Source organism: Bacteroides sp. RTP21281st1_H5_RTP21281_210402, from assembly GCF_040918965.1.
Classification (GTDB): Bacteria; Bacteroidota; Bacteroidia; order Bacteroidales; family Bacteroidaceae; genus Bacteroides; species Bacteroides congonensis.
Genome location: NZ_JBCOWR010000005.1, coordinates 184,455 through 299,797, shown reverse-complemented (window position 1 = coordinate 299,797; position 115,343 = coordinate 184,455). Strand labels below are relative to the sequence as shown.

At 42.3% G+C, this 115,343-nt stretch carries 95 protein-coding genes and 1 tRNA gene (2 of these 96 cut by a window edge); 46 read left to right on the top strand and 50 right to left on the bottom strand.

All coding sequences use genetic code 11. The features are described from left to right. From AB5443_RS10070 to AB5443_RS10045, 6 genes are all read right to left on the bottom strand, one after another. Positions 1-169: the beginning of a DUF4625 domain-containing protein gene (locus AB5443_RS10070; RefSeq protein ID WP_073342981.1), read on the bottom strand. Its footprint begins 323 nt before the window's first position; only the first 169 of its 492 coding nucleotides appear in the window; the start codon lies at positions 167-169; its stop codon lies off the left edge, out of view. Further along, positions 166-2,325: a TonB-dependent receptor gene (locus tag AB5443_RS10065; RefSeq protein ID WP_368113993.1), complete on the bottom strand. Its 2,160-nt coding sequence runs from the start codon at positions 2,323-2,325 to the stop codon at positions 166-168. The genes AB5443_RS10070 and AB5443_RS10065 overlap by 4 nt, the downstream gene beginning before the upstream one ends. Positions 2,326-2,410: 85 nt before the next feature. Beyond that, entirely contained in the window at positions 2,411-2,725 is a 315-nt protein-coding gene (locus AB5443_RS10060) for a hypothetical protein (protein ID WP_333698020.1), read from the bottom strand. Between the two features lie 141 nt (positions 2,726-2,866). After that, positions 2,867-3,484: an HU family DNA-binding protein gene (locus tag AB5443_RS10055; protein ID WP_303003269.1), complete on the bottom strand. Its 618-nt coding sequence runs from the start codon at positions 3,482-3,484 to the stop codon at positions 2,867-2,869. Between the two features lie 271 nt (positions 3,485-3,755). Further along, complete coding sequence (locus AB5443_RS10050) at positions 3,756-6,002, bottom strand: hypothetical protein (RefSeq protein WP_368113994.1); 2,247 nt, start codon at positions 6,000-6,002, stop codon at positions 3,756-3,758. Between the two features lie 213 nt (positions 6,003-6,215). After that, a tRNA-OTHER gene (locus AB5443_RS10045) sits at positions 6,216-6,270 on the bottom strand. A 318-nt stretch (positions 6,271-6,588) separates the two neighbouring features. Here AB5443_RS10045 and AB5443_RS10040 point away from each other — a divergent pair. The 9 genes from AB5443_RS10040 to AB5443_RS10000 all read left to right on the top strand — a co-directional run bounded on the left by AB5443_RS10040 (position 6,589) and on the right by AB5443_RS10000 (position 12,389). After that, entirely contained in the window at positions 6,589-7,305 is a 717-nt protein-coding gene (locus AB5443_RS10040) for a WGR domain-containing protein (RefSeq protein WP_368113995.1), read from the top strand. A 106-nt stretch (positions 7,306-7,411) separates the two neighbouring features. Continuing rightward, complete coding sequence (locus AB5443_RS10035; RefSeq protein ID WP_227226060.1) at positions 7,412-7,996, top strand: T6SS immunity protein Tdi1 domain-containing protein; 585 nt, start codon at positions 7,412-7,414, stop codon at positions 7,994-7,996. 66 nt (positions 7,997-8,062) lie between these two features. Continuing rightward, entirely contained in the window at positions 8,063-8,527 is a 465-nt protein-coding gene (locus AB5443_RS10030; RefSeq protein WP_195408073.1) for a hypothetical protein, read from the top strand. A gap of 52 nt (positions 8,528-8,579) precedes the next feature. Next, positions 8,580-9,317, top strand: a complete 738-nt coding sequence (locus AB5443_RS10025; RefSeq protein ID WP_195408074.1) for a hypothetical protein — start codon at positions 8,580-8,582, stop codon at positions 9,315-9,317. Positions 9,318-9,403: 86 nt separating this feature from the next. After that, positions 9,404-9,742, top strand: coding sequence for a hypothetical protein (locus AB5443_RS10020; RefSeq protein ID WP_368113996.1), 339 nt, complete (start codon positions 9,404-9,406; stop codon positions 9,740-9,742). 255 nt (positions 9,743-9,997) lie between these two features. Next, positions 9,998-10,750, top strand: coding sequence for a hypothetical protein (locus AB5443_RS10015; protein WP_277133584.1), 753 nt, complete (start codon positions 9,998-10,000; stop codon positions 10,748-10,750). 23 nt (positions 10,751-10,773) lie between these two features. Beyond that, complete coding sequence (locus AB5443_RS10010; RefSeq protein ID WP_272193056.1) at positions 10,774-11,364, top strand: DUF1629 domain-containing protein; 591 nt, start codon at positions 10,774-10,776, stop codon at positions 11,362-11,364. Positions 11,365-11,434: 70 nt separating this feature from the next. Then, on the top strand, positions 11,435-11,776 hold the full coding sequence (locus tag AB5443_RS10005; protein ID WP_277133586.1) for a hypothetical protein: 342 nt from the start codon (positions 11,435-11,437) through the stop codon (positions 11,774-11,776). A 46-nt stretch (positions 11,777-11,822) separates the two neighbouring features. Continuing rightward, positions 11,823-12,389, top strand: coding sequence for a GrpB family protein (locus tag AB5443_RS10000; protein ID WP_277133588.1), 567 nt, complete (start codon positions 11,823-11,825; stop codon positions 12,387-12,389). Positions 12,390-12,489: 100 nt separating this feature from the next. On the opposite strand, the gene rsgA is transcribed toward AB5443_RS10000, so the two are convergent. The 4 genes from rsgA to AB5443_RS09980 form a co-directional block, all read right to left on the bottom strand. After that, positions 12,490-13,581, bottom strand: a complete 1,092-nt coding sequence (gene rsgA, locus AB5443_RS09995; RefSeq protein ID WP_277133590.1) for a ribosome small subunit-dependent GTPase A — start codon at positions 13,579-13,581, stop codon at positions 12,490-12,492. Positions 13,582-13,798: 217 nt separating this feature from the next. Further along, positions 13,799-14,500, bottom strand: a complete 702-nt coding sequence (locus AB5443_RS09990; protein ID WP_277133592.1) for an SIMPL domain-containing protein — start codon at positions 14,498-14,500, stop codon at positions 13,799-13,801. 78 nt (positions 14,501-14,578) lie between these two features. Continuing rightward, positions 14,579-15,181: a DUF1062 domain-containing protein gene (locus AB5443_RS09985; RefSeq protein WP_022136701.1), complete on the bottom strand. Its 603-nt coding sequence runs from the start codon at positions 15,179-15,181 to the stop codon at positions 14,579-14,581. 108 nt (positions 15,182-15,289) lie between these two features. Continuing rightward, positions 15,290-16,129, bottom strand: a complete 840-nt coding sequence (locus AB5443_RS09980; RefSeq protein ID WP_022136700.1) for an RteC domain-containing protein — start codon at positions 16,127-16,129, stop codon at positions 15,290-15,292. A gap of 331 nt (positions 16,130-16,460) precedes the next feature. Between AB5443_RS09980 and AB5443_RS09975 the strand changes: the two genes are divergently transcribed. Continuing rightward, a complete protein-coding gene (locus tag AB5443_RS09975) occupies positions 16,461-16,736 on the top strand; it encodes a putative quinol monooxygenase (RefSeq protein ID WP_073343022.1) in 276 nt (91 codons plus the stop codon). 134 nt (positions 16,737-16,870) lie between these two features. On the opposite strand, the gene AB5443_RS09970 is transcribed toward AB5443_RS09975, so the two are convergent. Next, positions 16,871-17,287: a pyridoxamine 5'-phosphate oxidase family protein gene (locus tag AB5443_RS09970; protein ID WP_195408085.1), complete on the bottom strand. Its 417-nt coding sequence runs from the start codon at positions 17,285-17,287 to the stop codon at positions 16,871-16,873. Positions 17,288-17,368: 81 nt separating this feature from the next. Beyond that, the gene (locus tag AB5443_RS09965) at positions 17,369-18,193 is read right to left on the bottom strand and encodes a DUF6597 domain-containing transcriptional factor (RefSeq protein WP_368113997.1); all 825 of its coding nucleotides are present in this window, start codon (positions 18,191-18,193) and stop codon (positions 17,369-17,371) included. Positions 18,194-18,270: 77 nt separating this feature from the next. Here AB5443_RS09965 and AB5443_RS09960 point away from each other — a divergent pair, with 77 nt between their 5' ends. Further along, on the top strand, positions 18,271-18,834 hold the full coding sequence (locus AB5443_RS09960; protein WP_277133598.1) for a 3'-5' exonuclease: 564 nt from the start codon (positions 18,271-18,273) through the stop codon (positions 18,832-18,834). A 118-nt stretch (positions 18,835-18,952) separates the two neighbouring features. On the opposite strand, the gene uxuA is transcribed toward AB5443_RS09960, so the two are convergent. The 4 genes from uxuA to AB5443_RS09940 all read right to left on the bottom strand — a co-directional run bounded on the left by uxuA (position 18,953) and on the right by AB5443_RS09940 (position 22,733). Further along, positions 18,953-20,122, bottom strand: coding sequence for a mannonate dehydratase (uxuA, locus tag AB5443_RS09955; RefSeq protein WP_022138900.1), 1,170 nt, complete (start codon positions 20,120-20,122; stop codon positions 18,953-18,955). Between the two features lie 41 nt (positions 20,123-20,163). Beyond that, entirely contained in the window at positions 20,164-20,976 is an 813-nt protein-coding gene (locus AB5443_RS09950) for an SDR family oxidoreductase (protein ID WP_008643544.1), read from the bottom strand. Between the two features lie 20 nt (positions 20,977-20,996). Then, positions 20,997-22,067 (bottom strand): substrate-binding domain-containing protein, encoded by a 1,071-nt coding sequence (locus AB5443_RS09945; protein WP_368113998.1) that lies wholly within the window; start codon positions 22,065-22,067, stop codon positions 20,997-20,999. Between the two features lie 378 nt (positions 22,068-22,445). Beyond that, positions 22,446-22,733, bottom strand: a complete 288-nt coding sequence (locus AB5443_RS09940; protein WP_044654880.1) for a YtxH domain-containing protein — start codon at positions 22,731-22,733, stop codon at positions 22,446-22,448. A 215-nt stretch (positions 22,734-22,948) separates the two neighbouring features. Here AB5443_RS09940 and AB5443_RS09935 point away from each other — a divergent pair, with 215 nt between their 5' ends. Next, complete coding sequence (locus AB5443_RS09935; RefSeq protein WP_044654881.1) at positions 22,949-24,154, top strand: MFS transporter; 1,206 nt, start codon at positions 22,949-22,951, stop codon at positions 24,152-24,154. Positions 24,155-24,213: 59 nt separating this feature from the next. On the opposite strand, the gene AB5443_RS09930 is transcribed toward AB5443_RS09935, so the two are convergent. Further along, positions 24,214-24,984: an IS5 family transposase gene (locus tag AB5443_RS09930; protein ID WP_277133608.1), complete on the bottom strand. Its 771-nt coding sequence runs from the start codon at positions 24,982-24,984 to the stop codon at positions 24,214-24,216. 417 nt (positions 24,985-25,401) lie between these two features. On the opposite strand from AB5443_RS09930, the gene AB5443_RS09925 reads away from it, so the two are divergent. The 11 genes from AB5443_RS09925 to AB5443_RS09875 all read left to right on the top strand — a co-directional run bounded on the left by AB5443_RS09925 (position 25,402) and on the right by AB5443_RS09875 (position 37,631). Then, positions 25,402-25,992, top strand: coding sequence for an ISAs1 family transposase (locus AB5443_RS09925; protein ID WP_368119604.1), 591 nt, complete (start codon positions 25,402-25,404; stop codon positions 25,990-25,992). A gap of 110 nt (positions 25,993-26,102) precedes the next feature. Further along, complete coding sequence (locus AB5443_RS09920) at positions 26,103-26,789, top strand: IS5 family transposase (RefSeq protein WP_277133610.1); 687 nt, start codon at positions 26,103-26,105, stop codon at positions 26,787-26,789. Between the two features lie 411 nt (positions 26,790-27,200). Further along, positions 27,201-28,019 (top strand): hypothetical protein, encoded by an 819-nt coding sequence (locus AB5443_RS09915; RefSeq protein WP_277133612.1) that lies wholly within the window; start codon positions 27,201-27,203, stop codon positions 28,017-28,019. A gap of 6 nt (positions 28,020-28,025) precedes the next feature. After that, positions 28,026-28,733, top strand: a complete 708-nt coding sequence (locus tag AB5443_RS09910; RefSeq protein WP_368113999.1) for a hypothetical protein — start codon at positions 28,026-28,028, stop codon at positions 28,731-28,733. Between the two features lie 7 nt (positions 28,734-28,740). Beyond that, positions 28,741-29,706: a glycine zipper family protein gene (locus AB5443_RS09905; protein ID WP_277133616.1), complete on the top strand. Its 966-nt coding sequence runs from the start codon at positions 28,741-28,743 to the stop codon at positions 29,704-29,706. 12 nt (positions 29,707-29,718) lie between these two features. Continuing rightward, the gene (locus AB5443_RS09900; RefSeq protein ID WP_277133618.1) at positions 29,719-31,680 is read left to right on the top strand and encodes an Hsp70 family protein; all 1,962 of its coding nucleotides are present in this window, start codon (positions 29,719-29,721) and stop codon (positions 31,678-31,680) included. 1 nt (position 31,681) lies between these two features. Beyond that, entirely contained in the window at positions 31,682-34,417 is a 2,736-nt protein-coding gene (locus AB5443_RS09895) for an ATP-binding protein (protein ID WP_277133620.1), read from the top strand. Between the two features lie 3 nt (positions 34,418-34,420). Next, positions 34,421-35,878, top strand: a complete 1,458-nt coding sequence (locus tag AB5443_RS09890; protein ID WP_277133622.1) for an HNH endonuclease — start codon at positions 34,421-34,423, stop codon at positions 35,876-35,878. Beyond that, positions 35,875-36,156 (top strand): hypothetical protein, encoded by a 282-nt coding sequence (locus AB5443_RS09885; protein ID WP_257419804.1) that lies wholly within the window; start codon positions 35,875-35,877, stop codon positions 36,154-36,156. The genes AB5443_RS09890 and AB5443_RS09885 overlap by 4 nt, the downstream gene beginning before the upstream one ends. 237 nt (positions 36,157-36,393) lie before the next feature. Then, on the top strand, positions 36,394-36,798 hold the full coding sequence (locus tag AB5443_RS09880) for a YkvA family protein (protein ID WP_277133624.1): 405 nt from the start codon (positions 36,394-36,396) through the stop codon (positions 36,796-36,798). An 86-nt stretch (positions 36,799-36,884) separates the two neighbouring features. Beyond that, the gene (locus AB5443_RS09875) at positions 36,885-37,631 is read left to right on the top strand and encodes an SEL1-like repeat protein (RefSeq protein WP_277133626.1); all 747 of its coding nucleotides are present in this window, start codon (positions 36,885-36,887) and stop codon (positions 37,629-37,631) included. Positions 37,632-37,846: 215 nt separating this feature from the next. On the opposite strand, the gene AB5443_RS09870 is transcribed toward AB5443_RS09875, so the two are convergent. Then, complete coding sequence (locus AB5443_RS09870) at positions 37,847-39,328, bottom strand: RagB/SusD family nutrient uptake outer membrane protein (protein WP_277133628.1); 1,482 nt, start codon at positions 39,326-39,328, stop codon at positions 37,847-37,849. Between the two features lie 14 nt (positions 39,329-39,342). Then, positions 39,343-42,471, bottom strand: coding sequence for a TonB-dependent receptor (locus tag AB5443_RS09865; RefSeq protein WP_277133630.1), 3,129 nt, complete (start codon positions 42,469-42,471; stop codon positions 39,343-39,345). Between the two features lie 159 nt (positions 42,472-42,630). Here AB5443_RS09865 and AB5443_RS09860 point away from each other — a divergent pair, with 159 nt between their 5' ends. From AB5443_RS09860 to bioD, 6 genes are all read left to right on the top strand, one after another. Continuing rightward, positions 42,631-43,746 carry a DUF4421 domain-containing protein gene (locus AB5443_RS09860; RefSeq protein ID WP_044656096.1) on the top strand — a complete coding sequence of 372 codons (1,116 nt, stop codon included), beginning with the start codon at positions 42,631-42,633 and terminating at the stop codon, positions 43,744-43,746. Between the two features lie 86 nt (positions 43,747-43,832). Then, entirely contained in the window at positions 43,833-46,247 is a 2,415-nt protein-coding gene (gene bioA / locus AB5443_RS09855) for an adenosylmethionine--8-amino-7-oxononanoate transaminase (RefSeq protein WP_277133632.1), read from the top strand. Between the two features lie 206 nt (positions 46,248-46,453). Further along, positions 46,454-47,608, top strand: a complete 1,155-nt coding sequence (locus AB5443_RS09850; RefSeq protein WP_277133634.1) for an 8-amino-7-oxononanoate synthase — start codon at positions 46,454-46,456, stop codon at positions 47,606-47,608. After that, positions 47,605-48,264 carry a DUF452 family protein gene (locus tag AB5443_RS09845; RefSeq protein ID WP_277133636.1) on the top strand — a complete coding sequence of 220 codons (660 nt, stop codon included), beginning with the start codon at positions 47,605-47,607 and terminating at the stop codon, positions 48,262-48,264. Before AB5443_RS09850 ends, AB5443_RS09845 begins: the two co-directional genes overlap by 4 nt. 10 nt (positions 48,265-48,274) lie before the next feature. Further along, complete coding sequence (gene bioC, locus AB5443_RS09840; protein ID WP_044656100.1) at positions 48,275-49,051, top strand: malonyl-ACP O-methyltransferase BioC; 777 nt, start codon at positions 48,275-48,277, stop codon at positions 49,049-49,051. After that, positions 49,048-49,695, top strand: coding sequence for a dethiobiotin synthase (gene bioD / locus AB5443_RS09835; RefSeq protein WP_022138911.1), 648 nt, complete (start codon positions 49,048-49,050; stop codon positions 49,693-49,695). Before bioC ends, bioD begins: the two co-directional genes overlap by 4 nt. Before the next feature lie 14 nt (positions 49,696-49,709). Here bioD and AB5443_RS09830 read toward each other — a convergent pair whose 3' ends face one another. From AB5443_RS09830 to AB5443_RS09810, 5 genes are all read right to left on the bottom strand, one after another. Then, on the bottom strand, positions 49,710-50,150 hold the full coding sequence (locus AB5443_RS09830) for a DUF3592 domain-containing protein (protein ID WP_073343047.1): 441 nt from the start codon (positions 50,148-50,150) through the stop codon (positions 49,710-49,712). 7 nt (positions 50,151-50,157) lie between these two features. Then, positions 50,158-52,515 (bottom strand): PAS domain-containing protein, encoded by a 2,358-nt coding sequence (locus tag AB5443_RS09825; protein ID WP_277133829.1) that lies wholly within the window; start codon positions 52,513-52,515, stop codon positions 50,158-50,160. A gap of 89 nt (positions 52,516-52,604) precedes the next feature. After that, the gene (locus tag AB5443_RS09820; RefSeq protein WP_044654560.1) at positions 52,605-53,129 is read right to left on the bottom strand and encodes a biotin/lipoyl-containing protein; all 525 of its coding nucleotides are present in this window, start codon (positions 53,127-53,129) and stop codon (positions 52,605-52,607) included. Positions 53,130-53,163: 34 nt separating this feature from the next. Then, positions 53,164-54,675, bottom strand: coding sequence for an acetyl-CoA carboxylase biotin carboxylase subunit (accC, locus tag AB5443_RS09815; RefSeq protein WP_022138915.1), 1,512 nt, complete (start codon positions 54,673-54,675; stop codon positions 53,164-53,166). Positions 54,676-54,830: 155 nt separating this feature from the next. Next, positions 54,831-56,375: an acyl-CoA carboxylase subunit beta gene (locus AB5443_RS09810; RefSeq protein ID WP_044654559.1), complete on the bottom strand. Its 1,545-nt coding sequence runs from the start codon at positions 56,373-56,375 to the stop codon at positions 54,831-54,833. A gap of 258 nt (positions 56,376-56,633) precedes the next feature. On the opposite strand from AB5443_RS09810, the gene AB5443_RS09805 reads away from it, so the two are divergent. Together AB5443_RS09805 and AB5443_RS09800 are read left to right on the top strand one after the other, a co-directional pair. Further along, positions 56,634-58,133: an L-lactate permease gene (locus AB5443_RS09805; RefSeq protein WP_368114000.1), complete on the top strand. Its 1,500-nt coding sequence runs from the start codon at positions 56,634-56,636 to the stop codon at positions 58,131-58,133. Positions 58,134-58,749: 616 nt separating this feature from the next. After that, positions 58,750-59,499 carry a GNAT family N-acetyltransferase gene (locus AB5443_RS09800; protein ID WP_368114001.1) on the top strand — a complete coding sequence of 250 codons (750 nt, stop codon included), beginning with the start codon at positions 58,750-58,752 and terminating at the stop codon, positions 59,497-59,499. An 82-nt stretch (positions 59,500-59,581) separates the two neighbouring features. Here AB5443_RS09800 and AB5443_RS09795 read toward each other — a convergent pair whose 3' ends face one another. Genes AB5443_RS09795 through AB5443_RS09785 form a run of 3 tightly spaced genes read right to left on the bottom strand, consistent with a single transcriptional unit; the run spans position 59,582 to position 62,831 of the window. Then, complete coding sequence (locus AB5443_RS09795) at positions 59,582-60,691, bottom strand: AAA family ATPase (RefSeq protein WP_368114002.1); 1,110 nt, start codon at positions 60,689-60,691, stop codon at positions 59,582-59,584. Between the two features lie 2 nt (positions 60,692-60,693). Further along, positions 60,694-61,401 (bottom strand): RNA ligase family protein, encoded by a 708-nt coding sequence (locus AB5443_RS09790; RefSeq protein WP_022138920.1) that lies wholly within the window; start codon positions 61,399-61,401, stop codon positions 60,694-60,696. 32 nt (positions 61,402-61,433) lie between these two features. Next, entirely contained in the window at positions 61,434-62,831 is a 1,398-nt protein-coding gene (locus AB5443_RS09785; protein ID WP_368114003.1) for an RtcB family protein, read from the bottom strand. A gap of 492 nt (positions 62,832-63,323) precedes the next feature. Between AB5443_RS09785 and trxA the strand changes: the two genes are divergently transcribed. Both trxA and AB5443_RS09775 read left to right on the top strand, forming a co-directional pair. Continuing rightward, complete coding sequence (gene trxA, locus AB5443_RS09780; RefSeq protein WP_022138922.1) at positions 63,324-63,821, top strand: thioredoxin; 498 nt, start codon at positions 63,324-63,326, stop codon at positions 63,819-63,821. A gap of 198 nt (positions 63,822-64,019) precedes the next feature. Continuing rightward, positions 64,020-64,325, top strand: coding sequence for a YidH family protein (locus AB5443_RS09775; protein WP_022138923.1), 306 nt, complete (start codon positions 64,020-64,022; stop codon positions 64,323-64,325). A 30-nt stretch (positions 64,326-64,355) separates the two neighbouring features. Here the strand turns inward: AB5443_RS09775 and AB5443_RS09770 are convergent, their stop codons facing one another. From AB5443_RS09770 to AB5443_RS09755, 4 genes are all read right to left on the bottom strand, one after another. Next, positions 64,356-65,072, bottom strand: coding sequence for a LytTR family DNA-binding domain-containing protein (locus AB5443_RS09770; RefSeq protein WP_022138924.1), 717 nt, complete (start codon positions 65,070-65,072; stop codon positions 64,356-64,358). Continuing rightward, positions 65,069-66,148, bottom strand: coding sequence for a sensor histidine kinase (locus AB5443_RS09765; protein ID WP_368114004.1), 1,080 nt, complete (start codon positions 66,146-66,148; stop codon positions 65,069-65,071). Before AB5443_RS09765 ends, AB5443_RS09770 begins: the two co-directional genes overlap by 4 nt. Further along, a complete protein-coding gene (locus AB5443_RS09760; RefSeq protein WP_368114005.1) occupies positions 66,145-67,224 on the bottom strand; it encodes a sensor histidine kinase in 1,080 nt (359 codons plus the stop codon). Before AB5443_RS09760 ends, AB5443_RS09765 begins: the two co-directional genes overlap by 4 nt. Positions 67,225-67,354: 130 nt before the next feature. Then, positions 67,355-69,832, bottom strand: a complete 2,478-nt coding sequence (locus tag AB5443_RS09755) for a carboxypeptidase-like regulatory domain-containing protein (protein WP_368114006.1) — start codon at positions 69,830-69,832, stop codon at positions 67,355-67,357. A 795-nt stretch (positions 69,833-70,627) separates the two neighbouring features. Between AB5443_RS09755 and AB5443_RS09750 the strand changes: the two genes are divergently transcribed. The 3 genes from AB5443_RS09750 to AB5443_RS09740 all read left to right on the top strand — a co-directional run bounded on the left by AB5443_RS09750 (position 70,628) and on the right by AB5443_RS09740 (position 72,546). Further along, a complete protein-coding gene (locus tag AB5443_RS09750) occupies positions 70,628-71,191 on the top strand; it encodes a Crp/Fnr family transcriptional regulator (RefSeq protein ID WP_368114007.1) in 564 nt (187 codons plus the stop codon). Positions 71,192-71,268: 77 nt separating this feature from the next. Then, positions 71,269-71,895 carry an NUDIX hydrolase N-terminal domain-containing protein gene (locus AB5443_RS09745; RefSeq protein WP_368114008.1) on the top strand — a complete coding sequence of 209 codons (627 nt, stop codon included), beginning with the start codon at positions 71,269-71,271 and terminating at the stop codon, positions 71,893-71,895. Positions 71,896-71,907: 12 nt separating this feature from the next. Beyond that, the gene (locus AB5443_RS09740; RefSeq protein WP_368114009.1) at positions 71,908-72,546 is read left to right on the top strand and encodes an HAD family hydrolase; all 639 of its coding nucleotides are present in this window, start codon (positions 71,908-71,910) and stop codon (positions 72,544-72,546) included. Positions 72,547-72,556: 10 nt separating this feature from the next. Here AB5443_RS09740 and AB5443_RS09735 read toward each other — a convergent pair whose 3' ends face one another. The 15 genes from AB5443_RS09735 to AB5443_RS09665 all read right to left on the bottom strand — a co-directional run bounded on the left by AB5443_RS09735 (position 72,557) and on the right by AB5443_RS09665 (position 94,145). Next, on the bottom strand, positions 72,557-73,099 hold the full coding sequence (locus AB5443_RS09735) for a hypothetical protein (protein WP_368114010.1): 543 nt from the start codon (positions 73,097-73,099) through the stop codon (positions 72,557-72,559). A 143-nt stretch (positions 73,100-73,242) separates the two neighbouring features. Continuing rightward, positions 73,243-74,787 carry a PKD domain-containing protein gene (locus AB5443_RS09730; protein WP_307996082.1) on the bottom strand — a complete coding sequence of 515 codons (1,545 nt, stop codon included), beginning with the start codon at positions 74,785-74,787 and terminating at the stop codon, positions 73,243-73,245. A 31-nt stretch (positions 74,788-74,818) separates the two neighbouring features. Then, the gene (locus tag AB5443_RS09725) at positions 74,819-75,928 is read right to left on the bottom strand and encodes an exo-alpha-sialidase (RefSeq protein ID WP_368114011.1); all 1,110 of its coding nucleotides are present in this window, start codon (positions 75,926-75,928) and stop codon (positions 74,819-74,821) included. A 12-nt stretch (positions 75,929-75,940) separates the two neighbouring features. After that, positions 75,941-77,398 (bottom strand): RagB/SusD family nutrient uptake outer membrane protein, encoded by a 1,458-nt coding sequence (locus tag AB5443_RS09720; protein ID WP_044654706.1) that lies wholly within the window; start codon positions 77,396-77,398, stop codon positions 75,941-75,943. A 17-nt stretch (positions 77,399-77,415) separates the two neighbouring features. Further along, positions 77,416-80,679 carry a SusC/RagA family TonB-linked outer membrane protein gene (locus tag AB5443_RS09715; RefSeq protein ID WP_368114012.1) on the bottom strand — a complete coding sequence of 1,088 codons (3,264 nt, stop codon included), beginning with the start codon at positions 80,677-80,679 and terminating at the stop codon, positions 77,416-77,418. 70 nt (positions 80,680-80,749) lie between these two features. Further along, on the bottom strand, positions 80,750-82,174 hold the full coding sequence (locus tag AB5443_RS09710) for a sialate O-acetylesterase (RefSeq protein ID WP_368114013.1): 1,425 nt from the start codon (positions 82,172-82,174) through the stop codon (positions 80,750-80,752). 18 nt (positions 82,175-82,192) lie between these two features. Next, positions 82,193-83,428 (bottom strand): MFS transporter, encoded by a 1,236-nt coding sequence (locus AB5443_RS09705; protein WP_022138937.1) that lies wholly within the window; start codon positions 83,426-83,428, stop codon positions 82,193-82,195. A gap of 3 nt (positions 83,429-83,431) precedes the next feature. Continuing rightward, on the bottom strand, positions 83,432-85,072 hold the full coding sequence (locus AB5443_RS09700) for an exo-alpha-sialidase (RefSeq protein ID WP_368114014.1): 1,641 nt from the start codon (positions 85,070-85,072) through the stop codon (positions 83,432-83,434). A 117-nt stretch (positions 85,073-85,189) separates the two neighbouring features. Beyond that, a complete protein-coding gene (locus AB5443_RS09695; protein ID WP_368114015.1) occupies positions 85,190-86,101 on the bottom strand; it encodes a dihydrodipicolinate synthase family protein in 912 nt (303 codons plus the stop codon). A gap of 29 nt (positions 86,102-86,130) precedes the next feature. Next, entirely contained in the window at positions 86,131-87,153 is a 1,023-nt protein-coding gene (locus tag AB5443_RS09690) for a hypothetical protein (RefSeq protein ID WP_368114016.1), read from the bottom strand. Positions 87,154-87,200: 47 nt separating this feature from the next. Then, positions 87,201-87,953, bottom strand: coding sequence for a FadR/GntR family transcriptional regulator (locus tag AB5443_RS09685; protein ID WP_044653863.1), 753 nt, complete (start codon positions 87,951-87,953; stop codon positions 87,201-87,203). A gap of 417 nt (positions 87,954-88,370) precedes the next feature. After that, positions 88,371-90,791: an ABC transporter permease gene (locus AB5443_RS09680; protein ID WP_368114017.1), complete on the bottom strand. Its 2,421-nt coding sequence runs from the start codon at positions 90,789-90,791 to the stop codon at positions 88,371-88,373. Next, positions 90,788-91,504 carry an ABC transporter ATP-binding protein gene (locus AB5443_RS09675; RefSeq protein ID WP_368114018.1) on the bottom strand — a complete coding sequence of 239 codons (717 nt, stop codon included), beginning with the start codon at positions 91,502-91,504 and terminating at the stop codon, positions 90,788-90,790. The genes AB5443_RS09680 and AB5443_RS09675 overlap by 4 nt, the downstream gene beginning before the upstream one ends. Before the next feature lie 74 nt (positions 91,505-91,578). Further along, a complete protein-coding gene (locus AB5443_RS09670; RefSeq protein WP_368114019.1) occupies positions 91,579-92,826 on the bottom strand; it encodes an efflux RND transporter periplasmic adaptor subunit in 1,248 nt (415 codons plus the stop codon). 17 nt (positions 92,827-92,843) lie between these two features. Further along, positions 92,844-94,145 carry a TolC family protein gene (locus tag AB5443_RS09665; protein ID WP_368114020.1) on the bottom strand — a complete coding sequence of 434 codons (1,302 nt, stop codon included), beginning with the start codon at positions 94,143-94,145 and terminating at the stop codon, positions 92,844-92,846. Between the two features lie 378 nt (positions 94,146-94,523). Between AB5443_RS09665 and AB5443_RS09660 the strand changes: the two genes are divergently transcribed. From AB5443_RS09660 to AB5443_RS09645, 4 genes are read left to right on the top strand one after another with little or no spacing between them, the layout of a single operon-like run. After that, a complete protein-coding gene (locus AB5443_RS09660; RefSeq protein WP_368114021.1) occupies positions 94,524-95,882 on the top strand; it encodes a sigma-54-dependent transcriptional regulator in 1,359 nt (452 codons plus the stop codon). 5 nt (positions 95,883-95,887) lie between these two features. After that, positions 95,888-97,141: a PAS domain-containing sensor histidine kinase gene (locus AB5443_RS09655; RefSeq protein ID WP_368114022.1), complete on the top strand. Its 1,254-nt coding sequence runs from the start codon at positions 95,888-95,890 to the stop codon at positions 97,139-97,141. A 59-nt stretch (positions 97,142-97,200) separates the two neighbouring features. Next, positions 97,201-98,220 carry an AI-2E family transporter gene (locus AB5443_RS09650; RefSeq protein ID WP_277133692.1) on the top strand — a complete coding sequence of 340 codons (1,020 nt, stop codon included), beginning with the start codon at positions 97,201-97,203 and terminating at the stop codon, positions 98,218-98,220. Positions 98,221-98,275: 55 nt separating this feature from the next. Next, positions 98,276-99,448, top strand: a complete 1,173-nt coding sequence (locus AB5443_RS09645; RefSeq protein WP_022138951.1) for a glycosyltransferase — start codon at positions 98,276-98,278, stop codon at positions 99,446-99,448. A 37-nt stretch (positions 99,449-99,485) separates the two neighbouring features. On the opposite strand, the gene AB5443_RS09640 is transcribed toward AB5443_RS09645, so the two are convergent. Continuing rightward, on the bottom strand, positions 99,486-100,730 hold the full coding sequence (locus AB5443_RS09640; protein WP_073343106.1) for an ABC transporter permease: 1,245 nt from the start codon (positions 100,728-100,730) through the stop codon (positions 99,486-99,488). A gap of 18 nt (positions 100,731-100,748) precedes the next feature. Further along, positions 100,749-101,948: a pyridoxal phosphate-dependent aminotransferase gene (locus tag AB5443_RS09635; protein ID WP_022138953.1), complete on the bottom strand. Its 1,200-nt coding sequence runs from the start codon at positions 101,946-101,948 to the stop codon at positions 100,749-100,751. A gap of 181 nt (positions 101,949-102,129) precedes the next feature. Between AB5443_RS09635 and AB5443_RS09630 the strand changes: the two genes are divergently transcribed. The 5 genes from AB5443_RS09630 (at position 102,130) to AB5443_RS09610 (ending at position 107,654) form a co-directional block, all read left to right on the top strand. Further along, positions 102,130-103,365: a fucose isomerase gene (locus AB5443_RS09630; RefSeq protein ID WP_307995661.1), complete on the top strand. Its 1,236-nt coding sequence runs from the start codon at positions 102,130-102,132 to the stop codon at positions 103,363-103,365. A 607-nt stretch (positions 103,366-103,972) separates the two neighbouring features. Next, positions 103,973-105,103, top strand: coding sequence for a glycoside hydrolase family protein (locus AB5443_RS09625; RefSeq protein WP_044656291.1), 1,131 nt, complete (start codon positions 103,973-103,975; stop codon positions 105,101-105,103). Between the two features lie 139 nt (positions 105,104-105,242). Next, positions 105,243-105,569: a helix-turn-helix domain-containing protein gene (locus tag AB5443_RS09620; RefSeq protein ID WP_044656290.1), complete on the top strand. Its 327-nt coding sequence runs from the start codon at positions 105,243-105,245 to the stop codon at positions 105,567-105,569. Continuing rightward, the gene (locus AB5443_RS09615) at positions 105,553-106,680 is read left to right on the top strand and encodes a type II toxin-antitoxin system HipA family toxin (RefSeq protein WP_368114023.1); all 1,128 of its coding nucleotides are present in this window, start codon (positions 105,553-105,555) and stop codon (positions 106,678-106,680) included. The genes AB5443_RS09620 and AB5443_RS09615 overlap by 17 nt, the downstream gene beginning before the upstream one ends. A gap of 518 nt (positions 106,681-107,198) precedes the next feature. Then, the gene (locus AB5443_RS09610) at positions 107,199-107,654 is read left to right on the top strand and encodes a hypothetical protein (RefSeq protein WP_333697893.1); all 456 of its coding nucleotides are present in this window, start codon (positions 107,199-107,201) and stop codon (positions 107,652-107,654) included. Positions 107,655-107,801: 147 nt separating this feature from the next. Here the strand turns inward: AB5443_RS09610 and AB5443_RS09605 are convergent, their stop codons facing one another. Next, a complete protein-coding gene (locus tag AB5443_RS09605; protein ID WP_307995651.1) occupies positions 107,802-110,171 on the bottom strand; it encodes a polysaccharide lyase family 8 super-sandwich domain-containing protein in 2,370 nt (789 codons plus the stop codon). Positions 110,172-110,190: 19 nt separating this feature from the next. Then, positions 110,191-112,074 carry an alpha-L-fucosidase gene (locus AB5443_RS09600; protein WP_195408135.1) on the bottom strand — a complete coding sequence of 628 codons (1,884 nt, stop codon included), beginning with the start codon at positions 112,072-112,074 and terminating at the stop codon, positions 110,191-110,193. 257 nt (positions 112,075-112,331) lie between these two features. Between AB5443_RS09600 and AB5443_RS09595 the strand changes: the two genes are divergently transcribed. Next, a protein-coding gene (locus tag AB5443_RS09595; RefSeq protein WP_022139657.1) for a TonB-dependent receptor crosses the window boundary here: on the top strand, positions 112,332-115,343 show its 5' portion. 189 nt of this gene lie beyond the right edge of the window; the window shows 3,012 of its 3,201 coding nt (coding positions 1-3,012); it begins with the start codon at positions 112,332-112,334; its stop codon lies off the right edge, out of view.

Here is a 115,343-nt window from a genome sequence, read left to right as displayed (position 1 = left end):
AATGAACCCCGTGTTCATTTCCGATTTCAAGGGCTTGCCCCTCTTCCGGTTCGTGAAGTTCAATCAGCGGTTTGGTGGTATCACTGGAGTCGTCGTTATCACAAGAGACAAATACAAAAGCGGACATAGCCATAAAGGCAATCATCGGGAGATAAAATTTATTTTTCATTTTAGGATTTTTTTAAATGGGATTTTGATTAATAACTGGAAGTTGCGTCCCGGTTCGGGGATTTCAACTTTCCTGTAAAAGCTAAGATGATTGTAATATCGGGTATTGAAGATATTACGGGCGGTCAGGGTGATTTCTATTTCACTGTTTCCACCTGTCGGAATGTTTAATGAGCCGCCCAGATGGAACAGGTTTGCCCCGGACGTACGGTCTTCGTTGCGGTCGACACGGTTCTGACGGGCGATACTTTGCCATTCGGCATAAAGCATATAGCGTTTATGCTGCCAGGTCAATGTATTCCGCATACCGGGCGGCGGAGAGAAACTCAACGGGATATGTTCGTCACAATTATAGGTGTAGACATACTCGGCGGAGATACGATAATTGAAGTTGCGCAGAAAGCGGACATCTATCGTAGCTTCCGTTCCCGCGAATAATGCTTCCGCTCTGGTGTAGCGATAGATTTGTCCGGCATGGGGCAATACAGACCATTCGCCGGTAGGCCGCAGGAAGATATAATTGCTGAACCAACTGACAAAGGGGGAAACGGAAAAAGAGATTCTCCGGTAGTTCAGGTTATAAGAAGCGTCCAGTTGCCAGCCTTGCTCGGACTTCAGCGTCGCGTCTCCCTGCTCATGGCGGAAAGTGCCGTGATGCACACCGTTGGCGGCAAGCTCGTTCGCGCCGGGCAGACGGAAACTGCGTCCGACATTCAGCTTTATCATATGAGCGACCGAGGGTGTCCACACAAGTCCTAAAGAAAAGGAGTAATCACCGAAATGTTTCTTCACTGCGTGGCTGTTCCACTTATAGAAGTCTATCTGTTCCTGTTCATATCCTTGTTTTTGCAGATAATCGGCAAGATAGGCGTCTTCATGGGCAGAGATGTTGATATGTCCGTAGTCATATCGTACTCCCCCGCTAATGGAGAGGACATTGTTAGGTCGATAGGTGGTGAGCCAAAGCAATCCGGTGGTGGAACGGTGGTATTCGGGCAGTAAGAACGAATAGCCGGAGATGCCGTTTCGTTGATGCTGTCCGTCCCAACCCAGCGTATGCTCCCATGAGGAAGAACCGACAAAGCGGGCTTTTACCGAAGCACTGTAAGTATTCAGGTTAAAAGCCAGTTCTTTGTCCGGGTTTTTCTCCGGTGCGGGTTGCGAACCGTAGTGGGTATGGAAGGCACTCCATTCTTCACGATGATTGTTTTGGAAGCCCAAATCACCTGACAAGATTAGTTTCTCCCACGCATATTGCTGATGGGTAGTCACTTTCAGATGATTTACTTTGCTATATGGCAACTCAATATTGCGGCTGTCTCCGTCATCCTCTACGCGGGACGCGTCGGGCACGCCGTGCGCTCCTGGAAAGAAACCGGTCTTTTGATATACATTGCTCACGGAGTAGTTCGCCTTATACCTTTTTCTTTGATATTGGGTGAAGAATCCGACATTGCGTTCGATACCTGCCGTGTTCTTTAACTTGTGTCCGTAGACGGGCATTTTCTGCGTGAGATAAACGATGGTATCCGTAGGGATACGATAATCTCCGAAATGCTGTTCCGAGTAGCGGATATGGGAATACCAGGCATTCTTCTTTATTCCCAGCATCAGTGAGCCGCCAATCGTTCCATTGACAGATTTGCCCAAGAGTGTAACGTCTCCAAAGACACTGTTGCCAGTAGGGACGGGTGGCGGGGTTATATCAATCACTCCGCCCATCGCGTCGCTGCCGTACAGCAAGGAAGCAGGGCCTTTGAGGACATTGACCGCTTCGATATTGAAAGCATCGAGTTCCAGCCCGTGGTCGGCTCCCCATTGTTGCCCTTCCTGCTTGACGCCATTCTCCAATACGGCAATCCGGTTGAATCCTATTCCGCGAATCATCGGTTTGGAGAAGCCGGAGCCTATATCCATTGCTTGCACGCCGGGGATGTTCTCCATCGCCTGCATGAAGTTTCCTGTAAAATGTTTACGCAGAAAATCCTGATTTATCACTTCAACCGTGAGCGCAGACTTCTTGGCTTGACGTTGCCGGTACGTTTCCGTCACCACAACATCAGGCAAAAGCATGCTCTTGATTGAATCGGACTTCTGTGCGTGGACGGGTAAGGCTACAATCAGCCCCAGTACGCCCGAAATAATTCCGATACGCATCAATTACAATCTTTATTTAATGTGTAAAATGAGTATGAGGACAGGTTACAGTGAATCTGTCTTCTTCGTAAATTTGAGTATGTAATTACGCGACAGGTGGCGCACGCAGTTGATGCGAATAAGTCCGTTTGCAAACGACCTTATCCTGATAAATGATTGGCTCGTAAGGCACGAGCGTTAATGTACAATGAAATTCTACCGGTTGGGGTTCAGTAAAGAAAGAAAGGGAGTATTGACATATCGCACAATCATCGGATGACTTGTGAGAGTGCCCGGCATGAGAACATGACTTTTCATCCTCGCTTCCATGGTAGTGAAAAGTCTTCACTACAAAGAAAGGAATGAATGTCATGAACAACACCCACGCTATGTATGCTCTTATTTTCCTATTGTGATACATTCTCCCTCTATTGGTTATATAGAATAGCGGGAACAAATATAGGGGTATGAAAGAGAACTGACAAATTATCAGGCTTAATATGTGTTATCAGACAATATTCCTTTTCTGAAATTACCTCTGAAAAATCAACTGTAAATTATCTCATTCTTCCTGTTTCCATACATAAAACACATTCCTTCCCGCCCCTCTCTTACGCAGTTTCCCCTCTTGAATAAAAGTATTCAAATCATCTACAGCTTTCAATCGGGCTACTCCTGTCAGTCTGCTATATTCTATGCGGGTGATTCCACCATTTTTCTTCAGGAACTCCTGTAACATTTGAAGACGTTGTTCGATAGGTATCTCTGTTTTGGAAGTAGTCCGGCCGGAATTCTCCACCCGTTCGAGTTCTATCTCCCGATGTACTTTCTTTTTAAATTCTTTAGAAGTACGTAAATGAACATTATCGAAGCGAATAGACTCGGCACGAATTTCCTTCTTATTCATTACTTTATGAGTACATTTCAATGAAATACTGAAATGCCCAAGTTCGCCCAGTTCTACAATGTATCCGTCTGCCAACGCTTCGGCAAGTTCGTCAACGACGGCCCCAAGTACTCCTTCAATAATATTATGGGGAAAAGGCTGGTGGCGGGATACACGTTCTATAAATTCTTTCTTCGAATAAGTTCCATTCGGAACAATACGGGCATGAAGCGGTTGTTTCTCTCCCGTACTATTAGGGTCAGGCGTTTCATACAAATCATAATATGCACTCATAAGGATATTTTTTATTGGTTGTTTATACATTTAATAGCTTATTCGCTGACATTTACCTCTTCCTTCCCTAAACCTTATTCTCCGTTTAGTATAAAAATAATCGTCTGACAACTGTTCTCTTTTCGTCTAACACCTGTCAGACGAAAAAGAAACAGTTGTCAGACGAAAGTTCAACAGCTGTCAGACGAATAGCTTATCGCATACAAAGGTACAACTTTATACGATGCGACCTTTAAATCTAAAGAGAAAAAAGTTTATTCCTCTTTAGAAATTAATCGCCCAACAGTAACTTAGTCACGGCAGCAGTATTCAATGCCCATTCACGGGTATATACCTCGTCCGCTTCCGCAGTATCAACCAGTTTCAATCCCTGCGCCTGCGCTTTGATTGCCAACAGTTCACCTATGGTTGTTTTCGCGTCCAGTTTATCCAAGAACTTTTCGATAGCTTGTGTATCCAAAGAAAGCACAGTCTGCCCGCCGAAAGGAACTTCTAGCCAGACGATTTCCCTTTCTTTCACTTTCAACACCCCGAAAACAAGCCCTTTCTGCAAACTCTGGGAAACACGTACCTGATGCTGAACGCATGAAGGGTCGTAAGCCACTCCGGTCTTCTCTGATATCCTCATCGGATAAGCGGAGTTCATCCAACCGACTACCAAATTAGGGGAGATAGCCCCATTACTATAAGCATTGCAAGTGAAAACCACATACTGCGCACCTACACGGTTCAGCTCATTCAAATCCAGTTCGATATACTCGGCGGTACCTTTCTTGTCGGGGATGCTTCGAATATCTCCGCTATGCTTGGCACCGATAGCCTGCAAGTTGAAATAAGAGCAAACTTCTGTCGTTGAAGGCAAAGTGATATGACAGCTCAAGTCCATATCCAAATGCTGTGCCGGAAGTCCCTTTCCCCACTGCATGAACAGGCGCACCTTATCCCCTTCTACCGGGAAACGTGTTCCCTGCAATGCACAGGAAGTATCCTGAATTGCTTCGCTACGGTCTCCGATAGACAACGGGATATGAAACAACATAGGGTCAATATACATACTTTTGTTTCCACTTTCGGTAGCCGCATTGGCAAAACGGGCAGCCACGACCTCCTTACACAAGTCCTGTACATCCTTCACCATCGCTTTAAGCTGTTCTTCCATATAAAGACTCACCAAATAGTGAGGTTCTATCAAATGAGCATTACCGCCCAAAGGTTTCACCATTCTCTTACGTCCGGATTCAAAGTAGTTCTCCGCATACATACCCAAAGTGACCACCAAACGAGCCGGCAACAAATGAACGACTTCCTTGAATGCAGCCAACGTCTCTTCCGGCCCGAACCAAAGCATATTGGCAAACAAGGAACGTGCGAACATACCCGGCCGCTGCTTCAACAAGGCAAATGTCTGTGCGGCATCCGCCTTCATACGGTAACGGTCTACCTCTCCCTGCCAAACCGTATATGTCTGACAATAGAATATATCCATCAACTCCTTCAGATTCTCAAATCCCGGCTTACGGGCATATTCCGCCAAACGCAGCGCACGTATCATACGTACCCACATCTCCCTTTTCGGATGCATGATTTCACAAGCCTTTTCCGCGTTCATCTCCAGGTTATTCAGCCAGAGGGCTACCATTTTACATTCACGGCGGGTGTATTTCAACTTCAGTTCCTCACGCTTCGCCTGAGCAGCCGAACGGCTTTTATCCAAAACAGCAGTTATATGCGCATTGTTTCTACCCGCCTTACGGATGATAGTCTTAGGTTCGATGATTTGCAGGAATCCGGTTTTCTTATACCACAGATAACGCAATATATCGTTCGGAGTGGAGAAATAGATTTGCGCTTCCTGCGCCCTGTCCTGCTCCACCAATGTATCTATCACCAGCATCAAAGTTTCTTTCATCTTGATTCCGACTGCCGGCAACAGAAGTTCGCCAAGCAAAATCTTCAAGCTATCCACTTGCGTGGCATCAAGAGCCGTACGCGATTCAAGCAGGTCGCGGAAGAAACCATTCAAATCCTCTTCCCGCCAAAGTTCAAGAACTTTCAGCTTGCTTCCCTGTCCGAAGTATTCCGTAGCGGACGTTTCAAACGGAGTTCCGCAGAACGGGCAGCCGTTGTATCGCTCCAAAGGGAAGGTATTATCGGGAATCACGTGTCCGCAGGGCAATTTCACACCTTTCTTGCTATTGAAGATGTTTGCAATCCATGTTATCAAATGGTCTAATCCTGTTTCTCCGGTAGGTGTATCCCAACCTTTTACCAATGGAGCCCAGTTGAGCGTCACGCCCAATACTTCCTTCATCACTTGAAGAATCTCCACCTGCTGCGCCGGATATAACTGATTGACAGCATGAAGCAACTCTTCGGACAAAGTATATCCTACTTTACGAAGTTGGGCTACCAATGCTATGGTAGTCGAAGTCAATGCTTCGCGCTTTTCTGTTCCTTCTATCAAAGGCAGATAAATTGCATTTTGCCTGATAGTTACTTTCAATAAATCTTTTTTCATAGGTTGTGTTTTTTAAGTAAGGTAATCGGGAGACTGTGAATCAATGGAGCATTCCTGCGGTTTTTGAAGTAAGCCTTCCTTGACCTTAGTTTATAAAAAGAGGTAGAACAGGCCGGATTCGAACCAGCAATATCCACCGTTAAGAAGTAAGCCCCGGTTGACCTTATTTCAGATAATCCCGAAGCTACTGTCCTACCTCTATATTTGTTTTTGTGGAGCAAACCGGAGTCGAACCGGTGACCGTCTCTACCCACTGAGCTACTGCTCCTTTGCGAAACTGGAAAACGGATAATCGTACTGGTAATGTTCTACCTTAAAGAGTGTGTTGAAGTAACCCGTACTTGACCTATTTTCTTGTTTCTTCGACAAAGATAGAAGTAGTGATACGCAGCCTTTTTGCGTAACTCAAACTTTTTTGCTGTTTTCTTGAAAAAACAGTAAAAAATGAATGAACGGGACTTATTTTGCAAGAATACAGAAGAAAAACGAAGACATATAGGTGATAACCCAACAGTTTTCATACTTTTGCGTATAGCAGAGATATTAACGCATTAATCTCCCTGCCAACAATAAACACACAATATTTATGAAAAGAGCATTTATCTATAAAGACGAGAAATCTCACAAATTCTGGTGCATTGATTATAGCGGCTATGATTTCTCCGTAAATTACGGCAAGTCCGGCAGTATCGGCAAGTTTGAAATCAAGGAATTTGAGACGGAAGAAGAATGTCTGAAACAAGCAGAGAAACTTATTCACTTGAAAGAGAAAAAAGGATATGTGGAAGATACCGGATTTGACTTTATGAACAAAATCTATATCGATTCCGAAGAATACGGATTGCATCCCAAAACTTCCCACCCCCGATTTACCGAACACTTCACGGAAGAACTCTATTATGATTGTGTAGACGAAGAAGCACCGTTTGGCAGCGATGAGGGAAGTGATACGTTAGATTCTCTTGAAGAAACGATCAGAAAAAATCCCAAACTCAACTTTCCTGATTATCCCAAGTATCTGATAGAACACGACTGGGGCATGGAATATATTCCTGTTGAAAGTCTTGAGCCCGAAGTGGTTAAAAAACTAGCTTCAAAGAAAGAAATGGATATGACACAAAGCGACATGGTGACTTACGCTACTGCCTTTGGACAAATAAAAATCACTGGGCATCTCTCACCCCAATTACAAGAACAAGGAGTTAAAGCTATCAAAAGATTAGCTTTACTTTGGGGAAATGGTTTGACCGAGATCCAAAGCAGAATGATTGACGACTTACTTTCATTTCCTATCGACAAGTGATAATAATATCAAACTGATAGGTAGCAAAAATATGAGGATAATAGAGATTAGGAACGACACCATGAGGTGTGGTTATTAATGCATTAGTAATCAAAGTTCAACAAATATGTACGAAAAGTTTTTAGATAAGAACCCCAGTAGCATCTGCCAAACGGTAGATGATGCTTTTATTGCTAAATATGCCAATGTCGTATCGGAGAACATAATCACACTTTGGAAAGAAGTTGGATTTGGAATGTTTTGCGAGGGATTATTTAGGATTATTGAACCTAATGAATATCAGGCAATAATAGATGATTGCTATCCGATGGCGGGTTTTGGTTCTGCCACACCATTTATGACAACAGTTTTCGGTGATATATTTGCCTATGTGAAAGATTGCAGGATAGGTGATTATGTCGTCTTTGTCAATGTGAGATACGGAACATTCAGGATTTTATCTGATAAGGTCGATATTCTGTTTAATATCGTATTATTCAATAAGGGCTGCTTGTCTTCATGGTTTTCCTTAGATGAATATCCCATAATAAAATCAGCCAAAGGTATTCCGGCATTAGACGAATGTTACGGTTATGTTCCGGCATTGGCATTGGGTGGTAAAGAAGCAATAGATAACATCCATATTCTAAAAACTATTCCCTACATAGAAATGTCACTCCAATCTATCGGAGATTTGAAACGAGTGCAATAACAGATTACTAACGAAGCGCGATAACGCTTACAGCGTTCCTCGCTTAGCCATTAGATACAATTAGATTTGAATATACCTACTGCAATAAAGAAAATACTTGTTCATAACCATTGGGATGAATTTAACTTTTCAATGATGCAGGATTGTTACACTGACAAGTTGAAACAATCCTATTCAAAGTTTGATTATCCTTTGAATGAAAGCATTATAAGCAAGATTGCTCTGTTCTATAGCATGAAATTAGAGTTAAACCAATCTGATATTCTTTATTTTGATGTCAAGAAAATAAAGAAATACAGCCCAGAAGCTATGCAAAAAGTGGCTGTGAAGTTAGGGGTCAATAAGGTTATCTATTTAGCAGACATTCATCCCGGCTATTTGACTGTATGGCTGGATGAGCAAGAACGGATGTGGGCTAATTACGACAATCTTGTTTATTATTATGGCAGTGATATATTCAGTGGTATTCAAAATATTGTATCGGGCAATATCCTTGAAACCACAAAATTAGTATCTAACGACGAAAGATAGCATCTGACGATGCTCCTTTCTAAACATTAGTCATAACTTAAATACGCAAGACATGAAAGATTATTTCAAATTACTGCAAATTGACACTTCTGTTTTAACAACAGATGAAATACGAATAGTCAATGACTGGTATAACAATAATAAAACAGAAGATTGTAGTATCTCTTTGCGCTCTCTTCATACGCAGGAGGCGTACCATGCTTTTTCCAAGGAGAATAAAGAATTGCTAAGTGATTTTTGTATTCTGTGGGAAGATGAAGAAAGCAATTATGCAGGCATTTGTATAAAAGGAATAATGAGAGGAAAAATCGTCTTCATCTCCCATGATAACCAGCATCCTATTCCCGTTTTTAGAAATATTGATAGCTTCTTGAAAGCGGTAAAAAGCAATAGAATTACGGACTTATATCCGCCACAAGTAGAGTATCTTTCTGCCACCAATAATCCTTTTGATTATCCGTCCATAAACCGAACTTCCTTAGAGTTGGAACAAGATAGTTCGGCTGCTGATATGCTGTGGAATAAGGCAGCAACGGAAAAAGACGATGCAATGATAAACACAATATTATCCTTTATACAAATAGCCACTCTGCAACAGATACCAAAACTCAAGCAATATATCTTTGACGATACGCTTATGGGCGATATATTGGGCATTTATAAATTTTATGGCTATAAAGAAGATGCAAACGTATTATTGCAAATTGGCAAAGAGAATAAACATTTCCGTAAAATTTTAAAAGAATTAGGTGCTACACCTCAAAAAATTCTATGGATAGAAAAATGGTAATTTGAAATATATGACTAACAAACCGGGATAACGCTTGACAGCGTTCCCCGCTTAGCCATTAATAACAATTTGATTACGACTATAATATGACAGCAATAGCACAACTAAAGACAACGGACTTCCAAAAGCTTGATACACCTTTGAGTTATGAGCATAGTGTATCTATATGGGGTATGGATTGTAATGTTACAATCTTTCCAAATGGAAATGAAAACGCTGATTTATCAATACTCCTATTGCAAGTATGGCAATGCCTACAACAGATAAACGACACTCAAAAAGAGTGCTTCCAGTCCATTCTTGATGCTGATATGATAAATCTTGCAGAAGAATGGATTGCAGATGAAGCATTTAAGGTCGAAAATGCAAACGAGGAGTGTTATCTAACAGATGAAGGTGAGAAAGTTTTTGTACCAATACCATAAAAAGATTTCTTACAAAGTATTAAACTTCAATCCATAAATCTGGTACTTGATGAAAACGATGAAAATCCATTGGTTGAGTTGTATTTAGGGTGTAATCCTGATTATTTCTTTGGTCATATTATTCTTTGTCGTTTTATGAACTCTAATCCCGTTCATTATAAATGCTGTGGTTTAGAGGGATAATTAAGTTATTAACGAGCCAAGTTAGCTGCTAAACGCAGCTCCTTGTCAAACCATTAACAATAATACATAGCAATGAAAAAATTATATATATGGTTTAATCGAACTCACCTGCCTAAAAGTTATCCTTTGCAGAATGATTTTATTCTTAAATCACAGTTTGATTTAGAGCAACCTCGTAAGATTTATGATGAGAAATGGAAAATGTATAACCGCTTTAATTCGGAATATCCAACAGGAGAATTTCAATTTCCCTGTGAAATGTTTATGGTAGTTACCAAAAAGAAATACAAAGAAATTGATTTCGATTACTACTCTTGTGATGTAGGTACATCAATAAAGTTTGTATCTGAAAGTTTTTTGAACTTCTTATCCACAAATGGTATTGATAAAAATTATTATGAGCAAGCAAAGCTAAATATCTTAGACTTGGCTGGAAATAGTTTAGTATCAAAGAACTACTATGCACTTCGATTTATCAAAAGTGATGATACACTTTTTGATTTTCAGAAAGATACTTTCAAAAGAGCGGCAGGAATAAGAAATCATTTTTTATACCCGTTTATGGAATTGAAGCGAAATATAGTCGATAAAAATGTTTTTTCTCTATTTGAATTTTGCTATGAAGAAACTTTAATATTGAACGAGGTTGCAAAGGAAGATGTGCTCAAACATTTCAGTAATCCGCAATTATACAAAGCGGAAGATTATCCTTTCATTTTTAACAATCAACATAATTACGAAATGTTGCCATATAATAATTCTTACTTAATTCATTGTCAACAAGCCAAGATAGCTGCTAAACGCAGCTTTTTGTCAAGCCATTAATAGTAATAAGAAAGACATACAACATGAAATACTTTTTACAAATCACATCACGACCTAATTATCCATTAATATTGGATGAAAGTCAAAATCCCCATATTTCCTCAAAATTAGGTTCTGACCTAAATTTGGGTAACTATATTCATGAATACCTATCTTCTCCGTTAGTCTATAGGGATGCAGAAAATAGTACTGTTTCTTTTGACCGCTTAATCACTTATGATGTTCTCAATACTGTTTATGGGGGACAAATAGTATCAGAACGTATAAGGCGGGTAATAGAGGAACATTTCCCAAATGATGTACAATTTTTTGATGCCATATTCTATTATAAAGGAAAGATGTGTAATAGCTATTCCGCTATGAATATTCATAACCATATAGAATGTTACGATATGGAGAAAAGTATCTATTCTATTTCTCCTGTGGATAAGAGTTATGAATTTGAGAAACGCACATTGATAGCATCACCATTAGAGGAATATGGCATTAATTATAATATAGTCCGATGCTCGTTTGATAATCAAATAGTGGTATCGGAAATGTTCAGAAAAGTGATTAAGGCTAACAAGTTTAATTGTATGTCTTTTGCTAAGGAACTGGAAATATACTATTAACGAACCAAGATAGCTGCTAAACGCAGCTCCTTGTCAAGCCATTAGCATTAACACCAATTACAAAAAGAATATGAGAAAAGAAATTGAACAATTAGCTTTAATAGGTGCAATGCCCGATGAAGCAGACGAACGAATAACGGCTACATTAGTTGATGAATATGCCGACTTATTGGACAAAATAGTTCAGCCTATCACTTTGGAGGAAGCGCATATTTTAATCAAGCTCTTTCCGCCTACTGCTTTATATGGCATAGAATGGACATTGCTACATTTAATAGAGTCTGTGTATCCAAAAACAAAATTCCTTGAGTACAGAAAACTTATAAATGGATGTAATAGTACAGAGTTTAAGAAGATGCTAGTTCAACGTCTAAATAACTCACAACAGAAAAAAGTTACTAACGAAACGTGACAACGTTTACCCATTAGTATTTAAGACTACAATAAATAGTTGAAATATGAAAAAATTGACCGAATTACCATTAGACGAACTTTGGCAATTATTTCCCATAACCCTGACTGCACACCAAGAATACTGGGCAGACTGGTATAAGGAAGAAGCGGAATTACTGACAGAGGAACTTCCTTGTATTGAACGTATTAACCATATAGGTAGCACAGCCATCAAAGGAATATGGGCAAAGCCTATCATAGATATACTTGTGGAAATTCCAAGAGAAGAGAAAATCTCCGATTTGAAAGTCATAATTGAAAGATGCGGCTATCTCTGCATGGCAGAGAACAGCAGTCGTATTGATTTCAATAAAGGTTACACTTTACAAGGATATGCCGAGCGGGTATTTCATCTACATTTATGTTATGAAGGGGATAATGATGAATTGTATTTCAGAGACTATCTTCAAACAAATGCTGTCATTGCCAAAGAATATGAACAACTTAAACTTGATTTGTGGAAACAGTATGAGCATGACAGGAATATGTACACTTTCCAAAAAGGTGGTTTCATAAAACGATACTCCCAAGAAGGGAAACTACTTTTTACAGGCAGATATGACAATAAGTAATAAATAAAGCTCTTTCATAAATACCTGTTTAAGATAAATATAAGTCAGAATAAACGCAATGCAGGCATCCAGTGATACCTGCATCGCGTTTTGAGTAGAATCAGCGGCTTGCATCCTTGCGGTTCTTCACTTCTTCCACCAGTTTGGTAAAGGATTTCTCCTTTTTACGTTTCTCATGTTCGGAAGCGGAGAAATGCCACGCTTCCCGACGAAGTTTCAGATAGCTTGCATAAACTTTTGAATCTAATGCGCCGCTATTGACTGCTTCTATAACAGCACAGCCCGGTTCGTTGATATGTTTGCAATCCTTGAAACGGCACGACTCCGCATAGTCGGAGATTTCCAGTACTTCGGCAAGAGAATCGGGATTGTCAATGGCCAAGCCAAATTCACGGACGCCCGGAGTGTCGATTAAAACACCCGAACTGTTCATCAATACCATTTCACGACGAGTCGAAGTATGCCGGCCTTTTCCTGTGGACAGGCTTATATCAGATGTGAGCAATACCGACTTTTCACAAAGTGCATTCACCAAAGAGCTTTTCCCAACGCCCGAAGAACCGACAAATACAACCGTTTCACCTTCTGATATGGATTCGCGTAGCCGGAGAATAGTCTCTGGTTGACAGATACTCGTAAAAAAGACGGGTATCTGACAGGCGATATGCCTTATTTGTCCTTCAACACTCTGCCTGTCAAAATCCAAATCGGCTTTATTGAGTACCAACACGGAACTGATATTTTCTTCCAATATCTGAGCCATAAAACGTTCTACTCTGCGGATATTGAAATTATCATCAAGGCTCTGTACTATAAAAGCCTTATCGACATAAGAAGCAATGGCTTGTTTATCGGCAACCGTCCCGCTTTTCTTACGATACAGTGTCCGTTCACGGGACAGCATATCAACTATAATCCCTTTATTTTCATCGAACGGCTGAAAGATTACCCAATCGCCTGTACAAGGTAATTCGAAATCCGATTTCCCGTACATCATGTTTCCTGTCAGTTCACACTGAAACAAGCCATTTTCAGAAACTATCTCATAACACGTCCGATGCACAATGGATACACGACCATGGGCAAGAGCATTATATAATGATTCTTTTTTAAGTTGGTTTAGCATCTCATTCCAGCCATACATATTCAGGTTAATGCCGGATTGAGGATTGGTATTATTTTCGTTATTCATTATCTTAATGTATAGAGCGCACACATTGAAAGCATAACAATGCTTTTTCTGTCATTGTACGCAGTTTAAAATTGAAATTATAAAGACACAAGAATTACTCCCGAAAGGAATCATCCGAGAGCAAACGAAAGGACAATCTGTGTCAAAGACACAGATTGTTTACTAAACCAAATCCGATTTATTATTTTTAGTCATGCGGCAAAGATAGGCATTTTTTTTATTTTATGGCAAAACGGGCGGTCATTTCATATCTCAGCTTGATGACACGGTACTGTTCGGTAGCTGCCGTCCCCATGCTGACATTGCTCTGTGCCTGAAAAGGAATATAACGGCTTATGTTGTTATCGGCAGGTTCGACAATACGAATGACTTCACCCAATTGCTTTCCCATTGCTTCCACCAGATAGGATGCTTTCTCACGGGCTGCTTTCAGTGCTTCAATCTTTCCCTGCTTCCTGTACATAGGCAAATCCTTATGTTTCAGTTCCCCGATACGCATTGATTCAATTCCCCATGTATTGACAGAACGGATTATGGAATTGATTTGCTCGAAATCCGTAAGACGGATATCCAGTTGCTTGCCTATCAGAAACTCCTTTCCCCGCTGCCGCCAATAGTCCCCTACTTCCTGCGTACGGATAGCCTCATCCGATATTCCTATTTTACGCAAACTTTTACGCAAATCTTTCTCTATCATAGCCAACGGCACTTTCGTCCGAAAGTCTTCCTCTTTCTTCGATTTACCCGTATATTCTTCTTCCCAATATTCCTTTATCTGAATCAGAAAGTGTATTTCGTCCGGCACGACTTCTATCTCCGAAGAACCGGTCACTTCAACATATCTTTCGTCACTTTCTTGAGCATTGGCAAGAATATTCCATGCGAACAAGGCAAAAGCCAGTAAAAATACTTTTTTCATATCTTCGATTATTAGGGTGATATTACTTTTATATGCCATCAGTTTACAAAGCTATAAAAAAAATCCATATTACGGACTTCATCCTAGAATATCAAGCAAGCACTTTCTATGTATCAAAATAACATCTCCTTTCTTTACTTTATACTTATAAGGCTGTTTGCCTGAAAAAAGAGAAATCTCTCCCTGCTCAAACATACGCTTTAACCGGGTACTGGAAAGTGGAAGACATCTCTTTATCAATGATGACAATTTCAGGTTCAAGTCAAAATCACATTTGATTCGAACACTTATCACCTCACCGGTCATATCCATTATGACTTCCGATGAAATGTCACTCATCACCTCATATTCAACGCTATCATAGTCTAATTGAAGATTGTTCTTACTTGCCATTCCGGCTGAAAAAGCATACTGCCAGGCCGTTTCCCTATCATTCATAGAAAAGCTATGAAACAGTTTCTTATCAATCAGGTCGGGTTTAGTTCGCGAAAGCAAAGTCATATTACAAGTGTTATCGCACTTCACACACCTATAAATTAGCCAGACATCAATGTTCTTTTTCTGTGCATTCATTCTGAACTTATCACTGCAATAAAAGCGGTCACTATCGCAGTGGCTGCATTTCTTAATCAACAAAGGGCAATTCTTCACCCTGATCTCCCATGTAAATATTGTTTCCATAATTATACAAAAGCTGTTATCTTTCTTTGTGAATCAAATCTTTTTCTTCGCAAAGTTGGATATTAGCCATTTGTATAATTCACAAGATGTCACAAGACGGCATGAAATTTATCTGTCCAACTCATCCATCATCTTAATAATCTTATCTTTCAACTTATCAAGAAACTGCGTCCTGCTCTTCTTCCGGTTTCTGATTTCCAGAAAGATACGATAAAAGTCTCCTATCTCAATACTAAAAAGAGTTTCGCAACAGAAAGCTATGTCTTTTAAACTGGTATTTCCATTGTTGAAGCATTTGCCCGCATACAGGGCATAGATAAACTCAACCAAAGCGACTTTGCTATCCGTCCACTGCAATAGCCGGCTTTCTACTATTGAAGCGAGTTTCAGATGAAGCTCGTCTGATAATATCTCTATTTCAGCAGAAAGATATTCCGCCAGACGATTGTTGGCTATGATTTCCGCCACACTTGAATCATGCAGGGTAGTAAAAGAAGAATCCCTGTCCAATAAGCCGAAACGGGTATCTGCTAGAATGTCATAGTTTCTTCTGACAAAATATTGTTCATCGAGTTCCGTCCTGCCAGTACGGTAATAATCATAAAAGGGATTATTCAGGAAGTATTTCCTCAAATTCTCCAGTTCCGACTTCAGAGATTTGCATTGGGAAGACGGAGATTCTCCAATACGTTTCTTTTCAATCTGATACAAGCGGACATAAAACATCAATAGCCCGGAAATTTGCGGCTTCCAGGTTTTAAAGAAAAAAATCTCTTCTGCTGAATTCGAGAATTGATATTCGGCAACGGTTGACTTCAACAGAATAAGTGAGGTCTGTATGACATCAATAATCTGTTTTATCTTATCAAGTGGGGCAATCGGCTGGCGCTCAATTCGTTCAATCTCTTTTTCTATGCTTAGCTTATTGTTTCTTACGAAATTTTCCATTCGTTTTCATATCGCATATGTTCCGAAAAACCATGCAGTAAATAATAAAAATAACAAAATGAAAAACCGGTTCGAGTGGAATTACTCAAACGAAAGAAATTAGCCTGTGGTTCGTGAGGCTAATATTAAGCCAGAACAAATTTAAGAGTTGCGCCCAAAATAGTTATTTTTTGATTTCAGGGGCAAATATAATCGTTTTTTATGATTATATGACGTTTTGGTGAAATTTAAAGAACAAGCAGTCTCAAAAAGCACAAAAATAGTATCTTTGCCTACGATTTACTCACAAAGATGTGATAAAGCTATTTTTAATCATTTAATAATAAAGACTATGATAAGATTGAATGTTTTTGTCCGTGTAAGCGAGACAAACCGCGAAAAAGCGATTGAAGCAGCTAAGGAACTGACTGCTTGTTCTTTGAAGGAAGAAGGATGCATTGCTTATGATACTTTCGAAAGCAGTACCCGCCACGACGTTTTCATGATTTGTGAAACATGGCAGAATGCTGAAGTATTGGCTGCTCACGAGAAATCCGCTCATTTTGCCAAGTATGTAGGTATCATTCAGGAATTAGCTGAAATGAAACTGGAGAAGTTTGAATTCTAAATGAAGCACGGAGAATAGATATATTATCTATCCAAGTATCATCAAAAAAAGAGAGAGACATTCTTCTTTGGAAAAAAAGGATGTTTCTCTTTTTTTATTTCCATATTCCACGGGAATAGGGCTGTATGAAGTGGCTAGTCCAGTTTCTTATGAATAAATGTCCCTTCAATCCAATAAGTCGCGTGATTCGATTCAAATTTCAGCAGTACATAGCCCGGGTCGGTAGGGCCGCCGGGGAAATGCTCGATAAACCAGTCCTGCCAAAGTTCCTTTTTCATTTTCTCGTCCGTTACCACTTCCACCGTTCCCGTTAAGGCTACGCTGTCTCCCTTATCCTGAAAACATAATCCGGCTTTCGGGTTCTTACGAAAGTCGATAGTCTTTAATGAGTCCGCTCCGGTAGACATCCAAATAGTAGAAATCCCCTCTGCTGTAATCTTGCTCATCGGCACAGGGCGGGGATACCCTTCTTTATTTATAGAAGCAAGCACTACAACTTCACATCTCTGCAACAACTCGGTTGCTTTCTCTTTCATTGTTTTTGTTGACATAATCTTATTGGATTTATATTACGGTTGCAAAGATAACGGCATGAAGTTCTTTTCTATTGTAAAAAATCGACTTTTACCTGTCTACTTTCCGGGTTCGATATAAGTCAGCGTCGTATCTTCCGGTACGGTAAGCGAAAGAAATGACGTGGGAGTACTGCCCGACAAGGACTTAATCTCTTTTGAGAAATGTGCCAAATCGTAATATCCTGCGTTAATCGCCGTAGTCAGCAGATTGGAAGATGCGATATTTCTCAAGAGTTCCACAGCATTCTTGAATTTGATAATGCGGCTGTACTCTTTAGGAGTGTATCCGGTGTAATGCTTGAACTTCCGTTCGAAATGACGCTGGCACAAACAAATTTCGTCCATCAGGCTACGAACAGAACGTTTACCGCCGGACTGGTTAATCATATTCACCGCCATGGCGACATGGGAATCGGCGGACTGGTAATGACGAGCCAAATACGCCAGCAAATACCCTTCCACCAACTGTATCCGTCCCTCTATGTGCTCCTGCCCGCATAGCCTTTCAACAAAAGTGTCATCAAAAACTGCCCTCATTTCCTTGGTATTGATTCTACTGTTCACAAACTCATGCAAAGGCAATTTTGTGAAACAGGACAACCCGCAAGGAAGAAAGCGGATACCAAACATATGAACGGATTCGGCATAAGTGACCAGTTCGGAGAATTTTGTCATCGGCCCTACAAAGTAAGAACGATAAGGTTGCATAATCAGACTTTCCTTCTCCACTGTCTCGGCTACCTCTCCCAGCGTAAAAATAAAATCGGTACAGCCATCCGGCAGGATATGGATACGCATCCCATATTCCGGAGTACCTTTCAGTTCCCAATAATTATCAATATAGGGAGCAAGCAAATGAGAGGGCTGATATTCTGTGTACATTGATATATTTTATCAGGCAAAAATAGAAAGAATAAATTCTAATTCAATACATTTGTATTCAAAAAACAACAGGATTAATGAGAAACTTTGCAGCAATCGACTTTGAAACAGCCAACGGCAAGCGCACCAGTGTATGCAGTGTCGGTGTTGTCATTGTAAGGGATGGTAAGATTGTGAATAAAATCTATCGCCTGATTCGTCCCACCCCCAATTACTACACACAATGGACGACAGCTATTCACGGATTAACTTATGACGATACGATAGAAGCGGAAGATTTCCCCGATGTATGGGCGGAAATCAAGCCGTTGATAGATGGATTGCCGCTTGTAGCCCACAACAGTCCTTTTGATGAAGGTTGTCTCCGTGCGGTTCACGAATTGTATGATATGACTTATCCCAATTATAAGTTTTATTGTACTTGCCGTACTTCGAGGAAAGTTTTCGGAAAGGAGCTGCCCAATCATCAACTACATACAGTAGCAGAGCAATGCGGATATAACTTGGAGAATCACCACCACGCACTTGCTGATGCCGAAGCCTGTGCCCAAATTGCAATGCAAATTATTCCCGAACCGAAGAAAACGAAACCGGCAAAAAAAGCTGATAAAGATACGCACATCGGAGATTTATTCGATTAATTCAATTATTCCTCAACCGGCGGCAACGAAAAAGACCAAATAAAAAACACTACAACTATTATCAATCAATAATAGCCGTAGTGTTTCTTATTATAATAATGCTAATTATGTACTCTAATTAGAGGATAGACTTAGCGATACCCATTTCCAAACCACGAAGCTCCGCCAATCCGCGAAGGCGGCCCAAGCAAGAATATCCCGGGTTTGTTTTCTTCTTCAAGTCATCAATCATCTGATGTCCGTGGTCGGGACGCATAGCAATAGAGCATTTGCGACGTTGTTGCAGAAGAATAAGAGCTTTCATTACGTTGTACATATCTACGTTTCCTTCCAGGTGGTTAGCTTCGTAGAAGTTTCCTTCTTCGTCACGCTGTGTACTGCGCAAGTGTACGAAGTTCACACGATCACCGAAACGTTCCATCATACCGGCAAGGTCATTGTCAGCACGTACTCCGAAAGAACCTGTGCACAGGCAAAGACCATTGGATTCGTTAGGTACGGCTTCAATCAGTTTCTTGAAATCTTCTTCCGTACTCAGAATACGCGGCAGGCCTAAGATTGTATAAGGAGGGTCGTCCGGGTGAATCACCAGCTTCACTCCTACCTCATCGGCAACGGGAGCAATTTCTTTCAAAAAGAAAATCAAGTTGGAACGAAGCTTTTCAGCATCAATGTCGTTGTAACGGTCAAGCGCTTCCTGGAACTGTTCTACTGTGAAGCTTTCTTCAGACCCCGGAAGTCCGGCAATCATATTGCGAACCAAGAGATTCTTGTCGTCTTCGCTCATTTGCTCGAAACGGGCTTTTGCTTTGGCGATTTCTTCAGGAGTATAGTCTTTTTCTGCGTTCGGGCGTTTCAGGATGAAAAGGTCGAAAGCTACGAAAGCCGCTTTTTCAAAACGAAGGGCTTTAGAACCGTCGGGCATTGTATAGGCAAGGTCGGTACGTGTCCAGTCCAATACAGGCATGAAATTGTAAGTAACTACCATTACGCCGCATTTCGCCAGATTACGGATGCTTTCTTTATAGTTTTCGATATATTTCATGAAGTCGCCTGTCTGTGTCTTGATATGTTCGTGTACAGGTACACTTTCTACAACAGACCACGTCAGACCTACTTCTTCAATCATTTGCTTACGCTTCATGATTTCTTCCACTGTCCATACTTCACCGTTCGGAATGTGATGAAGAGCATTTACTATACCGGTAGCGCCCGCTTGTTTAATATCCCACAAGCTTACTGGGTCGTTAGGGCCGTACCAGCGCCAAGTTTGTTCGCATAAATACATATAGTTTCTATTTACTGATTACTAATTACGATTAAAATAATTTAGATAGAGAATGCGTCGAAACCACCGTCGATAACAGCTACTGTACCTGTCACGAAGTTGGAAGCATCACTAATCAGATAATGGATTGTTCCATAAAGGTCTTCCGGTTCACCGAAACGGTTGAACGGAGTATGAGCGAGAATCGTTTTTGAACGGTCAGTCAGAGAACCATCCGGGTTGGTCAACAACGCACGGTTTTGGTCTGTCAGGAAGAATCCCGGTGCGATAGCGTTTACACGCAGACCGTTACCGAATTTCAGAGCCAGTTCGCCTGCCATATATTTAGTGAAGTTAGCGATAGCTGCTTTCGCTGCGCCATAACCTACTACGCGAGTCAACGGACGGAGAGCTGATTCAGAGCAGAAGTTTACGATAGAGCCTTTCTTCTGTTCAACCATGATTTCAGCAAATACCATTGTAGGCAATACTGTACCGAACAGGTTCAAGTCTACCACTTTCTTGAATGCGTCAATCTGCAAGTCAAAGAAAGTCTTGTCCGGTGCAATTGTAGCACCTGCCATGTTACCACCGGCAGCGTTCAGCAATACATCAATGCGACCATAAGCTTTCATGATTTCTACTTTGTTGCCTTCCAATACTTCTTTGTCCATTACATCGGTATAAAGGAACATAGCTTCGTTTCCTTCAGCTTTGATGCTATCCACCAATGCTTTTCCAGCTTCTTCGCTTCTGTCGAGCACAACCACTTTTGCACCTTCTTTTGCGAGGTATGCAGCAATTCCTTTACCTAAGATTCCGGCTCCACCGGTGATTACAACAACTTTGTCTTTTACGTTAAATAATTCATTCATGGTTTCTAAAATTTATATGTTTATAGTTTATTGTTCAGATAATATTTCAAGTTTTCCTTCAAGAGAATATCAATCGGCATCAGGTTTACCTTTTCTGAATTTTGCTTGAATAGCAGATGATTACATAAAGACTTGATACCTTCATACCCCTGCCTTTCGGGACGTTGGGCAACTAATGCAGTGATAACTCCTTCTGAAAGCAGTTGGGTATTCCGCTCGATAAGGTCATAGCCTACCAGTTTCACCGTTTGCATTTCTCTTGCCTTCAGATAATTTCCGAGGATATAGCAGGTTGAATTAAAAATAATAGCGCCCTCTATATGCGAATTTACATCGAATATTTCATCGAGTTTAGTGAAATTATATACAGAATCGTTGATTTTCAATTCTACTTCATGCAGCTTTCCGGCAAATCCTATTTCTTTCAGATAATGACAAAAGCCGTCCCTGCGGTTCTTTCCCTGATTGGAGTCGTTCTTTCCACTATGGATAATCCGTGCCATCAGAATATCCGAAGCCGGTGAAAGCCTGTCAGTCAATAATCTGGCCGCAATGACTCCTGCATCATAAGATTCTGTTCCGAAATAAGCCAGTTGGTGTTGTCCTTCGATATTTGAATCGACATAGATATAAGGAATCTCATTCCTGTCCAGTTCCTGCGAAAGACGGATAACCGAATCAGTAAACAGGGTAGCAATCAGCACTCCGTCCACTTTCTCATCCAGCAGGTTTCGGGTAATATCATCAAACGTTTTATTGTTATATTGGTCGAAAAAGAGTTTGGTAATCGTTATATTGTACGATTCCATCTCCGAAGCTACTTTGTCAATACCTTCCGAAATGGCTTCCCAATACTCTCCTTGAGTAAAAGACGGTATAATGGCAACAAGACGATATTGTTTCTTGGAAGCTAAAGACCGTGCCATTAGATTGGGCTGGTAATGCACCATTTCTAAAATAGTCTGCACTTTCTTCCTGTTTTCCTCAGATACCCGCCCACGATTATGAATAACTCGGTCTACCGTACCGACAGAGACACCAGCCATCTTGGCTATGTCCACAATACGAATATTTGAGAATTCTTTATCCATATTTTAATAAGTATCTTGTTTTTCGATGACAAAAGTAAAATGAATTATTGAATTACACAATAGTGTGTGCGCACACACATTTACACACAAAAGGACATATACTACTAATAATCAGAAACTTAACAACAAATAAAATAATACATTCATGTTGTAAAACATAAGAAAAACGGCAGAAAGAATCATAAAATGTACATTTATAGAGTAGAAAAGGCCAAGAAACAAAGTACCTTTATTCCGGAAAAGAATGAAAAAGAATGGTAAAATGTATAAAGTGTGCACGGGCACACATAAAGGTTTTAAGTGATGTAAATGACAGGTAGTTACTATATAGAAATTGGTAATCAACTATATCCTAGCTGATTACCAATTCTGGGATTATTATTTTCCCCATTTATCTTTTGCTTTGTCAGCCACTTTATCTGCTTCGGCTGCTACTTTATCAGCAATTTCGGCTCCGGTTTCTACTGCTTTAAGTCCGAGGTTCATCGCTTTCTTTTCAGCGCAAGCTGCTGCAGCCTCTGCGTCACGACCAATACGGTGGATAGCATCATAAATTTCGCTTTCCAACTGTTTAGCTTTCGCAGTGCGTGAAAGGCGGTAAGCTACCGCACCCAGGATTGATCCGATTCCGAGTCCAATCCAAAAATTACCATGTCTACATTCCATAATCAAATTCAGTTTTTTAGATTAAAAATAAATTATATACCCAATAAAGCTCATATTATCCTCCTTTTTAATTTAACAACAGCAGGTATGGAGAATAGTTCAGCAACTCAAAACTGAATTAACGACAATTTACAATCCTTAGTTTTAGAGAAACGGGAAAGTTTGCGTACCTTTGCAGCCAATTTTTCAGGAACACTTCTAAAGAAATAGGTATCATGGTACAAAATCAGGAACAACCCGTAGGAAAAATTACATTTTCCATCTTAATCGCATTAAGTCTTTCACACTGTCTCAATGATCTTTTACAGTCCGTTGTATCAGCTGCTTATCCGCTATTCAAAGATGATTTAGGATTGAGTTTTGCGCAAATCGGTCTTATCACACTGGTTTATCAGCTTTCGGCTTCAGTCTTTCAACCGATTACCGGAATTATCTTTGATAAATATCCCGTTGCATGGTCGTTGCCTATCGGAATGAGCTTTACAATGGTTGGTTTGGCAAGCTTGGCATTTTCCGATAATCTGTATTGGATATTGTTATCTGTGTTCTTAATCGGAATCGGTTCTTCGGTGCTTCACCCGGAAGCTTCCCGCATCACGTTCCTTGCTTCTGGTGGCAAGCGGGGATTGGCACAGTCACTTTTTCAGGTAGGTGGAAACTTTGGTGGTTCGCTAGGCCCTTTATTGGTAGCTTTGCTCGTTGCCCCTTATGGAAGACAGCATCTTTTCATATTTGCATTTGTAGCGGTTGCAGCTATCGGAGTCATGTATCCGATTTGCAAATGGTATAAATCTTATCTGAACCGGATGAAGGCTCAAACCGTCAGTATAAAAACTCCGGTTCATCTTCCGCTGCCTATGGATAAAACGGCTATTACTATCGGTATATTATTGATATTGATTTTCTCGAAATATATCTATATGGCGAGTCTGACCAGTTATTATACATTCTATCTGATTCATAAATTCAATGTTACGGTACAGGATTCGCAGCTATATTTATTTATTTTCTTAGTTGCTACTGCTATCGGGACGCTGATTGGTGGGCCGGTAGGTGACCGTATCGGTCGGAAGTATGTTATTTGGGCTTCAATTTTGGGAGCGGCTCCGTTCAGTTTACTTATGCCGCATGCCAATCTGATGTGGACTATTATCCTTAGCTTCTGTGTGGGATTGATGCTTTCTTCCGCTTTTCCCGCCATATTGCTTTATGCACAGGAATTACTTCCTACCAAGCTCGGATTAATATCAGGGTTATTCTTTGGATTTGCTTTCGGTGTGGCCGGTGTAGCGTCTGCCGTACTCGGTAATTTAGCAGATAAAACGAGTATTGAATATGTATATAATATCTGTGCTTATATGCCGCTACTGGGATTGGTCACATTCTTTTTGCCGAATTTGAAGAAGAAAAAGATTGGATAGAAATCTACATAAATAAAGCGAAGCAAAGCGCATTATATTAAGAAGCTGTTTTGAAATGATTAGAAAAATCTATTAAGGACGATTTTAATGAATGCTATCTCTATCATTGCTTCTGCCGTTTCAGTCAAGAGCTCGTAGTCAATTATAAGCCTCCTATAGTTTTCCAGCCAAGAGAAAGTTCTTTCTACAATCCACCGTTTCGGAATGACGTTGAAATCCTTAGGACTTTCTTTGGGTCTGAGTACTACTTCCAGTTCCCAACCGAACTTGTCTTTCGTCCACTTTGACAAATCTCCCCGATATCCCCCATCGGCAAGAATTTTACTGAGCCGTGGAAATTTATACACAAGATTTTCCATCGTTGGAACGGCTCCTTTGCTGTCATGAATGTTGGCTTCATGTACTTTAATGGCCATTGGAAGCTCCAATGTATCTACCACAACATGTTCCTTTCGCCCTTTGATTTTTTTATTGCCGTCTATTCCTCTGTTCGTATCAACGTGGTGAGAAGTCTTCACACTTCTGGAGTCAATAATGCCCATGCTGGGGCTTTCCTGTTTACCGATTGATTTCCTTGCCAACTTATGAAGAATATCCAGCAATTCCTCCCATACTCCTTCCAATTTCCACTTGCGGAAATAGTAATAAACCGTTTGCCAAGGGGCAAAATCGGTGGGGAGCATACGCCATTGACATCCGCTCTTGATGAGATAAAAAATCGCGTTTATAATTTCTCTGAGAGAAGTTTTTCGGCTTCTTTCTTGTGGCTCTACGATTTTATTAATAACTTGCCACTGTTTTTCAGTTAGGTTAGTTGGATAATTGCTCATAACTTTTTTGATTAGGAACCTTAAAGTTACGAACTATACATCAATTAACCAACTAATTAACAGATTAATATATACTATTTAATCATTTCAAAACAGTTTCTATGATTGTGCATGTCTGCTGCAATCGGAAGAACTTGGTCGAGTGGTTTGATTCAATCCATAACTATTTGATTTACAAACATAAAGTTACGAAAAAAATCTGCCATTCGGTCTAATTGTTCAGATACCTATTTTACCGAAAATCAAAGGAATGGATATCCGCGGGAGCATATTATCCAACCATCAAATCACCCTATGAATTATAAACCGTAGGAGCAAAAATCACCCTCACACCCCAAGGATACACTCGCTATAAAATAACATATTTTTGAGTGAGCAACGAAATCCTAAATGAAAGAGCTGTGATTCCAAAAGGTAATAATAGACAAAATTAGAGATAAAGGAGCAGACTTCGTGATCGAACTCAAGGCGAATCAAAGATCTCTGCGTTATGGACTCGAAGCCTCTATAAAGACCGCCAGCCCGACTGATATCTACAAGGAAAGCCCATATTTGGAACACGGCAGGATTGAGTCAAGGATATGCCGTATATATCGTGGGGAAGAACTGATTACCGACAGGGAAAAATGGAATGGAAATTTGACAGTTATAGAAATACTCACATCTACGGAGAAAAAGTCTGATGGCAGGAGTACATCTGAACAGCGACTGTACATTTCAAGCCTGGATAGCAGTGCAGAGCGGCTTAGTCAGATAACCAAACAGCATTGGGCTATTGAAAGCATGCACTGGGATCTTGACCGCAACCTCCGGCAGGACAGCATAAAACGTAAGGCTGAACGGGCGGCTAGGAACTTGGACACAATTCAAAGGATGGTCTTGGCACTGATTGCTGTTTGGAAGAACAGAAGGAAAAAAATATCAGATAAGCGAAAAGGCACGGCTGAGATAATAAGGGAGCTATCGGTAAGCTTCACTAACGTGTTACATTTTCTGGCTCAAAAATGAGAAAAATTTAGATTTGACATATTCTTAACACATTGATTTCCAAATACGGAATATCCACCCATGTCACACTGGTATGGGAAGGGGGATTGTATCCCTAAATCAAAGCTTAAATGAAAAAGCCGTGTTTGCGTATGATATGGAATGCTATATTTTATTTAGTTAAAACTGGTTGCCAGTGGCGTATGTTGCCTAAGGAGTTTCCTAAATGGGAATCCGTTTACTACTATTATAGAAAATGGGCTTCTTTGGATATATTTGATTTGCTTCTTGAAAAGCTACGCGGTCATGTGCGATTTGAACGTAATCAAACCATGGAACCCAGTGTTGGTATCATAGATAGCCAAAGCGTTAAATGGGGCAATAATCAGTCTCTGAATGGAGTTGATGGCAATAAAAAAGTAAAAGGCATCAAACGGCATATTGTTGTTGATAAGAATGGCTTTCTTATTGCAGTGATAGTCACTATAGCCAACATGCATGACAGCAAGGCTGCTTATCTGTTAATGAGAGTATTAAAGGAACTCTGTTCCGGAATAAAAGTTATACTGGCAGACGGAGGATATAGAGGCGAACTTATTGAGAACGTCAAGGCTAAATTTGGATATATGATTCAAGTAGTTATTAGTGCGTACAAAGAACAGGGATTCAGACCGATTCACAAAAGATGGATTGTGGAAAGGACATTCACGTGGATGGAAAATGACAGGAGGCTCTGCCGAAACTATGAACTAACATTCGATTCGGCAGAAGAAATGGTTAAAATATCAGTTATAAAATTATTATTGAAGAAAATTTAAACAGGCTCTAAAAATATGGCAAAATAAATAAAATACTTACTTTTGAAGAAATAATATTCTCACAGAGCGTTGCATTGTAAAAAGAAAAACGTATCTTTGCTTCAAACGGCGGGAGAAATCGCCGATATAGATAAGAAAGCGTTTTTTTGCTTTATCCTAAAATCGAAATCGCCAATTTCACGTGGAAGGATAGGGACAATGTGACGCTCATTCTGTTTGTGCATGTACCAGGTACGTGTTCTGCGTACTTATACATAACACACAGCGTGGGAATATTGTTTCTTCACTCACTTCCACAAGGCGTTTGGCGATGCCTGATTTTGGTGAGTAGCAGGACAAGTCTCACGCTTTCTTTGTATATGTTGTTAGCCTGCTTCGGGGGACTTGGGAGCAGTAAGAAATACAAAGAGTATGGGAATAAGTAATAAAAATTTTACCAAAGGAGTATTGGGAGGAAACACACAACCAGGAATGAAGGAAACAATAGGTCATTTAACTGGTGCAGCCACAAACTCATTGAAAAAAGACCAAGCAATATTTGATGACTGTTGGGAACAATATATTACCCATAAGAATGAAATTTTGTCTTCGTCCGAACAAATAGATTCGTTTATACAGATGGTATCACATACTCAAATCACAAACAGTAAAATAAAAGCTAAATTATTATACCTTAATGCGTTTTGTCTTTATGAAGCGATCGATAGAGAACCTCAAAACGGACAATCTTATTACTCACAAGCATGTGATTTGATCAATCAAGCTATCCGATATAGCGATGAATCTGAATATCATAAATTACACGCTTTGTTAATGGCAAAAGTAGGAAGTAATAGTATTTCCGGAACAAAAGACAATGATGAGATATTGAAAGAATTTTGTTATGGGCAAGGTACATCTTCTCTGATGCCTGATTCATTTTATACAAATGGGCTCAGCAATGTGATAAAAGCAAAAACAAATGCGTATAAACAAAGTAAGTTGGATGAAGAAATTAAACATTTTGCCTTAAATTCATTATGGAATCTTCCCATCCTCTTATACCTTATATATAAGTATCACATTTACGTTCCACCTACAGGTTGGTTTTCGTTTACATGGACTCCTTTCTATTGGTTAGGGATTGGTATATTCGGTTTAATATACTTAGGATATATCTGTCGTTTCTTTAGGCAGATGTCTAAAGGTGATAATATATGGAAAAACGAAATGTTAGATCAGTATAAATAGAACATGATGAGAGATGTAAAAGTTCATTACAAAACAACTGATGAAGATAAGCGTAAGTGCGCATATGAAAAAGCGATAGAGGCTTATTGGAAACATGTTGATCGGTATCATACATGGATGAATTATTATGCTTTATTTGATGGGGCTTTATTAGTAGCTTATTGCACATTGCTATGTGCAACAAATATAATATTAACAGCAAATGGGCAATTTGAAATAAAAGATCTAAAAGTAGAAAGTGGAGTCTTATTTTTAGAAAACAACTATGAATACTATTTAATATTAGTTTCCATATTAGGATTAATAGTGAGTATTCTGTGGTTGCTATCAATTTTAGGACATAATGCATGGACAAATAGCTGGATGAAAATTATAGAGAAATATGAAATAAATCCATTATATTCTCTTGTTATTTTTGATTCTAAATACAACACGAAAGATGATAAATTACAAGAGCCATTTGATCAAAGATTTATGCCACTAGGATTTTCAACAAGTAAAATAACTATCATATTTATATCATTTGTCATTATTGCTTGGATTTGTACTATTATAATGCAAATTTCTATACAAATATGTGTTTTAATAATAGTATTAATGGGACTCCTTTTAGCTGTATGCATGATTTTAAGCTGTGTATGTAAAAATATAAAAGGGATGTTAATATGGCTATTATATTCAGATATATCTAATAAAAAAAGAGAATATAGATAATCCAAAAATGAATAAAAAACAAACTTTGGCCTTGATGTTTGAAGCAAACAAACAGGCATTAGAAAAAGAGTTGACAGGCTTAATGCTGCCTAAAGATGTAAACAAGATTCAAAGCATTGTTACTAATTACTTTGATTCATTGTTTAATCAAGGTGGAGAATATCGCCAGAATCTTTCTGTTTCGGAAGATTATATCTTGCAGGCTGCATTATCATTGTTGAATGCGCAACAAGAAATGGGACGAAAGTTGACTGAAAAAGAGATAGAGATTAAAACAAAAGTTCATTTTTCAGAAGAAAAGAAGAACCAGCCAGAGAGAAATCCGATTGAAATGTTCTTGTCTCAAAAGTTAGATGGTACAAAGACTTTAATTGGTGCGGGAGGTGGTGCAGTATTAGGAAAAATGACACTGGGTAGTGGCTGGGGTGCTGTATTTGGTGCGATAGCAGGTACGGCTATAGTTCTCTATTTAGCAACAAAATCAGGAAAAAAGAATGTTGAGGAGAAGAAGTCAATTACCCCTAAACCAAAAATTGAAGCAGCCATTGTAAATACAGAAATTGATGTAGCTACATTCTTAAATATCATACAACAAACTTGTGATAGTATTGATTCTTTGATTAATACCTTCCGTAATCAGATACAGAAAGTAGTCAATAAATATGAATCGCAGGAAAAGCCTACATTGGAAAGGGATTATAGCCTATTATTGGCAAGTATTCAGTCTTTATTGGGTGTGGCATACTCTCAACAGCCTAATGACAAACGGTTGGCGAAGATAGATGAGCGTATAGAACAGGTTGTTGATTCATTGAATTGCTATGGCTTGGAAGTCGTTTCCTTTAGTGAAGACAAAATAGATTGGTTTGAACAAATGGAATCAACAAAGGTAACTAATCCGACAATGATTTGTCCGGCTATCATAAAAGGTGATATTCTGATTAAGAAAGGTAAAGTGTTTGTAATGGCTTAAAAAGAAATTATTATGCAAGATAAAAAATACAATTGGAAAATTGTTCCAGATAAAAATAGACATGAATATGTAATAGGAATCGACTTTGGTCATGGAGAGACATCGGCTGCTTTTTGTCCGATAGGTTGGGATTTAGCACCGGGTGACTTAGAGGCGGTAAAAGATGTAGATTTTGGAGCTAATCGAAAAGTTCTTCCTACTGCTATTAATATACAGCCTAATGGCCAAGCATTTTTAGGAGAGGCGGCATTTTCTCCGGAAAGATTGAAAAAGGCGACAGTAGAAGTTCTTTTTAAAAAGAAGCCTGAGAATATTGACGGAGAAAAAGAACAATTGATGATTCGTTATATGCATGAAGTATATGCTCTTATCCGAGAAAAATCAGGAGCCTTATTTAGTGATGATAATCATTTGCTTTATATTGCAACTCCATCTAGTTGGGATGAAAAGGCTAAAAATCTGTATGGACAAATGGCTGCTAAAGCGGGTTTGCCTATTGCTGGCATTACTTCGGAATCTAGAGCGGCGTTTATAAAGGCTCAGTTGGATACCTCTTCAGGATTACCACAATATATATCACAAGGAGCTATTGTGTTTGATATGGGGTCGAGCACTTTAGATTTTACATATTTACAAAGCGGAAATGCTCCGGTTGATTATGGCTATGATTGTGGAGCGTCGCAAGTTGAGAAAATAATGTATGCGGAGATTCGTGATAAAAATAAAGATATTGTCGCTTTTGAAACACAGTACCCTAAATTAGTCGCTAAATTATTGTATGATACTCGTTGTGCTAAAGAGGGTGTCTATTTTGATCCGGATATTCGTTATAAAAAGACCGTAAATTTTGAGGATATTGTGGATGACGAAGACTTTGAGGATTCAAAAATGAAATTTGTTTTTCAACCAGGAGAGTTGAATCGCATGTTAGAGGAAAAAGGATATATCTCTGAAATCAGTCAAGCGATGCTTGATTTTAAGTATTATCATATTGGAGGAAATCCAATCAAAGCGGCATTTTTAACAGGTGGTGCATCTCGAATGGATTTTATTCAAACATTGATAGAAGATTGTTGGGGACTTCCAAAGGACTTGGTATATAGAGATCAAGATCCCTCTTTGACGATTTCGAGAGGTGTAGCAGAATTGGCAAGAGGCGATATCCGATCGGGAGGAATAGGCAATACAAAACAATTATTGAATGATATTGTCGCAGAATCAGATATTTATACTCCGTTTGTAAATTCATTGTGTGATAAGTTGTCAGAAGAAATCATTGGTACGGTAGGAGCTTGTGTGACAAATTTCAGGGATAATGAGACGGATGTCTCAATTAATGATTTGCAGGCTTACATTGAAGAAAATATAAGCGAGGATCTCAATCAAGTAGGGGATTGGGCCATGGAATGTTATAAGGAGGCTTTTGAAAACCAAACGAAAGAAATACGTGATCGGTTAGATAAAATCGTTAGTAACTATTCACGTCAAGGAGTTCGTATGGGAAATGCCCAAGTATCCATATCTTCTTTACCTAATATAGATATGAGTGTGATCGCGGAACAAATGCGGCAGCTCAGCTCCAATTTCACGGATGGAGGAATAGTGAATGGACTTGTTACAGGTATTGCCGGTGCGGCTGTTGGTGGCGCGATTGCCATGTTATTAGGTGGCCCATTAACTTGGTTGATTGGTGGAGGAGCAATTTTAGCCAATTGGTTCTTTGGTGAAGAAAAAACAGAAAAACAGAAGCGTCAAGAAGCTTTGGCTAAAGATTTGGATCATGATCAGCGACAACAAGTTTTCGATGAGTTCAACAATAATTGGGAGGATATTTGTAATAAGATACAAAAGGCTGTAGAACAATCTATTTGCAGTAATTATACATTACAACAGACGATTCGATCTCAAAGCAAAGCAACAATTGAATCTTATGTGAAGGAGTGCATAGAACAAACTCGTTTAATGGTAGAATAAAATGGAAAATATACATATTCCGGTAGTTTCAGAAAGTGCGGCTAAGGTTTTAGCCGCCACTTCTATTTCCCAGTCTTTATCATTCTGTATGGAACGTAAGTACTTGGAAAAGATTGTAGATACGAATCTCAATCCTTATTTTGAATTGAAAGAGGTTGGATTGACTAGTAAGAATGATGTATCTTGGACTGAGATAACACAAGTCGGTAAACCATTGGATCAAACTTCGGAGGATTGTTTTACAGCTATGCAAAAAATTCTCTATTCTTGTTTCATGCCTCAAGAAACTCAATTACTTTTTTTGATTACGGGAAATGGCAAACGGAATCGGTTGTATTTGGGAGTACGCCCAATGGGGACAAGTATCAAAAAGAATATAACCAGATATTTGACCGAATTCATGAAAGGTACTTGGCCGGGGCTACAATGTCATATCGTAAAAAATGAATCAGAAGATGAAGGGCTTCAAGCTTTTTCATCACAGCTGAGAGATGACAACTTGGAGTATGTATATGCTTTGACCGGAATTCCTTCTATGGAAAGCCAATATAAATCAATTTATCCGGCAACCATAGATAAATTGATGGCAGGGATGAGTCAAAGTAAGAATTATGCCTATTTGGTTGTCGCAGATCCGATTGAGACCAATGAGGTAGATGCCATGCTTTTTCAATGTAGGGAAATGAATGGACAAGCGGAGTCTATGAAATCATTCAATGTAACAGAGGGACGTTCGCAAGGAAGTTCACGTTCTCATACTACAACGGATGGAACATCTACATCAGAAGGTGTATCGACTACAAAAAGAGATTATTCCAAATTAGGAAAATTGGCTATGCAGGGAACAGGATTGGCTTTGGCTGCTTCTTTTTTTCCGGCTGCCCAGTCTGTTTTGGAGGGTGCTACAAAAGTAGGGGGGCAATTGGTGGCAGGAGCAATTTCTATGTTGGGAATAGGAGTTGCTAATTCACTTGTAAGTTCATTAACACCAAGCAAATCAGTATCTACTACTACAGGTACCAATCACTCCGAATCAGATTCTACATCTACAAATGAAGGTCAATCCCAGAGTTTAAGTCGGAATATTGTGAATAAGCACATAGAATCTGTAGCAGAACATCTTTTTTATCATAGCAAACGGTTAGAAACAGGCAAGGCTACAGGAATGTGGAAAGTTGGTACTTATTTGTTGGCGAGTAAAGAATCGGATATAAAAGGTGGTGCTATGCAATTGCGTTCTATTCTTAGTGGACAAGAATCTATCTTTGAGCCAATTCGCATAACGGATATCAGTAATGTGATTGAAGCAGAGCAATCAATAGGTCGTTTTCAGTCTCCGATTATTCGTATAGACAGTTCTTCAAATAGTAAGCCATTTAATCATCCTTTAGGAGATCATTATAAAGAACTTAAAACCGTTCTAACCACCAAGGAACTCTCTTACTTAATTAATTTCCCATTGCGTTCCGTCCCAGGAATCAGTGTAATCGACAGTTCTCCGGAGTTTAGTTTGAATTTGCAGGAAAAGAAAGAGGATAAAACTGTTGAAATTGGAAAGTTGCTTTATGGAGGTTCCCCTACGAATATGGATTACCATATTCCGGTAAGTTCTCTTTCCCGTCACACTTTATTGTCCGGTATTAATGGAAGTGGTAAGACGAATACGGTACAAGCGATTCTGAATGGCATAAAGGGTGAAATTCCTTTTCTGGTGATTGAACCGGCAAAGACGGAATATGTAGATTGGGCATTAAAATACAATGAGGAGCATCCGGAAAATCCGATTGATGTTTACATTCCCGGTTGTAAGAGGTACAAAACGGGGGTTGTACCTGAAAAATTGAAATTAAATCCATTTGAGTTAATTTGGTTGAATGAGAAACAAGAACCGAATGTATTGACACATATTGATCGTTTGAAATCTACTTTTGCGGCAGCGTTTCCTATGTATGATATTCTTCCGGTTTTGATGGAGGATTTGATCTATACTGTATATCAGAATAAATCGACAGACTGGTTAGGTGAAGAACCTAAATTCGGAAAAACTTTACCTCCTACATTAAATAGTATGAGTATAAGTGTGGACAAAGTGATTTCCAACCGACAATATGAAGAGCGGATTGAACGGAATATGAAAGCGTGCCTCAATACACGCATAGATAGCTTGAAACGAGGATGGAAAGGAGAGATGCTAAACACGGTGCATTCTACACCGTGGGTTGAGTTGTTTGAGAAACCATGTATCATCAATTTATCATACGTGGGCGATGATGTGGATAAATCATTCTTTATGGCATTGATCCTTCAGTTCTTATATGAATATCGTGCAGCTTTAGCCGAAACCGGACAGGTTGATTTCAATGATAATAGTTGCAGGCATCTTACTGTTATAGAAGAAGCTCATCGGGTTATGGCCAGATGTGACAATCAAGAATTGCCTCAATATAAATCGGCTATAATGTTTAGCAATATGCTGTCAGAGATTCGTGCATACGGTGAGGGTATGTTCTTGGTAGATCAAGTGCCTACAAGGCTTATTCCAGATGCGATCAAAAATACGAATCTAAAGATTACACATCGATTGGTAGCGGAAGATGATTGTAAAGCAATATCTGAGTCTATGGGCTTGAATGAAGAACAACGGAAGGTCATTGCTAAGTTGATGACCGGACAGTGTATTGTATCAAGTTCTTTGGCGACAGATACGTATTGGGTGAAGATCCATAAGATGAAGTGATATATGAAAAGCTCAAATTGTAATATAGAAGAGGGGAACGCCTCTAATGAAGGATTAGGGCGTTCTTCTTTAACGCAGTCAGAGATTTCTTATCTGAAAGAATTAGATACGAAATCATTGGAATGGGAGCGATTGAGTTTGGAGAATAAGATCGCTATATCAAAGGATATAGATAATAGGGTTGGAGAAATATCTGAATCGACTGGAATTGCTAAAATTTTGCTGTATCAGGAGTATTTCCCTGATATACGTACAATAAGAACACAACAACATTCATGGGATGGGAAGAGCGTTAATGATGTAACATATTCGATGCAGACGTTTGTCTCTTCTACAGGTGAGATGTTGAGGGGAGTATTCCCAGAGTTTCCTGCGAAATGTGAGATCATTCTTCCAGATTACTGTATGTCTGATGAGTTTTGGAGTGAATATGGCAACAGATCTGACCGAATGCAAATGAAATATGCAACTGTCGGATTAAAAGAAGAATTGACGAAAGATCCTCCATTAAAGGATACCTTAAACTTGAGTGATCGGCAATTTGCGGATATCATGGCTGAGAAAGATAAAATAGAAGGTTTGACGTGGCATCATGATATTAATTTTGGAAGGATGAAATTGATTGATGAAAAAGTTCATTCTTTTAAAGAACATCAACATTCTGGAGGAATGGCTACTTGGAATGACCGTTGGATTCAAAGCCATCTGATTGACATCTCTAAGTTGGAGAATGTCAAAGACTATATGGAAACAGACAGGTATGTTTGTGGAAAATTTGCAATGCCTGAACTTGAATATGTTGGAGAGATTCTTCCATTAGGAAATACGGATTTGCTAATAGCCCGAATTGATGAATTGAATGGTAGAAAACCTCCTAAGGCCATTGATTCGAATCGGACTGTAGCGGAGTTGCTTGAACCTATAAAAGATAAAATAGATCTACTTTATTTGGAAGCTCCATCAGACAATGCTCAAGTAGAGGCGATTTCCGATGTAATGCTCCGAGTGGTGGGATTGGAATATGATAAATGGAAGGAGCTTTCTTTTGATAAACGGATGGGAGTATTACAGCAATTAGAAAATGAAGTTGCCAAAATCGCTCATCGACCATCATGTGATGTTGTATCTCAAAGTTTGGGAGAGGGGCATTTGGGGTATTATGAGCAAGGAAGCAATTGTATTACAATTAATAAAGATTATGTAGAATCAACAGAGTGCTATGAGGCGGTCTTGGACACATTGATTCATGAGGGGCGTCATGCTTACCAAGATTATAACTTGAATATACGTGAGACGCATCCTCGTCATGGAGAGGTCTCCAATTGGAACTTGAACGAACTTCACGGTTATCAAGATGTGGAACATTGTGGCTTCAAAGCATATCAATTGCAACCTTTGGAGTCAGATGCACGGGCTTTTGCGGAAGATGTTGTAAAATCATATCAAGATAAATTAACATGAAAGAAGAAATAACAAAAATTCTAATAGAACGTGGTTATCCTAAAAAACAGGCGTTATCGGTTGCCTGTGATTTGCAGGAAATGGATAATCTGTTTCAAACAGCTTTTCAATGTTGGTTGAATACGGAAGAAGAACAAGACTTTCAGATAGAAGGTTTTAAATTGTCCGAGCTAAAACAAAAATTTAGTATGACTTATCCTGCCGCTTTATTGACAATGGATTGGTTGATTAAAGAGCCGGAGTTGGCGAAAGAGTGTATAAACAGAGGAATAAGATAATAGAATTATGTCAACATTTGTATTAACCCCAAAATGTAACATCCCGCTTAGTCACGGGATGAAGATAGAGAAAGGAACAGTTCCTTTTATAGTGGAAATTCCGTTCGGACATTTGCCCTTTGATTCCATAGCGTCAAAGAATATGGTAAAAAACTGTCTATTGGCTAGAGGCATTGACATATCTGGTCATGAGAGTATATTGAGTGGTGTCTTTTTTGATTTTAAGAAGATGTAAGGATGGATTTAATTGTTCGCTTTCTGCGATCCGATTGGATTAAAAAAGCTGCACATTATGCTTATAATCCCAAGCGGCTGAAGGCTTTGGTCCTTCGGCTTGGGATTTATTTGTCGAAGAAGGGACCTACTCGATTGAAAGAGCAGACAAAGTTGTTATATAGCTACCTGAAAGATGTGTCAACTGGGAAGTATAAGGATTATCATACGAACAGCCTGATCTTTATCATTGCGGCTGCGATTTATTTGATTACTCCGGTTGACTTTGTTCCGGATATGTTCCCTTTGGGATTGATGGATGATTTGATGATTATTTCTTGGATCTTGAATGTGACATCGGATGAGTTGGAACGGTATAGGTTAGCCAATAAGACAGATAAAAATCTCTCGGACTCAGACAAGATATGACAGATTATCTGATTTATATTTGTTGCGTCTATTTGATGTAGGTATAGTGACAAAGTGTATCGTCAATGGATTAAAACGTTTGAATTATGGATATTTTAGCAAGACAAGTAAATGACTACTTGAAGAACGAGTATAAGTTGAACTTTCAGTATGATGAGGAGAAAGGAGAGTTTCACTTTTCAATCGACATGAATTATGTTTGTTTGGATGTGAGGATTATTTGTAGGGAAGAGGATAAACAGGTACTTTTATTGGCGTATGCACCCATAAAAATACAAGAAAGCCAATATACATCTGTGTTTCGTTTTATCAATAAGATACAGATGAATAATTTTGATTCGGTCAGTCTGTTTATTAATGAGGAATGCAACAAGCTAATGTCTCAATCTGCATTGAATGTTGGAAGTGATTTTCGTATAGATAAGGAAGTGTTCCGGTTTGCATTTTGCCCTTTACTGAATATATTGGACGACCATTTTGTGGAATTACTCAGAATTCTATCTTGCGAAGACGAAAATCAAAATAAACCGGATGAAATCTCGGATCTCATTTCATTATCGGAACAAAATGATCCGGAAGCGCAATATTTGTTGGGTATCAAGTATTACAAGGGGGAAGATGTGGCGCAAGACATGGAAAGGGCGATCTGCCTTTGGGGATCTTCTGTTGACAACGGACGTGAAGCAACAACAGTTACGTTGCAAGATTGTATAGAAGACTTGGCGCAAAAGGTAAAAGAGGCTGCGGATACGCAAGATTATGAGAAGGCTTCTCTTTTTCAGGCATTGATCAATAAATGCGATGATCTACTGAATACTTATAAAAAGAAATGACAAATCTTCGCATGTGGTTAGTTTATTTATATAAATAGATAAACTAACCATTCGATACAAAGTTACAATAAAACAGTAAGATAACCTACAAAGCGCATTATATTAACATATTTAATTGAAGATAAAAGAAACGACCGGTATGCGTCGTCACGACGTATACCGGTCTACAAGTTAAAGTCAAAGTCAAAAAAATTAAGAGAGTTATCTATTTATATTTATAGGTTAGGGTTAGCGTTTATTTCTTTTTGCGGGATAGCATATAGATAATAAGTGCTGTTCACTGTAAACGGTTTGCCGTCCGGGAAACGAAGGAACCAATGTCCTAATGGATTCCGTTTGGCAAAGCTACCGCCTTCTTGCCAACAGTCCACTTCTGTTTTCTGTATTTCATCCGACAAAGCGGTACGTTCTACGGCTCTTTGGGTACGGAGTACATCAGTAATACCGAAGCCTTCTCCCCAAAGTTCACGGCGGCGTTCCATCAGAATTTCGTTGACTACATCATCCTGTGATTTTCCCGTCACATCGTAATCCCCTACTCCACGGGCATTGCGCAATGTATTCAAAGGCGCTACAGCCTGATTCAATGCTACGCCATCACGAACTTTCGCTTCAGCCTCAATCAGATACATTTCAGCAGAACGCATCAAGACCAAATCAGCCGTATCATCTGCACGCATATGAAACTTCTTATATCCCAAATATCCTTCGCGCATCCACTGAAACAGAGGAATACGGATATCACCTTCAGTAAAGGTATCTTTCAAATGAGGATCTGCCATGAAACTACTGTAAGCTCCAACGTATGTAGCATCCAAATAGTAAAAATTATAACTTGCATCCGATTGGGAAGGTATTTGAGGGAATCCCCATATCCATTCCTTATTGGAGATATTGTTGAATCCTTCGTATTCGGCAGTGGTTGTCATCAGCGAATATCCTTTACGGGCGGCTTCGGCAGCTTTTGCCGCTTCTTCCCATTGTCCGGTCAGCAAGTAAGCGCGAGCCAAAAGTCCGTTGACTACTGCTACATTCGGTTTGAACTTCTGATTATCACCGCTGCGGACATAGTTTTTCAAATAGTCCTTCGCCAAAGTCAAGTCATCGAAAATAAGTTGGTAAACCTGCGCTACTGTCGATTTTCCTTTCGGTACTGTTGAACTATTACTCGGTTCTGTATAAACAGGAACACAAGGCGCATCTTTATCCTTCAAATAAGTAAACTGGTAATGTTGTACCAGATGCAGGTAGCAGAAAGCACGTAAAGCTAATGCTTGTCCCTGCGCCCGACGGAGTTCTTCCGAATCCCCCTTGATGGAAATAGCAGTATTACAGTTATCTATCGTTTTATACATCAGATACCAGGCAAACTCCGTTCTATTGTTTGAAGAAATAGCCACATCGTTGAACTGATAGGAAGAGTTGAACCCATATTTCGGACGGGAAACAACATCACTTGCCATCATATCATCCTGGCACTGAAGTGCACGATAACCGATATTGGCATAAGTACTTGAATAATCGAACAGATTATACCAGGCACCGTTCACAAGCGCTTCCGCATTTTCGGGCACAGGCACTTTTTCGGAACTTACTGCATCTGTCGGGTCTGTATCCAAAAAGCTGCTGCTACAACCCGCTGCCAAAAAGAGAGTGGCAACGGCTGCTAGAATAGATTGTATTTTTATTTTTCTCATAATTTAGTCTGAATTTAGAAAGCAACGTTAATACCTCCGGAGATGGTTCTCATAGCCGGATAGCGGTAATAAGTAATACCTGTAATTCCCTGCTCAGGATCTAATCCCTGATTCCGGTGGATAGTAAATAAGTTATCTCCCTGCACATATACTTGCACACTGCTCAATGACAATTTACTAATCCATTGCTTGGGTAAGTTGTAAGAGAGCGTCAGGTTCTTCAATCGCATATAGGAGTTGTTTTGTAAGAAACGGGTGGATGCCGAGTTCCAGTTATTAGAAGTTGTACTCAAGGCAGGAACATCGGTATCCCGGTTTTCCGGTGTCCAACGTCGCAGAATTTCTGTCGACCAATCACGTCCTTCCAAACTACCGTTATGCAGAATCATTGTAATATCACGGTTGTAGATATATCCGCCGATGCTGTAAGCAAAGATAGCAGAGAGGTCGAATCCTTTCCAGGAAAGTGATGTATTGAATCCGCCATATACTTTCGGAAGAGATGATTTGTTGACGTAATAATAATCTGCCGAAGCATAATCATTGGTGGTGATACGTTTTCCTGTCGGGTTGTGGTTGGCGTCTTCCTCGTCCATATACCACAATGGATCACCATTCTCTGGGTCTACGCCTGCCCATTCTTTCATATAGAAATCATAAACAGAGCGACCTACCTGGAGCTTGTTCACACCACTTTGCGGCATATCTTTCAATGGAAGGTCTGTCACCTTATTCTTATAGTGAGTGAGGTTCATACCCAGTTTCCATACCCAACCATTCTGGTTGATAATCGTTCCGTTAAGTACCAGTTCTATACCCGTATTTTTCAAAGCTCCTACATTCTCGTCAATAGAACCATATCCCAAAGAGGGAGCTATCGGACGGGAATAAAGCAAGTCTTTCGAGCGGCGCGTAAAGAAGTCGAACGAACCGGAAAAGCGGTTGTTAAACAGAGAGAAGTCAATACCGACGTTAAAGTTCAGGTTCGTTTCCCATTTCAGGTTCGGAGTTGCCATACGGTCGGAGACTAATGCGTTCTCGCCCAAATTGGAGACGATACTATAAAGTCCCTTGCTTGCGTAGTAAGTGCCGAGGTTATCATTTCCCTGTGCGCCGTAGCTCATTTTTAGAGTCAAGGCAGACAGCCAGTCGGAAGTGCTTGCCATAAACTCTTCACGGTCGATACGCCAGGAAGTACCCAATGACCAGAAGTTTCCCCAACGCGTCTCCGGCGCAAAACGTGAAGAACCGTCGCGACGGTAAGATGCCGAGAAGAAATATTTATTCTGATAGTCGTAGAGCAGTTGGGTAAGATAACCGACCAGTGCATAGTCGATGCGATATCCCGAACCACCGGTCAACTGCGAGCCGACTACCAGTTCCGGCATATCGGGCTGCGCCATTTTAGAACGTGACGCGGTCAGTTCATCGTAACGATAAGAATACGCTTCCATACCTGCAAGGACATTGAAATGATGTTCGCCAATCGTCTTGTCATAAGTGGCAATATTATTCCATGTCCAGGAGAAAGTACGGGTATTCATCCGGCTGACACCGCCGCCGTTTTCTTTAGCCGGCCCTAGTTTGGGGTTCGTATAGTCCAATGTATTATAGTTAATCAAATCGAAGTTGAAACTTGTCTTGAATTTCAATCCTTCGATAATCGTAGCTTCCAGAAAAGTACGGCCGGAAACTTCATCTTTCATACGTTCCGACTTATCCAGGGGCAAAGTAGCGGGCAAGTTCCAGTTAGCCATAGAACCGGAAGGGCGATACGAACCGAAATCGAAAATACGGTCTCCGCTTTCATCCAGTTTGTAACTGCCGTCGGTATTCATCTCATAAATCGGATAAAAACCCGGCATGGTACGTCCGGCTGTAATCACGTTACTCGTTTTGGAGTCGGAAGAAACCGGATAGTTCTGCATGGAATGGGCAAAACTCAAGTTGACGCCGCCTTTCAGCCAGGAAGTTATTTCACTGGTTATGTTGGAACGCAAGTTGAAACGTTGATAACCGGATTCGAGGGCGATACCTTTGTCATTCAGATATCCGGCGGAGAAGAAATATTGATTGGCTTTTCCACCACCGGAAACACTCAGGTTCAGTTCTGTGCGAAGTGCCTGTTGCTCCATAGCGTCACTCCAATCAGAATCCCATAACGGGCGTGCACCTTCTATCAGTTTACCGTCCGTACCGACCGGTTGTGCATATTGCGGGCCGTAAGGGTTAGGCCCTCCACCCATTAATTTCGTAACCAAATCTTTGGAAGCCTGTGCTGCGGCAGTTGCCGATGTGTAGTCAGAGCTTTTGGCATACTGATTACGAAGTGCTTCCCAATATAATTCAAAATATTGGTTGGTGCTGACACGGTCGTAGTCGCGGACTGCGCGGTTGGAACCTCCTAAAGATGCTTTCACTTTTACCGTTGCTTTCGAGTTCTGTTCACCTTGCTTGGTGGTGATAATAATCACCCCATTCGCGCCACGTGAACCGTACAAAGCGGCAGATGCGGCATCTTTCAGGACAGTCATCGAAGATATGTCATCGGGATTGATGGAGTTCACACTTCCATCGAACGGAACACCGTCCACTACATAAAGCGGAGCACTGGATGCATTGATAGAACCGATACCACGAATACGGATTTCAGCATCCGTACCCGGCTGACCGCTTGCCGCACTTGCCTGCACGCCGGACACCGTACCTTCCAGTACACGCGATACACTGGAAGTCTGTAACTTTTCAATTTCCCCCGCCTTCATGGTCGAAGCAGCTCCGGTAAAACTATATTTCTTGGCGGTGGCATACGCTACTACCATCACTTCGTCCAGTTCTTTACTTTCTGATTCCAGGGCAACATTTATCACATTCCGGTTGTTTATCGGTTGTTCTACTGTGCGCATCCCTACAAAGCGGAATACCAAAGTGCCGGTAGCCGGAGCTTCGACAGAGTAATTTCCATCCATATCGGTGATTGTGCCTGAAGATGCTCCTTTCAATTGTACAGATACCCCAGGCAAGGGCTCTCCTTCAGAGGTCACCGTACCTGTCACGCACTTCTCCTGCTGTGCTTCCGCATACAATATATTTCCTGCAAGAAGCAGAAAAGACGCTGCTAATAAACGTAAATAGATTCTCATAATTTTGTGGCTTAATATTTATTTGCTAGCTGTACTAACAGTATATAGAAGTTTTTTGTTTAGGAAACGAAACATTTTTTAGAAGATTGCTAGTATAAATCAACGAAAGGTAGTACATTCGTGAAACCAAAGACATTCATAACAGCTACGAAGAATCGCATGGTAAGACAGATTGTTTTATATATTTCCCTGTTATTGTCACTCTCCTTACAGGCACAGCCTGGAAAGGAGAATATTTCCGTAGCCGACAGTGTGCAGGGAGATTCGTCAAACATCGCCAAACCTGGTGCTTTCAAGAGAGCTATCAAGAAATTCATGAATTTCAGTGATTTCGATACGCTCTACATCAGTCCCAACCGATATAATTATGCGCTGATGGTTACCCATTTCAGCAACTTTGAATATTACTCGGTCACCAGTGAACTTCCCCAACCTCAGAAACTTAGCTTCTCTCCTAATCCGCACAACAAGATTGGATTGTACTTCGGTTGGAGATGGATTTTCCTGGGATGGTCTGTCGATGTCGATGATATTTATCGGAAGACAAACCGGAAGAACAGAGGGACAGAGTTTGATTTAAGTCTTTATAGCTCCAAGCTAGGGGTGGATATCTTCTACCGCCGTACGGGCAATAATTATAAGATTCATAAAATCAGAGGATTCTATGACGAGATTCCTTCCAATTATTCCGAAAACTTCAACGGACTGAAAGTAGATATCAAAGGGCTGAATCTATATTATATATTCAACAACCGGAAGTTCTCTTATCCTGCCGCTTTCAGCCAGTCGACCAATCAACGGCGCAATGCAGGAACATTCATCGCAGGTTTCTCTATCTCCAAACACAATCTCGACTTTGATTATCTGCAATTGCCGGAATATATACAGGAAAGGATGAATCCCGGCATGAAAGTCAATAAGATAAAATATACCAATGCCAATATCAGTTTCGGCTATGCCTACAACTGGGTATTCGCACGCAACTGCCTGGCTTGTATTTCTCTCACTCCCGCCATTGCCTACAAAGCCTCTGACGTAGACGCGGAAACCCACGAAGGAAAACAATGGTACAGTAAGTTTAATCTCGATTTCCTGCTCCGTGCAGGCGTGGTCTATAATAACGGAAAGTATTTCGTAGGTTCCTCTTTCGTCGGGAAAAACTACAATTACCATCGCAATAATTTCTCTTTGGACAATGGCTTCGGAACTCTTCAGATATATGCCGGATTCAACTTCAATCTGCGCAAGGAATACAGGAAAAAGAAATCGAAGTAGAAATATCAGAAACCGCCAAACAGTTTGCTTATCCAAAGAATCTTTGTACATTTGCCGCGTTCTACGGAACAAAAAGTAAAAAATCAATGAAGCAACAACGCCACATACAGACCACACGCACCCTTCTTTCCCGCTTCCGTTACTGGGGCAGAAAGAATTACGCCGCTTTTGCGAGTATGGGACGTGAATTCCAAATCGGTCATCTGCATATCAATGTAGTGGACGTTGCCCTTCGCAAGCAGAATGCTGCACAAACTATCCCTTATCATACATTTATGACACTTCAAGAAATTAAAGACCAAGTGTTGGCAGGCGTAGACATATCGCCCGACCAGGCCGCTTGGCTCGCCAACATGGCCGACAGCGAGGCGCTTTATGCCGCCGCGCATGAGATTACCGTCGCACGTGCTTCGCACGAATTCGACATGTGTTCCATCATCAACGCCAAGTCCGGCAGATGCCCGGAGAACTGTAAATGGTGTGCACAATCCTCTCACTACAAAACGCAAGCCGAAGTCTACGACCTCCTACCCGCTGAAGAATGTCTCCGACAGGCAAAATACAATGAAGCCCAGAACGTCAACCGTTTCTCCCTCGTCACCAGCGGCCGGAAACCTTCTCCCAAACAGATTACCCAACTTTGTGATACAGTCCGCCATATGCGGCGACATTCGTCAATTCAACTTTGCGCTTCGCTGGGTTTACTCAACGAAGAAGAACTGCGTTCTCTGCATGAAGCTGGCGTAACCCGCTATCACTGCAATCTGGAAACTGCACCTTCTTACTTTTCAACGCTCTGCTCCACGCACACACAGGAGCAGAAACTTGCGACTCTTGATGCTGCCCGCCGTGTAGGAATGGACATTTGCTGCGGTGGCATTATCGGTATGGGAGAAACAATGGAACAACGGATAGAATTCGCTTTCACTTTGGAAGAACTGAACGTCCAGTCCATTCCTATCAACCTATTAAGCCCGATACCTGGAACGCCATTGGAAAACGAAAAGCCTCTAAGTGAAGAAGAAATCCTCAGGACAATTGCCTTGTTCCGTTTCATCAATCCGACGGCTTTTCTACGTTTTGCCGGCGGACGTTCGCAACTCTCGCCCGAAGCGATGCACAAAGCATTGTATATCGGAATTAATTCGGCTATTGTAGGTGACTTGCTGACGACACTCGGCTCTAAAGTTTCGGAAGACAAGAAGATGATTCAGGAAGAAGGTTATCATTTTGCAAGTTCACAGTTCGACCGCGAACATATATGGCATCCCTATACTTCTACTACCGACCCGCTTCCTGTTTATAAAGTAAAACGGGCGGATGGCGCTACCATTACCCTTGAAGACGGGCGGACACTTATTGAAGGAATGTCATCCTGGTGGTGTGCCGTGCATGGATACAATCATCCGGCATTGAACCAGGCGGCCAAAGAGCAGTTGGACAAGATGTCTCACGTGATGTTCGGTGGATTGACACATGAACCCGCCATTGAATTGGGAAAATTGCTATTACCGTTAGTTCCGCCGTCCATGCAAAAGATATTCTATGCAGACTCCGGTTCGGTAGCTGTTGAAGTTGCCTTGAAAATGGCTGTACAATACTGGTACGCAGCAGGAAAACCCGATAAGAATAATTTCGTGACCATCCGTTCCGGTTATCACGGAGATACCTGGAATGCCATGTCCGTCTGCGACCCGGTGACGGGAATGCACAGTCTTTTCGGCCCAGCGCTTCCTGTCCGCCATTTTGTTCCGGCTCCGGTTTCCCGGTTTGACGGGGAGTGGAATCCTGAAGACATTGTCCCTTTGCGGGAGACGATTGAAAAACATTCGGAAGAATTAGCGGCACTTATCCTTGAACCGATTGTGCAGGGAGCAGGTGGTATGTGGTTTTATCATCCGCAATACCTGCGTGAAGCGGAAAAGCTCTGCCGGGAACACGGACTTCTTCTTATCTTCGATGAAATAGCAACAGGATTCGGACGGACAGGCAAACTTTTCGCCTGGGAACACGCCGGAGTAGAACCGGATATTATGTGTATCGGAAAGGCATTGACCGGCGGATATATGACGCTTTCTGCGGTTTTGGCAAGTAATCAGGTGGCAGATACCATCTCCAACCATGCACCGGGAGCATTTATGCACGGGCCTACCTTTATGGGAAATCCACTCGCCTGTGCGGTGGCTTGCGCATCTGTCCGCTTGCTGATTGAATCCGGTTGGCAGGAGAATGTGAAACGAATCGAAACTCAATTAAAAGAAGAATTGGCACCTGCACGGGAGTTGCCACAAGTAGCTGATGTAAGGATACTAGGGGCAATCGGAGTCATTGAAATGAAGCGTCCGGTGAATATGGCAACTATGCAACAACGCTTTGTCGAAGAAGGTATTTGGGTACGTCCATTCGGAAAGTTGGTTTATCTGATGCCGCCTTTCATTATTACTTCCGAACAACTAAGTAAATTGACTTCCGGATTATTGAAAATAATAAAGAAAATATAGTTTCATAAATGGGAATTTATATTTCACCACAGAGGACACGGAGGACACTGAGTTCTTCTCTCTTTCTTTCCGCAAGTAAAACAGAGAGATAAATACGGTTATAAATACGTGAGACTCTGTGTTACTCAAAAATAGTAAACCTCTGTGTCCTCAGTGTCCTCTGTGGTGAACTCATAAATTATCTTTTAGCTATAAAAGAACAATATATGATTATAAACAATATAAACCAGGAACTTCTTGTTCTAAAAGAAAAGAAGAACTATCGTTCTCTCCCGCCACTTGTCCACGATGGACGGGATGTTATTCTGAACGGGAAACGAATGTTGAATCTGTCTTCCAACGATTATCTCGGACTGGCTAATGATGTATCATTAAGAGAGGAATTCTTAAAGACAATTACTCCCGAAACCTTTCTGCCTAGTTCCTCTTCTTCCCGATTGCTGACAGGTAATTTTTCCGATTATCAAGCGTTGGAACAACAACTGGCAGCTATGTTCGGAGTAGAAAGCGCACTCATTTTTAATAGTGGTTATCATGCCAATACAGGGATTCTTCCTGCCGTCAGCAATGCGCAAACATTGATTCTTGCGGACAAACTGGTACATGCCAGTCTGATAGACGGAATCAGATTGTCATCCGCGAAATGTATCCGGTATCGTCACAATGATTTATCCCAGTTACAACGATTGATTTCTGAGAATCACAACGTGTATGGGCAAATCATTATTGTCACCGAAAGCATCTTCAGCATGGACGGAGATGAAGCCGACCTTCGCGCTCTCGTCCAATTGAAAAAGAATTATTCCAATGTTCTTCTTTATGTAGACGAAGCCCATGCCTTCGGCGTACGGGGCGAGAACGGATTAGGATGCGCTGAAGAACAAGACTGCATCAATGATATAGACTTTCTGATAGGAACATTCGGGAAAGCGATAGCCTCAACAGGCGCCTACATTGTCTGCCGACAAGTTATCCAGGAATATCTAATCAACAAGATGCGCACATTTATATTCACAACAGCCCTTCCGCCCATAAATATTCAATGGACTTCGTGGATATTAAAACATCTGCCCGCTCTCCAACAGAAGAGAACTCATTTACTGCGAATCAGTAACAAACTAAAGACTGCGCTTGCCGACAAAGGATACAATTGCCCCTCGGTAAGCCATATTGTCCCTATGATTGTAGGAGCAAGTGAAGATGCCATATGCAAAGCAGAAGAAATTCAACGCAAAGGATTCTACGCATTGCCGGTACGTCCGCCTACGGTTCCCGAAGGGACTTCACGCATCCGCTTCTCATTGACAGCAGACATCACCGAACATGAAATCGACCAACTCATAAAACTGATAAACGAATGAAACAGCATTTTATCATAAAGAATAATCAAAAGCATCTATTGCTTTTCTTCGCAGGCTGGGGAATGGATGAAACTCCATTCCTTCAAATTCACCCGACCGATAAGGATTGGATGATTTGTTATGATTATCGTTCATTAGAGTTCGATGCCGGTATCTTGCAAGAGTATTCCGAAATCAGTCTCATCGCCTGGTCAATGGGAGTATGGGCAGCTTCTCAGATAATGAAACAATATCCTGCCCTGCCCCTCTCTCAAAGTATCGCTATCAATGGCACTCCTTATCCTATACACGAAACGAAAGGGATTGCACCTGCCATCTTTGAAGGAACCCTGCAAGGATTGAACGACCAATCCCTGCAAAAGTTTCAAAGACGAATGTGTGGTTCAATAGCCGATTACAAAGCTTTTCAGACAGTAGCTCCCCAACGTCCCGTTGAGGAACTCAAAGAAGAACTTGCCGCCATACAAAAGCAATACTTATCATTACCACCTTCGGACTTTACATGGCAAAAAGCCATCATAGGAAAGAACGACCGTATTTTCCTGCCGGATAACCAATGGCTGGCATGGAGAAATAAAGTGGATTCCCTTGAATATGCAGAAGCCGCCCACTATCAAATGGAACTTTTTGATAACGTAATCATGCAAATCAACTAATTATTGATTTATGGATAAACAACTAATTGCCGAACGTTTCTCTAAAGCCATTCCCACCTATCCGCAGGAAGCAAACGTACAGCGGCAGATTGCAGATAAAATGATTCGCCTGCTTACAGAACACATATCCTTTCCCTGTTCTAAAGTAATTGAATTCGGTTGCGGCACGGGCATTTATTCCCGTATGCTGCTTCAGGCTCTACGCCCGGAAGAACTCTTGTTGAATGACCTTTGTCCGGAGATGAAATATTGTTGCGAGGATTTATTAAAAAAGAAACAGGTTTCCTTTCTTCCGGGAGATGCGGAAACAGCTCCCTTCCCTGCTGAAAGTACATTGATAACTTCCTGTTCCGCCCTGCAATGGTTCGAATCTCCCGAAAACTTTTTCAAGAGATGTAATGCATTACTCAATAAGCAAGGTTACTTCGCTTTCAGCACTTTTGGGAAAGAGAATATGAAGGAGATACGCGAGCTAACAGGAAACGGCCTTCCTTATCGTTCACGGGAAGAACTTGTAACAGCCTTGTCATCCCACTTTGATATACTTCATTCGGAAGAAGAGCTTATTCCTCTTTCGTTTGACAATCCTATAAAAGTGCTTTATCATTTGAAGCAAACAGGAGTTACAGGAGTAACCGGAATATCCGGTCAATCTTCCGGACAACTGCGGACACGTCGTGACTTGCAATTATTTAGTGAACGTTATACACAAGAATTCACACAGGGCACTTCTGTGTCCCTGACCTATCACCCTATTTATATCATCGCAAAAAAGAAAGAAGTATGAAACAGAATGTATATTTCGTAAGTGGTATCGACACTGATGCCGGAAAAAGCTATGCCACCGGTTTTTTAGCCCGTGAATGGAACAAGAACGGACAACGTACCATTACTCAAAAGTTCATCCAAACAGGAAATGTCGGTCATTCCGAAGATATAGACCTGCATCGTCGTATTATGGGAATCCCTTTTACAGAAGAAGACAAGGAAGGACTGACTATGCCGGAAATTTTCTCTTATCCTGCCTCTCCGCATCTCGCTTCCCAACTGGATAACCGCCCCATTGACTTCGGCAAAATCAAACGTGCTACGGAAGAATTGAGTGAACGATATGATTATGTCCTGCTCGAAGGCGCAGGCGGTTTAATGGTTCCATTAACGACAGAGCTTCTGACAATAGACTACATTGCCCAAGAAAATTATCCGCTTATCTTTGTTACTTCCGGCAAATTGGGAAGTATCAATCATACCCTACTTAGTCTCGAAGCCATACAAAAACGTGGTATTGTACTGGATACTGTACTTTATAATATGTATCCTACCGTAAAGGATAAAACGATTCAGAATGATACGATGAACTTTATTCAAAACTGGTTGAAAAAACATTTCCCGGATACGAAGTTTATATTGATTCCGGAAATAAAAGAGTAGCCGCATAAGTTATTTCACTCAACAACAATCCTACTTATTTGCGGATTATGGCTGTCATATGTAACCTTTACGGGATACATAGAGCCATAATCCTTTATCTTTTGTATAAAAGGGATATTCTCTCTTGTATAGCCTAAAGAAACCTTATTAGAATAGTGTTTGTCTCCAACCATATACTGAAAATGAATAACAAGGTAATAGGAAACACTACCACCTGTTCTTCCTTGTGTCATATTATATTTAGACTTATGGCTTACGATATTTCCCACAGTCTCCTTATCATAGTTTTGCGGAGACGAAGAATTATTTAACAAGACAAACATCAACAACACAACAGAGAAAACAATTATACCAATAGAATATCCAGACCAAAAAGACTCCTTACGTTCAGGTTTCTGAATATATTTCTTCTTCGGGGGCTTTTTTATTACCTTTCGCTTCCTCTTCTGTCGCATAAACCCATCAATCTGTGACCGAATGTTTATCCAACGCTCTTCGTAATGCCTTTTCCGAAATCGGTTTCGTCACAAAATCATTGCAGCCGGCTTCTAAAGCCAGTTCCTTATCCGTTTCAAAAGCATAAGCCGTCAACGCAATAATAGGAATCTCTTTAGAATAAGTACGGATGATATGAGTAGCTTCCAAACCATTCATGCGCGGCATTTTTATATCCATCAGGATTAAATCAGGATGATACTGCTTATACATTTCCACGGCTTCAAATCCATCTTTTGCCCAAAGTAAGGTATACTCTTTTCCTATTAAATTCTTTAGCAGGATGAAATTACTTTCTACATCTTCGGCAACCAAAATCCTCTTTACCTGTCGCGAAGAATTTACCGGATTATTTTCAGCTTCCGTCTTGGTAATTTTGAAAAGTTGCTCCCGCTCTCCAACTTCTTCACAAGGTATTGTAAAATAGAAAGTCGAGCCTTTACCCAGTTCGGAGTTCACCCCTATTTCTCCGCCAATCTTTTCAATAATCATCCGGCAGATGGAAAGTCCCAAACCAGTGCCTTGCGCAAAACTGTTCAGTTTGACAAAACGGTCGAAGATATGGTTTACCTTTTCCGGTTCTATCCCGATTCCCGTATCCTTCACATATACGCGAATCTTCTTATCCATCCGCTCAAAGCCAAATCGAATCTCACCCGTATAGGTGAACTTACTTGCGTTGGTGATAAAATTCGTTATCACCTGCATGATGCGGTTCGGGTCACCTTCCATCAGCAGGTCTTCTTCTCCATTATCAAAGATAAGATTCACCCCTTCTTTCACACGTTCCTTATGAACCGTATAAATCGTCCGGCACGCTTCACCGAGATTCATCGGACGTTTCACATACTCCAATGTACCCGCTTCTATCTTCGACAAATCCAATATATCATTAATAAGCTGCAACAAAATGTCCGAATTCTGATTGATAATATCCGAATAAAGCTTCTTTTCCTCGGCAGTATCGGCAGCAGGCAGCAATTGTGAGAAACCGACAATCGCATTGAGCGGTGTCCGTATCTCATGGCTCATATTGGCCAGGAAAGCACTTTTCAATCGGTCAGACTGTTCAGCTTTAATCCGCGCCTTGATAAGTTCCTGCTCAATATTCTGAAGGTTGGTGATATCCCAGGAGATACCAATCAATAACGGTTCACGCCCTTCCATCGGAACAAGCGCTTTCAGCGTCTGCACGATACGTGCTTCTCCCGCAACCGTCAGATAAGTTTCCTGCATATCAATACGCTTATGAGTGCGAAGCAATTCCAAATCATCCTTATGAAACTTTTCCGCATCCTCATGCAAGGGGAATATCTCAAAGTCCGTATGCCCTATCGCTTTGGAAGCAGGGATGCCGGAATGGTCGGCAAAAGCCTTGTTCCAATATAAATATCTGAAATCATCTTCCGGATCTTTCACAAACAGGTAAACAGGGATATTATTCAAGATACCATCCAATAACAGGTTCAGTTCGCGAAGCTCGTCCCGTTTCCTTATCACATCCGTAATATCCTGGGTAAAGAACCAGATAAGCTCCTGGTCATTCTCACGAATCAGGAAAGTAGACACCTGATGAATCCTTTTCTTGTCGTCACCCACACGCACATACGCGGCACGGTAAGCAAAGCTACCCTCATTATCACGTATTTCCTGAAGCCGTTTTTCCCATGCCTCTTTCGTTTTCATGGAGACAGGCAGGTCATACACCTTTTGTGTACCAATCTCCCCGGTAACTCCGTATTCTTCTATAAATTGTTTGTTGGCATACACCAGCGTCCCGTCTTCCGCCACGGCAAGAATACTGTCACTCACTTTATCGAGTACACTCTTGAATACTTCCAGTTGCCTTTGCGTAGCCACTCCTTCCGTTATATCACGGCACATAATCAGCACATATTCCTTATCCAACGGGAAAATACGGTTTTCGTAATAATGATGCTTGCCATTAAAATCCAATTCATGGTGCGCAGCCGAAACGTTTCCTGTAGTAATCGCATGACACATATTGGAATGTATGTTCTGATAAGCTTCCGGGGGCACCATATCACACATGTGCATCCCCACGAAATCCTTGTTTGTCACTCCGACGTGATTGGTTTCTTCGTTGGACACAACTTCAATCCCCACTTCCTTGTGATTAAAGACTGTCAACATATCCGGTAAAGAGTCCAGTATCTTTACAGCATATTTTTCCTTAAAGCTAACAGGGCTATCTTCCCCTTTCTTTTGTTTCAGAGTTAAAAGTTCTTTCCGAAGTTGCTCATTTTCTTTTTTAAGCCTCTCCAATTCCTCTACTAATGCCTCTTTTGTTTGTTCACTGCTCATGGTATAAGGGATAAATACGTACTTATCTGCCAAAAGTAAATATTTTCTTGCAGATAAGTACGCAAAATCCCCAATTTATTTTCCAAGAATCATTCAATCACCATAATTCGGTCATTCAATCCCACTTTCATGCCGTCTTCCACGAAAACTTCTTTTACAACACCGTCCGTCACCGAACGTATTTCGTTCTCCATCTTCATGGCTACCAGTACACAAAGCGGGTCACCGCGTTTCACACTGTCCCCTCTCTTCACATACGTTTTCAGTATGACTCCCGGCATCGGTGCCTGCACCACCTGCCGTCCCACCGATTCGGCAGCCGAACGGGCATTGTGTATCTTCTCCATCTCTCCCTGCAACTCAATCTGATACAATTCCCCCTTATTCATAATCGTATAAGAATTATTGGAAGAAGGAGAAATCTGTACTCCGTGCGAGTGATGGTCGATAATAATCGAATGAATGGAGTCACCGCCCATGTTATAATCGACCTCGTATATTTTACCGTTGACCGCAATCTTCTTGATTGGCCCGTCTTCCAAGATTTCCACCTTATATTCGCTATCCGGCATATCCTGAAGCCTGGCATAATATGTAGCTAATGTTGTACCCATATGGATCCTCGTTTTTTAGTTTTCAACTTTTCGTTTAATAATTGTTGGCAGTCATCTGCAACTTACCGTAGTACTTCCAAAGCGATTCTCCTACTACCGGCAGAGTCGTAGCACGTGAAGCCGCTTCTTTTTCCCTTTCGTAATGACGCACTGCGGCAGCAATGACCGCTACCGTCGGGTCTGTATTCTGACGACGCTTCAAGTCTTCCTTATCAAAACGCGTATCAATGAACGTAGTATCATATTCGCCTTTCAGGAAAGCAGCATTTTTCAATACACGCTGATGAAAAGGAATGGTGGTCTTGATTCCGAGTATCTTATACTCACGCAAAGCACGCGCCATATTGGAGATGGCCGAAGCACGGGTACGTCCCCAACAACAAAGTTTCGCAATCATCGGGTCATAATGCAAAGAAACTTCAAATCCGGCATAAGCGGCACTGTCCAGACGCAAGTTACGTCCTTCGGGAGCTTCGCGCACCGTAATCACACCGGGAGAAGGCATAAAATTATTCTCCGGGTCTTCCGCATAAATACGACATTCGATAGCGGCTCCGCTAAACTGAATATCATCCTGCTTGTAGGGCAACGGATTTCCGGCGGCAACGGTTATCATATCACGCACCAGGTCGACGCCCGTACATTCTTCCGTCACCGGATGCTCTACCTGCAAACGGGTATTCATCTCAAGAAAGTAGAAATTCTGGTCTTTATCCATCATAAATTCCAGTGTCCCGGCACTATAATAACCTATTTTCTTACAGGCTTCCACCGCCACTTTCAGCATCTTCTTTCTCGTCTCTTCTTTCACGAAAGGCGAAGGGCTTTCTTCTATCACCTTCTGATTACGGCGCTGGATGGAACATTCGCGTTCGTACAAATGAACCACATTCCCATATTTATCTCCCATAATCTGCACCTCGATATGGTGCGGATTCTCTATGTACTTTTCGATATAGACGGCATCATTGCCAAACGACGTGCCCGCTTCGGACTGTGACAGGCGAAGTGCCGTTTCCACTTCTTCTTCGGAGCGTACAAGGCGCATCCCTTTTCCCCCGCCGCCTGCAAGTGCTTTCAACATGATAGGATACCCCACTTCGTTGGCCACTTTCTTCACTTCCTCAATTCCCTGCACAGGAGTCTCTGTCCCCGGAACAATCGGCAGCCCGGCTTCACGCATTATCTTACGCGCTTCCGTCTTAATTCCCATCTTGGAAATAATATCCGCACTTGGCCCGATGAAAATCACTCCTTCTTCTTCGCAGCGACGGGCAAAGTCCGCATTCTCCGACAGGAAACCATATCCCGGATGAATGGCTGCTCCGGTCTTTTTGGCAATCGCCAATATCAATTCCGGCTTCAGATAGGAAGTGTCTTCGGGCGACTCGGATATGCAATAGGCTTCTTCCGCATAACGGACGTGCAAAGCCCCGCGGTCAACGTGTGTATAAACAGCCACCGTCGAGATATTCATCACCCGGCATGTACGGAAGATACGCATAGCTATCTCACCCCGGTTGGCTACTAATATTTTCTTTATCATAATCTTTTTCTTTTTAGAAGTAAAAACTTAAAAGAGCAATTAAATTATATTAGGCACGGATTACGCGGATTACATGGTTTTTAGAATAAAGGTTACCACATAAAGTAACCGTGAAATCCGTGTAATCCGTGCCTAAATTTAATCCACAAACAAACCTAAAGCGGTAGGTTAGAATGTTTCCTGGGCGGATTGGACTGGCGCTTATTAGCAAGCATCTCGAAACTACGAATCAAGCGCAGGCGGGTGACTGCCGGGTCGATTACTTCGTCCACATATCCCAGTTCCGCCGCCCGGTAAGGATTGGCAAACTTTTCGCGGTAATCATCCTGAAGTTCTTTCCGTTTCTCATCCGGTGTCTGCGACTTTTCTATCTCTTTCCTGAACAAGATATTTACTGCACCGTCCGGCCCCATAACAGCAATCTCAGCGGTCGGGAAAGCCAGATTCACATCTCCCCGGATATGTTTGGAACTCATTACGTCATAAGCGCCGCCGTATGCCTTACGGGTAATCACTGTAACTTTGGGCACGGTAGCTTCACAATAGGCATAAAGTAATTTCGCACCGTTACGGATGATTCCACCGTACTCCTGGTCTACTCCCGGCAGGAATCCCGGAACGTCGACCAGTGTCAGCAGAGGAATATTGAAAGCATCGCAGAAGCGGACAAAACGAGCCGCTTTGATAGAAGCATTAATATCCAATGTACCTGCCAGCACCAACGGCTGGTTGGCAACTACTCCTACCGTCTTTCCATTCAGCCGGATATATCCGGTGACGATATTCGCCGCAAATTCCGCCTGTAACTCGAAGAAGCTATTATCATCGGCTACAGCTTCAATCATCTCCTTTATATTATAAGGTTGGTTCGGATTGGTGGGAATAAGCGTAGATAGTTCCGGCGTCAGGCGGGTCGGCGAGTCGCTGGTAGCTACAAACGGCGGTTCTTCCATATTATTTCCGGGAAGATAGGAAATCAGTTCACGGATATAGTTGATACATTCAATGTCATTTTCGGCAGAAAGATGGGCTACGCCGGATTTGGTCATATGAACACCCACCCCGCCAAGGTCGTCTTTACTAACTTCCTCCTGCGTCACACTTTTCACAACATCGGGGCCGGTAATAAACATATATCCCGAATTCTTCACCATCAGGATAAAATCCGTCAGTGCGGGAGAATAAACAGCGCCACCGGCACAAGGGCCCATTATTGCGCTAATCTGCGGAATAACTCCCGATGCCATGGAATTGCGAAGAAATATCTCGGCATATCCCGCCAAGGAACGGACTCCCTCCTGGATACGTGCGCCACCGGAATCGTTCAGCCCGATAATAGGAGCTCCCATCTGCATCGCCATGTCCATCACTTTGCAGATTTTCCTGGCATGCGTCTCGGACAAGGCACCGCCAAAGACCGTGAAATCCTGCGCAAAGACATAAACCAGCCGTTTACCAATCATGCCATAGCCCGTCACTACCCCATCACCGGCAAACTTCTGCTTCTCCATGCCGAAATCGGTACAGCGATGGGTTACCAACTTGTCCAGTTCGATAAACGAACCTTTCTCCAAAAGTAAATCGATACGTTCACGGGCAGTCAGCTTGCCCACGGAATGTTGTTTTTCAATGCGGGCGTCTCCGCCACCTTTTTCTGCTTTCCTGTTCAGTTCTTCCAGGTTCTTGATAAGCTCTTTCATAGGCTTGAATTTATTTAAAGATGTATGTGTGCATAAAAATAGCCCGTTATAAATTAAAATGTTGTCACATTGATTACACAAAGGCACTTTTATATAATAAACGTACGATATTCCGAAAATGTTAGCATTTATGTCTTTAAACATAATTTATCGGCAAAAAATAAATAAAAAAATCTATTTACCGCATCGACCCAAGTGAGACGTTCATTTGTTATACTCATAACAAATGAACGTCTCACTTTTTAAAACCAGAACACTATGACCTTGATTCTTGCTATCATTCCGGTATTGTTATTAATCATATTAATGGCATTCTTCAAAATGTCGGGCGACAAAAGTAGTATCATTTCCTTAGTCGTAACCATGCTGATTGCGCTTTTCGGCTTTGCCTTTTCTGCCGACAATCTTTTTTATGCCTTTTTATACGGAGCGTTAAAAGCAGTTTCCCCTATTTTAATCATTATACTGATGGCCATTTTCAGTTACAACGTATTACTGAAAACAGAAAAAATGGAGATTATAAAGCAGCAGTTCGCTTCCATTTCCACCGATAAAAGTATTCAAGTATTGCTATTGACTTGGGGATTCGGGGGATTGTTGGAAGCGATGGCGGGATTCGGTACGGCAGTTGCCATTCCGGCAGCGATTCTTATCAGTCTGGGGTTCAAGCCGATATTCTCGGCCACGGTCAGCCTGATAGCGAATAGTGTGGCTACCGCTTTCGGGGCTATCGGAACTCCGGTGCTCGTACTGGCAAAGGAGACAAATCTGGATGTTCTGAATCTTAGTACCAACGTTGTACTGCAATTATCAGTACTCATGTTCCTTATTCCGCTTGTACTGCTTTTCCTTACCGACCCCAAACTGAAATCACTCCCCAAAAATCTGTTTCTGGCTTTATTGGTAGGCAGTGTTTCTTTAGCCAGCCAATACCTCGCAGCCAGATATATGGGAGCGGAATCTCCGGCTATCATCGGAAGTATCCTGTCTATCATCGTCATCGTTCTTTATGGCAAACTGACTGCATCCAAAGAAGAAAAGGCACGGAAAAGTTCGTTGAAGACGAAAGATATCCTGAATGCATGGAGCATTTACTTGCTTATTCTCTTCCTTATTATTCTCACAAGCCCGCTATTTCCGGGATTACGACACACATTGGAGAATAACTGGATAACGAGAATCAGCCTGCCTATCAATGCTTCCACCGTAAATTATACGATTTCATGGCTGACTCATGCGGGAGTATTGCTTTTCGTGGGTACTTTCATCGGCGGATTGATACAAGGGGCAAAAGTAAAGGACTTGTTCATCGTACTTTGGAATACGGTGAAACAGTTGAAAAAGACTTTCGTCACGGTTATCTGCCTGGTTGGATTATCCACCATTATGGACGCTTCGGGAATGATTGCCGTTATTGCCACGGCACTCGCCACCGCTACGGGAAGTTTATATCCGCTATTCGCACCAGTCATCGGTTGTCTGGGTACATTTATTACCGGAAGCGACACCTCATCCAATATCCTTTTCGGCAAACTGCAAGCAAGTGTAGCGGGACAAATTCATGTCAGCCCCGATTGGCTTTCTGCCGCCAATACGGTAGGCGCCACAGGCGGTAAGATTATCTCCCCGCAAAGCATCGCCATCGCCACTTCTGCCGGAAACCAGCAAGGCAAAGAGGGTGAAATCCTGAAAGCAGCTATTCCATACGCATTAGCTTATGTGGTAATTACAGGAATTATCGTCTATATTTTCAGTTAGTATCGCCTTTAGGTAAACTTTGTATTCCCCCTTCACCTTTCCCTGTTCATCAGTGTTTGCGGGTGAAGGGCAGTCCTTCACCGGGAGTTCACTCCCGATTTCATTATAGCAAATATATTTTTCATTATAGCAAATCGGAATATGCTTATAGCTAAATTTATTATGCTCATAGCTTCCATATTTTCTTCTTGATAGTTGAAACAAACATTGGGATATTTATTTTAAAGACGCTAAATGATTGAAACAAACTCTTTGACTTTTGAAAAGCATCGTTTTAGGCAGGCTAAAGCTATGCTTTACACTCTCTAAAGCATAGCTTTAGATTCACAAAACAGACACACTGGTGAAAAGTAGGTGAAGGAGTTCCCCCTTCACCCTATATCGACCTATCCATCGGCTTTTGCAACAAAAGATGAAGGAATGTTGCCTCATATTCAAATAGGTGTTTTTGATTTATCTGTTCCTAGAAAGAATTAAAGGAAAAGGATAGTCAACGATAAGGTTATTAATATCACATAAATTCGCTACATTTGTATTCATAATCAATCAACAATGATAGACAGTCTCAATTACATCTTACTTATTTATAATGTCCAAACTTAAAACAAACGTACACATGAATACTGATTTTATAAACCTGACGAATGAAAACCTTGCCAACGAACATTTATGTTGCATTATCCGCAGCAAGAAGTCTCATCCGGGTATTGATGCCAAACGCCAATGGCTTTCCGAACGGCTCAGCGAAGGCCATGTCTTTAGAAAATTAAATGCAAAAGCTACGGTTTTTATTGAATATGCTCCTCTCGAAACAGCTTGGGTTCCCATAATTGGCGACAACTATTATTATCTGTATTGCTTATGGGTACTGGGTAGTCCCAAAGGAAAAGGGTATGGGAAATCGCTCATGGAGTATTGCCTGGCTGATGCGAAAGAGAAAGGTAAATCCGGCGTTTGCATGCTTGGGGCAAAAAAACAAAAGAACTGGCTTTCTGACCAGGCATTTGCCAGGAAGTTCGGCTTCAAAGTTGTCGATACTACCGACAATGGATATGAATTGCTTGCTCTCTCTTTTGACGGAACAACACCCAAGTTTGCGCCACACGCCAAGAAGCTAGAAATTGAAAACAAAGAGTTGACGATTTATCATGATATGCAATGCCCTTATATTTATCAATACATTGACAGAATAAAACAGTTTTGTGAAACAAATGACGTTCCTGTATCTTTCATCCCAGTGGATACGCTACAAAAAGCAAAGGAGTTGCCTTGTGTATTCAATAACTTCGCCGTGTTTTATAAAGGTGTTTTCGAAACAGTGAACTTAACGAATACCGACTATTTAAAGAGAATACTCAAGAAATAAATAGATAACTCCGGCTTTTTTCCTAATATCCTGCAAATTGATTTGCGAATAGTTTGAAAAGCCGGAGTATAACACTCCTTGACTATACCACATGATACACCACTTCATGCGCTTCCGTCAACAAGGGAACCTCCAGTTTATCCAGCATCTTATCCAGTACGGATTCGGGAAGTGCATATTCCCTGTTCTTATTCTGTTGACGCCAAATGTGATACGGTTGTTCCAGATATACAATTTTCACTTTTGCGCCATAATCCACAAACAAGTCTATCAGTTGCGCCCGCATCTGACGGGTAATGTTTGTTGCATTCCAAACAAAATCCTGTCCTTTGCGAAGATATATCCGGGCTTCTTCCTTCGCTGTCTGCACTACCCACCCGTTTGCTGATTTATCTGTAGGACTCAATTTGTGCTTTCGACGAATGGCATCCAAACTTACTATCGGAAGGTCTATACCGGAAGATTGGATATAATAATCTTTCCCCATTCCCGGAAGCCCTGACAACATCGTGACTTCACATTTAAACTGTTCGTGAGGAATATAATCAATATAACCACCCTCTGTATGAAAGTAATGAAAGCGTGCATAATCAGTGGCAAACTTTCTCGGTTTACTCCAACAATTCTGTTCGCGGCAGAAAATCTCAAACAGCTCCACAGCTTCCAACAATTCATTTTTATCTTCACAAATACGTCCTCTAACATCGGCCTCGGACAGTATTTTCAATAATGAAGTATCCACCCGTAAAGAAACCTCGCAGAGCTTTTTTACAGAATCCGGCTTTTCCATTATCCAAATAGGTACCCCATGATAACGAACTAAAGACGCAATCTGTTCCCGAATACGGAAGGGAGCAGGACAATCCCGATATAAAATAGTACGGGCAGTATATTCTCCTTTCCGGGCGTGTCCTTTGGCAGACACTCTCCCCTCTCCCTCATCCACAGAGGTCGAACGTTTCTCCACATCATGCAACAATGCGGCTGCCCATACTATTTCTTTCTCCAAAGCAGAAAGAGACTGATAAGCAGCAGATTGCTGCAATGCTTCCAACACCATACGGGTGTGTACCGCTACATTCCCTTCCGCATGATAACGAGTATCCTGCGGAACGGTATTCATTTCGCGCACCCACCCGAACTGTTGTTCGAGTGAGCTACACGATTTATCTTCTATCAATTTCCAATCCATAATTATTTCTCCTTTTCATTAGTAAACTCCCAGGTAAGCCGGGCACGCTTCCAGTTACGCGTCCAATGCTCATCTGTCTTGACGTGCCCTTTCCGCACATACTTAAATACATTATGCATAAATTCGCTGACCGGATATTCTTCTATATTACGGCTGACTACCCCTTCACGGGTACAAGCTTCTTTTGTCCACGGGTCACAAGAACCGAAAACTGACGGTTCTTGTGACATATTAATGATTTCCTGTTTCAAAAGCTCCGGCATCAAACCGGAAACAGGCTCTATCACCAACTCCGGAACAGTAGGTAAATCAAATAAAGCTGCATAGAATTTCACTTCCTCCCATGACAGCCATTTATCCATGCAACGAACCGCAAATACATAAAAATGTGCTTCCAACCGCTGATATTCAATAGAATGTACGGCATACAGATTCTCTCCGAAGATTTCTATATCGCCCAAATCATTCTTTATCAGTTCCCAACGTTCACGCAGTTGCCTCGTCCACGGTGAAGTGGTCGGCGCAGCATGCGAACGGGCAAAGACACCCCACTGGCTCAAACAATTATTCTCTCCGTCCAACTTTTCGGTATGTACCAATGTTCCAATCCGTTGGATGTCCTCCCAATACGTATGATTAATCCGGTCATCACTAGTCGTTCCGGGAGAGAACGGATAGTGATAGGTACGACCATATTTCTCTGATATCATTTTCTTCTTTTTTTAATTACTAAATTATCGCATCACTCCTTATTCATTCGTACAACACGAGGCATAAATCTACCCTGTACTTCCACCAACGTCTCCTGCATATGCATCACCCGGTCAATATCCTTGTATGCCAACGGCATTTCTTCCACACTTCCACCAATCAGGGTCACTCCGGCTTGCGACAACATCTTTTTCAAAGCCGATTGCGTAAAGCTGTCCTTCGCCTTTTGGCGGGACATGGCTCTGCCTGCACCGTGAGAAGCAGAATTCAAAGCGTCTTCCACTCCCTTGCCACAGACGAGGTATCCTGCCGTAGCCATGCTGCCGGGAATCAATCCCGGTTGTCCCTCTTGTGCCGGAGTAGCCCCTTTGCGATGCACGATTGCCATACGTCCCGGAGCAATTTCTTCCTTCCAGGCAAAGTTGTGATGATTGTTGACATTGGCAAGCGGTTTCAATCCCAATGCTTTCGCCAGGTTCAGATGAATCCGTTCGTGACAGGCACGGGCATAGTCGCCTGCCAGGTTCATGCTCATCCAATACTCCTGCCCTGCTTCGGAATCCAAGTCCAGCCAAGCAAAATGCTGCGCTTCACGGGGAAGCCTGCATACTTCGCGTGCCAACAGGCTGTAATGTTTGGCAATGGCGGCTCCCAGTCCACGCGAACCGGAATGTGACAATAAAGCCACATAACTTCCTTCGGGAAGATTCAACACATTATGCTCTTGCAGAGCAATTTCTCCAAACTCCACAAAATGGTTTCCACCACCGGAACTTCCAAGCTGACGTACCGCCTTTCCTTGCAAATCCCTCAATAAAGGGGTCAGACGGAATTCTTCCCTGTCCAACACTTCATGCTCCTGCTCAAAGCCTAATCCGCCGTCCATACCGAAATGAGTGAAATCCTTCAAGGCTTCCTTCATCTGATACGAATACCGTTTCAAAAAATCCGCACCGGCATCAAATACCGTCAGGCTCATCCGGCAGCCGATGTCAACCCCTACGGCATACGGAATCACCGCATTGTCCGTAGCAAGCACCCCACCGATAGGCAATCCGTAGCCGGCATGGGCATCAGGCATCAGTGCTCCGGCTACCGTTACGGGTAGACGCATCGCCAGGTTCATTTGTTGTTTGGCGAGCGTCTCGATGAATTTTCCCCCGTAGGTTTTATACATCAGCGGCTCGTCCGATAAATCATAAGCCCTAAAGTCCTTCGCTATCACAGTAGGCGAAAGCCGTTCGGCAAGTTTATTCCAAATTTCGTTGTTTTTATAAGATTCGGGTTCCCGGAGTATATTGCTCAATGTCATTTCAATCTGTTCTTTGGTGTCATGCTTGCAATGTTTGCTTACAATGTCCACTACCAGACTACGAGCTACATTATCCCGATATCCCAGTTTACTTAAATCTTTTAATCGTATTCCCATACTTTTTTTACATTCGCATACGACACTCCCTGTCCGCCATACAGGCAGAAAGCAAGGTAATACACGTGATACCAATGCTTTGGATACGGAAATGAAATACCCATCCATCGCATTGAAGTGATTAATTTTAAAAATAAAAAATGTGATTGCAGGACTAATCAACCATTACCGCATAATAGTAGAGTAGCGGCATGTGTAAGAAAACAAAATGTTGCAAAGCCTCATCTTCCCGACGAGACAACTTAGTCCTAATTTGAAAATGTTATCGTTCCAGCATAATTAATACCCTTTCCATTAATTTTAAAGGGTGAATACTCATTTTATCGCGACAAAAGTAATGCTTATTTTTATATCTTCCAAAGATTAAAAGACATATTTTAGCACCCGATAATACTTTATGGGAAGTTTAGCCAAGTAATTCGGGGAAATTGCTATTTCCCACCCCCTTTATATCACCTATCTTTGCATCAGATAAAACAAATAAAAAGAGTTATGAAATTAATGAAAGGATTATTGAGCGTTTTCGCAATTGTACTGGCAACTACAGCTTGCGCAGGAAACAGCGGAGAAAATAAAAAGAATAATGAATCAACCAAGGAGGACAGTAAAATGGAAGTAGTAGCATTAAATAAAGCGGATTTTTTAAAGAAGGTATATAATTATGAAGCCAGTCCCAAAGATTGGAAATTTGAAGGCAGCCGTCCTGCCATCGTAGACTTCTACGCTACCTGGTGCGGACCGTGCAAGATGATGCATCCGATTTTAGAAGAACTCAGCAAAGAGTATAGCGGAAAAGTGGATATTTATCAGATTGATGTAGACAAAGAACAAGATTTGGCCGCTGCATTCGGTATCCGCAGCATCCCTACCCTTTTGATGATTCCGATGAAGGAAGAACCTAGAATCATGCAGGGTGCCTTGCCCAAAGACCAGCTAAAGAAAGCTATTGATGAATTTCTGTTGAAACAAGATAACGAAGCAAAGCAATAAACTTCGACTTTTTTCTCGTCATGGTAACTGCCCTCTGTCAGTCTTTTGAAGATTGACAGAGGGTTAGTCCTTTATTACATATTGTACTTTAAACAGGAGTATTCATAACATAAAAACAAACATATTTGTGCACATTCGTGTTTATTACAATAAAGCCCCAATACTCCAATATGCACTAATAAGTAAACATTGAAAAGTATGCAGGAATCTACCAACAAATTCAAAGACGAAGATTTGATACTTCGTGATTATCTGGCAATAGAGAGAACGAGATTAGCCAACGTCAGAACTCTGTTTGCCTATATCCGCACTTCCCTTTATCTCCTCACCGCAGGAATCGGAATACTTCAGATTGACAGTATCTCGCAACTGAACGGACTGGCGTGGGTATGCATCATAGCAGGTATCATTCTGTTTTTCTTCGGATTTGTTCATTACTCGAAGATAAAGAAACAACTGAAATGTTACGTAGAAAAGTCACAGTGTAGTGAAAATGCCGACTGATAGATTCTGCTTAAAGTTATAGATAAAACATTATCTCCGTTGCCGCATCACAAAGCCCTCGAAGAAGTCGTCACGATAGCTGTTTCCGATAGCAATTTCATACGATTTTATGAATATATCATTATTATCAAACGATTCAATGTGGGCGGTATTGACTATATATGACTTGTTCACCCGCAGGAAAGCGGCTTCAGGCAACAGGTCGAATATGGCTTTCAGGCTCATACGGGTGATGATACGCTGGTCGTTCAGTTGGATAATGACATAGTCTTTCAATCCTTCGATGAAGAGAATATCGGAGAAATTGACCTTAAAATACCTGCGCTCCGCCTTTACAAAGAAATATTCGGCGGCGGCAATTGTTTCGATAGCTTCCTTTTCTTCTTTCAATAACAAGGAGTGATAAGCCAGTGCTTTATCCACAGCTTTCTGAAAACGTTCCTGTTCGACAGGCTTTATCAGATAGTCTATGGCATCCACTTCGTAGCTGTCCAGTGCGTACTCCGTGTAGGCGGTGGTGAAGATAACCAATGTCCGCCTAGAAATCGTCCGTGCAAATTCAATTCCCGTAATCCCCGGCATCTGAATATCCAGAAAGACTAAATCGACTCCGTGCTGTTCCATATAGTCGGAAGCGGTAGCGGCACTGTTAAAACTACCTGCCAACTGGAGATTACTCGTCTCTTCTATCAATAACTTCATGGCTTCGCGTGCCAACGGTTCATCATCTACAATTATACAATTCATAATGTTATACTTAAAATTACGGAATAACGGTTTTCATCTTCTTTTAGTTCCAGTCGGTAGCGTTCGGGATACAGCAACCCTAATCTGCGCTGAATATTCGCAAGCCCGATTCCGCCTACCTTGCCTTTGCTCGCGGCAACGGATGGTTTGGAATTCTCGCAGTGAAACTCCAACCGGTTATCGTCTACTTTGAAAAAGACACGAACGGACGAAGGGTGCTCACTATCGAAACTATGTTTTACTGCATTTTCTACAAAAGGGATAAATAATAAGGGTTGAATCCAAATAGCATCCGTCTCCCCTTCCTGACTTAATGTGAACCGGAAATTATCACGGCGTATCTTTTCGAGGTTCAGATAATCGTTCAGAAAACGGATATCCGAAGCCAACGAGACTCTTTCGCGGGAGCTGTCATTGATTTGATAGCGCAGTAAATCTTCAAGTTTGAACAGTACTTTGGAAGCTTCTTCCGGGTTTTTCTTTATCAGGACATTGGCGTTATTCAACATATTGAAAAGGAAATGCGGATTAATCTGATTTTTGAGAAACGTCAGTTCGGATTGCAAGGTGGTGGATTCCAGTTCATCAATACGCAGGTTGTAGCGCAGCCAATGGGTAAACAGTGATATGGCCGCCGAACCTGCCGTGACGAACCCAATGGTAAGTATGCCTGAAAAAGTATTGATGAAAGTCGCAAATCTGCCGGGGTCTTTTCCGGGCAGAATCACTTCAAAAAGCAAGCCCTGAGTAACTGAAATGAAAACTATGACTACCAAATTCGTCAGGACAGCCGTCAGGACATAGCGGCCTAAGCGATTTTTCAACAGAAAACAGGGTACCAATATATACAGGTTCATATAGATTACCGTATTAATGGAAGCAAAATATGCCAGAAATCCACCAAAACGCCGCCAAAAAGGAACTGCCTGCAAAGGTTCGTACCAAAAGACATTAATAGTCATCAGAAGAACTATTGCTTGCAGTAACAAATGTCTGTATGTCCGGTAATGCGGACTTAACAGAAAAGCTGTAACGCTTTTATCTTCCATGCTTCTATGTTCCGTATTCAGGTTCATGCTTCACCTCCTTTCAGTTCCAACCTAATGCTTTCTGCCGTCAGGAATAGTCCGTAACGATTGCCATATAATAAGTCCAGTCTTTGGCGGATTCTTCCAAGTCCTTTATCTGACGGAAGATTCACTTGCGGGCAAAGACAGGTGAATGTTATTGTGTCCCCTTCCGCTTTCAAATGGATTTTGAGAGAAACAGGGGTTAATATCCGCCGTTCATTGATTGATTTTACGATATGTTGTACAAAAGGAATGAAAAGCAAAGGTGGAACCAATGTCCGGTTCACCTCTCCTTCCGAAAGGAATTCATAACTGAACTGTGACTGGGAACTCTGTTCCAAGGTCAGGTAATTATTCAGGAAAGTAATTTCACTGCCAAGCAATACTTTTGCTCTGCTGCAATCATATAGTTGGTAGCGGAGTAACTGACTTAATTTCATCAACATCTTCGATGCTTTTCCCGGTTCGTTCAAAGTCAGTTCTCCTGAGTGATGTAATGTCTTGAAAAGAAGTTCGGGGCTGACTTGTTCTTTCAGTTGTTCGACCTCCGAAAGTACGTGGGCTTTTTCCATCTGCGAGACGCGCTGATGGTCTATCATCCATTCCTTCAGAAGGACGGTCATGGTTCCTCCTATCATACAGAGCGTGGACAACATGAAAGACGATATATAATCCATCACCATAGGTATGGAGAAATAGGAAGCCCGTTCGTAAAGTTCCGGCCAACAGGAGTAAGATATGTATTCCGTTGCCATTTGTATTGCCAAGGCTATCATCATTGCTACTGAGAGTAAGAACATGTAACTCAGATAACGCCTTTTCAACAGGAATTTTGGAAAGAGCCAGAAAAGATTCAGATAAACGCCTCCTATGTAAGTCAGCAGATACAAGAAAGTAAATGCATAAATCCATCCTCCCAGTACCTCCAGATAATCAATGAATATAATAAAAACTTGATTGAAGGAAATAGTAGCCAGTATGACTATGAGCACCAAATAGCGCACCCATCGAAGTTCCGGACTGACGAGGAATCTATATAAAAAGGTAGATTTATTGTCTGTTATTGCAGTTTCAGTTACCATATATTTTATTACGGGGATTTAGTATTCCGGAATATCCTTTTCTAAACGTAGAATAGACTACAGCCGGAAGTGTTTTATCTCCAAGGGACGAAGATAAAACTTTTTTCCGGTCGGGCTCCATACTGTCTGGCTAAAATTCAAGTTTATAACTCACATTTGTCAGTATCGTGGAGCCGTCGCTGACATCAATCTTTCCGGTTTTCACGTTATATTCATGTCCGTAGTGCTCTTTCGCTCCGGTAAAGTTCAGTCCTTTCACGGCAAACTCATGGGATACTTTTTTCTTGTTGATACGGTAGCTGACGGTGTAGTTGCCGATAAGCATGGGCGAATATTGTTTGGAGAAGGCTCTTGTCTCGTCATACTGTACTTCTTTGTCAGGGTGGTTCATCGTTGCTTCCACGTTAATCGGGGAATAGCGGTCGCCACCCTGTAATGTCAGTTTCAGGTTGACGCTAAGAATATTCTGCTTGTTGCGTCCCAACATCCATTCTTTGCCGACAAGTCCGTTGATGACATAGTTACGGTTGAACTTCGTGTTGTACCATTTTCCGTCGCCACCCCGGTAGCGGGAGTCGAACAAAGAGCCGGAAATCATGTAATAAAGTCCTTTATTCAGAAAACGTTCCAATGTGATGTCGATTCCGACATTACGCCCTCTTCCTTTATTGATTAATGCATCTTCTACGTAGAAGTCGGAACGGTTGAGCACGGAATAAGAGCTGTCCGCCATTACGGGGACATCGTGCAGGAACTGGATATACGGCTCTATTTTCAGGTTTATACGGTCGGAAATCTTGTAGCCGAAAGACAACATGACGTGTTGGGATTTCGTGAAGTCGAGGTCTTTGTTGACAGACATGTCTCCTGTGGTTTTCGTCTTTACAAAATAGACGTCCATTTTTTCCATGCGGCTGTACATTCCGTAGGCTAAGGCAAAAGTAGCTTTCGGGGTGGCCTGCCATTTCAGACCGGCACGGGGTTCGACAGACCATTGATTGTTCAGGGTCAGAAACTGTCCGTAGATGCCAGCGTTGAGAGTCCAGTGGTCGCCCAATCCGACAGAAGAACTGTTGTAGGCGGAAATCAGGCTCGTATGGCCGTCGCCTTGAGAGACGGTTTCCAGTAAATGGGCTTCATAAGGGGCAATGGCGAGGTTCATCTTATAGAACATGGCGTTGTAGGTGAAGCCGGTTTTATTGGTGAACCGGTTGCTGAATTTGTGGTTGAAGGTACTGGTCAGTATCAGGTTGGTATGTTTTGAGTTCAAGTCCATATAGGGAGTGGATTCCAAAGCATGGTTGAACATGGATGCCCCGCCGTCCAGTTGCGAGTAAGTAGCCGCAACGGTTGTTTTCAGTGATGCGTCGCTATTGAAGAAATAGCGGTGGCTGACACCTCCGGCTGCCATATATTGCTTGTCGCGTGACTCGCTGCGGTCACCCATATACTCCCATTTTTCAGGATTCTTTTCCATGTCGCTCTTGAATTTGTCAATCAGGCTGGTTCCCCAGATAGAGAAAGTTCCGGCTTTCTGCGTCGGGAAGTTTAGTTTGAAGTTCAAGTCCTGATAGTCCATCGTTCCCCCGTCGAGATTGAGCAGTCCGGTGGTGGAATAACGGTAGTTGAAGATATACGACGCTTTATGGTTCTTGCTCAAAGGCCCTTCGGATGCGATGTCAATACCCATGATTCCTACTTGAATTGTATTTTCGTTCTTTTGGTTGTTTCCGTTGCGTAGTTTCATGTCGAACACTCCGGATACGGCATTTCCATATTCCGCGGGAAAAGCTCCGGTGAAGAAATCGGAATTTCCGAGTACTTGCGAGCTAAGGGAAGAGAGGATTCCCCCGCCTAATGTGGCGATGTCCGCAAAGTGGTTGGGATTGGGGATTTCTACGTCTTCCAGTCTCCATTGCAACAAGTGGGGAGCATTGCCGTGAATGGAAATTCCATTCGAGGAAACACTGGGAGCTACTCCGGCAAAAGCAGAAACCAGACGTGCAGGGTCGTCAAATCCTCCCGCATAACGGCTTGCCTCTTCCACGCTCAACATACGTGCTCCGGTGGTAGCCATTTTATTCATAGCTTCTTCTTTGTTTGTCCGGGCGCGGACTACCACTTCGTTCAGTTCGTTCACACTCTCTTTGAGAGGTATCTCCAAGTAGATTTCTTTGGCGGAAGTCACTAGTATTTCCCTAAAAACCCCTGTTTCATATCCCATAAAAGCTGCCTCTACCGTATGTCGTCCGACAGGGACTTGCTGGATGGCGAAGCGTCCGAGACTGTCCGTTGTCGTCCCCATTCCTTCCGTGCCCGCCAACTTCACCGTAGCATACGGTATAGGATATTTCGAATCACCGTCGACTACAATCCCGCGAATCGTCTGAACAGGGCGGCTTTTCCGCTCCGATGTCTGCCCGAAAGCAGCTACGGACACCAATAAAGCAACTAATAAAAGTATCCACCCTCCATAGCGATACATGTTACGTGTGAGTTCTTCGCTCAACACTCTTTCCAATGTTTTAAACACTACCCCACATTCATCTACTGATACTCCCGAACGGGTTGCTATCTTTTCCAACAACATAGTTTTATTCATCTTCATGACTTATTCTGTTTTTTATTTCGGTACGAAGATAAGGGAGAGGACAGTGCACGTTTTTCAAATGAGACGAACGGGATTCGTTTATAGACAAAATACGGGATTGGCAAGACATCTATTATTCTTCTCAATTAAGAGCCGAAACTTTCAATCCAAATGTTCTATATTTAAGATAACAGTAGAAAGCTGTTGCTCTAAAAAGAATGAACTACAGAATAAACTGTATAAATCAGTGCAACAATATGCAAAATTAGAGGCTAATTCTGTATAAAACTGCGTGAAATATGCATCTACTCTTACTTATAAGACATTCGTTGGTTTAAAAGAAACGAAGTGTTCCTCGGTGTCGAACACTTCGTTCCTCACCGAGAAGCCAACCTTTCGTCGGTGAGAAAGCTATTGATGAGATTATTCAGCTCATTTTCTTTCTGGTTCATCACGAATATTGGATAAACCAAGTATGACAGAATAAACTAGAATCCATAACTAATCCTTTCAAATAGCATATAAAAAGCAGCAAACAACTACTATTTATTCAATAACACACAAAATAGCATAATGAGAGAAAATCGTATTCACAAATGCCGGAGATATTCCAGTCTTTCTCGTATGGGCATACAATTACAGCCTTTCCGGTTTGCGTAAATATTCCTTTTTTAAGAAAGGTCGTTTTTTCAATAAATAATTGGCATACCCGTATATCTCTTTCAAGTAAACAACAGAAATAAACATTTGCTTGCTTTTCAATAATAGTTTCATAACTTTGTCAATATATACTTGAATAGAAAGTACACGGATATGGATAATATAATAAGAAAAATAAGAAAATACTATCCGGTTTCGGATGATTCATTAAACATATTGAAGTCCAACTTCGAAAAACAAGCTTTTCCTGCCAGAACTATTATTATTCAGGCCGGCTATTTGGACAAGAAAGTTTATTTCATAGAAAAAGGCATTACACGTTCTTATATTCTGTACAATGGCAAAGAAATAACAACATGGTTTTCTGCGGAAGGTGACGCAACTTGTGGTTCTTGGGATTTATATCGCAACAAAGCAGGATTTGAATATGTGGAAACTTTGGAGAAAACATTTACTTATTCTATCTCTATAGAAACACTTAATAACTTATACAAGACCCATATTGACATAGCCAACTGGATGAGAGTTTTGCAACAAGAGAATTTCTTGCAATTACAGGATATACATATTTCCCGCCTGAATCTGCCTGCACAGAAACGCTATGAAAAACTGGTGAAAGATTTCCCGGATATTTGCAATAGAGTGAATCTAGGTTATATAGCTTCCTTTTTAGGTATCACCCAACCTTCGCTTAGCCGCATAAGGGCAAAGCGTTGATTTTTTAACATAGGGCAAAAATCAAAAGATCCATTTCTCGTACCTTTGCAAAATAATACAATTATAATAATCATCATATGAATAAGACTTTGCAACCCCAATGGCTGGAATGGGCTAAAGAACTGCAATTCCTTGCCCAAACAGGATTGACCTACTCAAAAGACGTATTTGATATCGAACGTTTTGAACGGATAAGGGAGATATCAGCCGAAATTATAAGTGCACAAAGTGAGTTGTCACTGGAAAAAGTGAAAGATTTGTTTTGTAATGAGACAGGATTCCAAACTCCAAAGTTGGATACAAGAGCAGCCATATTCAAGGAAGATAAAATATTGTTGGTTAAAGAACGTAACGGTACATGGTCATTGCCGGGTGGTTGGGTAGATGTAAACCAGACCGTAAAGTCGAACACCGAAAAAGAGGTCGAAGAAGAAGCCGGACTGAAAGTGGAAGCCACACGGATAATTGCCGTGCAGGACAGGAATATGCACAATGTGCCCCCTTATGCCTATAATGTATGCAAGGTTTTCGTTCTTTGTGAAATTCTAAGCGGGTATTTCCAACCTAATATTGAAACTACAGAAAGCGATTATTTCAGGTTGGAAGAACTTCCTCTTCTTGCAGAAGAAAAAAACAATGAAGAACAAATAAAAATGTGTTTTTCTGCTTATCATGATAAAAACTGGCAGGTACTGTTTGAATAAAAGATTGAGCCAATGAGATATAAGCATATAATATTTGATATTGACGGCACATTAATAGATACAGAATATGCCGTTATCCACTCTTTGATAAAGACTATTACAAAAATTACAGGAAACGTGCCCCAATATGAAGACCTGAAATTTGTTTTAGGCATTACAGGCAAAGACGCTTTGAAGAGACTAAAAATAGATGATATAGATAGAGGACTGGAAATATGGGACACTAATATGAAATCATATTACCATACTATCCACCCCTTTCAAGGTATCAAGGAGTGCTTGAACTATCTATTATCTAATAAGTATGTATCAGGCATTGTCACTTCCAAAACATATATGGAATATCATACAGACTTCAAGCCCTTAGGCTTGGCTAATTATTTTACCACCGTTGTATGCGCCGATGATACAGTAGAACATAAACCTCAGGCCGCCCCTCTACTGGCATATTTATCCAAAGCCAAGATAAACCCTGTTGACGCTATATATATCGGGGATAGCATTTATGACATCCAATGTGCAACAAGTGCCGGAGTTGATTCAGGATTGGTTCTGTGGAGCGGAACGTCTCCCGATAGTATAAAAGCCAATTATTATTTTAAGACGCCTGATGATATATGCAGAATGTTATCCGATTTCCATCCTACATGAGTATCATTTTTTAAAGTCCTTTTGTTATCACCGGAAGTCCGAAGAAACCTTTCTGCAAAGTCAGTGTCTTTGTTTTGCCTTTCCGCGCCTTATTATAAGTGGAAAGTGATACATGCAATGTTTCCACATTTCCATTCGCAAAAGCGACTTCCAAATAATATTCCTTACGCACACCGTCCGGCACATAACGCCGCTTACCTACCCGACGTGTTTTCTTATGTGTCTCCTGATACTTCTTCTGCACCATAACCTCTTCTTCTTGTGTGGAAGCAGGGTCAGCCAACCAGTAGTTGCCCGCAAGAAACAATGCACAACTGATAGTTCCCACACATACCAAATGAGACAGAAGATTTAATGTTTTGTTATCACCTGTCGTCAGCCATGACCACTTTTTATAAAAAGGAAATGTAACAGCAGCCATCATTAACGCTACTCCGACAGGTATCCACCACTCTGTCAGTGTATCTTCATAGATTACATAGCCGATGCCCCACGAAACAAAAAGAATAAAGAGCATCAGAACACGGAGTATCTTGATAAGTATATTTTTCATAATATTGCAAATATATATCCAGTTCGCAAATATACGAAAAATAAGTTTAGGAATGTAGCAAATATAACACAAGAAAAGGCAACAAACTCATGATATAGATGAGCTAGTTGCCTTTTGTCTTATATCAAAGGATATTATATTACTTATTTCATGCTATCATAAAGTGCTTTCGCTTCTGCTGCCGTGAATGCACGGTTATATACTAAATAATCATCTATATACCCATCCATAAAATTCTCATAAGAACGAGAACCCTCTGCCCCTCTATACATCGCACCTATAAAATAAGGCGTACGGTCAACAGGCTTCAAACCTTTATTGAGTGCTTCCGCTTCTTTTACTCCGTCAATATACAAATAGGTACTTCCATTGGTATGTACACATACGTAATGATGCCATTCGCCATCCGTCATTGACTTTGTTTTAAAGTCAGTCCAGTTTCCGGAAAGCCCTGTGTACTCAATGACGTATCTTATAAACGGACTGGATTTTTGGAACCTGAACCAGGTCTGCTTATTCTTTCCATCCGCACTGGCATTAGGACCGGCTCCATGTTGGAATACCCCCACATTAGTAGCTGTCTTATTCGAAGTTTTCACCCAGAAAGAAGTAGTCACCGGAGTTGCCTGGAAATCCAACGCATCATTATCCGGCAACGACAAGAATGCATAATTCTGATTATCCTTACTTCTGAACTCGGCACAAGTAAACCCTTCCTTACGGGCGGGAGCATTAAAGTTAACATCCATATTATCTCCCAATTTCAGAATTTCCGGATGAATAGCATGGGGACCCATATCCTTACTGTCACCCTCGAACGGATAGAAAAGAACAATATCTTTACCCGGCAATACGGTGATATATCCTTCCTGTTCGGCTGTGGAAGTATTCAATTCATTAGAAGCGACTAAAGTGACTTTATACCTACCGGCTGTTGAATAAGTAACGGTCGGGTTCTGTTCATTGGAAGTAGAGGGCGTTCCACCTTCAAATGTCCAGTTCCAGCGGGTAGGACGTCCCAAACTGGCATCTTTAAATGATACGTTTCCACCTTCTATAACCATACGCCGGTCTGCCGTGATATCTGCCGCTACTGAGTTTTTATCAATAATATTCAGATAATTCTCTTTAGTGAGAGTAGCCGTTGTTTTAGGATTGGTAACGGTCAACTTCACAGAGTAAACTCCCGGCTCGAATACCAAACTTGGATTCTGTTCCGTCGACGTAACGGTACGACCTTCTGCAGGAATAAACTCCCACGACCAAGCAGACGGGAAACCTATGGACAAATCGGTGAAACTAATAGTCTCATCACTCAATGCCTGAGTTTTATTAGCTTTAAAGGCCACACTGATTTCATCAGGATATACGACTGTGATATATTGCAACATCTCGGTCTCCGCATTTTCCGTTCCCCGGCCTACTCTTAATTTCACGGTATAAGTTCCCGGATAATTATACACGATTTCCGGGCTGAACAGATTAGACACACTAGGTTCCCCACCTTCAAAAGCCCAATCCCAACGTACAGGCTCTCCGACAGACTTATCCATAAAACAGACCTTTTCCCCCGCAGATATGGTTTGTCTATCTGATATAAAGTCCGCATTCAACAGTACTTGTTCCTCGTCTTTGCAGGCATAAAAGAGCCCGACACACACGAGCAAGAAATATAATCTCTTTTTCATATCAATCTATTTTTAAATTCTACGCATTGTTTTATTGTAACTGTGACAACTCAATATTCTGAAAAGCAATGCCGCCAATATTCTTGAATCCATATTCATATAATACTCCAATCGTACCGTCAGGATAACGGGCAATATCCGAGTAACCACCATAATCACTACCCGTATAGGAATATTGCTTCTTCCAGGTTACTCCGTCATCCTCGCTCATCTTTAATGTGTTATTATTACGATTGGTCTGACTATCAGGATTCGAGAACAGAATAATGCCTTTACCATCATCCCCCAAACCGTAAAAGAGTATGGAACCCTGACATATGGGTTCTTTCAATGTAGTGTACTTACATGGAGTCCATGTCAGTCCGCCGTCTGTACTGGTGGAAACCATTCTGTATTTTTCTGTATTGAACTGCTTACGCATGTTCAGCATTAAATCACCGTTGCTTAATTCGGTCACAGTGCTTTCATTCGTATAATCCACGTCCATGATACCACCCAAATGCCAGGTTTCTCCCTTATCATCCGAATATATCACATGAGAACGTCCCGCACCGGAAGTAGTGGTATTATGATTACACGGCACTACAATTCTTCCCTTATGTGGTTCAAACTGTTTCACTATTCCATGGCAAGGCCCAGTAGCATACCATCTATATTTGTCAGGAGTTACGGAAGCTGTTATATCCTTTTCTTTCGCCCATGTCAATCCCTCATCATCCGAATAAGTCATAAATATGGAATTAGTCCCCGTTGCGCCCGGATTCCAGCAAGATAATAAAATGACACGATTGATATCCGGAAGATAGACAGGCACTTGATTACGACAACGGTTTTCACCATCATCCTTAACAGTAATCAAAGGTCCCCAAGTTTTTCCTTTATCCGTGGAACGCTTTAATACGATGTCAATGTCTCCTTCATCTTCAGGCCCATTGCGACGTCCCTCGGCAAATGCCAATATTGTACCACTGTTAGTAATCACCATCGTAGGGATTCTGAAATAGGCATATCCTTCCCTATTGATAGAATATGGCTTGCTTGTGGGAACCGGTAAAGAAGATATGCTTGGCTCCACATCATTGCATGCTGTCGTTACAAACAACAGGCACGCCCATGCAAATATTAAGTTTAAATTCTTCATTGCTTCTACTTTTTAATAACCGTCAGTTTGTTCCAAATTAGGATTCAAATCAATCATCTTCCTCAAAATCGGGAAATACAATGGAGTGGATTTACCAATCAGATTAGGAATATAACTATAAATATCAATGGTACCCGCATGGTGCGCCCGCATCAGGTCAGGCCAGCGCTTCAACTCGAAACACAATTCCCTGCCCCGTTCATCCAATATCTCTTTCTGTACTACTTTCTGGTCCGTACTTCCGGTATAAACTCCGATTCCGGCACGATTACGGGTAGAGAACATGGCATCAATAGCTTTTTGTACATTATCACCACCGAGGTAACATAACAATTCCGCTTTTAGTAATTTGACTTCGCCCAAACGATAGACTACGATATCATTATCATAATAACGGTCGTCGGTATAGGCTGTCCCCCGGAATTTGTTCTGTGAAGTAAAGACTACTGCCCCTTTTGAATTTACAGCATTGATGTACGCTGACGAAGCCCGGTTATCCTTGTCACTGAAAAGTGAAATCAGACGGGGAGACGGAGCATATACGTGACGTGCGATTGTGGAATTGGTGTACGGAATGTCTTCCTTGTTCACAATATCGTTAGTCAGCAGTCCGGCCGCAGCAGACATGGACAACGTAGACATATACATATTGTTATATTCATCCTTCTTCAAATAAATAGAGAAAATGATTTCACTGTTCTTCTTGTTTGCCACATCAAAGATGTCCGCATATTTATCCATCATACTCACACCGCACTTTTCCACTTCTTCCAATGCAGAAATTGCATCTGTCAAATCATTCTTGTCATTACTCTTCTGAACCGTATATTTCCATGCCAACGCTTCTGCTTTCAGACACAAAGCAGCAGGTCTTGAAATCCGGTTCTTATCCGGAATATTCGTTTCCGGGAAAAGGTCGACGGCAGTCTGAACATCTGAAAGAATCTGTTTCATCACTTCGGAAGCCGCACTACGCGCGGGACGTGACTCCTTATCATAGGACTCCGTCGGATTTAAGACAATAGGCACATCTCCCCACATCTGAGTTAAAGTAAGATAGGCTTTTGCCCTGAAAGTATATGCCTGTGCCAGAATACGTTTCTTCTCATTTTCCAGTGCAAAGTCAATCCCGGGAGCATATTTGATTATCATATTGCAATGATGAATGTTCTCATAGAAAGTACGCCAGTCCAATCCATATTCTTCATTCAGTTCATGCTGATGTGAACGTGAAACACCGCCAATCACTCCCGATACCATAGCATCTCCACGGTCTTCTCCATACAGGGTGGTACTGGTCATTCCTCTGTAATCCGAATAAAGACCATTCAGATAACCTTTCACGTCAGATTCCGATTTCCAATAATTTGCCATAGTTATTTCAGAAATAGGGTCTATCTCCAAAATAGATTCACAACTACCTAAGGTGCAGGCAGTCATTATACTAAATATTATTAATTTAGCTCTCATCATCGTTTGCTTTAATGTTACATTGTAAATTTTACAGAGAATATAAACTGACGCGGACGGGAATATTTACCGGCATCAGCACCAATTACCTCAGGAGTAAGTCCGTCATAAGCAGTCCAATATCCTAAATTATAGACAGCCGCCGTCAAGTCCAGCGTTTCAATCTTAGCGGCACGCAGCCACTTGGTACGCAGCGGATACGAAAGGGAGACTTCACGAAATGCCAGATAATCACCTTTCTTTATATATAAGGTATTGGCACTACCGCCACTAAAACCAATAGTAGAACTGCTTGGACGCCCATGATTACGCTTTCCGTTATCCCAGTCGGACTCTACATCATAACGGGGAATAGAAGCTATATCACCCGGTTTGTGCCACATCTTGCTACTGGCTACATCATGAATCGTTGCAAAATTATTCCGTGAATTTGCGTTCGCCTGTGCCCTGAAATGATTATCAATCACATTTCCTAATGAGAAGTCCGTGGCAATCCGTAAAGTAAAATTCTTATAAGTGAAAGTATTGTTGAAAGACCCCATCTTATCAGGGTGAATATAACCTACAAACACCATATCTTTAGAATTGATGATACCGTTTCCATCCACATCACGCCAAATGGCGTCACCCGCACATTTTCCTTTACCCAGCCAACCGGAAGATACACCTTCATCATACGGAGCGTTAGCCGCATCTTCATCCGTTGAATAAACTCCATCCAACTGATAAGCAAAACGGGAACCGAAGCGTTCTCCTTCCGCAAATCCACCTACTTCAACATATTTTCCCAACTTCGGGTCGAAAATGATTCCACCGCCGGTACGGTTCTTGTCTGCTCCATTATTGGGTAACTTACCGATAGTTGTTCTCCAAATCGAGAAATTGGCATCTACATTCCAACGGAAATCATGGGTTTGTATGGGAATCGCATTGATGGCTATTTCCACCCCTTTCGTGTTCAAAGAACCGAAATTGGACTTGATTGAAGCAAATCCCGTTTCCGACCATAAGTTCTCGTTCAACAAACGGTTCGTTGTCTTTTTATAATAAGCGTCGAAAGACAGATTGATACGGTTATTCAGAAAACCGGCTTCTAGCCCCAAATCGGTCGAAGTCGTTTCTTCCCATAACAGATTGCGGTTCATAAGCACTGTATTCAAAATACCTGCTTCGCCTGCATAGTTCTTACCGGCTTCATAAGAGCCTTCCGTATTCTCCAGCGCAAGATTGTCATATCCTGTTTTTCCCCAACTGGCTCTAAGCTTCAAATTGCTGACAACTTTCGACAAAGGTTCAAAGAAAGCCTCACGATGCATATTCCATCCGGCAGATACACCCGGAAAAGCAGCAAACTTATGATTGGCTGCAAAATGGGAAGAACCGTCATAACGGATACTTGCGGAGAAGAGGTATCTCATATCATAATTGTAATTGACACGACCGAAGTAACTGTTCATCTTCTTTTCTTCAAAAGTGGAAGTGGTCTTGGCTGATTCTGTCGCAATACCATTCAGCGTCTCAATATAATCTGATGTTCCGCCATAACCGGAACCGCTGAAACGATACCAGTTATCATAAATATAATTGCCGCCTGCCATCAAATCCAGATTATGTTTATCCTTTATTGTCTTCGTATAGTTCAAAACAAGGTCATACTGATAATGCAAGTCCATATTATGAGCTTCGGACACCGGTCTATTTTTCACCACCTCATTATATCTCTCGAAATTATGGTCTTTACCTTCATTATTAGTGTACGAGAACATCGGTTTGAGATGTAATCCCGGAATAATTTCCCAGTCCAGTTCGGCTGAGAGGTTGATTCGGCTCACCCTATTTTCTTTTTCCTGATAATAAACTTCATGCAGACGGGTACGGAATGAGCTTGTCAATTCGCCCGGAGCCGGAGTTCCATCTTCATAATATTGGCGTACCGTAGGTGGCATCTTGGCAGCCCGTGACATTACATTGTTCTCGTTAATGCCCGCGGTCGTTCTCATGGAGTAGTTTACCATACCTCTTACTGTAAGGTTCTTGCGAATCTTATACGAAGCATTTGTCAGAAAACTCCAACGGTTGTAATTAGTACCTACCACAATACCATCTTGAGTAAGATACCCCAAACTCATATAGTAAGTCGCTTTCTCGTTGCCACCACTGAAGTTTATATTAAAATCATGATTGACCGGCGTTTGAAAAAGATTATCCTGGAAATCTGTTTCTTTGAAAATCAACATCTTGCCGGGATTGGCCGGGTCTTCCATCATCTCCCACCCTTGATTATACAGCAGGTCTTCTACATACCCCTGACCATAATTGGTGATATAGTCATCCAGGAAAGCAGTCGTATTCAGAGCGTTCCGTTTGTTGGCAGTACTCATCGCAAACGTACCTGACAGATATTTATCCGGGTCGGTCGCATGTAACGCAGCCGTACGGGTTGCGGTCAGGTATTCACGGGCACCGGACAACGGCATTCTCTTCGGTTGGTGGTCTACAGACAAACCATAGCTAAAAGAGATACTCCCTTTGCCAGCTTTACCTTGCTTAGTCGTAATCATCACAATACCACGGGAAGCCTTTGAACCATAAATAGCCGTCGAAGCAGCGTCCTTCAGTACTTGTATCGTTTCTATATCCGCATAGTTGATATCCTTCATAGTACGAATTACACCGTCAATGATTACCATAGGAGAATCACTCTCAGGTGCGGTAGTCGTTCCGCCACGCACTATAATCTGAGGGTCAGCTCCCGGTTGACCGGAATTTACACGGATTTCCATTCCCGGCACTTTTCCCTGTAACATTGACATCGGATTTCCCGTTGGCGAAATAGCCATATCTTTTGAATCCACCTTAGTGATAGCACCAGTCAACGCTGCCTTGGACTGTTTACCATATCCGATAACAACGACATCCGACAAAGCAACCGAACTGCTTCTCATCGTCACCAGAATATTGTTCCGTCCCTTTACCGGTATTTCCTGTTTTTCCATTCCTACAAATGAAAAAACTAAAATACCGTCTGCCGGTGCAGTGATGGAATATTTCCCATCCAAATCTGTCACTGTTCCTTGTTGAGAACCTTTCACCAGAACCGAAACCCCTATTAACGGTTCGCGTGTATCGTCCAAAACAACTCCGTTTACAGTTACCTTCTTTTGTTCTATGCCTGAGACTTCAAATGAAGCCGAAAATGCAGGCACACAGAAAGAGAGGATAACCAGTAAGATACCCAATATGCGGAATAGCTTACTCTTTAATAAAAATGCATTTAACATAAATTACAGATTACAAGTTAATAACTCAAATTTCAGGTTTTTCTATTTTCTTGTTTCATATATTATAAAATTATTTTGCGACAAAAGGAGAAGCCGGTAATCCGAAGTTTGAAAATAAATTCAAGGGCTGATAATTCCTGAATCCATATTTAACCCCTACCGGTTCGGGAACTTGTTCACTGGTCAACACCACTTTGGTTTTATTATCAAAAAGAACAGCCTTCGCCGGATAATAGACACCATCTTTTCCGGCAACCTCAAATCCGACAATTTCCCGGTCATAAGATGTCATCCCCATTTCTGCGTAATCGAACTCTACAACCACCTTTTCTTTATCTATTGTAAAAGACTTGTAGAGAGGTCCGCTATAAGGTGTTCCGCTACGCTGGTAAGTTTTAGCTAACGCCCACAAAGCGAGCCTTTTCCCTACGTTCGCTTTGTCAGAGGGATGCACACAAGTACGATTTCCAATATCCGCCGTAACAACCATACCTGCATTGGGAATTTCCTTCAAACATTCCAGTTGCACCTGGCGAATTTCAGCAGCTTCCGTCTTGTCCGCGTTTTTCCGCCCATAATCATAGGGAGCTATCTGCACATAATAAAAAGGAAATTCACCTTGATTCCATTCTTTTCGCCAAGACTTTACCATTGCCGGAAACAATCGCCTATATACCTGCGGATTATTCAGATTGCTTTCTCCCTGATACCAAATAGTACCTTTAATGGTGAATTGCTTTATCGGATGAATCATCGCATTATACAATAATGTAGGTTCATCTTTCGGTCTGGCAATGTCTTTTGGGTCTTTGGTCAGTGCCGACAAAGATATTTCCGGAAACTTTTCCGTATATACCTCTTTATTAATCCATGACTCAATCTTGGAGCCGCCCCAACTGGAACAAATGACACCTACCGGTACATTCAGAACTTTACGCAGATAGTTTGCAAAGAAATAAGCAGTGGCACTGAAATCCGCGACATTAGCCGGTGTAGACTCCATCCAGGGAGTTGCCACGCAATCATCCAACAATGTCTGGCTACTGTTTATTTTAAGCGTAATCATACGAATATTATCGGACGGAAGAGCTGTTGCAATTGCATCACACGAACCTTTTACCGGTTGTCCCCTAAATCCTTTCACTGGCATCTCCATATTCGACTGTCCCGAACATAACCATACTTCCCCTATCAGAACATTCGTAAGTGTCACCGGTTCTCCGTCGGATATAGTAATGGTATAAGGACCACCGGCAACAGGTGTCTCTACTTGTAGCTTCCATGTACCGTCCGATGCGGAAGTGGTTGTATACACTTTATTATCCCAAGATGTTTTAACCGTGATTTTCCGAAGACGGGCAGCCCATCCCCACAAGTTAGCATTGGTATTCTGCTGCAATACCATATCATTCCCTATAATTGATGGTAGCTTTACCTTGGCCTCCAAAGGTAAAAGACAAAGCATACCGACAATTATGCATAGTACTTTTTTCATGACTTATAATTTTAAATATTAATCCTTCATATCAATAGTCTTAGGACGCAGACATGTGACCAGAATGACCAGCATAATCAAGACGAATATTGCCAAAAACGCAAAGTCACGTCCCAAATGTCCGGCATCTGTAGATTCTCCCAAGATACTCGTTATCGCCGCTCCCGCAAATACTCCGCACATATTCATAATACCATAAGCCGTTGCCCTGTAACGGGCTGAAACAAACTGGCAAAGAATCGGCATATTATTTGCGTCGAACATTCCGAAACCCACGCCGAACAGAACCGTTCCCATCACCAATGCGAAAATGGAATGACCGAATCCGATAAACAATAAAGAGGGGATAATAAAGCCTAATCCCAAGGCTCCCGTATACACTCTTCCACGTACATTCTTGAGTACCCATCGGTCAGATATATATCCGCCGACTAATACTCCGAACAGTGAAGATAAAGCAATGGAAATGGTAGACATCGGTCCTGCCACGGAAATATCAATAGACAAGCTCTCAGAAAAGAGAGTCGGCAACCAGTTTTTGGCCGCCCATCCCGGGGTGCCCGGCACGCAGAAGTAAAACAGGATAATCCAGAAAAAGACGTTGGAGAACAACATACCCAAACTTTTCAGAACCGGTATCTTTTTCACTTTCTCCTGTATGACAGAGACAGTTCCTCTTTCCTTATCCCGTAAGAAAAAAGCCAGAATGGCACCATAGCCAATACCAATAATACCAAACCAGTGGAATGTGCTATGCCAGGAATACATGGCGGCAAAAGTAGCTCCGAAACCACCTATCGCCTGTCCGACATAAAGTCCCGTCATATGTATTCCCACTGCCAGCGAACGTGTCTTATCCTGATGAAAATCAGCTATCAGAGATAAGGCGGCAGGCAAATACAATGCTTCACTTATTCCCATAATTCCACGAAGCCAATAGAGTTGGTCAAAAGTAGTAGCATACCCCATCAGGTAAGTAACCCCGGACCATACACACAAACTACCTACAATCAACCATTTGCGACTCATACGGTCACCGATAATCCCGGAAATGGGACTCATCAGTCCGTATATCCACAAGAAGACCGCCATCAATCTGCCGAAATTAGCTGCCGATTCCAACTCACGGACATCTGCCATCATAGGAATCCGCATGGTAGAAAGCATCTGCCTGTCCATATAGTTGAGTAAAGCAACTCCCCATAGTAATCCGACTACCACCCAAGGATATATATTTGAAGTTTTACTGTTCATGACCTACCTGTTTAGAATTTCCGTCAAATCAATTTTAATAAAAGCCATATTTGCCTGGCTGCTCTCATATAATATCCCTATTGAATTTTCATCTATTGACGTGATACTGGAATAACCGGCACTACGATATTGGTCAAACAGAATCCAGTATTTCTCAGGCCATGTCATTCCGTCATCAAAACTAACCTTCAAAGTCAATTTATCCCGTGTCTTATAATCGCTGGGATTGGCAAATAAAAGTATGCTTCTCTTTTCTCCGTTCACAGTATAATCATGCCGGTGCAGGCTTGCCATACAAGTCGGTTCCACCAATGACTTCCGCGACGTGGGATGCTCTGTCCACGTCCCGCCTAAGTCCGTTGTCGTACAGATTCTCCGGCCATTTATTTCTTTGTTCCCCCGGTTTCTATTATCACGCATATTCAGCATCACAGTGCCATCGCTTAACTGAGCTACATTACATTCCGTCACATTTGAGTAAGCCGGATTACTGGTTATCCATGTTTTTCCATAGTCTTTACTATATGTAATATTGGAAAATGCAGTACCTTTCTCATCACGTCCCTGCGTAGGAAAGACTAAAGTACCGTCCGCCAGTGTAATCCCTTGTCCGGGAGCCGGAGCGAATAGCCACCACTCAGGACGTTTGGTCTTGCCTGTTATGTTATCAGGAAAACTCCATGTCAGTCCGTCGTCCGTACTCTTAGTTATCAAGAACTGGCAGGTTTCTTTCAGACCGGTTCCCGGCTGCGAACCTTTCTTCCGCCACTGATGTATCCAGTAAGTACTGTTTTCATTCAGGCTCTCTATCCACTTGCCATTATCATCCAATGCACCGTGCATCCACAATCCGGCTATATAAATGTCATTCGTATTTCTATCCACAAGGATACAGGCATCACTTACTCCATTAAACTTTTGCGGCAGTCCTCCCCATTCTCCCATATCCAATACCGTCTGGATGGGTTGCCATGTCAGTCCTTTGTCAAGACTCCGATGAAGAGCGATATCTATGTTTCCCTGTAAATCGCGAGCCAAATCATAACGGGCATCAAATATAGCCAATAGAGTTCCGTTGTTACTGGTAGCCAACCCCGGAATACGTGAAGAAACAATGCCATCCTGTCCTTTCTGTCTTAAGGCAACTCCTACTCGCAGGGGTATAGCCTCCTTATTCAAGGCTTTCAGTTCTCCCCGACTCGTTTTTATCCGGCTACAATTCACACTAATACGGTGTGCCAATGAAACCGTATCTTTCAAGGTCACTGCTATCCAGAAAGACAAGGAATCATCTTTCACCTGTATATTATCTGTAAAAGATATTTTCCGTGCAGCAGGTAGCGGTTTACACATCAGACGGGATTCATCTATCAGCCCGTTTTTATGAACTCCGTACACCGCAACAGAAACAATATCAGACAAATCCGTACTTCCCTGCAAGTCAACATCAATTTGACGAATGACGTAAGGGCGGTTCTCTGTTTGAATCAAAGTTGCCTTAATAGTTGGATTAATTTGCTTCTTGACCAAAACAGGGATGGCAGGTCTTTCCAGTTCGAAACTTATATCTTTACCCAAAGATATATCCGGTATCCATAATAAAATCATCGAAAATATGATAAATATTTTCTTACTTACTTTCATAGTATCTTTATTTTAGGTAAATTTGAACGCATTTAACTAGATTAGGGGGAGATAGACAGGAAGTAAAGTAGCTAACCCCAGCAATACACTTTTACTGTCATCTCCTCTTTCATATCACTAGAACTCAAAGAATTTTATCGCATCCAAATCACCTTTCAGTTTTTCATACTCTTCCACTGAAAAAGCTTTTATCGGTAACCGGCAACTGCCACAATCAATGCCTATCAATTTCATGATAGCTTTACCGCCACGTACGCCGCCGCCATATCTAATAATCACCTCTACCGTACGAATAGACTTCATTTGCCAGGCACGCGCCATCTCCACATCATTTTTCTTCATTGATTCGAAGATGGCATGGTAGACATTAGGGATATAATTATACGTACTTCCTACACCTGCCACTGCTCCCATAGACAAACCGGCAATCAGAATTTCGTCAAAGCCATGCAATACTTCAAACTTATGCTGTTCCAAGTCGATGCAAGCCCCCATCTCCATCAAGTTATTATGAGTAAACTTCGTACCTACCAAATTTGGCATTTTCTTCTTACCCTCTACCAAAAATTTATCCACCGGCAAGTTAACCCCTGTGATTGACGGCATATTATAATAATAGAAAGGCAACTCACCGGCAGCCCGGCAAATCGGTGCAAAGAAATCAACCAGTTCATCTACTGTCCCCGGTTTGAAAAAAGAAGGGGCAATTGAAGCGATGGCATCAGCTCCCGCCTGTGCCGCATGACGTGCCAGTTCCATTGCGTCCCGCTGGCAGTTTGAGCCGACATGAGCAATCACCTTGAAACGCTTGGCAGCAGAAGCCACCCATTTTTCAAGAATTGCCTTACGCTCGTCAATCGTCAACGAAGAAAACTCACCGGTCGTACCACACACAAATACCCCTTTCACAGGAGTTGATGCTATCCAGTCAGCATACTTATCAATAACAGATAAATTCACATCCCCATTTTCATCCATTGGGGTGAAGGTGGCCGCAACCATACCTTCCAGTCTTTCATAATTTTTCATAATGCATTTAATTAGATTATTATTTTATTTCACTTTCGGAAAATTCCTTTCAAGATTAACGGTGTCCGTATGCCGGGTTGTACCTCCCCACTCACAATATAAACTGTATCTTGCGTATATACAGCATTTGTGGTAACAGGAATGGGATAAGGGCAATCAATCGTATCAATCAATCTGTTTGTCTCTGTACTTAATATCCGTACTTTACGGCTGAAACCGGGATGTTCAGGAGAGGTCGGCAACAGTTCTTCCACTCCACCTAATAAAATTATCTTATCGTTTTCATACGGAACAGCAGTTCCCGCCATTACCGGAAAAGTATCGGTCAACTTGTCCCATTGCTTGCTGTCCGGTTCAAATACGTACCCCTCCGTATATTCCGTCATCGCCTTATCCGGTGCATAGCTTCTTCCGCTGAAGAGGTAAAACTTCCCGCTTTGAACCACGCCTACTGCATAGAAAAGGGAAGGACCGTCCCAAGCCGGCATTTTCTGCCATCCCTTCTCCTTATGAAGTAAATCAAGCATATAAAAATGATGAGTTGACCGTTCATTTACCATAGACTCCTGCCCCCCAGCAATATAAATACAATTACCACAAACAGCCCCCGTTGCATTAGCCAACGGAACCGGCAAAGATGGATAACTGACAGAATCTATTACAAACGAATCTCTTTCTTTTTTTATAAGAAATACTTTATTGCTACACTGCACACGGTCGCATCCACCGATACACAATAAACCTTCCGTCAAACTTATTGAAACCCCATAAGCAAGCGGCCGGCCAAGGAAATCATCAAAAACAGACCAGTTCTTTGTATCCAAGTCATAGCTATATAAAGCAGACCACCAAGTCTTAGTACCTCCTTCCCAAGGATACCTATCCGGAAAATTTGCTCCACCCAGCACAAGCAGCTTTCCTTCCACTATCCCGGAATATGCCCCCGCTAATCCGATATTCTCCGGCATGCCGGCACATCCCGGAAGCAACAATGCATTTTCCCATTGTGCCTCTATCCTCTTTTCTTCTTTTCTAAAACAAGACGTACTCATAGACAATACTATTAAGGATAAACATAAAATTATCAGATGCCGCTTTTTCATAGACTTTCCGCCTTTTCATTCTCCTCTTTCTCCGCCAGCAACTCCTGACTCCGGTTTACTTTGAAAATCTTATAAACCTCAAAATGTCTTTCGATGGCATCCCGGTATCCTTTCTCATCCCCTTTTTTGATAAAATCCAGCAAATCGGCATGAGTAGCTATCCGCCCGCTTTTACTCATCTCTATATTTATGGGCTTTAAGTAGTCCTTGAATTTTTCTTTCACATAGACAAGTATAGGATGAATGATTTCCTGGAATTCGGATATGATTTTATTTCCGGTGATTTTATATAATTTCGTATGAAAAGCCGATTCACTGATTAATGCATATTCGTTATTTTCAAAAACAATTCCCATTTTTACAATTTCACTCAATTCCTCAATATCCTTGGGAGTTATTTTACGGAATATATCACTTGATATACCTATTTCGAGCGCGATTCTGAAATCCAGCAAATCCAAAATTGTTTCTTCACTTAAAACACGAGGGTCTATCACTCTTTTCATTCCTCCCAAAATAGAGGGCTCGGTCAGAACCATTCCCTTACGGGGACGCGCATGAATCAACCCCATCATTTTCAGACGGCTCAGTGCCTCTCTAACCACACTTCTTGCAACTCCCAGTTCAGCCGCCAAACTATTCTCATTAGGAATAGAGTCCCCACGTCCCAAATCATTCTTTTTAAAGTAGGTAAGTAGACTGTCTTCTACCTGGTCAATTAACGTTGTTTGATTGATTTCTATCTTCATATCATTAGATTTTTGTTATTTGTATTATTTGTCTGACAAATAATACAAATGCAATATTAAGAGATTTTTTTTAGAATACAAGAAGATAATAATAGAAAAATAAGCATATGTGTTGAAAAACATATTTTAGGAGATGAACGGAAAAGAATCAGGAGATGAGATATACTTGTGAAAAATAGAAGGACAATAAAGGGCATAAAAAAAGGCTATCTATCCCAGACAGCCAATCTTTTTTGTTAACCTTAAATCTAATACTATGAAAAACACATTGCAAAGATACGTACTTTCCGCATATCTCCAAATTTTCGAAGCAAAGCAGCTCATCTTATAACATGGTTTAATAAAAGCAACAGACTCGTTAACATTTAACATAAATCAATCGGATATTAACGAATACCCGATTGAGTGATTCAGAGATTATTCATATCGTAAAGAACGGGCAGGTTTGCTCATTATTATCTTCATGGTCTGGAAAGCTACTGTTATAAATGAGATAAACAGCATCAGCAATACAGGTACAATAAAGAACCATGCCTTCAAGTCCGTACGGAAAGCATAATGACTCAACCAGACATTCATGCTGAACCAGGCTACCGGAAGAGCAATGATAACCGCTATCAGAATCAACTGGAAGAATCCCTTGACCAACTGATAAAAGAGTGTCCAACGGGAAGCACCGAGCACTTTGCGTATTCCCATTTCTTTGGTACGGGTAGAACAGGAAAACATGACCAATACCCAAAGTCCCAAACAGGAAATGAAAATAGCCAGACCGGTGAAAGAGCCAATCATCACACCGAACACTTCATCCTGACGATACTGATGGTCGAAGAACTGGTCGAGGAAGAAGTAATCGAAACTGGAATCCGCAAAGTATTGGTTCCAAATCTCATGTACCTGTGATACCAGTTCACGAGGGTCACCGGAAGTCATTACAATAGAAATATAGCGTTGTGGCAACCAGTCAATCTTATCTTTATGAATCAGCATGATGGGGGTATAATTCTTGCTCAACGCCTGTTGATGATAATCCTTCACGACCCCGATAATCTGCATCGGAGCATCGGTACATTCAACGGTCACCAACTCCCCTATCGCCTCATCATTAGACGTAAAGCCTAGGTTACGTACAGCCGTTTCGTTAATCACCAGTTTATCCACATCGTCTCCATAGTCTTCCGAGAAACTTCTTCCGGCTACGACTTGCAGTCCATAGGCATCCACATAATCGGGGTCACAAGCAAGCATTTCATACAAGCGGTTCTGCTTCAAGGCATCATTGGTGCGACGGTTGGAAAGGAAAGTTGCCACTTCCTCACCCGGCACTGCACCGGAAAAAGTAACCTGATGCACTAAAGGCAAACGGGCTATTGCTTTCTTCATCGCTTCCAGTTTTGTATTCAGTCCTTCGGTATGACCGGGGAACTTGACCACCAATGTCTGATTAGTCTTTACTCCCAAAGACTGGCTGCGCATAAAGTTCAACTGCGCAAAGACAATCAATGTGCCGCAAAGCAATATCATCGAAGCCGTGTATTGAATGATAACCAATACTTTCCGTGTTCGCTCGCCGGATTTGCCATGCAGGAATTTTCCTTTCAATAGCGTAATCGGTTTCCGGTTCAGCAAAGCCAATGCCGGATAATATCCGGAAAGGAATATCCCGGCAATGAAAACAAAAACAAGTAAAATCCACCAATAATCCATCAACCAGACGGAGAAGGTTACGGTACGTCCTACCAATTGATTAAAATACGGAAGAATCAGTTCTATCAATCCTACGGCCAGTACAAAAGCTATCAAGTTCATTACCAATGCTTCAAACAGGAACTGGTGAATCAACTGCTTGCGGAAAGCTCCCACTACCCGCCGTACTCCCACTTCTTTGGCACGCTCCATTGAGCGGGCTACGGTAAGGTTTATATAGTTTATCCAGGCAATCGCCAAAATAGCAATGGCAGCGAAAATCAAGGCAATCATCGAAGAACGGTTTCCCTTTGTCTCCGCTTCATATCCTACCTGCGGAGTGAGATGTATATCCGCCAAAGGAATTAAAGAGACTCCCCATATCTTGTTTTTCAACGCTTCATCCGTCTTGTACTTTTCCGCCATTACAGGAAATTCTTTCTCTATTTCCGCTTTCCTTTCGGGAGAGTCGAGCAGGACGTAGGTATAAGCCTCGTGTTTGTACCAATACTCTTGCACATACTTGGGCAAAGACTTATAAGAAATCAGAAAACTGTAATGTATATGCGAGTTGGAAGGCATTTCTTTCATCACTCCGGTCACTTCACACGATATTTTATCGTACGTTCCGGTAAAGATGAGTATCTTTCCGATGGGGTCTTCATCTTTGAAATATTTGTGGGCAATGCGTTCGGTAATTACCACTTGCCCAGGCATGGAAAGACAGGTTTTCTTATCCCCTTTCAGAAGTTCGAAATCAAAAAGGCGAAAGAAACTCGGCTCAGCATAAGCTATCTGATTCTCCCGCAAGGTCAGTTCTCCGTATTTCACGATTTGTTCCGGCTGGAACAGGGAACCGATTCGGGTATAATCTTCAATCCCGGCAAGGTTCTCTTTCATAGCCGAACCATATCCGAAAGAACTGCTTGCCCAGTAGTCGGTCAGCACATCCCCTTCGTGGAACGTACTTTGCACGCGGTAGATATGGTCATACTTCGTATGCATTTTATCAAAGCTGAATTCAAAGGTCACGTAGGTTAAAATCAGCAATGCCGATGCCATACCAACTGCCAATCCGAATATATTAATGAAACTGAACCTTTTTCGTTTCATCAGATTCCGCCAGGCACTATTCCAGTAATTTCCTATCATACGGTTTCGTTTTTAGATGATGTATTCTTTTCCAGCGGACGGTTGATGTTTTCGGCTACAATCTGTCCGTCCAGTAATTGGACGATGCGGTGTGCGTACATGGCATCCCGTTGGGAGTGGGTGACGATGATGATAGTAGTCCCCTGACGGTTCAGTTCGCTCAACAGTTCCATTACTTCTATACCGTTCACCGAGTCCAGATTTCCAGTAGGTTCGTCGGCGAGAAGCAATTTACAGTCCGTCACTACGGCACGGGCAATAGCTACACGCTGTTGCTGTCCTCCGGACAGTTGCTGGGGATAATGGTTGGCACAATGCAGCAGATTCACTTTTTCGAGTACTTTATTTACCCTTTCTTTGCGCTTGTCGGCTTTGACACCCAGATAAACAAGGGGTAATTCCACATTCTCATATACGGTCAGCTCGTCAATCAGGTTGAAACTCTGGAAGATAAAGCCGAGATTGCCTTTCCTAAGAGCTGTCAGTTGGTTCTCATTCATTTTATCCACTTGTTGCCCATCAAATAGATAAGAACCGGAAGTAGGAGAATCAAGTGTGCCCAAAATATTCAGCAGTGTGGACTTACCGCATCCCGAAGGCCCCATTATAGCTACAAATTCTCCACGTTCCACCTGCAAGGTAACTTCGTTCAAAGCTTTTGTCTGCACTTCTTCGGTTGTGAAGAGTTTTGTAAGTTTTTCAGTCTTAATCATAATCAGTTCAATATTTATTAGTTATTCATATTTTAAAGTATCACTTGTGAGAAGTAATTTATCATATTACGACCTTATTTCAATATCAGTTTCTCATTATCACCAAACAATTCATATCCGGAAACAATTACCCGGTCTCCAGGTTTCAATCCTTCGGTGACCTCATAGTATTGTGGATTTTGTCGACCGATGCGGATAGGCTGGCGAATAGCAAATTTACCACTTTCATCTACAACATACATCCATCGCCCGCCGGTTATTTGAAAAAATCCGCCACGCGGCACCAAAATAGCCTGTGCAGGGTCGCCCAACTGAAGATTTATATGATAAGTCTGTCCCGCACGTATATTCTCCGGCCGTCCGGCTGTGAACTGCAAGTCGGTACGGAACTGTCCTTCTTTCACTTCCGGATAGGGCTTTGTCACCTCCAGTTTATAGCTGCCACCGTCCCGGGTAAAGTCAGCCGGCAATCCGGGTACAACCCGCTCCACGTAGTGCTCGTCAATCTGTGCCTGCACTTTCAAATCAGGAGTGATGATTTGACCGATGTGCTCGCCCGCCGCTATTGATTGTCCTATCTGTGCGTCAAGGTTACCTACCTGCCCGTCAATAGGGGCTTTTACTTTCAAGTTCTCAATCCGTTCGCGCACCAGCGCAAGGCTTCGCTTCATGTTACGTATGTTCTCGTCCAGGCTGCTTACCTGGCTTTCACGGAAGATATTGTCTTGACGGATGCGCTCGTCAATGACATCCAGTTGTTCTTTGGCAGCATCATACTCCTCTTTAGCCAAGCGATAATCTTCTTGTGCAATGAGCTGCTCTTTTATCAGGCGGCTGTATTGTTCGTAACGGCGCAGTTTCACCATCCTATCCTTATTCAGTCCGATACGCTCCTGTTTCAAACGCAGACGTTCCTGTTCCATGCTGATACGGGTATTACGGAGTTCGTTCTCCTGATAAGCCAAATCCGCTTCACTCTGCATAATGCCGATGTTCAGCAGCGGATTGCTGAGACGCAGAATCACGTCGCCTGCCTTCACCATGGCACCTTCTTCTTTCAGACGTTCTTCCACGCGTCCGCCTTCCACGGCATCCATATAAATAATACGGTTGGGCATTACCTGACCGATGACACGGATATAGTCGTTAAATTCACCACGCTCAACGGTGGCAATCGTCAGGCGTTCTTTCTCCACAGTCATGGTAGAGGCGGTATCCCTGAGCATGAAATATAAAATAACGGCAATGGCAAAGGTTATGCCACCTATTATATATAGGTGTTTGCGGGTAATGCCGGACTTGCGTTCAATAGGTGTATCCATAAGATTAATTCTGTTTTTTATAAAAAAGTTCCTTCCCGATAATATTTCTCCAATTTCACCATCATCTCTACCTGCAAACGTACACGAACCAGTTCTGCTTTAGCGGAGATAAAACGATTGCGGGCTTCCATCAACTGAAAGACAGAGATAAGCCCTTCCTCCCATTTCCGTTCGGACTCTTTCAAAACCTGAGTCTCCGCACTTAACTGTTGCAATACCTGTTGATGTTCCATATATCCGGCACGCAGGGAAAGAAGGGTTTGCTCAATGTCGGTATATAGCTGTTGCTTCTCCAGTTCTTCTTCATTCTTCAGGCGATACAGGTTCAGTTTCAGCTTCCTCTGATTCGTCAGACGTTCAAAACCACTCAACAAAGGGAAAGAGATACCAATGCCGATATACTTTCCTATATTATCCCGTAATTGCCTGGCGGAAAATGCAGTGTTGTAGAAATTGGAACCGACCGTAAAACGAGCATAAATAGAAGGAGAAAAAGCTCCGCCCGCCATTGCATATTCCTTGCGGGCAGCTTTCTGCTTTAAATCAATCATACGCATGGCAGGAAGTATTTCCAGAGATTGACCATACAATGTTTCCGTGGACGGCAGTGAAAGTAACGGGAGCTTGTCCAATTCGGCAATCGTATCCTGAATGACAAGTGTATCGCCCGACTGAAAGTTCATCAACTGTTCCAAATGCAGCAATGCCAACCGGCAACTATTGGCACGGGACTGATAACGATATATATCCCCTTCCCTGCGGGCTTTCACCTCTTGCAAATCAGAAACAGATTTCAAGCCCAGTTCCACAAATGCTTCGGTTTGTTTCAGATATCGTTCGCTCAACCGGCTTTGTTCCAGGGCCAGATTCAGGAGTTTTCTCTCCAAAACCAGTTTGTAGTAAGCATCCGTCACTTGATATGCGAGTTCATTCTGCCTGTCTTTCAGTTCCCACTCGCTGCGTTCCCTATTCATTTTCCGAAAACGAACCTGATTGATACGTGAGAATCCTTCAAACAAAGACAAAGTCATATCAAGACCTACTGTTCCTTCTTCAAAAGTTTTTTCCGTATATCCATTGGTATCCGGGTCTATCGAACGCCCGAAACGCTTTCCTGTTTCTGCGTTGGCTACTATGCGGGGAAGAAATGTACCGATAGCGGCAGTATAATCCGCCCGTGCTTCCTTTATGCCGATAGCACTGTTCCGTATAGAAGGATTCTGCTTCCATGCCAGGCGGATACATTCGTCCAGACTCATTGTCGGTTGAGCATACGCAATCGGGGGAAATAAAAACAATAAAAAGAAAATGTTCCTCATTCTTTACTATTATATATGGGATTGTGTGTTACGCAGATAAAAAAGCAAACACAATGCCACAAATCTTAAGCCGTTGATTATAAAACAGATAATATATTATCTAATCTTATTTCCGTCCAATTATTACACACCATATCGTCCAAAATCTGGACGTTATCAATAAAGAGCCGCCCAACCTGCGTGCAAACAACAATTATCAAACGTTCAGACTCTAAATATTCCTTAGACAGAACACAGAATAAAGCCATGTTTCAAGAAATGTATCATAAAATGTCTAATTATTGGACACTCCCTTGCAGAGAAAAGCAAAAACGAATATCTTTACCCGAAAACTTAGAGAATCATTCAACCCAGACAGATACCCCCAATTTTACATATATGGAAACCGGAACTATTTTAATAGTAGATGATAATAAAAGCGTGTTGGCTTCACTGGAGCTTTTGCTCGAAAATGAATTCAGTACAGTCCGTACAGCCGCTAATCCTAACCAGATAACGACACTGCTCACTACCACTTCCATTGATATCGTAATCCTCGATATGAATTTTTCAGCCGGTATCAATAATGGCAACGAAGGATTGTATTGGCTGAAACGTATTCACGAAATCCGCCCCACACTCCCTGTAGTGATGCTGACCGCCTATGGAGATGTGGAACTGGCCGTAAAAGCCTTAAAGCACGGAGCTACCGATTTTCTTCTCAAACCTTGGGATAACCGGACACTGGTTCAGAAAATAAAGGAAGCATACAATCATAAATCAAACGGGAAAAGTTCCTCGAAATCAAAAAGCCAAACCGCCGGCTCCGGCAATCCGAACAAGCCGGAAATGCTGATAGGACACTCTCCCGCCATGCTGCAATTAATAAAGGTAGTCAACAAAGTAGCCAAGACCGATGCCAATATCCTGATAACCGGAGAAAACGGAACCGGAAAGGAAATGTTGGCCAGGGAAATACACCGCCTGTCCCCACGCAATACCCGCCCGATGTTAAGTATCGACATGGGAGCTATCAGCGAATCTCTTTTCGAGAGCGAGCTTTTCGGACACGAGCGCGGGGCTTTTACGGACGCTTACGAAAGCCGTTCGGGAAAGTTCGAAGCCGCCAGCGGCAGTTCGCTTTTTATGGATGAGATTGGCAATCTTCCCCTCGCACTGCAAGCCAAATTACTGACTGTACTACAAAACAGGAATATCACCCGAATCGGGAGCAATAAAGTCATCCCAGTTGATATCCGGCTCATTTCCGCCACCAATAAAGACATTCCGGAAATGGTGAAACAAGGATTATTCCGCGAGGACTTATTTTACCGCATCAACACTATCCACCTGGAAATCCCCCCATTGCGTGAACGGGGTGACGACATACTCCTGTTCGTCGAAACCTTTCTCCACCGTTTCGCTTCCAAATACCAACGTCCGGAAATGAGGATGCATGAGCAAACGATTGAGAAACTACGCTCCTACCACTGGCCGGGCAATATCCGGGAACTGCAACACGCTATCGAGAAAGCCGTTATCTTATGTGAAGGCAACGTGATACGTCCCAAAGACATTCTGGTAAAACAAACCTGGAAACCGCAAACCACCAGTACTGTCCCCAATCTGGAAGAAGTGGAAAGGCAAGCCATTGAAACAGCCATCCTGCAAAACAACGGAAACCTGACCGCCGCTGCCGAACAACTGGGAATCAGCCGTCAGACACTCTATAACAAACTAAAACGCTTCAAATCCTGAACAGCATGATATTCAGCCGACACATCTATTGGATTATACTGCTACACGTCGTACTTATTCTCGCCACCTCGGGAACAGGCGCCTGGCTTATCATCTCACAACGTGGATTTGTGATAGGCGCATTATTAATCACCTGTTCCCTCTTCCAAATCAGCGGACTGGTAAACAAGCTGAATTCATTCAACCAAAAGTTACGTATCTTTTTCGACGCCATAGAAGATAAGGACAATATGCTTTACTTCCCCGAACAAAACGTCAGCAAAGAACAGGAAAAGCTGAACCGCTCTCTCAACCGCATCAATCTCCTACTCGCCAGAACCCAATCAGAATATTCCAAACAGGAACACTTCTACCGCTCACTTCTGGAAGAAGTGCCCAGCGGTGTATTGGCATGGGATTCTACCGGAAAGATAATCATGGCAAACAGCGCCGCCCTCTCCTTATTGGGCTGCCAACAATTAACCCGATACCGGCAACTGGAATCCCTGTTACAAGAAAAAGGCAGAAAGGAACATCTCAGCCTTTCACAAAACCACATGAAACTACAAGATGAAACAATCACCCTCTTGTCTATCAAGGATATCGGCGACGAACTTAGCGACAAGGAAAGTGAATCGTGGAACAAACTAAGCCACGTGCTCACCCATGAAATAATGAACACAATCGCCCCTATTATCTCCCTGTCGCAAACACTGTCCGCCTATCCGGACATTAACGAGAAAGCGGTTCGCGGACTCCGCATCATTCAGGCACAAAGCGAACGTTTGTTGCAATTCACCGAATCCTTCCGCCATCTCTCCTACCTGCCACAACCTGAAAAGAAACTTTTCTCACTTACGGCAACCCTGGAGAATCTCCGTGAACTCCTGTCCGGCGATTTCAAAGAAAACAATATTACCTTCACACTGACCTGCCATCCCGAAACGATTCATATGCAAGGTGACGAGAACCAACTCTCACAAGTCCTGCTCAACCTTCTGAAAAACTCCATGCAAGCACTGGAAGAAAAAGAAGAAGGCAGAATCAATATCCACGTACAACAAGACGAACGCCTATCTATCGACATTACGGACAACGGCCCGGGTATTCCGCCCGAATTGCAGGAAAAGATATTTATTCCTTTTTTTACCACCAAATCAGAAGGCAGCGGCATCGGGTTAAGTCTCTGCAAACAAATCATCCGCCTTCACGACGGGCATCTCACCGTCAAGGAAAGCCAACCCGGAAAAACAGTTTTTCACATTGATATGCCGCTATAAAACAAACCTTTCCATGCTTTCATGTGTTATTGTGTAAAGAACTTATTACATAAAAAAGCATGAAAGAAAAATACTGGAGATATTCCCTCATTATCATTATACTATTAATGGGAGTCATTATTTTCCGACAAATCACTCCTTTTATGGGGGGACTGTTGGGCGCACTTACCATTTATATCCTGGTACGCGGACAAATGGGCTACCTGATAAACAGGAAAAATATGAAACGCAGCATTGCCGCACTACTGATTATTGTAGAAACCATTCTCGTTTTCCTAGTTCCTGTGGGTCTGACGGTATGGTTACTCGTCGACTTGCTGAAGAACATTAATCTGGATCCTCAAACCTTCATCGAACCAATCCAGCAAACGGCAGAAGCCATCAAGATAAAAACCGGATACGACGTTTTGGGAAATGATACGTTGTCATTTCTCATTTCTTTAGCACCACGTATCGGACAAATTATCATGGGCAGTATCAGCAGCCTGGCTATCAATCTGTTCGTCATGATATTCGTCCTTTATTTCATGCTCATGGGCGGAAGAAAAATGGAAGCTTACATTGATGACATCCTTCCTTTCAATGACAAGAATACGCAGGAAGTAACAAACGAAATCTTTATGATTGTGCGTTCCAATGCCATAGGCATTCCTTTGTTGGCAATTATACAGGGGGGAGTCGCCATGATAGGTTACCTCATCTTTGGTGCTCCCAATATATGGCTTCTGGGCTTTTTCACTTGCTTTGCCACTATTATCCCGATGGTAGGTACCGCACTGGTATGGTTTCCGGTATCTGTCTATTTTGCCCTGACCGGCGACTGGTTCAATGCAATCGGCCTGTTTGCGTATGGCGCCATAGTCATTTCACAATCCGATAACCTTATCCGGTTTATCCTTCAAAAGAAGATGGCGGACACACATCCGCTCATCACTATCTTCGGTGTAGTCATCGGTTTGCCGATATTCGGGTTTATGGGAGTCATCTTCGGGCCGCTGCTGCTATCATTATTCTTCCTTTTCGTTGATATGTTCAAGAAAGAATATCTGGATTCGCGAAATAAGCTTCTTCTAAAATGAAAGAACTACCGAAAAAATGCGTACTTTTGTGAGCGTAAAAACGACACTATAATTCATGGAAGCATTTACATTCAATACTGCCGAGCTGATTGCATTATCAGCAGCAGGAGTTCTTTTTATCATTCAGCTTATTTACTATCTCGGTTTGTACAACCGGATACATCTGCGTAACAAGGCAGTACGTAAAGAGGAAGCTCACTTCACACGGGAATTGCCGCCACTTTCCGTCATCATCTGTGCACGCAACGAAGCTGATAACCTGCGTAAAGTCCTGCCTGCCATACTGGAACAGGATTATCCGCAATTTGAAGTGATTGTCATCAACGACGCTTCCACAGACGAAACAGAAGATGTGCTGGGATTTATGGAAGAGAAATATCCCCATCTCTATCACAGTTTTACTCCTGACAGCGCCCGCTATATCAGCCATAAGAAACTGGCTCTGACATTGGGCATCAAAGCCAGCAAACACGACTGGCTCGTATTCACGGAAACCAACTGTATCCCCGCAAGTAAGAATTGGTTGAAACTGATGGCACGCAACTTTACCTCGCAAACGCAGGTGGTATTGGGCTATAGCGGCTATGACCGCACCAAAGGATGGCTGCACAAACGTGTCGCATTCGATACACTGTTCCAGTCATTGCGTTACCTGGGCTTTGCCTTGGCCGGAAAGCCTTACATGGGCATCGGTCGCAACCTTGCCTACCGCAAAGAATTATTCTTCAAGCAGAAAGGCTTTTCCAGTTATCTGAACCTGCAACGCGGAGAAGATGATTTATTTATCAATCAGATAGCTAACAGCAGCAATACCCGTGTAGAAACGGACTTCAACGCTACCATGCGGATACAACCTGTTTACCGTTATAAAGACTGGAAAGAGGAAAAAGTCAGCTATATAGCTACTTCACGTTTTTACCGTGGAGCGCAACGTTACTTATTAGGTTTTGAAACCCTGTCACGCCTGTTGTTCTATGCCGCTTGTATCACTGGTATTGTATTCGGCATTCTTAGCTTCCATTGGCTGCCGGCAGGTATCGCATTATTGCTTTGGCTGATTCGCTACACAGTGCAAGCCGTCATTATCAACCAGGCAGCCAAAGAGATGGGTGGCAACAGGAAATATTATTTCTCATTGCCTGTGTTCGATATTCTCCAACCGATGCAGTCATTGAATTTCAAACTCTGCCGCTTCTTCCGTGGTAAAGGAGACTTTATGAGAAGATAAATTAACGTGAGTTTGAGATAGCATTCATCCACATGGCTTACTCGTATCTCATGGAACTCGCCGGATTTATTTTTGTAATCAGGAATGAAGGGCCTATCAGCATCAAGACAGCAGCCGACAGTGTGCCGATATTAATCAAAAGGAAAAGCAATATATTGAAAGAAACCGGAACCACATCTACATAATAAGTCTCCGGATCAAGTTTAAAAATACCGAATTGGGATTGAAGGATACAGAATGCCAAACCGATGGCATTTCCCCAAAGCATCCCTTTGCCAATCAGGAAAACGGCAAACCAAAGGAAGGTCTTGCGAATCGTAAAGTTATTCGCTCCCAAAGCCTTCAGGATACCAATCATGTTCGTACGTTCGATAATGATAATCAGCAAACCGGAAATCATGGTAAAGCCGGCAACGCCTACCATCAGAATCAAAATCACCCACACATTCAAATCAAGCAAGTCAAGCCATGCAAATATCTGCGGATTCAACTGTTCGATGCTACGCACATAATATACGCCGCCCAGTTCATCCTGCCGGTTATCAGTGTCGATTGCTATTTCATACGTCGTATCTTCCAGCTTATCATAATCTTTCACTTGAAGCTCCACTCCGGTCACCTGCTCCGGTTGCCAACCATTCAGGCGGTTCACCAGACTAAGGTCAGTCAATAAAAAAAGATTATCATATTCGGAAAAGTTTGTCTGATAAATTCCGGCAATAGTCAGCCGCCGGGCACGGACATCGTCCTGTATATAATAGGTATATATCTTATCTCCCAACTTCAACTTCATCTTCGTAGCCAAAGCCTTGGAAATAAGTACCTGATTACTGGAAACAGAGTCACTGAAAACCGGAATTTCGCCTTCCACCAAATATTCTTCCATGAAGCGGGGATCAAACTCCGGCCCGACACCTTTCAGCACCATTCCCTGAAAAGCATCATCCGTCTTTATCATGCCCGGTTTGGTAGAAAAACGCTGTACGTGGCTTATTTCAGGATAACCGGCAAGAGCCGCCATCATGCTATCCCCCACTATAATTGGATGAGTCTCATAAGAACTGGCCGCATCCAGATTGGTAATCTGGATATGCGAACCGAATCCTATGACTTTATTCCGTACTTCACTTTTAAACCCGATAACCACCGCCACAGCTATAATCATGACCGCCAGTCCGATAGCAATACCTGCCATGGCAATGAGGACCGCAGGACGTGACACCTGCTTTCCGCCATCGCTTTCACGATAGATACGCCGGGCTATGAAAAGTGATAGAGACAATTTTTTAGTGATTAATGATTAATCTACTCTTCCCGGATACGCTTCCAAAGCCTTCTGCAAGACAAAAAGCGCACGGGTTAAATCTTCTTTCTTCAACACGTAAGCGATACGGACTTCGTTAATGCCGGAACCCGGAGTCGTATAAAAACCGGAAGCCGGAGCCATGAATACCGTCTGTCCTTCATATTCGAAATCAGAAAGACACCATGCACAGAACTTGTCCGAATCATCTACCGGAAGTTTTGCTACGGTATAGAAAGCGCCCATCGGAATCGGAGAATAAACACCCGGAATACGGTTCAGCCCGTCAATCAAACATTTACGACGTTCCACGTATTCGTCATACGTCTCGCGATAGTATTCTTCCGGAGCATCCAAAGAAGCCTCAGCAGCAATCTGTCCGATCAAAGGGGGGCTCAAACGAGCCTGGCAGAACTTCATGACAGCATCACGTATCTCTTTATTCTTGGTAATCAGCGCACCGATACGGATTCCACATTCCGAATAACGTTTCGAAACGGAGTCAATCAGTACCACATTATTCTCGATGCCTTCCAAATGGCAGGCAGAGATATAAGGAGAACCCGTATAAATAAATTCACGATATACCTCGTCAGAGAAGAGGAACAAATCATACTTCTTCACCAAGTCACGAATCTGATTCATCTCGCGACGGGTGTACAGATAACCGGTCGGGTTATTCGGATTACAAATCAGTATCGCTTTGGTGCGTTCGTTTATCAGCTCTTCAAATTTCTCCACTTTTGGAAGTGAGAAACCCTCTTCGATAGTCGTAGCAATAGTGCGAATCTTCGCTCCGGCAGAGATGGCGAATGCCATATAGTTAGCATAAGCCGGTTCCGGAACAATAATCTCGTCCCCCGGATTCAGGCAGGAAAGGAAAGAAAACAATACCGCTTCCGAACCACCCGATGTAATGATTATATCATCTGCCGTAAGGTTGATATTGAACTTTGCATAATATCCTACTAATTTCTCGCGATAGCTACGGTAACCTGCACTGGGACTGTATTCCAGCACTTTGCGGTCAATATTGCGTATCGCGTCAATCGCGGCCTGAGGAGTGGGCAGGTCAGGCTGTCCGATGTTCAGGTGAAATACATGGACTCCGCGTTGCTTGGCAGCGTCTGCCAAAGGAGCCAGTTTTCTGATAGGAGATGCAGGCATCTCGTTTCCGCGAATGGATATGGTTGGCATAATTTTAACTACAAATTACTTAATTACTATTTACTTTATCTACTTGGAGCTGCAAATGTACGCAATAATTTGAATACAGAGACATAAAAACTTTAAAAACCTTAGCAAGGTTAAAAACGTTATGGGATTTTGAAAATAAAGCTATACATTTGTCATATGGAAAACTTAAAACAATATCATAATGACCATACACCTTATCTCATTCGCGTCACTACTTCATAAACAAGTCTCACTGCGCAGTTCACACGAAGCGATTTTGAGTGAACTTGAAAAATATTATACCGTAAAACTCGTCGACTATCAGGATATGGACAAGTTGACGAGTGATGATTTCAAAATTATTTTTATCGCTACCGGTGGAGTAGAAAGGCTGGTCATCCAACATTTCGAAAACCTCCCCCGCCCTGCCATTTTACTGGCAGATGGCATGCAAAACTCTCTTGCAGCCGCCCTGGAGATATCTACATGGCTTCGCGGAAGGGGAATGAAGAGCGAAATCCTTCATGGTGAACTGCCATCCATTATACAGCGTGTACATATACTTTATAATAATTTCCGGGCACAACGTTCCTTATTCGGCAAACGTATCGGAGTTATCGGCACTCCTTCATCCTGGCTGGTCGCCAGTAATGTTGACTATCTGCTGGCAAAACGCCGTTGGGGCATCGAATACATAGACATTCCACTGGAACGTATCTATGAACATTTTCAACAAATCACGGATGAACAGGTGGGTGCTTCCTGTGCCGCAGTCGCCTCGCAAGCTCTTGCTTGCCGAGAGGGAACTCCTGAAGATATTATCAAAGCGATGCGGCTCTACCGGGCTATCAAGAAAGTATGCGAAGAAGAGAAGCTGGAAGCACTGACACTAAGTTGTTTCAAACTGATTGAGCAAATTGACACTACCGGCTGTCTGGCATTGTCCTTGCTGAACGATGACGGAATAATGGCAGGCTGCGAAGGTGACCTTCAATCCATATTCACCCTGCTCGCCGTGAAGTCATTGACCGGAAAAGATGGATTCATGGCAAATCCTTCCATGATTAATACACGTACCAACGAACTTATTTTAGCACACTGTACCATCGGACTGAAACAAACGGAAAGGTATATTATCCGCAACCATTTCGAAACGGAAAAAGGAATTGCCATCCAGGGATTGCTCCCGACAGGAGACGTGACTATCATAAAGTGCGGCGGCGAATGTCTGGACGAGTACTACCTCTCTACCGGAACCCTATCCGAAAATACGAATTATATCAATATGTGCCGGACACAAGCCCGCATACGGATGAATACTCCGGCAGAATATTTCCTGAAGAATCCATTGGGCAATCATCACATTTTGATTCACGGAAATTTTGAAGATACATTGAATGAGTTCTTCCTGGCAAATGCCTGCAAACGAACCGAATAATATGCTGCGACATTTTTGTATTATTCTTAAGTATTATAGGGGGAAATACAAAAATGTTGCAGAGTTAGTAATCAAGCAGTTAAGTCTGAAAACACCTTGTTTTTAAGATAAGTTCACAAAAAACAATAGGATGTTTTTGCTTTTTTCTGAAGAAAAACTGCACTTTCATCATATCATTCTAATTATCAACGAATTACCACTGATATCACCTATTATCTTCGTATCTAACTGGCAAATATCAAATTGCACTTGTGCAACTGGTCGGACAGACAAGTGTAACAACTAAGTTGCTCTTGTGTATCATTCCGGTTGCACAAGTGCAACCGGATAATTCAATTAGATGAAATGATCAATAGAACGGCAGAAAAGATTAATAGAATAGGAAGAAGTTATTAAATCTTCCTATTGTTTTTTCAAATCAACCGCTCAGTCTGGGTGCTGACGACTACATAACCAAGTCGTTCAACGAGGAGAAAGTGACGAAAAGGCGATTTAAAACAGTTTTTGGATTCAGGATACACTTATTTGGGACTTTTGTAGCACTTTCTTTAGAAGAAAAATCGCTTTCTTTGCTTCCGAAAACGAATTAAAAATTAAAACAATGGCTATGAGAACCTATTATCTTACCCTTTTATCCTTGATTTTTGCATTATATGCGGTGCATACTCATGCTCAAAAAATAGAAAACTTACCGGTCATGAAACAACAATCACAGAATGAATTGTTTCATCGATTGGACAAAGCTCCCCGCACTCCGGCTTTTGAATGTGAAGGATATTGGAGTTGGGGAAGCTCCGTTGTCAAAGGTGAAGACGGAAAATATCATATGTTTGTTTCCCGCTTCCCCAAGTCGCTGCCTTTCCATCCGGGATGGATGATTGCCTCAGAGATTGTGCATGCCGTATCTGATATGCCCGAAGGTCCTTACCAATTCAGCGACATTGCCCTGCCGGCACGTGGAGCACAATACTGGGACGGACGTTCCACCCACAATCCGCGTATCCTGAAGTACAAGGACAAATATTACCTTATATATATGGGGTCTACCCACCCATTCGGTGAACCGACTTATGATGAACTGACATTAAGCAGCCCATGGTGCATCGTCGGACGTGTCAATAAACGCATCGGATTGGCTGTCGCAGATTCTCCTTACGGTCCTTGGAAACGTTTCGACGAACCGATATTAAAAACAAAAGCCAATACTTTCTATAGTTATTTAGCGTCCAACCCTTCTCCTGTTATTCAAGAAGACGGCTCGGTGATGATGATTTTCAAAGGAAGGGCTCATACTGAAAACGGCAAATACTCAGACATGGCATTAGGAATCGCTTATGCTCCCAATATTGAAGGTCCTTACACGGTATTGAACAATGATCAGCCTATTTTCCAAGTGGATGGTCAGGGAGAAGCAGAAGATCCGTTTTTATGGAAAGACTCTAAAGGGTATCATGCCATCTTTAAAGATCACGTAGCCAAATATACGGGCGAAAGAGGTGGCGGAGTCATGGCTCACTCGACCGACGGCGTCCATTGGACCGTAGATAAAGATCCAAAGGCTTACTCACGCACCGTAGAATGGGAAGATGGAAAAGTGGAAATGCAGGGACAGTTGGAACGCCCGTTCCTTCTCTTTGAGAATGGAAAAGCCACGCATGCTTTCTTTGCCACAATGGATGGCCCCGGCGGATTTGAGAATGCTACAAAATCATGGAATATGGTGATTCCTTTGAAGTAACGGATAAAAATGCCTTTTTTAAAGAACAGCAGGAAATAGCATCTGATTTATTTGGAAAACTCAAGCGACAGGAGTATTTTTGTATCAGATACAATAATATTCGATAATAACATAAAACGATATTAACAGATACAATAATATGCCTTTACTTTACAATTTCGACATAGATACCCCGGAAGAATTGCTGACCATATTAGCACAAAATCTTCAACAACGCCGGTTAGAAAAAGGTCTGTCAAGAGACGCTTTATCTACATTGAGCGGAGTTCCTGTGCCAACAATCGCAAAGTTCGAACAAAAACATACTATATCATTAGCTTCGTACGTGGCACTGGCAAAAGCATTAGGTTATTCTAAAGCCATCAAAAACCTATTAGCAGAGCCGCTTTATAACACAATGGAAGAGCTGGATACTATTAACCGAAACAAAAACAGGAAGAGAGGGCGTAATGAAATTGATAAATAAACTAACGGTAACTTACCACGAACAGACCGTGGGAGAGTTGACCATGACTCCCGACAACCGTCTTTGCGCCTTCCAGTATGATAAAGAATGGTTGGCAAACGGCTTCTCCATCTCTCCGCTAGAACTACCTTTAAAGCCAGATTTATTTATTGCACAACCTGAGCCTTTTTGGGGTAATTTCGGCATCTTCGAAGACAGCCTTCCCGATGGATATGGCCGTTACTTACTAAACCGCCTGTTGAAAAAGCAAGGAGTGAACGATATGGATTTAACCCCTATTCAGCGGTTAAGCATTATTGGTTGTTCGGGTATGGGAGCATTGTGCTATATCCCCGAAACCTTCATCGGAGAAGAAAAGTCGCTTCCCGACTTGGATGACCTTCAACAAATGGCATTGGACGTATTGTCGGAAAAATCGGATAAAGACGAAGATATACTCTACTTCAACAGCGGCAACTCAGGTGGTTGTCGTCCGAAATGCCTTTTCCATGATACCGAAGGCTCGTGGTTGGTGAAATTCAGGCATACTTACGACCCAAAAGATATGGGGCTAATGGAATACCGATATAATGAAATAGCACGTCAGTGCGGAATCACCGTACCTGACTTCAAGCTACTGGATAATAAATATTTTGCCACCAAACGTTTTGATATAGAGGCAGGTGAACGCATCCATATCGCAACTGCCGGAGCACTTTTGAATGAATCTATTCTGCAGCCAAGATTAGATTATAAAACCCTGTTACACCTTACCGGATTCCTTACGCAAGACCCTCTTCAAGTAGACGAAATGTTTCGACGCATGGTCTTCAACATATTGACAGACAACAAAGACGACCATGCCAAGAATTTTAGTTTCATCTGTAAAAGAAATAAATGGTACCTGGCTCCCGCCTACGACCTTACTTTATGTGCCGGATATAACGGTGAACACGCTACGTCCGTCAATAACCACGGAAAACCGACAATTGAAGATATGTTGCTAGTTGGAGAAAGCATCCGTATTCCTAAGAAAAAAGGATTATCAATTATCAGGCAAGTAGCAGACCAGTGTGATGAAATCCTATCTAAAGATTATAAAGATGCTATTTCTGATGTAAGAAAACCGTAGAATAGCATAAATCTGCCCCTACATACTAAACTTCTTACATTTATTCCCATATTACCACTTCATTTCAAAAAAAACATCTATCTTTGTCACACGTTTTCCAACCATCAGCGCGATGGAATAAATGGGAAGCGGTATTTTATTCCTTAATGGAGTAAATAACGTATTATCTCTCCCATCTGAAATCTAGCAGTTTCTATTCCGCGGAGAGATGATACAACAGGACACTCCACGTAAACGGATGTATATCAACATATCGGTTAGAGATGTGTTATATATAAACGATTGGCGTGGATGCCTGTTGTTATCATTATCTTGCGGAACGGTTTGCTAGGCCTCAGATGGAGATAATGGTTCAACAGCATCCATGCCTTTTTTGTATCCGGCCGGTTATCAAAATCCCCACAATAACCTTAAATCATACGCCCGCCGTCCGAACTACAAAAGGCTGGATGCACGTTGTACCACATAAACAAAATATATATCACTCACTATTGTGAAACACTTAAAAAAGAAGCATTATGTCGAAATGGATAAGCATAAACAAAGCAGCGGTAAAGTATGGATATAATAAAGCAATCATCCAGCTCTGGGCGGAAATGAGAAGATTTCCCATATCATATGAAGAAGATACTCCTGCCATTGACGAGAAAAGTTTCCAAGAATTCATAGATAAATGTAAAAGAGGAATTACAGCAGAGTATATCGATACACTGGAAGAACTGTGTATTGAAAAAACAAGAATCTGTGATATTTATGTCGAAATCATTGGAAAACAAGACAAGGAACTAATGCTGCAAAGAGAAAAAATCGCCCAAATAAGTGAGATACAAGCAACCATGAAAAGGCAAAACGTCCGGTTGCGGGATTGTAAGAAAATAGTTTCACAGTACGAAAAGTCTTTCAATGTCAGTTGGATAGAAAGATTATGGAGACGTTTGAAACGATTGATAAATTGGAAAACATGTAAAATATGAACACTAAGAAAAGGGTATCAAAAGCCGGATTCTCTTAGAATCCTGAGCTTTTGATACCCTTATTAATTTCCAAACAATCCGGACAGGTCTTTTTAAAACCAACTTATCGTCCGTCTAACCAATTAACCAATTCTATTAGAAATCAGATTACACGACTTTTGTCACACTCCTTCCGCAATCTTTTCCAGTCGGCAGAGCAATCGTAGCAGAAGTGTTTCCTATTTCCACTTTCATTTCCTTGAGTTGCGTATTCATCGTCGGGTCTGTCACAGAGATTTTGTAGCCTTTTCCCTCTTTCTCGACAAGCAACACACAAGGAGCGGACACTTTCACCGGAATTCCCTGCCATTTCAGCGTTTCACCGGCAGAATAGAACACAGCTTCCAACACTTTCTTATCAGTGGACTGGACAGCTTGCACCAATGTGTCATTCCTGAGAACTGCAAACGGATTTTTCTTTGCCGGAAGTCCTTTGCCGGCATATACAGCATAACCATACGTGCCATCCTTTACTTCCCGACCATGATCCACCCACACACGGAATATGTCAGCCGTTTCCGGAAGATTCTTTTTACCCTTGTTCGATAAGTTTCTCTTCAACCATTCGTTGGGACGGGTTTCGCAGCAAAAGAAAGCTTTCGATGTAAACTCCGGCAGAGGCATATAAGCGAATCCGCCTTCCTGCATTACCCACAATGACTTGCCCTTATCAATCAACGGATTGACACCGGACGTCGGTTCAAGCTGTTTCTTCCCATCATACAAAGTGACTTTCCCCTGATGCGCAGTCTGCTCCATAGTAGTACGTATCGTACCTTCCTGTTCCGGCTCCAGGTTGGTGACACCGGCTCCAAGAGCAATCATATAATCGCCCAGCATGAAATACGACTTATACGCTTTTACACCGAAAGCCACCGGATTGATGATTTTCACCTCTTTCTTTTCTCTGGTCATAGCGTCTACTTTCTCGAAAATAAAGCCTGCTACTGCATTTTGTCCGCCATAAGTCGCCCCACCGGCAAAGTTGTGCTTACTGGTAAATCCTCTCCAGTTGGTGAACGGTTTCAGCCTTTCCTGACCTTCGCGGGCAGTGATTCCGGGCAACGCTGTCAAGTCCATAGCGCCTATCACTTTCCGGTATTCATCACCGTTACGCTGGAAATAAGTAAGCCCGTCATTCGTATAGATATTATATTCGTCCGCAAAGTTATTGGCACTTTCCAAACCGTCGCAACGGTTGGAAGCCATATTCACCATCATATAATAATCAGCGTTACGCTTAATCAAGTCATCGTTATTATAGAACCAGCGCGTACCATTATAATGTCCTCCCGGATAACCGTCCATACGGATATTGTCTTTTTCCACTTCCGTGATAAGCTGTTTCAATTCGCGGACTTCATCCTCCGTGAAAGATTTCGGCCAACGTTCCACCGAAGCTTTCATCATCTGATGATAAGGAATATGAGCCGGCTTTCCTTCATAATATACCATTGAATAACGATCCAGGCACGGTGGAATGAATCCTTTATAATAGTAGAACGTGCTGCCACGATAAAAATTAAGCAATGCGTCTACATTCTCACGGGTCAGAGTTTCTGCCCAGGGAGTTCCACGTAGTGTCCACAACAGATTCTGTGCACTCTGCGCTCCATGAATCGGATAGCCCCATACGAGACACTGCATACCATGTCCCCAACCGGCTCCATCAGCGGTGAAACCTTCATTCCAGAAAGCTTCTTCATAAGTAGGCTGCGACACACTGCTCAAACTGCCTTTCGCCACTGCCGCCACTACATCTACCATCGGAATGGAATCCAGCATGGCAGCCGTCTCCAGCAACGGGCGATAAGCCAGTGCATTTCCGCCCACCCATGACACATGATGGCGAAATCTCTCCACACTTACAATATTCTTTTCCGTATCATCATTACGTTTGGGTTGTGTCCACGATTGAAAAGCCAGTTTCTTCAGCATTTCACAGGCAGAAGTGCGCAGTTTCATCGTATCCCCCGGCATATCCATCTGCTTGAACAGAGAGAAATAGACACCGCAGGCAGCTTTGGGAATAGCGAAACAAGAAGCGTGAAAGCGGTCGTTCGATTGACGGCGGGTTTCGATGTCACCATATCTCAATACGGCTCTCCAAAACTTTTCCGGTACATCTTCCACTTTTTTCCTTTTGAAGTTGTTGGCAATCACCCACAAGCGTTCTGTCGCATCGGCAAGAAACAGCCCCATGTTCTGTTGATCCTGGAAAGATACCTTATCCAGCCATTTCTTATCATGAATCTCCTTCTCATAAGCTATCAGGTCTTCAAACTGCCCCTCTTCATTCAACTGTTTCAGGTAAGTATCCGCCTTATTTATCTTATTGCGGACAGGATACGTACTGTAATTCTGAGCATAATAATTGCGCAATTTAAGAACAGCCTTTTCCTTGTCCGACTGTGCAAAGACTACCACAACGCCTATCAGCAATAAAAACGACAGGCAAAAAATTCTTTTATTTTTCATATTTAACCGATTTAAAATTTCATTCAATAAACAGCCAGTTCAATCCGAACAATTCCTTCTTCGGAGTATCGGCAGGACGAACTTTCACAGTATATATCCCGGCTTCCGGGAATTTAACCTTGCCCAAATGGCGGGTGTAGAACTCTCCGAATCCCTTAGGCCCTGCCAGGGTCACAGCCTTGATGGAATCCACTCCTTCCACTTCCACCTGATAAGGCTGCCCGGCAGACGCCGAATCACAGGAATAACAGATTGCCAGTTCCCTCTCCCCTGCTTCAGGGATATACACTTTCCAGGAAGCAGCGTCATCCGCCGACTTCCATCCGCGGATACTGGTAGGAGATATATACCCCACTCCGGTGACATCCACTCCTTTCGCACGTTCCAGTCCGCCCGCAAGGGATGCTTTCGCCTGTTCCATCGCAATACCACCGAAGTTGATTTCGCCACAGAAACCGTTCTCTGCCTGTAATTCGCCTTCCACTTCCAGTTCGATGACCGAGTCATAAGATACCGGCTCGCTTATCGGCCCTTGTACATGCAAAAGTAAGCCTTTCTGCACAAATTCCACATTTTTATTATTCAAAGAAGGGATGCGTGCTGCCAATACCTTATTCTTCAATCCGTTGACACGGATAATGCCGTCCGAAGGCCATTCAAAAACATGCAGGTACACTTTTGTCTTACCATCCCCGGTACGCTGCGTGATAAGCCCCCAGTCCTGTGAATCCTCAGCAAAAGGAGAAGGATAAGTGCCGTGGAAACCAACCTTATTCTGATGTATCATCTTGCCTATTTCAGAGATACGGGTCTTGATTTCGGGCGGGATGGAACCATCGGCACGAGGGCCGATATTCAGCATCACATTGCCGCCTTTATAGATACCTTTCACGATTTCGCGGACAAAGTACGTGGTAGAACGCCAATTCTGGTCATCACGGTTGTACCCCCAAGTATGATTGAAAGTCGCCGCCGTCTCCCAGGTATGTCCGAGCGGTTGAGCCGGAAACTCATTGTCACCCATCGTCTGGAAATCAACGCCGTTATCTCCTACTTCATGAATCCCCAAGCGGGTATTTACCAATACGGTAGGGTCAAGTTCGCGCACCATGGCAAGCATGTCGCGCATCTGTTTTTCCGTCATTTGCCCTTCGGCAACAGGGTCTTCGCGCCAACAGTCGAACCAGAACAGTTTCACACCATAGTCCTTTATCAGTTCGGCTACCTGCGGCATTGCCTTTTCACGCCAGTATTTATCATACTCTTCTTCTGTCGGCAATTGGCGGAAAGGAGCCTGTACATCCCCGCGCCCTGCCGCAACACGGTCAAAACCGGGCTTCTGCTCGTCCGCATAGTCCCAGTCGTTATTACGTCCGTTCGGATGTCCCCAGTCCAACCAGTGGGAATAATAAGCACAAAGAACAATACCATGTTTCTCGCATTTCTCTTTCAAGCATTTCAATACGTCGAAATTGGTTCCCGACAGCTTCCCATAGGTATAGTCACTGACTTTCGAGTTCCAGAAAGCAACCCCGTCATGATGCTTCGTCACAAAAGTGAGATATTTGAATCCCCCCTCTTTCGTGGCAATCACCCAGTCCTCTATCTCCTTCTCGGAAATCGGCATGCGTTTGGCCATTTGATCCCAGTCGGACTTCTGTACCTTATTATGGCAGCGTATCCATTCGGCATATTCCGAGTTACGTACTTTCTCACCATAAAAACGACCGGACGCCGGAGTACACAACGACCAGTGAATCATTATGCCGAGACGTGCTTCCTCAAACCACTTGACTCTTTCTTTCTGCGTCCGCGGAAGAGGCTCTGTTTCTTTTTCGGGATTCCGCTTGCCGCAACTGAAGAATAACAAACCTGCGACAAGCACCAACCAACTTTTACTCATAATCATTTTTTTGATATTAGATTTTTTTTGATATTAGTGTCTTGGTACAAAGATAGGAGATACAAAAAACCTCCAGGGGCACATAGCGTACAATGCAGGTTAACTCCCCGTACAAATCGCCGTCTCAGATAGTACAGCCGCGATTTGTACGCATTGTGTCCGTCGTTTGTACTGACAATGCCGGTAGTAAATTGCCATAGTTCCGACATTTGCCGTATCAGTTTAAAAACAGAAATGTCTAATCTTAATTTAAGAACATGAAAAAGAATCGAATCTTATTTTCGAAAAGAAGCCAGTCCTTTCTTTGGATACTGCTTTTCTCTATTTCCACTGTCTTCGCACAGGTTGCCGTAACCGGAGTGGTGACAGACGAACTCAAAGAACCGATGCCCGGCGTAAGCGTCATTGTCAAAGGGACAAAAACGGGAACTGTCACCGATACCAACGGACGCTACCGTATATCAATGCCGAAAGGTTCATCCGTGCTCACCTTTTCTTTTTTAGGATACGCCGTTAAAGAAGTAACGGTAGGCAACAAGAAACAAATCAACGTCGAAATGAAAGAAGATGCCAAGATGCTGGACGAAGTGGTAGCCATCGGTTACGGTTCGGTGAAGAAAAGCGACTTGACCGGTTCCGTCAGCAAAGCCGACATGGGAGACTTGACAAAGGCGGCGGTTGCTTCCATCGACCAGGCTCTCGCGGGACGCATCGCAGGCGTACAGGTAGTTGCCACCGACGGACGACCGGGAGCCACCTCCAATATCGTCATCCGGGGTAGTAACACTATCTCCGACAGTTCCGACGGTTCCCCTCTTTATGTAATCGACGGTTTCCCGATGGAAGACCCTAACTTAGCAGCTTACAACCCGAACGATATCGAGTCTATCGACGTGTTGAAAGACGCATCGGCCACCGCTATCTACGGAGCCCGTGGAGCCAACGGTGTCATCATCATTCAGACGAAAAGAGGAAAGGAAGCTCCCCCTACCGTAACTTACGACGGTTATTTCTCCTGGCAAACGGAACCACAGTTCCTCAAAATGATGGGAGCTTACGACTTCGTGAAGTTGCAGACAGAGCTGAACCAGTACAGCGAACAATACCTGGACAGAACTTACCTGAGTTATGATGAGAAGTTGGGTCGTCACCAGACATTGGAAGATTACCGTAACAGAAAAGCATACAACTGGCAGGACATCGTACTGGACGGCGCACCGTTCACCAGCCATCATGTGTCCCTCAACGGTGGTACGCAACGCACCAAATACAGCGCAAGCGCCTCTTATTTCCACCAGAAAGGTACATTGACCGGCTCTGAATACAACAGCTTCCGTACACGTCTGACCCTTGACCAGCAGATTACATCCAATGTTACCGTAGGATTTACCGTAAACTATGCCAACAACAAGACACATGGTGCCAACCCGTCCGAAAGTCACGGGGGATGGACATCGAGCCACTACCTTTTCTACTCCGTATTAGGATACCGCCCGCTGGCTTACAAGCTGGACGAAGATATATTGAACCAGCCTTTTGACCCGAATATCAACAGTGCTACCGACTACCGCTACAATCCGGTGAAAACCGTCCAGAATGAAGATTCCGGTAATTTAAGCCGCCAACTGAACATGAACGCTTACCTGACCTGGAAAATCACCAAAAAACTGGAGTTCAAGGTGACAGGCGCACTGAGTTCGAATATTGTCAGAAGTACCACATTCAATAATTCACAGACTTATTGGGGTGACGCACGTTACCAGCCTGACAAGCAGAACGGTAGCTTCAACTACAGGGAATACAACAACTGGTCAAACGACTACACGTTGACTTACCGCACGAAAGTGAAGAACCATAATATCTTGGGTATGTTGGGAGCGTCAATCTCCAGCAACCAGTATCAATACCTCGGCGGTCAGGCATCACTGGTTCCGTGGGAAGAACTCGGACTCTGGGGTATAGACCAGGGAACTCCCAAGAAGATTTATGCCGAGAAGACCGAGCAACACATGATGTCTTTCTTTGCACGTGCCAATTATGACTGGAAATCACGCTACCTGCTCACAGGAACAGTCCGTGCCGATGGTTCTTCACGACTGATATACAACAAATGGGGCTACTTCCCGTCAGCATCCGGAGCCTGGAGAATCTCCGAAGAAAAATTCATGAGACCCGCCCGTAAGTGGATGTCCAACCTGAAACTGAGAGTAGGCTGGGGTATCACGGGAAACAACCGTACGCAGGAGAATTATCCGTCACACCTGCTGTATGCCGGCAATGAGAATTATGCGTTCAATAATACTATGTCTCCCGCCATCTACATACGCCAGATGGCAAATAAAGACTTGAAGTGGGAATCCACTTATCAGACGAATATCGGAGTAGACCTCGGATTCTTCGGAAACCGTATCAATGCAGTCATCGACTATTATAACAAGCATACCAAAGACCTGTTGCTGTATGCCGACACTCCCCCATCCATCGGATTCGAACAAGTGCAGCAGAATATCGGTAGCGTTCGCAACTCCGGTTTTGAGTTTGCCATCAACACAGTCAACCTGAAAGGCGGAAACAATAAGCTGAAATGGACAAGTTCATTCAACATCTCGTTCAACAAGAACGAAATCACCGCATTGTCCGACGGACAGACAAGCCGCGTAGTGGGCATCCGCTACCCGGAAATTCCGGATATGTATATCGCCAAGGTAGGCCATCCGCTTTCCGAAATGTACGGATATGTATTTGACGGAGTATATCAGTACGAAGACTTCAATGAAGTATCACCGAACACATTTGTACTGAAAGAAGGTATCCCCGACAACGGACGCAAGAGAAGCGAAATCCGTCCGGGCGACCCGAAACTGAAAGATATCAACGGCGACGGTAAGATTACGACGGACGACCGCACCATCATCGGTCACGGACTTCCGATACATATCGGCGGTTTCACCAACCGGTTCGAATACAAAGGATTCGATTTAAGCATTTTCCTGCAATGGTCTTACGGTAACGACCTGATTAACTACAACCGCAAACTGCTGGAAGAGCTCAAGAGCGCGCACACCAACCAACTGGCTACTGCGGTGAACCACTGGACACCCCGCACGGTCAACGCGGACGGTTCCATCACTCCGGGAAATTACACCAATTACCTGTGGGCTCCCACCAGAGGTTTCTACGAACCGGGATTCAATACCGACCGCGAAGTGGAAGACGCTTCCGTTCTCCGCCTGAAAACGATACAGTTGGGATACAACTTCCCCGCCAAA

What these genes read in the sequence shown, in the direction of transcription:
- AB5443_RS09770 (WP_022138924.1), bottom strand. Translation starts at nt 65,072, where the DNA reads ATGAATTGTATAATTGTAGATGATGAACCGTTGGCACGCGAAGCCATG.
- AB5443_RS09705 (WP_022138937.1), bottom strand. Translation starts at nt 83,428, where the DNA reads ATGAACAGTAAAACTTCAAATATATATCCTTGGGTGGTAGTCGGATTA.
- AB5443_RS10000 (WP_277133588.1), top strand. Translation starts at nt 11,823, where the DNA reads ATGAAAAAATTGACCGAATTACCATTAGACGAACTTTGGCAATTATTT.
- AB5443_RS09885 (WP_257419804.1), top strand. Translation starts at nt 35,875, where the DNA reads ATGAAAGAAGAAATAACAAAAATTCTAATAGAACGTGGTTATCCTAAA.
- AB5443_RS09900 (WP_277133618.1), top strand. Translation starts at nt 29,719, where the DNA reads ATGCAAGATAAAAAATACAATTGGAAAATTGTTCCAGATAAAAATAGA.
- AB5443_RS10025 (WP_195408074.1), top strand. Translation starts at nt 8,580, where the DNA reads ATGAAAGATTATTTCAAATTACTGCAAATTGACACTTCTGTTTTAACA.
- AB5443_RS09650 (WP_277133692.1), top strand. Translation starts at nt 97,201, where the DNA reads ATGAAAGAAAAATACTGGAGATATTCCCTCATTATCATTATACTATTA.
- AB5443_RS09635 (WP_022138953.1), bottom strand. Translation starts at nt 101,948, where the DNA reads ATGCCAACCATATCCATTCGCGGAAACGAGATGCCTGCATCTCCTATC.
- AB5443_RS09720 (WP_044654706.1), bottom strand. Translation starts at nt 77,398, where the DNA reads ATGAGAGCTAAATTAATAATATTTAGTATAATGACTGCCTGCACCTTA.
- AB5443_RS09825 (WP_277133829.1), bottom strand. Translation starts at nt 52,515, where the DNA reads ATGAGCAGTGAACAAACAAAAGAGGCATTAGTAGAGGAATTGGAGAGG.
- trxA (WP_022138922.1), top strand. Translation starts at nt 63,324, where the DNA reads ATGAAATTAATGAAAGGATTATTGAGCGTTTTCGCAATTGTACTGGCA.
- AB5443_RS09730 (WP_307996082.1), bottom strand. Translation starts at nt 74,787, where the DNA reads ATGAAAAAGAGATTATATTTCTTGCTCGTGTGTGTCGGGCTCTTTTAT.
- bioC (WP_044656100.1), top strand. Translation starts at nt 48,275, where the DNA reads ATGGATAAACAACTAATTGCCGAACGTTTCTCTAAAGCCATTCCCACC.
- AB5443_RS09625 (WP_044656291.1), top strand. Translation starts at nt 103,973, where the DNA reads ATGAGAACCTATTATCTTACCCTTTTATCCTTGATTTTTGCATTATAT.
- AB5443_RS09990 (WP_277133592.1), bottom strand. Translation starts at nt 14,500, where the DNA reads ATGAAAAAAGTATTTTTACTGGCTTTTGCCTTGTTCGCATGGAATATT.
- AB5443_RS09875 (WP_277133626.1), top strand. Translation starts at nt 36,885, where the DNA reads ATGGATATTTTAGCAAGACAAGTAAATGACTACTTGAAGAACGAGTAT.
- AB5443_RS09750 (WP_368114007.1), top strand. Translation starts at nt 70,628, where the DNA reads ATGGATAATATAATAAGAAAAATAAGAAAATACTATCCGGTTTCGGAT.
- AB5443_RS09865 (WP_277133630.1), bottom strand. Translation starts at nt 42,471, where the DNA reads ATGAGAATCTATTTACGTTTATTAGCAGCGTCTTTTCTGCTTCTTGCA.
- bioD (WP_022138911.1), top strand. Translation starts at nt 49,048, where the DNA reads ATGAAACAGAATGTATATTTCGTAAGTGGTATCGACACTGATGCCGGA.
- AB5443_RS09740 (WP_368114009.1), top strand. Translation starts at nt 71,908, where the DNA reads ATGAGATATAAGCATATAATATTTGATATTGACGGCACATTAATAGAT.
- AB5443_RS09655 (WP_368114022.1), top strand. Translation starts at nt 95,888, where the DNA reads ATGATATTCAGCCGACACATCTATTGGATTATACTGCTACACGTCGTA.
- AB5443_RS09760 (WP_368114005.1), bottom strand. Translation starts at nt 67,224, where the DNA reads ATGGTAACTGAAACTGCAATAACAGACAATAAATCTACCTTTTTATAT.
- AB5443_RS09615 (WP_368114023.1), top strand. Translation starts at nt 105,553, where the DNA reads ATGAAATTGATAAATAAACTAACGGTAACTTACCACGAACAGACCGTG.
- AB5443_RS09620 (WP_044656290.1), top strand. Translation starts at nt 105,243, where the DNA reads ATGCCTTTACTTTACAATTTCGACATAGATACCCCGGAAGAATTGCTG.
- AB5443_RS09630 (WP_307995661.1), top strand. Translation starts at nt 102,130, where the DNA reads ATGACCATACACCTTATCTCATTCGCGTCACTACTTCATAAACAAGTC.
- AB5443_RS09940 (WP_044654880.1), bottom strand. Translation starts at nt 22,733, where the DNA reads ATGGAATGTAGACATGGTAATTTTTGGATTGGACTCGGAATCGGATCA.
- AB5443_RS09645 (WP_022138951.1), top strand. Translation starts at nt 98,276, where the DNA reads ATGGAAGCATTTACATTCAATACTGCCGAGCTGATTGCATTATCAGCA.
- accC (WP_022138915.1), bottom strand. Translation starts at nt 54,675, where the DNA reads ATGATAAAGAAAATATTAGTAGCCAACCGGGGTGAGATAGCTATGCGT.
- AB5443_RS09755 (WP_368114006.1), bottom strand. Translation starts at nt 69,832, where the DNA reads ATGAAGATGAATAAAACTATGTTGTTGGAAAAGATAGCAACCCGTTCG.
- AB5443_RS09820 (WP_044654560.1), bottom strand. Translation starts at nt 53,129, where the DNA reads ATGGGTACAACATTAGCTACATATTATGCCAGGCTTCAGGATATGCCG.
- AB5443_RS09850 (WP_277133634.1), top strand. Translation starts at nt 46,454, where the DNA reads ATGATTATAAACAATATAAACCAGGAACTTCTTGTTCTAAAAGAAAAG.
- AB5443_RS09700 (WP_368114014.1), bottom strand. Translation starts at nt 85,072, where the DNA reads ATGAAAGTAAGTAAGAAAATATTTATCATATTTTCGATGATTTTATTA.
- AB5443_RS09910 (WP_368113999.1), top strand. Translation starts at nt 28,026, where the DNA reads ATGAGAGATGTAAAAGTTCATTACAAAACAACTGATGAAGATAAGCGT.
- AB5443_RS09915 (WP_277133612.1), top strand. Translation starts at nt 27,201, where the DNA reads ATGGGAATAAGTAATAAAAATTTTACCAAAGGAGTATTGGGAGGAAAC.
- AB5443_RS09975 (WP_073343022.1), top strand. Translation starts at nt 16,461, where the DNA reads ATGATAAGATTGAATGTTTTTGTCCGTGTAAGCGAGACAAACCGCGAA.
- AB5443_RS09660 (WP_368114021.1), top strand. Translation starts at nt 94,524, where the DNA reads ATGGAAACCGGAACTATTTTAATAGTAGATGATAATAAAAGCGTGTTG.
- AB5443_RS09830 (WP_073343047.1), bottom strand. Translation starts at nt 50,150, where the DNA reads ATGCGACAGAAGAGGAAGCGAAAGGTAATAAAAAAGCCCCCGAAGAAG.
- AB5443_RS09680 (WP_368114017.1), bottom strand. Translation starts at nt 90,791, where the DNA reads ATGATAGGAAATTACTGGAATAGTGCCTGGCGGAATCTGATGAAACGA.
- AB5443_RS10015 (WP_277133584.1), top strand. Translation starts at nt 9,998, where the DNA reads ATGAAAAAATTATATATATGGTTTAATCGAACTCACCTGCCTAAAAGT.
- AB5443_RS09810 (WP_044654559.1), bottom strand. Translation starts at nt 56,375, where the DNA reads ATGAAAGAGCTTATCAAGAACCTGGAAGAACTGAACAGGAAAGCAGAA.
- AB5443_RS10010 (WP_272193056.1), top strand. Translation starts at nt 10,774, where the DNA reads ATGAAATACTTTTTACAAATCACATCACGACCTAATTATCCATTAATA.
- AB5443_RS09870 (WP_277133628.1), bottom strand. Translation starts at nt 39,328, where the DNA reads ATGAGAAAAATAAAAATACAATCTATTCTAGCAGCCGTTGCCACTCTC.
- AB5443_RS09775 (WP_022138923.1), top strand. Translation starts at nt 64,020, where the DNA reads ATGCAGGAATCTACCAACAAATTCAAAGACGAAGATTTGATACTTCGT.
- AB5443_RS09920 (WP_277133610.1), top strand. Translation starts at nt 26,103, where the DNA reads ATGAAAAAGCCGTGTTTGCGTATGATATGGAATGCTATATTTTATTTA.
- AB5443_RS09880 (WP_277133624.1), top strand. Translation starts at nt 36,394, where the DNA reads ATGGATTTAATTGTTCGCTTTCTGCGATCCGATTGGATTAAAAAAGCT.
- AB5443_RS10020 (WP_368113996.1), top strand. Translation starts at nt 9,404, where the DNA reads ATGACAGCAATAGCACAACTAAAGACAACGGACTTCCAAAAGCTTGAT.
- AB5443_RS09800 (WP_368114001.1), top strand. Translation starts at nt 58,750, where the DNA reads ATGAATACTGATTTTATAAACCTGACGAATGAAAACCTTGCCAACGAA.
- AB5443_RS09930 (WP_277133608.1), bottom strand. Translation starts at nt 24,984, where the DNA reads ATGAGCAATTATCCAACTAACCTAACTGAAAAACAGTGGCAAGTTATT.
- AB5443_RS09895 (WP_277133620.1), top strand. Translation starts at nt 31,682, where the DNA reads ATGGAAAATATACATATTCCGGTAGTTTCAGAAAGTGCGGCTAAGGTT.
- AB5443_RS09745 (WP_368114008.1), top strand. Translation starts at nt 71,269, where the DNA reads ATGAATAAGACTTTGCAACCCCAATGGCTGGAATGGGCTAAAGAACTG.
- AB5443_RS09845 (WP_277133636.1), top strand. Translation starts at nt 47,605, where the DNA reads ATGAAACAGCATTTTATCATAAAGAATAATCAAAAGCATCTATTGCTT.
- uxuA (WP_022138900.1), bottom strand. Translation starts at nt 20,122, where the DNA reads ATGTATTTATGCGAACAAACTTGGCGCTGGTACGGCCCTAACGACCCA.
- AB5443_RS10005 (WP_277133586.1), top strand. Translation starts at nt 11,435, where the DNA reads ATGAGAAAAGAAATTGAACAATTAGCTTTAATAGGTGCAATGCCCGAT.
- AB5443_RS09980 (WP_022136700.1), bottom strand. Translation starts at nt 16,129, where the DNA reads ATGGAAAATTTCGTAAGAAACAATAAGCTAAGCATAGAAAAAGAGATT.
- AB5443_RS09935 (WP_044654881.1), top strand. Translation starts at nt 22,949, where the DNA reads ATGGTACAAAATCAGGAACAACCCGTAGGAAAAATTACATTTTCCATC.
- AB5443_RS09945 (WP_368113998.1), bottom strand. Translation starts at nt 22,067, where the DNA reads ATGGATAAAGAATTCTCAAATATTCGTATTGTGGACATAGCCAAGATG.
- AB5443_RS09715 (WP_368114012.1), bottom strand. Translation starts at nt 80,679, where the DNA reads ATGTTAAATGCATTTTTATTAAAGAGTAAGCTATTCCGCATATTGGGT.
- AB5443_RS09985 (WP_022136701.1), bottom strand. Translation starts at nt 15,181, where the DNA reads ATGGAAACAATATTTACATGGGAGATCAGGGTGAAGAATTGCCCTTTG.
- AB5443_RS09605 (WP_307995651.1), bottom strand. Translation starts at nt 110,171, where the DNA reads ATGAAAAATAAAAGAATTTTTTGCCTGTCGTTTTTATTGCTGATAGGC.
- AB5443_RS09970 (WP_195408085.1), bottom strand. Translation starts at nt 17,287, where the DNA reads ATGTCAACAAAAACAATGAAAGAGAAAGCAACCGAGTTGTTGCAGAGA.
- AB5443_RS09670 (WP_368114019.1), bottom strand. Translation starts at nt 92,826, where the DNA reads ATGGATACACCTATTGAACGCAAGTCCGGCATTACCCGCAAACACCTA.
- AB5443_RS09600 (WP_195408135.1), bottom strand. Translation starts at nt 112,074, where the DNA reads ATGAGTAAAAGTTGGTTGGTGCTTGTCGCAGGTTTGTTATTCTTCAGT.
- AB5443_RS09665 (WP_368114020.1), bottom strand. Translation starts at nt 94,145, where the DNA reads ATGAGGAACATTTTCTTTTTATTGTTTTTATTTCCCCCGATTGCGTAT.
- AB5443_RS09710 (WP_368114013.1), bottom strand. Translation starts at nt 82,174, where the DNA reads ATGAAAAAAGTACTATGCATAATTGTCGGTATGCTTTGTCTTTTACCT.
- AB5443_RS10050 (WP_368113994.1), bottom strand. Translation starts at nt 6,002, where the DNA reads ATGAAAAAAGATTTATTGAAAGTAACTATCAGGCAAAATGCAATTTAT.
- AB5443_RS09685 (WP_044653863.1), bottom strand. Translation starts at nt 87,953, where the DNA reads ATGAAGATAGAAATCAATCAAACAACGTTAATTGACCAGGTAGAAGAC.
- AB5443_RS09965 (WP_368113997.1), bottom strand. Translation starts at nt 18,193, where the DNA reads ATGTACACAGAATATCAGCCCTCTCATTTGCTTGCTCCCTATATTGAT.
- AB5443_RS09735 (WP_368114010.1), bottom strand. Translation starts at nt 73,099, where the DNA reads ATGAAAAATATACTTATCAAGATACTCCGTGTTCTGATGCTCTTTATT.
- AB5443_RS09805 (WP_368114000.1), top strand. Translation starts at nt 56,634, where the DNA reads ATGACCTTGATTCTTGCTATCATTCCGGTATTGTTATTAATCATATTA.
- rsgA (WP_277133590.1), bottom strand. Translation starts at nt 13,581, where the DNA reads ATGAATAACGAAAATAATACCAATCCTCAATCCGGCATTAACCTGAAT.
- AB5443_RS10035 (WP_227226060.1), top strand. Translation starts at nt 7,412, where the DNA reads ATGTACGAAAAGTTTTTAGATAAGAACCCCAGTAGCATCTGCCAAACG.
- AB5443_RS09860 (WP_044656096.1), top strand. Translation starts at nt 42,631, where the DNA reads ATGGTAAGACAGATTGTTTTATATATTTCCCTGTTATTGTCACTCTCC.
- AB5443_RS09725 (WP_368114011.1), bottom strand. Translation starts at nt 75,928, where the DNA reads ATGAAGAATTTAAACTTAATATTTGCATGGGCGTGCCTGTTGTTTGTA.
- AB5443_RS09765 (WP_368114004.1), bottom strand. Translation starts at nt 66,148, where the DNA reads ATGAACCTGAATACGGAACATAGAAGCATGGAAGATAAAAGCGTTACA.
- AB5443_RS09890 (WP_277133622.1), top strand. Translation starts at nt 34,421, where the DNA reads ATGAAAAGCTCAAATTGTAATATAGAAGAGGGGAACGCCTCTAATGAA.
- AB5443_RS09690 (WP_368114016.1), bottom strand. Translation starts at nt 87,153, where the DNA reads ATGAGTACGTCTTGTTTTAGAAAAGAAGAAAAGAGGATAGAGGCACAA.
- AB5443_RS09785 (WP_368114003.1), bottom strand. Translation starts at nt 62,831, where the DNA reads ATGGGAATACGATTAAAAGATTTAAGTAAACTGGGATATCGGGATAAT.
- AB5443_RS10060 (WP_333698020.1), bottom strand. Translation starts at nt 2,725, where the DNA reads ATGTATCACAATAGGAAAATAAGAGCATACATAGCGTGGGTGTTGTTC.
- AB5443_RS10055 (WP_303003269.1), bottom strand. Translation starts at nt 3,484, where the DNA reads ATGAGTGCATATTATGATTTGTATGAAACGCCTGACCCTAATAGTACG.
- AB5443_RS09950 (WP_008643544.1), bottom strand. Translation starts at nt 20,976, where the DNA reads ATGAATGAATTATTTAACGTAAAAGACAAAGTTGTTGTAATCACCGGT.
- AB5443_RS09960 (WP_277133598.1), top strand. Translation starts at nt 18,271, where the DNA reads ATGAGAAACTTTGCAGCAATCGACTTTGAAACAGCCAACGGCAAGCGC.
- AB5443_RS09790 (WP_022138920.1), bottom strand. Translation starts at nt 61,401, where the DNA reads ATGATATCAGAGAAATATGGTCGTACCTATCACTATCCGTTCTCTCCC.
- AB5443_RS09610 (WP_333697893.1), top strand. Translation starts at nt 107,199, where the DNA reads ATGTCGAAATGGATAAGCATAAACAAAGCAGCGGTAAAGTATGGATAT.
- AB5443_RS09675 (WP_368114018.1), bottom strand. Translation starts at nt 91,504, where the DNA reads ATGATTAAGACTGAAAAACTTACAAAACTCTTCACAACCGAAGAAGTG.
- AB5443_RS10040 (WP_368113995.1), top strand. Translation starts at nt 6,589, where the DNA reads ATGAAAAGAGCATTTATCTATAAAGACGAGAAATCTCACAAATTCTGG.
- AB5443_RS09795 (WP_368114002.1), bottom strand. Translation starts at nt 60,691, where the DNA reads ATGGATTGGAAATTGATAGAAGATAAATCGTGTAGCTCACTCGAACAA.
- AB5443_RS10065 (WP_368113993.1), bottom strand. Translation starts at nt 2,325, where the DNA reads ATGCGTATCGGAATTATTTCGGGCGTACTGGGGCTGATTGTAGCCTTA.
- AB5443_RS09695 (WP_368114015.1), bottom strand. Translation starts at nt 86,101, where the DNA reads ATGAAAAATTATGAAAGACTGGAAGGTATGGTTGCGGCCACCTTCACC.
- bioA (WP_277133632.1), top strand. Translation starts at nt 43,833, where the DNA reads ATGAAGCAACAACGCCACATACAGACCACACGCACCCTTCTTTCCCGC.
- AB5443_RS09905 (WP_277133616.1), top strand. Translation starts at nt 28,741, where the DNA reads ATGAATAAAAAACAAACTTTGGCCTTGATGTTTGAAGCAAACAAACAG.